The sequence below is a fragment of the Polyangium mundeleinium genome (assembly GCF_028369105.1).
Classification (GTDB): Bacteria; Myxococcota_A; Polyangia; order Polyangiales; family Polyangiaceae; genus Polyangium; species Polyangium mundeleinium.
In genome coordinates this window covers 6,520,857-6,636,199 of the sequence record NZ_JAQNDO010000001.1, presented here as the reverse complement: position 1 = coordinate 6,636,199, position 115,343 = coordinate 6,520,857, and the positions used below count along the sequence as shown (strand labels likewise).

General features: G+C 67.2%; 78 protein-coding genes, 1 tRNA gene and 1 pseudogene (2 of these 80 cut by a window edge). 36 read left to right on the top strand and 44 right to left on the bottom strand.

Going from position 1 to position 115,343, the window contains the following annotated elements; all coding sequences use genetic code 11:
- On the top strand, positions 1-2,010 hold the 3' portion of the coding sequence (locus POL67_RS26260) for a hypothetical protein (protein ID WP_271921824.1). Its footprint begins 924 nt before the window's first position; 2,010 of the gene's 2,934 nt are visible here — the last part of the coding sequence; its start codon lies off the left edge, out of view; it ends in the stop codon at positions 2,008-2,010.
- Between the two features lie 632 nt (positions 2,011-2,642).
- Here POL67_RS26260 and POL67_RS26255 read toward each other — a convergent pair.
- Entirely contained in the window at positions 2,643-3,635 is a 993-nt protein-coding gene (locus POL67_RS26255; protein ID WP_271921822.1) for a LysR family transcriptional regulator, read from the bottom strand.
- On the opposite strand from POL67_RS26255, the gene POL67_RS26250 reads away from it, so the two are divergent.
- Positions 3,634-4,380 (top strand): DUF4386 domain-containing protein, encoded by a 747-nt coding sequence (locus POL67_RS26250; RefSeq protein WP_271921821.1) that lies wholly within the window; start codon positions 3,634-3,636, stop codon positions 4,378-4,380. The genes POL67_RS26255 and POL67_RS26250 overlap by 2 nt on opposite strands.
- A gap of 1,009 nt (positions 4,381-5,389) precedes the next feature.
- Positions 5,390-6,208: a recombinase zinc beta ribbon domain-containing protein gene (locus tag POL67_RS26245; RefSeq protein ID WP_373372418.1), complete on the top strand. Its 819-nt coding sequence runs from the start codon at positions 5,390-5,392 to the stop codon at positions 6,206-6,208.
- Here the strand turns inward: POL67_RS26245 and POL67_RS26240 are convergent.
- A tRNA-Glu gene (locus tag POL67_RS26240) sits at positions 6,180-6,254 on the bottom strand. The two genes, POL67_RS26245 and POL67_RS26240, sit on opposite strands and share 29 nt — an antisense overlap.
- 794 nt (positions 6,255-7,048) lie before the next feature.
- On the opposite strand from POL67_RS26240, the pseudogene POL67_RS54305 reads away from it, so the two are divergent.
- The 10 genes and pseudogenes from POL67_RS54305 to POL67_RS26195 all read left to right on the top strand — a co-directional run.
- Positions 7,049-7,381, top strand: a pseudogene (locus tag POL67_RS54305) (FHA domain-containing protein); the annotation flags it as partial.
- Between the two features lie 45 nt (positions 7,382-7,426).
- On the top strand, positions 7,427-8,839 hold the full coding sequence (locus tag POL67_RS26235) for a sigma-54 interaction domain-containing protein (RefSeq protein ID WP_271921817.1): 1,413 nt from the start codon (positions 7,427-7,429) through the stop codon (positions 8,837-8,839).
- A 216-nt stretch (positions 8,840-9,055) separates the two neighbouring features.
- Entirely contained in the window at positions 9,056-12,433 is a 3,378-nt protein-coding gene (locus POL67_RS26230) for a serine/threonine-protein kinase (RefSeq protein WP_271921815.1), read from the top strand.
- Between the two features lie 145 nt (positions 12,434-12,578).
- Positions 12,579-13,226 (top strand): hypothetical protein, encoded by a 648-nt coding sequence (locus POL67_RS26225; protein ID WP_271921813.1) that lies wholly within the window; start codon positions 12,579-12,581, stop codon positions 13,224-13,226.
- A gap of 14 nt (positions 13,227-13,240) precedes the next feature.
- A complete protein-coding gene (locus tag POL67_RS26220; protein ID WP_271921811.1) occupies positions 13,241-14,515 on the top strand; it encodes a YcaO-like family protein in 1,275 nt (424 codons plus the stop codon).
- Positions 14,512-15,294: a TfuA-like protein gene (locus POL67_RS26215; RefSeq protein WP_271921809.1), complete on the top strand. Its 783-nt coding sequence runs from the start codon at positions 14,512-14,514 to the stop codon at positions 15,292-15,294. The genes POL67_RS26220 and POL67_RS26215 overlap by 4 nt, the downstream gene beginning before the upstream one ends.
- 2 nt (positions 15,295-15,296) lie before the next feature.
- Positions 15,297-15,998, top strand: a complete 702-nt coding sequence (locus POL67_RS26210) for a hypothetical protein (protein WP_271921807.1) — start codon at positions 15,297-15,299, stop codon at positions 15,996-15,998.
- A gap of 68 nt (positions 15,999-16,066) precedes the next feature.
- Positions 16,067-17,947, top strand: a complete 1,881-nt coding sequence (locus POL67_RS26205; protein WP_271921805.1) for an AAA family ATPase — start codon at positions 16,067-16,069, stop codon at positions 17,945-17,947.
- Between the two features lie 30 nt (positions 17,948-17,977).
- Positions 17,978-21,571 (top strand): effector-associated domain EAD1-containing protein, encoded by a 3,594-nt coding sequence (locus POL67_RS26200; protein ID WP_271921803.1) that lies wholly within the window; start codon positions 17,978-17,980, stop codon positions 21,569-21,571.
- Between the two features lie 27 nt (positions 21,572-21,598).
- Positions 21,599-22,573 (top strand): trypsin-like peptidase domain-containing protein, encoded by a 975-nt coding sequence (locus POL67_RS26195; protein WP_271921801.1) that lies wholly within the window; start codon positions 21,599-21,601, stop codon positions 22,571-22,573.
- Positions 22,574-22,766: 193 nt separating this feature from the next.
- On the opposite strand, the gene POL67_RS26190 is transcribed toward POL67_RS26195, so the two are convergent.
- The 9 genes from POL67_RS26190 to POL67_RS26150 form a co-directional block, all read right to left on the bottom strand.
- Positions 22,767-23,345 (bottom strand): Tll0287-like domain-containing protein, encoded by a 579-nt coding sequence (locus POL67_RS26190; RefSeq protein ID WP_271921799.1) that lies wholly within the window; start codon positions 23,343-23,345, stop codon positions 22,767-22,769.
- A complete protein-coding gene (locus POL67_RS26185) occupies positions 23,342-23,611 on the bottom strand; it encodes a DUF6755 family protein (RefSeq protein ID WP_136969454.1) in 270 nt (89 codons plus the stop codon). The genes POL67_RS26190 and POL67_RS26185 overlap by 4 nt, the downstream gene beginning before the upstream one ends.
- On the bottom strand, positions 23,611-24,126 hold the full coding sequence (locus POL67_RS26180; protein ID WP_271921797.1) for a QcrA and Rieske domain-containing protein: 516 nt from the start codon (positions 24,124-24,126) through the stop codon (positions 23,611-23,613). The genes POL67_RS26185 and POL67_RS26180 overlap by 1 nt, the downstream gene beginning before the upstream one ends.
- Complete coding sequence (locus POL67_RS26175; RefSeq protein ID WP_271921795.1) at positions 24,126-24,749, bottom strand: 4Fe-4S dicluster domain-containing protein; 624 nt, start codon at positions 24,747-24,749, stop codon at positions 24,126-24,128. The genes POL67_RS26180 and POL67_RS26175 overlap by 1 nt, the downstream gene beginning before the upstream one ends.
- Positions 24,746-26,392 (bottom strand): molybdopterin oxidoreductase family protein, encoded by a 1,647-nt coding sequence (locus POL67_RS53715; RefSeq protein WP_271930895.1) that lies wholly within the window; start codon positions 26,390-26,392, stop codon positions 24,746-24,748. Before POL67_RS53715 ends, POL67_RS26175 begins: the two co-directional genes overlap by 4 nt.
- The gene (locus POL67_RS26165) at positions 26,290-26,988 is read right to left on the bottom strand and encodes a molybdopterin oxidoreductase family protein (RefSeq protein ID WP_271921793.1); all 699 of its coding nucleotides are present in this window, start codon (positions 26,986-26,988) and stop codon (positions 26,290-26,292) included. Before POL67_RS26165 ends, POL67_RS53715 begins: the two co-directional genes overlap by 103 nt.
- The gene (locus tag POL67_RS26160) at positions 26,988-28,064 is read right to left on the bottom strand and encodes an MFS transporter (protein ID WP_136931710.1); all 1,077 of its coding nucleotides are present in this window, start codon (positions 28,062-28,064) and stop codon (positions 26,988-26,990) included. Before POL67_RS26160 ends, POL67_RS26165 begins: the two co-directional genes overlap by 1 nt.
- Before the next feature lie 277 nt (positions 28,065-28,341).
- Positions 28,342-29,211: a hypothetical protein gene (locus tag POL67_RS26155; protein WP_271921791.1), complete on the bottom strand. Its 870-nt coding sequence runs from the start codon at positions 29,209-29,211 to the stop codon at positions 28,342-28,344.
- Positions 29,208-29,591: an ADP-ribosylation/crystallin J1 gene (locus POL67_RS26150; protein WP_271921789.1), complete on the bottom strand. Its 384-nt coding sequence runs from the start codon at positions 29,589-29,591 to the stop codon at positions 29,208-29,210. Before POL67_RS26150 ends, POL67_RS26155 begins: the two co-directional genes overlap by 4 nt.
- A gap of 423 nt (positions 29,592-30,014) precedes the next feature.
- On the opposite strand from POL67_RS26150, the gene POL67_RS26145 reads away from it, so the two are divergent.
- Both POL67_RS26145 and POL67_RS26140 read left to right on the top strand, forming a co-directional pair.
- Positions 30,015-31,226 carry a Pvc16 family protein gene (locus POL67_RS26145; protein WP_271921787.1) on the top strand — a complete coding sequence of 404 codons (1,212 nt, stop codon included), beginning with the start codon at positions 30,015-30,017 and terminating at the stop codon, positions 31,224-31,226.
- Positions 31,227-31,273: 47 nt separating this feature from the next.
- The gene (locus POL67_RS26140; protein ID WP_271921785.1) at positions 31,274-33,214 is read left to right on the top strand and encodes an ATP-binding protein; all 1,941 of its coding nucleotides are present in this window, start codon (positions 31,274-31,276) and stop codon (positions 33,212-33,214) included.
- 24 nt (positions 33,215-33,238) lie between these two features.
- Here the strand turns inward: POL67_RS26140 and POL67_RS26135 are convergent, their stop codons facing one another.
- From POL67_RS26135 to POL67_RS26105, 7 genes are all read right to left on the bottom strand, one after another.
- The gene (locus POL67_RS26135) at positions 33,239-34,288 is read right to left on the bottom strand and encodes an eCIS core domain-containing protein (protein ID WP_271921783.1); all 1,050 of its coding nucleotides are present in this window, start codon (positions 34,286-34,288) and stop codon (positions 33,239-33,241) included.
- A 397-nt stretch (positions 34,289-34,685) separates the two neighbouring features.
- Positions 34,686-35,828 (bottom strand): hypothetical protein, encoded by a 1,143-nt coding sequence (locus POL67_RS26130; RefSeq protein ID WP_271921781.1) that lies wholly within the window; start codon positions 35,826-35,828, stop codon positions 34,686-34,688.
- A gap of 471 nt (positions 35,829-36,299) precedes the next feature.
- A complete protein-coding gene (locus tag POL67_RS26125) occupies positions 36,300-39,197 on the bottom strand; it encodes a DUF6519 domain-containing protein (protein ID WP_271921780.1) in 2,898 nt (965 codons plus the stop codon).
- A gap of 61 nt (positions 39,198-39,258) precedes the next feature.
- A complete protein-coding gene (locus tag POL67_RS26120) occupies positions 39,259-41,394 on the bottom strand; it encodes a hypothetical protein (protein WP_271921778.1) in 2,136 nt (711 codons plus the stop codon).
- Entirely contained in the window at positions 41,391-43,781 is a 2,391-nt protein-coding gene (locus POL67_RS26115) for a baseplate J/gp47 family protein (protein ID WP_271921776.1), read from the bottom strand. Before POL67_RS26115 ends, POL67_RS26120 begins: the two co-directional genes overlap by 4 nt.
- The gene (locus POL67_RS26110) at positions 43,778-46,138 is read right to left on the bottom strand and encodes a baseplate J/gp47 family protein (RefSeq protein ID WP_271921774.1); all 2,361 of its coding nucleotides are present in this window, start codon (positions 46,136-46,138) and stop codon (positions 43,778-43,780) included. Before POL67_RS26110 ends, POL67_RS26115 begins: the two co-directional genes overlap by 4 nt.
- Positions 46,135-46,518 carry a GPW/gp25 family protein gene (locus POL67_RS26105; RefSeq protein WP_271921772.1) on the bottom strand — a complete coding sequence of 128 codons (384 nt, stop codon included), beginning with the start codon at positions 46,516-46,518 and terminating at the stop codon, positions 46,135-46,137. The genes POL67_RS26110 and POL67_RS26105 overlap by 4 nt, the downstream gene beginning before the upstream one ends.
- 32 nt (positions 46,519-46,550) lie before the next feature.
- Between POL67_RS26105 and POL67_RS26100 the strand changes: the two genes are divergently transcribed.
- Positions 46,551-46,706, top strand: a complete 156-nt coding sequence (locus POL67_RS26100) for a hypothetical protein (protein ID WP_271921770.1) — start codon at positions 46,551-46,553, stop codon at positions 46,704-46,706.
- 145 nt (positions 46,707-46,851) lie between these two features.
- Here POL67_RS26100 and POL67_RS26095 read toward each other — a convergent pair whose 3' ends face one another.
- From POL67_RS26095 to POL67_RS26050, 10 genes are all read right to left on the bottom strand, one after another.
- Positions 46,852-47,373, bottom strand: a complete 522-nt coding sequence (locus POL67_RS26095; RefSeq protein WP_271921768.1) for a phage baseplate assembly protein V — start codon at positions 47,371-47,373, stop codon at positions 46,852-46,854.
- Positions 47,373-48,518, bottom strand: a complete 1,146-nt coding sequence (locus POL67_RS26090; RefSeq protein ID WP_271921766.1) for a phage late control D family protein — start codon at positions 48,516-48,518, stop codon at positions 47,373-47,375. Before POL67_RS26090 ends, POL67_RS26095 begins: the two co-directional genes overlap by 1 nt.
- A 3-nt stretch (positions 48,519-48,521) precedes the next feature.
- Complete coding sequence (locus tag POL67_RS26085; RefSeq protein ID WP_136935610.1) at positions 48,522-48,794, bottom strand: LysM domain-containing protein; 273 nt, start codon at positions 48,792-48,794, stop codon at positions 48,522-48,524.
- Between the two features lie 16 nt (positions 48,795-48,810).
- Complete coding sequence (locus POL67_RS26080; RefSeq protein ID WP_271921763.1) at positions 48,811-49,482, bottom strand: hypothetical protein; 672 nt, start codon at positions 49,480-49,482, stop codon at positions 48,811-48,813.
- Positions 49,483-49,509: 27 nt separating this feature from the next.
- Complete coding sequence (locus tag POL67_RS26075) at positions 49,510-49,755, bottom strand: hypothetical protein (protein WP_271921761.1); 246 nt, start codon at positions 49,753-49,755, stop codon at positions 49,510-49,512.
- A gap of 42 nt (positions 49,756-49,797) precedes the next feature.
- Positions 49,798-50,370: a hypothetical protein gene (locus tag POL67_RS26070; RefSeq protein WP_271921759.1), complete on the bottom strand. Its 573-nt coding sequence runs from the start codon at positions 50,368-50,370 to the stop codon at positions 49,798-49,800.
- A 351-nt stretch (positions 50,371-50,721) separates the two neighbouring features.
- Entirely contained in the window at positions 50,722-51,501 is a 780-nt protein-coding gene (locus tag POL67_RS26065) for a hypothetical protein (RefSeq protein WP_271921757.1), read from the bottom strand.
- Position 51,502: 1 nt separating this feature from the next.
- Positions 51,503-52,012, bottom strand: a complete 510-nt coding sequence (locus tag POL67_RS26060; protein WP_271921754.1) for a phage tail protein — start codon at positions 52,010-52,012, stop codon at positions 51,503-51,505.
- A gap of 8 nt (positions 52,013-52,020) precedes the next feature.
- Positions 52,021-53,547 carry a phage tail sheath family protein gene (locus POL67_RS26055; RefSeq protein WP_271921752.1) on the bottom strand — a complete coding sequence of 509 codons (1,527 nt, stop codon included), beginning with the start codon at positions 53,545-53,547 and terminating at the stop codon, positions 52,021-52,023.
- Positions 53,548-53,587: 40 nt separating this feature from the next.
- Positions 53,588-54,352 carry a hypothetical protein gene (locus tag POL67_RS26050; RefSeq protein WP_271921750.1) on the bottom strand — a complete coding sequence of 255 codons (765 nt, stop codon included), beginning with the start codon at positions 54,350-54,352 and terminating at the stop codon, positions 53,588-53,590.
- Positions 54,353-55,483: 1,131 nt separating this feature from the next.
- On the opposite strand from POL67_RS26050, the gene POL67_RS26045 reads away from it, so the two are divergent.
- Positions 55,484-59,977 carry an eCIS core domain-containing protein gene (locus tag POL67_RS26045; protein WP_271921749.1) on the top strand — a complete coding sequence of 1,498 codons (4,494 nt, stop codon included), beginning with the start codon at positions 55,484-55,486 and terminating at the stop codon, positions 59,975-59,977.
- A 62-nt stretch (positions 59,978-60,039) separates the two neighbouring features.
- On the opposite strand, the gene POL67_RS26040 is transcribed toward POL67_RS26045, so the two are convergent.
- Positions 60,040-60,615: a HEAT repeat domain-containing protein gene (locus tag POL67_RS26040; RefSeq protein ID WP_271921747.1), complete on the bottom strand. Its 576-nt coding sequence runs from the start codon at positions 60,613-60,615 to the stop codon at positions 60,040-60,042.
- A gap of 170 nt (positions 60,616-60,785) precedes the next feature.
- On the opposite strand from POL67_RS26040, the gene guaD reads away from it, so the two are divergent.
- Positions 60,786-62,153, top strand: coding sequence for a guanine deaminase (guaD, locus tag POL67_RS26035; RefSeq protein ID WP_271921745.1), 1,368 nt, complete (start codon positions 60,786-60,788; stop codon positions 62,151-62,153).
- A gap of 64 nt (positions 62,154-62,217) precedes the next feature.
- Here guaD and POL67_RS26030 read toward each other — a convergent pair whose 3' ends face one another.
- Entirely contained in the window at positions 62,218-62,973 is a 756-nt protein-coding gene (locus POL67_RS26030; protein ID WP_271921743.1) for a DUF5995 family protein, read from the bottom strand.
- Positions 62,974-63,076: 103 nt separating this feature from the next.
- Here POL67_RS26030 and POL67_RS26025 point away from each other — a divergent pair, with 103 nt between their 5' ends.
- From POL67_RS26025 to POL67_RS26000, 6 genes are all read left to right on the top strand, one after another.
- Complete coding sequence (locus POL67_RS26025; RefSeq protein WP_271921741.1) at positions 63,077-64,858, top strand: hydroxysqualene dehydroxylase; 1,782 nt, start codon at positions 63,077-63,079, stop codon at positions 64,856-64,858.
- 202 nt (positions 64,859-65,060) lie between these two features.
- Complete coding sequence (locus POL67_RS26020) at positions 65,061-65,951, top strand: CBASS oligonucleotide cyclase (RefSeq protein ID WP_271921739.1); 891 nt, start codon at positions 65,061-65,063, stop codon at positions 65,949-65,951.
- A 32-nt stretch (positions 65,952-65,983) separates the two neighbouring features.
- Positions 65,984-68,341: an SAVED domain-containing protein gene (locus tag POL67_RS26015; protein WP_271921737.1), complete on the top strand. Its 2,358-nt coding sequence runs from the start codon at positions 65,984-65,986 to the stop codon at positions 68,339-68,341.
- A 33-nt stretch (positions 68,342-68,374) separates the two neighbouring features.
- Positions 68,375-69,421 carry an SMODS domain-containing nucleotidyltransferase gene (locus POL67_RS26010; protein ID WP_271921736.1) on the top strand — a complete coding sequence of 349 codons (1,047 nt, stop codon included), beginning with the start codon at positions 68,375-68,377 and terminating at the stop codon, positions 69,419-69,421.
- Entirely contained in the window at positions 69,418-71,283 is a 1,866-nt protein-coding gene (locus POL67_RS53710; RefSeq protein WP_271921734.1) for a HesA/MoeB/ThiF family protein, read from the top strand. The genes POL67_RS26010 and POL67_RS53710 overlap by 4 nt, the downstream gene beginning before the upstream one ends.
- Complete coding sequence (locus tag POL67_RS26000; RefSeq protein ID WP_271921732.1) at positions 71,280-71,807, top strand: Mov34/MPN/PAD-1 family protein; 528 nt, start codon at positions 71,280-71,282, stop codon at positions 71,805-71,807. The genes POL67_RS53710 and POL67_RS26000 overlap by 4 nt, the downstream gene beginning before the upstream one ends.
- Positions 71,808-71,828: 21 nt before the next feature.
- On the opposite strand, the gene POL67_RS25995 is transcribed toward POL67_RS26000, so the two are convergent.
- Both POL67_RS25995 and POL67_RS25990 read right to left on the bottom strand, forming a co-directional pair.
- Positions 71,829-75,557 (bottom strand): serine/threonine-protein kinase, encoded by a 3,729-nt coding sequence (locus tag POL67_RS25995; protein ID WP_271930894.1) that lies wholly within the window; start codon positions 75,555-75,557, stop codon positions 71,829-71,831.
- On the bottom strand, positions 75,557-77,086 hold the full coding sequence (locus POL67_RS25990; protein ID WP_271921729.1) for a sigma-54-dependent Fis family transcriptional regulator: 1,530 nt from the start codon (positions 77,084-77,086) through the stop codon (positions 75,557-75,559). Before POL67_RS25990 ends, POL67_RS25995 begins: the two co-directional genes overlap by 1 nt.
- Positions 77,087-77,604: 518 nt before the next feature.
- Between POL67_RS25990 and POL67_RS25985 the strand changes: the two genes are divergently transcribed.
- Positions 77,605-78,174, top strand: coding sequence for an amidohydrolase family protein (locus POL67_RS25985; protein WP_271921727.1), 570 nt, complete (start codon positions 77,605-77,607; stop codon positions 78,172-78,174).
- Between the two features lie 293 nt (positions 78,175-78,467).
- Here the strand turns inward: POL67_RS25985 and POL67_RS25980 are convergent, their stop codons facing one another.
- Positions 78,468-79,655, bottom strand: a complete 1,188-nt coding sequence (locus POL67_RS25980; protein ID WP_271921725.1) for a hypothetical protein — start codon at positions 79,653-79,655, stop codon at positions 78,468-78,470.
- A gap of 538 nt (positions 79,656-80,193) precedes the next feature.
- On the opposite strand from POL67_RS25980, the gene POL67_RS25975 reads away from it, so the two are divergent.
- From POL67_RS25975 to POL67_RS25965, 3 genes are all read left to right on the top strand, one after another.
- Positions 80,194-80,928, top strand: a complete 735-nt coding sequence (locus tag POL67_RS25975; RefSeq protein ID WP_271921723.1) for a tyrosine-type recombinase/integrase — start codon at positions 80,194-80,196, stop codon at positions 80,926-80,928.
- A 199-nt stretch (positions 80,929-81,127) separates the two neighbouring features.
- Positions 81,128-82,699: a D-arabinono-1,4-lactone oxidase gene (locus POL67_RS25970; protein ID WP_271921721.1), complete on the top strand. Its 1,572-nt coding sequence runs from the start codon at positions 81,128-81,130 to the stop codon at positions 82,697-82,699.
- 173 nt (positions 82,700-82,872) lie between these two features.
- Complete coding sequence (locus POL67_RS25965) at positions 82,873-84,039, top strand: lipase family protein (RefSeq protein ID WP_271921720.1); 1,167 nt, start codon at positions 82,873-82,875, stop codon at positions 84,037-84,039.
- A gap of 24 nt (positions 84,040-84,063) precedes the next feature.
- On the opposite strand, the gene POL67_RS25960 is transcribed toward POL67_RS25965, so the two are convergent.
- From POL67_RS25960 to POL67_RS25935, 6 genes are all read right to left on the bottom strand, one after another.
- On the bottom strand, positions 84,064-85,299 hold the full coding sequence (locus POL67_RS25960; protein WP_271921718.1) for a metallophosphoesterase family protein: 1,236 nt from the start codon (positions 85,297-85,299) through the stop codon (positions 84,064-84,066).
- Between the two features lie 104 nt (positions 85,300-85,403).
- Positions 85,404-86,198, bottom strand: a complete 795-nt coding sequence (locus POL67_RS25955; protein WP_271921716.1) for a matrixin family metalloprotease — start codon at positions 86,196-86,198, stop codon at positions 85,404-85,406.
- Positions 86,199-86,201: 3 nt separating this feature from the next.
- A complete protein-coding gene (locus POL67_RS25950) occupies positions 86,202-86,516 on the bottom strand; it encodes a hypothetical protein (protein WP_271921714.1) in 315 nt (104 codons plus the stop codon).
- A gap of 22 nt (positions 86,517-86,538) precedes the next feature.
- Positions 86,539-88,287, bottom strand: a complete 1,749-nt coding sequence (locus POL67_RS25945; RefSeq protein WP_271921712.1) for a CHAT domain-containing protein — start codon at positions 88,285-88,287, stop codon at positions 86,539-86,541.
- Entirely contained in the window at positions 88,284-89,660 is a 1,377-nt protein-coding gene (locus POL67_RS25940) for a hypothetical protein (RefSeq protein WP_271921710.1), read from the bottom strand. Before POL67_RS25940 ends, POL67_RS25945 begins: the two co-directional genes overlap by 4 nt.
- Complete coding sequence (locus POL67_RS25935) at positions 89,657-91,033, bottom strand: hypothetical protein (protein ID WP_271921709.1); 1,377 nt, start codon at positions 91,031-91,033, stop codon at positions 89,657-89,659. The genes POL67_RS25940 and POL67_RS25935 overlap by 4 nt, the downstream gene beginning before the upstream one ends.
- A 700-nt stretch (positions 91,034-91,733) precedes the next feature.
- Between POL67_RS25935 and POL67_RS25930 the strand changes: the two genes are divergently transcribed.
- From POL67_RS25930 to POL67_RS25920, 3 genes are all read left to right on the top strand, one after another.
- Positions 91,734-93,446, top strand: a complete 1,713-nt coding sequence (locus POL67_RS25930) for an MYXO-CTERM sorting domain-containing protein (protein ID WP_271921707.1) — start codon at positions 91,734-91,736, stop codon at positions 93,444-93,446.
- A gap of 131 nt (positions 93,447-93,577) precedes the next feature.
- Positions 93,578-97,657, top strand: coding sequence for a TOMM system kinase/cyclase fusion protein (locus tag POL67_RS25925; RefSeq protein WP_271921705.1), 4,080 nt, complete (start codon positions 93,578-93,580; stop codon positions 97,655-97,657).
- Between the two features lie 136 nt (positions 97,658-97,793).
- Positions 97,794-98,165 carry a BMA_0021/BMA_0022 family TOMM bacteriocin gene (locus POL67_RS25920; RefSeq protein ID WP_271921703.1) on the top strand — a complete coding sequence of 124 codons (372 nt, stop codon included), beginning with the start codon at positions 97,794-97,796 and terminating at the stop codon, positions 98,163-98,165.
- Here POL67_RS25920 and POL67_RS25915 read toward each other — a convergent pair.
- The 4 genes from POL67_RS25915 to POL67_RS25900 form a co-directional block, all read right to left on the bottom strand.
- Complete coding sequence (locus tag POL67_RS25915) at positions 98,162-99,265, bottom strand: amidohydrolase family protein (RefSeq protein ID WP_271921701.1); 1,104 nt, start codon at positions 99,263-99,265, stop codon at positions 98,162-98,164. The two genes, POL67_RS25920 and POL67_RS25915, sit on opposite strands and share 4 nt — an antisense overlap.
- 9 nt (positions 99,266-99,274) lie before the next feature.
- The gene (locus POL67_RS25910; protein WP_271921699.1) at positions 99,275-101,467 is read right to left on the bottom strand and encodes a TOMM precursor leader peptide-binding protein; all 2,193 of its coding nucleotides are present in this window, start codon (positions 101,465-101,467) and stop codon (positions 99,275-99,277) included.
- A 248-nt stretch (positions 101,468-101,715) separates the two neighbouring features.
- Positions 101,716-103,341: a protein kinase domain-containing protein gene (locus POL67_RS25905; RefSeq protein WP_271921697.1), complete on the bottom strand. Its 1,626-nt coding sequence runs from the start codon at positions 103,339-103,341 to the stop codon at positions 101,716-101,718.
- A gap of 96 nt (positions 103,342-103,437) precedes the next feature.
- Positions 103,438-106,515: a tetratricopeptide repeat protein gene (locus POL67_RS25900; protein ID WP_271921695.1), complete on the bottom strand. Its 3,078-nt coding sequence runs from the start codon at positions 106,513-106,515 to the stop codon at positions 103,438-103,440.
- A 101-nt stretch (positions 106,516-106,616) separates the two neighbouring features.
- On the opposite strand from POL67_RS25900, the gene POL67_RS25895 reads away from it, so the two are divergent.
- From POL67_RS25895 to POL67_RS25880, 4 genes are all read left to right on the top strand, one after another.
- Entirely contained in the window at positions 106,617-107,519 is a 903-nt protein-coding gene (locus POL67_RS25895) for a sigma-70 family RNA polymerase sigma factor (RefSeq protein WP_271921693.1), read from the top strand.
- A gap of 160 nt (positions 107,520-107,679) precedes the next feature.
- A complete protein-coding gene (locus POL67_RS25890; RefSeq protein ID WP_271921691.1) occupies positions 107,680-109,083 on the top strand; it encodes a hypothetical protein in 1,404 nt (467 codons plus the stop codon).
- Positions 109,084-109,221: 138 nt separating this feature from the next.
- Positions 109,222-109,914 (top strand): TetR/AcrR family transcriptional regulator, encoded by a 693-nt coding sequence (locus POL67_RS25885; protein WP_271921689.1) that lies wholly within the window; start codon positions 109,222-109,224, stop codon positions 109,912-109,914.
- A gap of 35 nt (positions 109,915-109,949) precedes the next feature.
- The gene (locus tag POL67_RS25880) at positions 109,950-111,137 is read left to right on the top strand and encodes a cytochrome P450 (RefSeq protein WP_271921687.1); all 1,188 of its coding nucleotides are present in this window, start codon (positions 109,950-109,952) and stop codon (positions 111,135-111,137) included.
- A 31-nt stretch (positions 111,138-111,168) separates the two neighbouring features.
- Here POL67_RS25880 and POL67_RS25875 read toward each other — a convergent pair whose 3' ends face one another.
- Entirely contained in the window at positions 111,169-112,158 is a 990-nt protein-coding gene (locus POL67_RS25875; protein WP_271921685.1) for a response regulator, read from the bottom strand.
- Between the two features lie 352 nt (positions 112,159-112,510).
- On the opposite strand from POL67_RS25875, the gene POL67_RS25870 reads away from it, so the two are divergent.
- Positions 112,511-115,343: the 5' portion of an AAA family ATPase gene (locus POL67_RS25870; protein WP_271921683.1), read on the top strand. Its footprint extends 3,122 nt past the window's final position; the window shows 2,833 of its 5,955 coding nt (coding positions 1-2,833); the start codon lies at positions 112,511-112,513; the stop codon falls past the right edge of the window.

Below are 115,343 nucleotides of genomic sequence, written 5' to 3'. Positions count from 1 at the left end.
CTTGCCCTCACCTTCGACGGGACGAGCTACGTGGCGGCTTGGTCGAAGGACGGTTACCCCGCGGACAGCGCCGTCTACGCCGCCCGCATCACGAGCGCCGGGACCGTGCTCGACCCTGGCGGGATCGTCGTCGGTGTGACGCCGCCCGGGGAGCCGGGCACCCATCTCGCCGCCACCTCCCACGGCGGCGTCACCACCGTCTTCTGGGCGGTGTGGTCGGAGCCGGCGGACTGGTGGCCGCTACGCGCCGCGCGGATGAGCCCGGGGGGTGTCCTCCTCGACGCCTCTCCGATCGACCTCGGGATCGGGCGGGATCTCGCGGCGGCCGGCAGCGGCGCCGAGGCGCTGCTGATCTTCGGGGACGGCCCGTTCGAGTACGACCTCCTCCACGCGAACCTCCGCGCCAGGCGCTTCGCGGCGGACGGCACACTGCCGGCGCCGCCGAGCCGCGTCGCCACGGGCATGAACGGGCAGCAAGGACCCGCGCTCGCCTTCGACGGGACGAATTACTTCGCCATCTGGACCGACACGCGCGCAGGCGGGGTCGGCGGCGTGTTCGGCGCGCGGATCGCGCCGGACGGCCAGATCCTCGATCCGAATGGCATCGAAATCGTGCCTGGCATTCCGAGCAAGCCCGGCCAGTACCGGTATGCGAACCGCGTCGGCTTCGACGGGACGAATTTCATCGTGTTATGGGATAACACCACGTTCGACCCCCAGGGTTGCGGCGGCGGGTCTGCCGTCACCCGGGTGAGCCCGGCGGGCGTGGTGCTCGGCGACGTCTACCTGCCCTCGTTCGGTTGCCTGTATACGTATATGGCCAACAGCCCGGCCGGCTCGCTCTTCGTGGCTTACGACGACTACATCGCCGGCACCACGATCGCGAGGTTCGTGGATAACCAGGGCGTGATGAGCGGGCCGTTCACCATCGAGCTCCCGGACGTCTACGGCTCTCCCGTGGCGTTCTCGTTCGACGGCACGAATCACCTCGCGGTGTACGGGATGAACAACGGCCTGGGCGGAGCGCGGATGAGCCCCTCGGGCGTGCTTGTGGACACGACGCTCATCCCCATCGCATCGTCCAGCGCGCCCCTTGTCGAGATCCCGGTGGCGACCGTCTTCGACGGGCAGAACCACGTGCTCGTGTGGGTCTCGAAGAACAACGGCGCCGACGTCCTGCGCGCCGCGCGCGTCAGCCCCGCCGGGACCGTGCTCGATCCGGACGGGTTCGTGATCGCGCCGATCGTGAATGGGTGCGGCGGCTCCCAGCCGAAGGCTTTCCCCTCGGCTGCATTCGACGGGCAGCACATCGTGGTGACCTGGCGCGAGCGCGAGGCCACGGCAGGGGGGTGCGCGGCGGCGCTGCGCGGCGTGGAGCTGAGCCCCGGAGGCATGGTCGAGCCGGTGTTCACGGTGGCACCTCCGGGGTTGGACACCCGCGCGACGGCGCTGGCCTCGGACGGCGCGGGCAAGACGTTGGCGCTCTACAGCCGGTTCATGCTGGGCGCGCCGTTCGACAACTACCGAGTTCGTGGCCGCATCCTCGGTGAAATGGGGGGCAGCGGCGGCGCGGGCGGCGCTGGTGGTAGCGGCGGCGCTGGTGGTAGCGGCGGCGCAGGCGGCGCTGGTGGTAGCGGCGGCGCTGGTGGTAGCGGCGGCGCAGGCGGCGCAGGCGGCAGCGGCGGCGCAGGCGGCAGCGGCGGCGAAGGTGGCAGCGGCGGCGCAGGCGGCAGCGGCGGCAGCGGCGGCGCAGGCGGCAGCAGCGCAAGCGGCAGCGGCAGCGGCGGAGCGGGCGGCGGCGGCGGCGCAGGCGGCGGCGGCGCAGGCGGCAGCAGCGCAAGCGGCAGCGGCGGAGCGGGCGGCGGCGGTCACGGCCATGGTTGCAGCTTCCGCGCGGCTGGCGACTCCGCCGGAGACACGTCCCTCCTCGGCCTCGCCTTTGCTGGCCTCCTCGCCCTCCGGCGCCGCTCCGTCTCCAGCCGAGCGCACTCCGAGCGCCGTCTCGACTGATTGCATCTCTCCCGCAGTCCCACATCCGCGCCAATAGCGCGCTCAGCCGCTCGGCTGCAATACGCGCACATGCCCCCCAAATCCCGGCATAAAGGGGGGCGCCTCGACCCCGGGGAAGATTTTCGCCGAGGCCCGGCCGGCCTGCCGAGGGGCCCCGGGCCCCTTACGCGCGCCGAGCTCGCGCCCCTCGACGCTGCCCGGCCTCGCCGTCGCCCTCGACCTCGCCGCGATCACCCGCCTCGACGCCGGCCCCCGCGGCAACGTGCGGCTTGGCCGAACCCCTCGACGAGTCCCTCGCGCCGAGCCCCGCGACGCTCGCCGAGCAGCACGCCGCGACGTGTTTCCGCCGCCTTGGTTTCCGCCACTCCGACCCCCCCGGATGCGGGGGTGGCGGAAATACGACGTCGAGCGCGGTCAAGGGCCTGAAATCTCAGGGAAGATTTTCGCCGAGGGCAAACACGGGGCAGCCATCATGTGCCCGCGCCGTGGTCGATGCGCGGCGAGTTCGGGGAAGAGCTCGGGCTCCTCGACGCCGATGAGCAGGCACCGCGAGCAGCAAGAGGGCGACGCTGTGCATCTCCACGCCGTCGAGCGTGCGATGTGGCCGCAAGCAAGGCGGACGCCCGCGGGCGCTACTCGGCCGTTGCCGCGCCGGTGCGGCTCGCGCGCGTGGATTCGTCCATGTGGTCCATGAAGGCGCGGACGCGGCTCGTGCTGCGAAGGTCAGGCAGGGTGAGCAGCCATACGTCCCGGCCGAAGCGCGGATCGACGGGCCCCACGCGCGTCAGCGTGGGATCCGCGTCGCCCTCGAAGCAGGCGAGGAAGTGCACGCCGAGGCCCGCGGCGACGGCCTCGCGCAGCACCATCGAGCTCACGTCCATGCGCATCGCGATCCGCGCGCCGGGGGCGTTGCGGGCCAGCCACTCATCGAGCCAGCGCATGTTCAGCCGCTCGTCCCAGTGGATCCAGGGGTAGTCGCCGTAGCCGGCGTCCGGACCCAGCCGCTCGACCAGCGCGCGGCTCCCGTAGACCGCGAAGTCCACGCGCCCCACCTTGCGGCCCACGAGGTACTCCGGCGGCGAGTTCGTCATCCGGAGGGCGACGTCGGCCTCGCGCCGCGTGAGCGACACCTCGTCGTTGCTGGACGTGACGGTCAGCTCGACGCTCGGATAGCGGGCCAGGAACGACGCGAACGCGTCGCGGTAGCTGCGAAACAGGATGTCCATGGTCGCCACGCGGAGGCTGCCCTGGAGCCGCACGTCTCGCCCGAGGACCCGTCCCTCGAGCGCGAGCACCTCGGCCTCCATCCGCTCGGCGACCTCGGCGATGTCCTGCCCCGCGCTCGTGGGCACGAACCCGTCCGGGGTCTGATCGAAGAGGCGCGCGCCCAGCGCCTGCTCGATCGCGCGCACCCGGCGTCCGACCGTCGTATGACTCGCGCCCAGGCTCTCGGCGGCGCGGCTCAGGGTCCGGTCGCGCGCGATCGCGAGCACATATCGAAGGTCGTCCCAGTCCACCTCTGCATTTTCGCACAACGCGTGCACGGAATCGATGCTGGCCCGCGCGACCCCGCGCACCCACCCTGGCTCCGCCGGCGCTTGCACGCCGAGCCCACGGAGCACCATGCACACCGCCCTCGAGACCACCGACCACGCGTCCGGCATCCACACACCGGCGCCCTCGATCTACGCCAGGATCGCGGGCCTGGCCTATCTGCTCGCGATCGTGCCCCCGGTCCTCAACCTCGTCTTGATCCAGCCTCACCTCGTCCGGGCGGGGGACGTCGTCGGGACGGCCGCCAGGATCGCGAGCCACCCGACGCTCTTCCGCCTCGGCCTCGCGCTCGACCTCCTGATGTTCGCGGCCGTCCTGCTCTTGTCGGCCGCGCACTACGCGGTCCTCGCGACGGTCGACAGGAACCTCTCGCTCGTCGCGCTCGTGTTCCGCGCCTCGGAGGCCGTCCTGGGGTGCGTCACGGTGCTCGCCGGGGCCCTCGTCCCCGTGCTGGCGGACGGCCGCGCCGCGCTCGACGCCGCGCAGGCCGCCGCGCTGATCGACCTGCTCCTGAGAGTCCGCGCGGTCGGCATGGACTACCTGCTGGTCCTGATGTGCCTGGGCGCGATCCCCTTCTGCTGGCTCTTCTACACGTCGCGCTACATTCCGCGGCGCCTGTCCGGCTGCGGGATCGCGTGCTACGCGCTGATCCTCCTAGGGTCGCTCACGAACATCCTCACGCCGCGGTACGCCGGCTGGACGGCGCTGGCCTTCGCGCCAGGAACGCTCTTCGAGCTCACGATCGGCGGCTGGCTCCTGCTCCGGGGCGTGAGCGTCGAGCACGGGAACCCGCACCGGCGGCAGGGCGCGAGCTAGAGGATCCAGCGGCGCGCGAACCTGGCGCACACGGCCACCGGCCAGACTCCGGGGCATGGCCAAAAGTCGGTGTCGAGCGCGGTCAGGGCGCCTCGACCTCGGGGAAGATTTTCGCCGAGGGCCGGCCGGCTCGCCGAGGGGCCCCGGGCCCCTTGCGCGCGCCGAGCTCGCCGAGCCCGAGGCCCTCGACGCGGCCCCGGCCTCCCCGTCGCCCTCGACCTCGGCGGGATCGCCCGCCTCGACCTCGATCCCCGCGGCAACGTGCGGCTCGGCCTCGCCGCGCGTCGATTCCGCCGCCTTCATTTCCGCCACTCCGGCCCCCCGGATGCGGGGGTGGCGGAAATACGACGTCGAGGTTCCGGACAATCGGGCCCCTTCTTATGATTCAGGCCGTACTTCCTGGCCACTCCCCGAGATGCCGACCATGTGCCCCCCCACCTCGCCCGTGCTTGACGGGCGCGGGCGTTGCGCAAGGTGCAACGTGGGAGCTGGGTTCCACCTCCGGCACCGAAGTCGTACAAGATCAAAGATCTCTTGACGGAGATGAGCCGATTGAATCCTGGTGGCTTTCTTGAAAATCGACCGCCGCCTGTATGCTGAGCGCGCTGCCGCTCCTCAGCCTGGCGAGCCTTCCGACGCCGCCTCCGGGCGCGCCGCAGGAGGTTTCGACCAGCGAGGTCACGACTGCCGAGGACAGTGAGTTCCTGAACGCAGCTATGTGCTGCAGCGGCGGCAGGAGGTGCGACGGAACGCCGGCCCCCGGAGTGTGCGGCAGTACAATTTGTGGAGGGGATTTCCGCCTATGGCAATGCACATTCAATGGCTGGAAGCAACTCCCGCAGGGTTGTAACTGTGACTGAGTGCGCATTCCGCTCAACTTGGGCAGAGCGCCCAGATGTCCGGATTCGGCAACCAAGACCTTCGCCCCCTCCGCCGATACAAGCGCCGCTGGAAGGTAGAGCGCCTCTTCGCCTGGCTCCAAAGCTCTTCCGAGTGGATCCGCACCGAGGTGCCCCATCTCCGGATCGTCGACGATGAGCTCTGGTTCGCCGTCCAGGCCCGGGCACAGGCGCAAGAGCACCGCGAGACCAGGCGTGGCGCCGGGCGGCCCGCGCGCCACCTCCTGTCAGGCCTTGCCCGCTGCGGTCAGTGCGGCGGACCGATGACCGTAACGAACGGCAAACGCAGCTACGAGACCGTGAAGGTCTACGGCTGCGCCTACAGCCGCGATCGAGGCAAGGCCGTCTGTACGAACACCCTGCGCCGGCCTGTGGACGGCATCAACGACGCCGTCGCCCGGTGGATCTCCCACACCGTTCTGTCCGAGGAGCTCCTTCTCGACGTGATCCAGCACGTGCGGATCCTCCTCGCCGAGCGGACGACCAAGACGACGACGGACCTACCGCGGATGGAGAAGGAAGCCACGCGGCTCCGGACCGAGATCGATCGTCTCGTCACGGCCCTGGCGACGATCGACCAGAAGCCCGAGGCCGTGATCCGCGCCATCGCCGACCGTCAAGAGGAGCTCTCCGCGCTCGAGGCCCGGCTCCGCGGGGCCAAGGCAGCGCCCGAGGCGATCCAGCTCGAACTCCGGCGGATGGAGGCGGAGGCCCGGCAACGGCTCGATGAGCTGAAGGGCACCCTGACCCGCAAGCCCGAGCAGGCCCGCGAGGTGATCAGCATGCTCTTCGAGGGCCCGATCAAGCTCACGCCGATCGAGACCCCCGAAGGGAAGCGGTTCTGGGTGGAGGGAGCCGCGAACCTGTGGGCCCTGTTCGCGGCTGGATGTCTTAAATCAGCGTCCCCAGCGGGATTCGAACCCGCGTAACAGCCTTGAAAGGGCTGGGTCCTGGGCCGGGCTAGACGATGGGGACGGGTGCTTCCGGGGAAGCGGGCGCGAACCCTAGCCCCCGCCGAGCCCGAACGCAAGAGCATTCCGCTCCCCCCTTGTTCACTATTTTGTGCCGTGAAGCACAGGTCCCCACGGCAACCGGCAATCCTCCCCTGGGTTGTCGCCGAACCATGCGTCCCAAGCTTCATCCACGCCTGCGTCCATCCCCCGACAGGCACGAGCGATGCGTGAGACAGGCTCCTGCCAGGACCCCGTGCCCCTACGGGTCGATCTCGTCCTCGGCGACTGGCTGCGTCGTTCGCCGGCCGATCGAGGTCGAACGAGCGGCGGCACGGCCTCGTGCCTCCAGAGACACGACCCCGTGGCCCCGCTGCGTTGTCGCCCTGCCCTGCCCCCTCGGAACCGTGCTTCGACCCACCCGCCTCGAACCCCGGAGGGCACGACCCCGAGTCTCCGGAGACTCGGCCTCGTCCCCCTCGACGCGCTCCCTCGTGCCCCCGTGCACGCGTCCTCGCCTTCGCTCCAAACACGCCCCCGCGGCCGACACGCTCGCCGTCGTTGGGGATCGTGACGGGGACCAGGCGTCCGTGAGAGAGGCTCGCCGGTGGTACGGGACGGGCCAGGCTCTCATCTCCATGACGCTCGGAGCGCCACGGGGACGGGCACCCGACTGCGGACCGAGGCAGGCTCCACCCAGGCGATACGCCTCCTGGTCGTACGCGAGGAGCGCACGCTCGCCCGGCACGGGGAGATGCTGAGGTTCGTCACGAAAAGCTGACTCGCGTGGCAGGATTTTGTAGGATCCGTAACGCTGCCATGACCACGAAAAACAACAGCGACATACCTGATCAGACGAGCACGGAGCCGATGCCTCTGGGCGCGCCTTCAGCGCCTCCCCTATCGTTTGGGGTCAAACTCGTCTTCTTCACCCGCGACGGGGTCGAACGCGCGCAGCTCGACCCGGGCAAGCCCCTGGTGGTGGGCCGAGGCCAGGAGGCGAACCTGCGCATCTACGAGGCCCAGCTCTCGCACACGCACGCGAGGTTCACGCTCCACGAGGATGGCGTGCTGGTCGAGGACCTCGGGTCCAGAAATGGCGTCTGGCGTGCGGGGCAGCGGGTCCCGAGCGCGAAGCTCGTGCCAGGCGACGAAATCTACCTGGCCACGGTCATCGTTCGGGTCTTCGCCCTCGGTATGGCCTTCGAGCCGAACCTCGTCGAAGAGCCGACCTTCCGGAGCCAGCTCGAGGAGGAGCTGAGGCGAACTCGATTCTCGGGCCGGTCCCTTGCGGTCCTCGCGGTGAGCCCCGGAGAGAATGCGGCCGAGGGGACGCGGGGGACATGGGTGATGCATCTCGAACCGCAACTTCGGGAGAGGATTCATCGAATCTATCTGTACGTGCCGAACATCGCGCTGATCCTGCTCCCGGAGATCGACGCGGCCGAGGCGCAGAGGGTTGCGCGTAGCATCGCCGCCGGGGCCCTGCCGGCCATCGGTCCCCGCTACGTAGGGATGGCACTTCATCCAGGCGACGCGAGCACGGCGGACAAGCTCATCGAGGTGGCGCGTCAGAACCTGAGGCAGGCGCGCCCGGGGGGGCCCGCGCTGGGTACGCAGGCAGGAGGTGACGGCGGCGAAGACAAAGAGCCCCCGATCTTCGGCGACAAGATGCAGGAGCCGCTGAACCTGCTGCGGCGCGTTGTCGACGCACGCGTCCTGGTGCTCCTCCTCGGCGAAACCGGTACGGGCAAGGAGGTGCTGGCCAAACTCTTTCATGCGAGCGGGCCGCGGTCAAAGAAGCCGTTTGTCCCCATCAATTGCGGCGCGATCCAGGAATCGCTCCTCATGAGTGAGCTGTTTGGCCACGAGAAAGGCGCCTTCACCGGCGCCGACAAGGATCGGCTGGGCGCCTTCAGGGAGGCCGATGGCGGTACGCTGTTCCTCGACGAGATCGGGGAATTGTCGTCGGACGCGCAGAAGACGCTGCTCCGGGTGCTCCAGGACCACGCCGTCACCCCCGTGGGATCCTCGCGCCCGCACAAGGTCGACGTGCGGATCATCGCGGCGACGCACAGGAAGCTGGCAAAAATGGTCGACGAAGGCAGCTTCCGCGAAGATCTCTATTACCGGTTGAGCACCTTCATGGTGGAGATCCCGCCGCTGCGCGAGCGGAAAGACGACATCGAACCGCTCGCCGAGTTCTTCCGGAGAAAGGCCAACCGGGAGAATGGCCGGAACGTGCAGGGCTTCTCGGCCGAGGCCATGGCCCTGCTCCTCGCGCACCGCTGGCCGGGCAACGTGCGCCAGATGGAGAACGTCGTGGTAAGGGCGGTCTTGATCGCCGAGGGGAACCTGATCCAGCCAGAGGACCTGCCGAAGGCCGTACGCTTGGCGCAGCCCGAGCCGGCGACGCCGTCCGTTGGCGGATTGAAGGCGGAGACGGAGCAACTGACGCAGCAGTTCGAGAAGCAGCGGATCCAGGCTGTGTTGCAGGATACGAACTGGAACCGGCGCAAGGCGGCAGAGAAGCTTGGGATCCCCTACCCGACGCTGCTGCGCCGTATGAGGGAGTACAGCATCAAGCCCCCCAAGCCGGAGGACAGTTGATCAGGTTTGACAGACCCCTTGATCAAACCTGATCAACTCGACCAACCCCCCCTTTAGGGCATCCCCTGCGTTTTTCCGGGAAATCCGCAGCGGGGGGAGGCGGCACGCGCGCTGCATATCGCCCTGGGCATGAGCGCGAGCGACGTATCGACGACCCTGCTGCTGGAGCTTGGGGACACGACAGGGCCTGACTCCACGCGCACCTGGCCTCTTACCATGAGCGAACAGCCTTTGAAAGCGCCCCCTCCCCCTCCCTTTTTTGGCCCCTATCAGACGACCGGTACGACGCTCGGCAAGGGCGGTATGGGCGTGGTGTACGAGGCCACGCACGTCCATACCGGCGAGGTCGTGGCCATCAAGACGTTGCACGGGGGAGCCGCGTCCTCCCAAGACCTCGATGCCATCCGCCACGAGATCCGCGCGCTGCGGCGGCTGCGCCACCCGGGGATCGTGCCCGTCGTCGACCACGGGGACCAGGACGGGGTGCCGTGGATGGCCATGCAATGCCTCCGCGGACGCACCCTGCACGACCACCTGCGCGCCCTCTGGACAAACACCGGGGCCTCGCCCGTGCTGGTCCACCTGCTCACGCTGATCCGCCGCCTCTGCGCGCCGCTCGCTTACCTGCACGGCGAGGGCCTGGTGCATCGCGATCTGAAGCCTCGAAACGTTTTCCTTCAAGACGACGACCGCCCGGTGCTCGTCGACCTCGGGATTGCCACGCGCTTCGGCGGCGCCGCCGGCCGGGAGGAGCTCGATATCGGGACGTGGGCGGGCACCTTGGCGTACATGGCGCCCGAGCAGCTCCAGGGCGAACTCGTCGACGCGCGCGCGGACCTTTATGCGCTCGGCTGCATCCTGCACGAATGCGTGACGGGCAAACCTCCCTTCGTGGCTCCGATGAGCGTCGTCCGCGCCCAGCACCTCGACCACCCACCCAGCCCTCCCTCGCTCCACAATCCGGCCATTCCCCGGGAGCTCGACACGCTCATCCTTCGGCTCCTCGCAAAGGTCCCCGAAGATCGGCTGGGCTACGCCGTCGATGTCGGCGCGGCGCTGGTCGCCCTGGGCGCCAAGGCAGAGCCCGAGGCGCCGTTGCAGCCCTACCTGTATCGGCCGCCGTTCGAAGGCCGCAAAGAGGCCAAGGCCGCGCTGGAGAAGGCGGTGTACAGCGTGGCGCACGAGCGGCGTGGCGGACTTTGGCTCGTTCGCGGCGAGAGCGGCATGGGGAAGACCCGGCTGGTCATGGAGCTCGGCCCCACGATTAACCGGCTGCGCAATGACCCCTCCCTCACGATGAACGTGCTCACGGCCACGTGCCCCTCCCCCGGCGCGGGCGCGGCCCCGCTCTCGCCTCTCCGCCCCTGGCTGCGCACCGCGGCCGATCTCGTGAGGCACTCCCGGGAGGAAGCGGATCACGTCTTTGGACCCCGCGGCCGTATCCTTTCGCGTTATGAGCCCACGCTGCTCCAGTTGCCGGGCCAGGACGAACAGCCGGAGCCCCCTCCCCTGGCGCCGGAGAAGGCACGCGCGCGGGTGGTCCGCTCAATGCTCGAGGTGCTCCGGGCGCTCGCGGCGCAAGGGCCGGTTCTCTTCGTGCTCGACGATGTGCAATGGGCCGACGACCTGACGCTCGACGTGCTCGAAGCCTTCGCAAACGCCGATCTCGCCCAGTACGGGACCCTTCTCGTGGCCACCTACCGCAGCGAGGAAGAGAGCCCCGCGATCTGCGAACTGGCAAAACACAGGCACGTCTCGACCCTCGCGTTGGAGCGGCTGGATGCCGGGAGCGTGGTCAAGATCGTGGCCGGGATGCTCGCGCAGCGCGAGCCGCCCCGCGCCGTGCTCGACGCGCTCGTGCACCAGGCGAACGGCAATCCGTTTTTCATTTCGCAGTATCTCCACGCCGCCCTGGAGAGGGGCATTTTGCGGCGGGATCCCGACGGTCGATTTTGCTTCGACGCCCATCGCGCCGGCGCGGCCATCGCGTCGCTGCCGCTGCCGGAGACGGTGGAAGAGCTGATCAGGGCCCGGCTCGATAGGCTCGACGCCGAGGGGCAGGCGCTCGCACAATGGGCGGCGGTGCTGGGGGAGGATCTCGACGAGGCGCTCCTTCTTGAAGGCGCCAAGGACAAGGCCGCTGCCACCGCGGCGTTCGATACGCTGCTGGCGCGGAGGATCCTGGAGGTGACCCAGGCCGGCCGGCTGCGCTTCTTCCACGACAAGCTCCGCGAGATCGCTTATGCGCGGATCGATTTGCAGGCGCGGGCCGCGTGGCACGGGCGCGCGGGGGAGGCGCTCGCGGCGCGCTTCGGGAGAGCAAAGGAGAAGGCGGCGACGCTCGGGCATCACTTCGATCGCGCGGGGATATACGAGAAGGCCACCCAATACTTTGCCAGGGCCGCGGTGTGCGCCCCGGATGTCAACAGCGCCATCCCCCTCTACGAGGCGGCCCTCGCCACGCTGCGGAAGACGGCGAGCACCGAGGCCAGGCGGGCCGAAATGGCCCGTCTCCACGAGCGGCGTGGTGATGCGCTGACGCTTCTTGCGAAGTACGAGGACGCACGGGCGGCGTACACCGCCGCGCTGGAGGCGAACCCCGAGGCGCGGCCTGTCGACCGAGCCCGGAGGCTGCGCAAGCGCGGTACGGCCTGGCAACTGAACGTAGCATTCCCCGAGGGGCTCGCCCAGTACGACGAGGCGGAGGCCGCGCTCGGGGAGGGGCCGCGGTTGAAGGCGTGGTGGAACGAATGGCTGAGGATCCAACTGGAGCGAATTTCGATCCATTACCAACTGGCCAACGTGCAGGAGACTTCCCGGCTCCGCGCCGCGATCGATCCGGTGATGGAAGCATGGGGGACGGCCAAGGTGCGCGTGCATTACTTCGCGGCGCTGACGCAGCACAATCTTCGGCTGGAGCGATACGCGTGCTCTGCCGAGACGTCGCGTTACGCCCGAAAAGGCGTGGCGGCCGCGCGAAGGGCTGGCGACACACACGAGCTGCTCGGCGCGCGGTTCAACCTCGCCCTCATCCACTGGATGGGCGGCAGGCATGAGAAGGCCGAGCGCGAGCTGGTCGATACACTCTTCGAGGCCAAAAACAATCACGTTCGTGACCTCCAGACGCGTTGCTCGATCTACCTCGCGACGGTGATGAGGGCCCAGGGCCGGGTCGAGCAGACGGAGAAGCGTGCGCAGGAGAGCCTCCTCTTGTCCCAAGAAGAGAACGCGCAGGCGTACGTCGGGGTCGCGCAGGGAAACCTGGCATGGGTCGCACTCCAGCGCGGAAATGGCGCGGAGGCTGAACGGCTGGCGCAGGAGGCGATCACACGATGGATGCCGCGCAACACGTTCCCCTTCCAGTGGGTGGCTAGAATGCCGCTGTGCGCCGCGCTGTTCGAGCGGGGCGATCTGGCAGGGGCCATCGAGCAGGTCAACGCCGTGCTCGCGCCGAATATGCAACAACGACTGCCGCAGCGCCTCGCGCTCGCGCTCGCGCAGGCGGTCGATTCTTTCGCCACGGGCCAGACAGCCCAGGCACGGCGCGAGCTGCGCAAAGCGCTCCGCCTCGCCGAGCAGCGCGGCTACGTGTGAACTGAGCTGACAGCAAGTCAGGCCTGACGACAAGGACTTTGGCGGGCGCCGCGAACGGCCGCACGGCACCCGTCTGCCCGGAGGTTGCGGCCACGGACGCCGAACGTGCGTCCATTGCATGCAGAAAGGAAGAAGGAGAACCATCATGATTCAGCAAGTCACGTGCAACGACGATCGCAGGGGATTGCTCTTCACCATCAACCAGGAGTCGAGCCCGGTCTACCAGCTCGAATCCCAGGCCTGGGCCCGGCCGGAGAACCGATGGAGCGCGGCGGATATCCCGCAATCGATCCGCGACAAGGTGGCCCAGCTCGAGCAAACCGGCAAGCCGGGCGCCTTCGTGCGGTTCATGCAGGGCGAGACCGGGGTGTACGTGCTCTGCGAGAAGAACATCCGCACCCTTCCCGAGCGCGCCGACGACGAGATCCAGGCCGATCTGCCCAACGAGGGCGGTGAGGGGCCCACGCTCTCGCCTTACGACATCGTGATCCACGCCAAAGGGGGCACGATTCAATCGGAGAACGGCGATAGGATCGAGACCACGGAGGGCTCGTATTACGTCATCCCCTGCCAGAGCTGGGGCCGCTTCATCCTCGAACAGCACCTCCGGCCCGGCCACGTCGAGACGACCAAGGAGTTTCTGCTGCTGCTCGATAGCTTGCATGGGCAAAACTTCCTCGCGATGAGCCCGGACAAGCCCATCGAGATCCATATGCCCGAGATGGAGGATCCGATCCCCGCCATCATTCCGATCACCTGCTACGTCCTCAACCTCGCCCACTTCAAGCGCTGATCGCGAGCCCCACCATGTCGTCCCACCACGATTCCCCCGGCGCGGATCGGCCTTCGAGCCCCGCGCCGGCGGTTCCCAAGCAATTCATGGCCGGCACCCATCGCACCATCTCCCCCGAGGAGACCGTCGCGCGGGTGCGGCCCTTCCTGCCCATCCTGGGCATCACCCGCATCGCCGACGTCACCGGCCTCGATACCCTCGGCGTGCCGGTGGTGATGGTCATACGCCCGAATTCGCGCTCGATCTCCGTCTCGCCCGGCAAGGGCCTCACCCTCGACGCCGCGCGCGCCTCGGGCGTGATGGAGTCGATCGAGCACTGGCACGCCGAGCGTATCCTGCACCCGCTCAAGCTGGGCAGCGTCAACGAGATGCGCTTCGGCCACTGCCTGCTCGACGTAGGGGGCTTGCCGCGCCTCTCCCTCCAGAGGTTCCACGACAACCTGTGCTTGCACTGGGTGCTCGGAGAGAACCTGGTCGGCAACGCGCCCACCTGGGTCCCATTCGAGATCGTGCACACGAATTATTCGTTGCCCCTGGTCGCGGCCAGCGGCGCATTCGTGATGAGCTCGAACGGCCTCGCCTCCGGCAATCACCCGCTGGAGGCGCTGAGCCACGCCATTTGCGAGCTCGTCGAGCGCGACGCCGCCACGCTCTGGCACCTCTCGGGAAAGGAGATGAAGCGGCGCACCCGGCTCGACCTCTCCACGGTGGACGACCCGGGCTGCATGGAGGTCCTGGGCCGCATCGAGCGCGCCGGCGTCCTCGCTGTTGTCTGGGATTTGACCTCGGACATCGGAATCCCGACTTATTGCTGCACCCTCGTCGACCGCGAGCCAAACCCCGCGCGCCCCCTCGCGCCCATGATTGGCTTTGGCTGCCACCCCGCCCGCGGGATCGCGCTGCTGCGCGCGATAACCGAGGCGGCTCAATGCCGGCTCACCGTGATCACCGGCGCGCGCGACGACGTCCGCGCCCGTGGCAACGGACCTGAGGAGGATCTCTGCGCGGCCCTGCGCTTCGTCGGCGAGCACGGCGCGGAGCCTGCCGAGCGCGCATTCTCGGATGCCCCGGATCACGCGGGCGAAACCCTCGACGACGACGTGGCCTGGGAAGTGGACCGCCTGCGCGCGGCGGGCCTGCATGAGATCGTCGCCGTCGATCTCACGCGGCCCGAGCTGCGGATCCCCGTGGTCCGCGTGGTGATCCCCGGACTCGAGCCGCTCTACGACATCCCCGGATACATCCCCGGCGCCCGCGCGCAGCGGCGCCTCGCGGAGCGAACGTCATGAAGCTCTATATCTTCACCGGGCCGACCCTCTCCGCGGCGGAGGGGAAACCATGGCTCGACGCGATCTTCCTGCCGCCCGCGGCCCAGGGCGACGTGTACCTGGCCGCGCGTGAAAAGCCGCTCGCGATTGGCATCATTGACGGCTATTTCGAGCGCGTCCCGTCGGTATCGCACAAGGAGATCCTGTGGGCCATGGCGCAGGGGGTGCACGTCCTCGGCGCGGCCAGCATGGGTGCGCTGCGCGCGGCCGAGCTGTCGTTCTTCGGCATGGCGGGCGTGGGCGCGATTTACGAGGCCTACGCGCGCGGCGAGCTCGACGCCGATGACGAGGTGGCTGTGGCCCACGCGCTGGCCGAGGACGGGTATCGCCCCCTGAACGAGGCGCTGGTGAACATGCGCGCGACGCTGCACGCGGCCGAGAGGGCAGGCGTGATCCCGGCCGATACACGCGCCCGATTGGAGGCCATCGCGCAGGCGACGTTCTATCCGGACCGTTGTTATCCGCTCCTGCTCCGGCAAGCGGCGAACGACGGATTGCCGGCCGAGCACCTGGAGGCATTGAAGGCGTTCTTGCCAGGAGGGCGCGTCGATCGGAAGCGCCTCGACGCGATCGCTCTCTTGCAGGTGATGGCGGAGCGTTTCGCCGGCGACGCCGCACCGAAGCAGGTCCGTTACCACTTCAATCCTACCGACGCCTGGGAGTGCATCCGCACGCGCGCGGAGAGCAATGCCCTCATGGCGGCGACGATGCCGACAACAACGACGACCAAGGAGGTTTGACCATGAAGATCACGGAAACGAATTTCTTGTCCCCGCTCGGCGTCCTTATCCTCGGCTGGCTGCTCGGGCACACCGAAGGGGGGACGGCGAGCAAGATCGAAACCGACATCGGCCCGCTCCTTCAGCTGTGGCGGAGCACCAAAGCCGAGCGGCTCCAAGGTATCACCGCGGAGATTTCGCTGCTTGTGAAGGCAGGGTTGCTCAAGTCGGTACGGAGAGCCTCTTACCAGCTTACGCCAAATGGCAGGGTCGAGATCCTCAAAGCGCTCCAGCTCTCGTCGCTCCCCAAAAGCGCGGACTGGAGGACCCTCAAGATCCGGATCTTCCTCGTCTTCATCGTCCTGTTGATGACCACCCTGTTGAACGGGGTGCAGGCTGCGCCGCCGCCCCCAGAAAAAAAGCTGCTGCCCCTGCCCAAGGACGACGGCACCTTCGCGCAGCGCGTGCTTTCGGCCGCGCGGTCGTCGAAGACCGGGCGGTTCGGCGAGAACAAAGTCTTCGTCTCGCACGTCATCCGGCAGCTCGAAGGCGAGGGTTTTGCCATTGGCGATGTGAAGGTATTCAAGGAGCGCCTCGTCACGGCCCATCGCGGCAAGCTCCTGGCGCTGAGCCGCGCCGATCTGGTCCAGGCCATGGAACCGGCGGACGTCGAGGCCTCGGAGATCGGCCACCTGAACGGGACGTTCCATTTCGTACGCATCTGAGGCGGACGCTGGGCAGGGCCCCGGGCGACGCACATCGACGCCACGAGAAAGAAAGGATGGATAATACGATGACGGAGCACGATGCCTTGCTCAGGGTGTTTTTGTCGGGAGCCAAGAAAGACCTGTTCCACTCCGTGGAGCACCGGAGCCAGATCTGGCGGGAGGATCCGTTCGATGTCGAGTCCGTGCACGCCGATGCACGGGCGCAGTTCCAGCGGCTGCTCGCGCATGCGACGACCCCGCCGGGGCTCGACTCGGGCCGGATCCTCATGCTCCTCGGGGAGTCCGGCAGCGGAAAGACGCATCTGCTCCGCGCCTTCCGCAATCACGTTCACGTCCATGGGCTCGGGTTCGTCGGCTATATGCAGATGTCGACGTCGATCACGAGCTACCCCCGCTACCTCATGAGCAACCTGATCGACTCGCTCGATCAGGCCTATTACGAGTCCGCGGGCACGGGGTCGGGGCTGCTCCGGCTCTCCAACGCGATCGCGTCACGATGTGGCGATCCAGATGCAATCCGGGCCCTCAACGAAAAGGCGAGCCTCAGCGCGGGCGATATCATCGATCTGGTGGAGCGCGCCGCGGACCGGCTCATCGCGCATCCCCGCTACGCCGACCTCGATCTGGACCTCGTCCGCGCCCTGCTTTTCTTGCAGCGCCATGAGCCCGCCCTGAAAAAGCGGGTCGTGAAGTACCTGCGCTGCGAGGCGCTCGTGGAGGGGGACCGGCGCTTCCTCGGCAGCATCTCGCCCAAGGCCGGCGACGACGACGCCCAGCGGCTCGTCGAGGAGCTGGGGCGGCTGATCGCTGCCTTCGACAACCGCTCGCTCATCCTTTGCGTGGATCAATTCGAGGATACCTGGCACTCCGGCGACGCCGCGCCGGAGTTCCGGCGCGTGACGTCTTCGCTTTGCGGCGTGGCCGATCAGGTGCCCTCGTCGATCATCGTGATCGCCTGCCTCGAGGACTACTATGCGATGCTGCGGTCCCGGCTCTCCCTCTCGACGCTGGATCGACTCGAACATGATCCCGCGCCCGTCCGACTCGTGGCCGAGCGCAGCGCGGACGAGATTGAAAACATCATCGCCCAGCGCCTCGGATATCTCTACGAGACCGCGGGCGTGAAGCCGGCGCATGGCGTCGTGGATCCGCTCTACCCCTTCCCCCGTGATTTCGTGCTGGGACGCGACGGGATGCGCTTCCGAGACGTGCTCAACGCCTGCCAGCGGTTTCGTGAGGCATGCATCGAGGCCGGCCGTATTGTGGATCCGAAGGGGTTCTTCCTGACGCAACCCACCCCGAGCATCAGCACCGATGCCCTGGATGCAAAGGCCGTCAAGGAGAAGATCGAGCGGGATTGGAACGATTTTCTCGCTCAGTATGGCGAGGATCAAACCGAGTCGGAGGTCGAGATCGTCAAGCTTTTCGGCTGGGCGGTCGAGAATTGCGCAGAGGGGCTGAACGGTGGCTACCGCTTCGACGTCACCGTCAAGGGAGAGTCGCTCAATATCCGCCTCATGGTTCCCTGTGGGAATGGTGATCATGGCCTCGGCGAGGAGATCTTCGTGGCGCTCTGCAACCGCGCGCCCCAGGGCAGCGGGCTTCACAGACAGGTCCAGGCAGCACGCAAGGAGGCAAAGCAGCGAGTCCTCGCGATCCTGCGCAGCACCGAGTTCCCGACGAGCCGGAAGACGGTCATCTGGAAAGCGATCGACGACATCACCAAGAACGGAGGTCGCAAGGCCGTCCTTGAGCAGAGCCACCAGCGCATGCTCGCCGCGTTCCGTAAATTCCGCAGCGAGCAGGGGCAGCGCCCCCATTTTCAAGAATGGCTGCGGGAGGGGAAGCACCTCTCCAAGATCCTGCCCATCAGCCACATCCTCGACCTCGAAAACCTCGAACGTTTCGAGAAGGCGCGCGGCTCCCGCCCGGCCTCTCGCGCCTGACCTCCACGCGGCCACCGAGGCGAGGAAGAAATGGGCAGCGAGATCATCGATTACGAGGACGAGCAGTTCCGAGACGCCCCGTTCTTCGGGCGCACGGACGTGCTCGAAAAGCTCCGCCTCCTGCTGACCGGGGACCGGACCCCGGGCCGTGGATGGGTGCTCCTGAAAGGGAGCCCCGGGATCGGCAAGACCGCCATCGTCCACCAGTTCCTCGACATGCTGCCGGAGGGGACGCCGTACCACTTCATCCGGAGCGGCTACAGGGGTTCGGATCGCCCCGCCGTGATCGTGCAAAACCTCTGCGCCGGCATCGAGAACCTCTTCCCGCAGCGGGCCAACCCCGAGCTGCCCGTGGAGGCGCGCCTCGGCGATCTGCTTCGGCGTGTCGCGAAGCACCAGCTCGTACCCGGCGATCAAAGACTGATCCTGGTAATCGACGGGCTCGACGAGGTCGTCGGCGCCGAGGCGAGTCAAAACCCGCTGCCGAGCTTCCTGCCCAGCGACTTGCCGCGTGGGGTCGTGATCCTCTGCGCCTCCAGACCCATGCACCCGCACCTCGAATGGCTCATGCAGCTCGGCGCGCGCTGCATCGACCTCGATCAAAGCGAATGGCAAGACTCCAACGAGGCCGCCGTCCGCGCCTTCTGGGAGCACCACGCGGGCTTGTTCATGCCGCCCCTCGAGGAGGCGTTCATCGAGGAGGCCGTTCGCCGCGCAGGGGGAAACCAGCTCCACGCCATCCTGCTGCGCGAATGGATCGAGGAACAGCCAGTCGAGCGACGCGCCGCCACGAACATTCCCCGGGGGCTCGACGGTTTCCTGATGCAAATTTGGGCCAGGCTTCACGCGCCCAACGAGACGGATCACGAACTCGTCGTGCGAGGCCTCGGTATCGCCTGTGCTGCCCGCGAGGCGCTCGCAGGCCACCATTTCGGCGAGCTGCTCGGGGGCTCGACGAGCGTCAGCGAAGCCTTCTTACAGGCGACCCGCCCGTTTCTACGGGAGGAGCACGCGCCATGGCTCCAGGGTCGGCCCGCGTATCGGCCGTATCACGAGTATTTCCGCGCGTTCATCGTGGGGAGAATTGGGCCCCGGTTGTTGCGTGGGTTCAACCGCCTGCTCGCCGACACGCTCGCGGCGTGGCCGGTCGAGGACGGCGATCCTTTCCGGCGAGCGTATGCCCTCCGTCACGCAGTGGCACATAGGCTCGAAGCCGGGGACATCGACGAGGCGTATCGTCTTTGCGTGGACGTCGGCTATCTCGACGCGAAGTGCCGCGAGCTCAGCGTGGCTGCGATCGAGCGAGACTTCGAGGCTGTCATCCGCGCCCGCGGCGGGGACGCGTCCCTCGACCTCTCTGCCATTCTCGCTGCCGTCAGCGCAGAGTCGAGCCAGCTCTGCGCGTATCCCGGGTCGCTCCCTGCGCTGCTCTACAACCGTCTGCGCTGCGCTGGGTGGTCCCATGTGCGGATCGCGCGGCTCCTGCACTTCGACGCCGAGCCCCCGCCGCTGCGGCTCTTCCATGGCGTTCGCCTCGGACCGACGCGGCTGCGCGCGTTTCTGGGCCACGACAAGCTCGTCTCCGCTTGCGTCGTGACCCCGGACGGCGGCCATGTCCTCTCGGCATCCGCCGACCGCAGTCTTCGCCTCTGGTCGCTGCGCTCCGGGGATTGCGTGAAGATCCTGAAGGGGCACGATGACGACCTCACGTCATGCGCCCTGACCCCCGACGGCAAGATCGCGGTCAGCACCTCCAACGATACAACGACGAGGATCTGGGATCTCGCCGCGGAGCGCTGCCTGGATACGCTGGACAACGGCAATCGCTGGGCGACCACCTGCGCGCTCGCGCCGGAGGGTCGACACTTGGTGATCGGCTCCGACGATGGAACCCTCACGGTATGGGATCTTCCCTCGCGCCAGCGCATTGCCACCTGGTCGGGACATGACCATTACGTAACGGCGTGCCTCGTCACCCCTTCTGGAAAGCTGGTCTCCGCTTCGCGTGATCAATCGGTGCGCGTGTGGGACCTCGAAACGGGCGAATGTATCCACACGCTGCGTGTCATCGAGGCGGCGCCTTCACGTGCTGCGCGGCGGACGGAGGATCAAGGGTGGATCAACGCGCTCGCGCTGCTGCCGGATGGGTGGCACGTCCTCGCGGCGGCAGGGGACGGGTCCCTCTATCGGTGGGATCTCGTGTCCGGCGAGTGTGTCCAGCACCTCGGCGCGGGACAGGGGCGCGTCGATGCATGCGTGATCCTCCACGACGGCCGCCACGTGCTTTGTGGTCTGGCCGATGGGACAGCCGCGGTATGGGATCTCGCGAGGGAGCAGCGGGTCCTCGGCTTTCGTGCACACGAAGGCGCCGTGGCTGCCTTCGCAGCGACGGCGGACGGTCAGCGCATTCTGTCGGGCTCCCATGATCGCACGCTCCGGCTCTGGGAACTCGGCGGGCCGGAAAGCCTGGGATTGCAGGACGGGCACGATGCAGCGGTGACCGCGTGCGCCATGACGCCCGACGGGCGCATCGCCGTCTCCGCATCCGAGGACGGAACGCTGAAGATATGGGACGTGGAGACGGGCGCGTGCCACAGGACGTTATCCATCTACGCCGACGTCGTGACGGCATGTGCCATTTCTGCGGACGGGCGGAGGGTGCTGCTGGGCGGGCAAAACGGGAGCGTGCGGGTGTGGGACGTCGACAGCGACCACCTCCAAGACGCCGCGGGGCACCGGGACCCGGTGAGCGGCTGCGTGGTGCTGCCCGACGGCAGGATGATCACGAGCTCGCGCGCCGCCGATGGGGTGCTCTTGCTGAGGGATTCGAGCGATATCACGTGCACCACGGAGCTTGCCGTGCACGGCGCCAGCGTGGATAGCCTCGCCACGACGACGGACGGCACCCGTGCCCTGTCGGTCTCGCGGAGCGGGATGGCCTATGTATGGGATGTCGCGTCTCGCTGCTCGATTCGGGCCTTGTTCAGCCCGGCGAGTCCTCGTTGTGGTGCCCTCACGCCCGACGGGCAGCACGTGGTGCTGGCGCGTCAGGACGGCAAGCTCGAATTTATCGAGATCCAGAGCCGCAGGGTCGTGCGCGTGATCCAGGGGCATACCAAGTGCGTCTTCGGATGCGCGGTGTCCGCGGACAGCGTGCGGGTGATCGCAGCCTCCGAGGACGGCACGGTGCGAGTCTTCAGCCTGGAAACTGGGCGCTGCCTCGCGACGCTCCCCTTGGCGTGCGGGTTTCGCTGCATTGCAGTCGCCACGGGTCGAATCTGTGTCGGCGACGAGCAGGGGAACCTGTGGATGATCACCGACGACACGGGGAAGCCCGCGCGGGGGGGCCTGCTGACGAGGGAGGAGGTGACGAGGCTGCGCGACGCATTGGCGAGGCTCTACGTGACGTCCGAGGCTGCACAGCGCTTCGCCCATGACGTCGGCCTCGATGCGACGCGGCTCCATTGGATGGGGAGAGGCTGGGAGATCTGGAACTCGATCTGCGCGGAGGCTGAAAAGCAGCGCCGCGTCGAAGAACTGTTGCTGCGTGCGTTGAAAGAATATCCGAGAGACCCGGAGCTCATCGAGCTGGAGAGGCAGCTTTCCCTACGAAGGCGCCGGTGAATCGAAGAGCGAGGAGAGGACGAGACCATGAACTTCGACAAACGAACCCTGCGAGAGGCATTGGCAAGGAAGTATCCGACCGTGGACGAGGCGCGCCAGTTCGTGACCGACGTCGGCCTGGACATCATCCGGATCGAATTCAAAGGTCGCGCCGATCTCACCTGGTTCAGCATCCTGGACGAGGCCAACAAGCAGGGCGAGGCACAGGTACGCGCGGTGCTCTTGCACGCGATTGAGCAGCACCCCGGCGACGAGGGATTGCGGCGCCTGCTGAACGGGAGTGACGTGCGTTATGCCGAGGGGCCGGACATCTCCGCGCTCACCTGGCGTGGCCGCGGCGGCCAGACCCCCGAGAAGATCTTCGGCAAGCAGAGCGCGCTCGTCCCCGTGAGCTTCCTGGAGGTGGGCATCCGCCGGGCGCATGCCGTGGTGCGTATCCAGTGCGCCGACGGCTCGCTCGGCACGGGGTTTTTGATACCGGACAACCGCCTCGTCACCAACCACCACGTTCTTCCCGACCGAGACATCGCAGCCGGGGCCAAGGTGCATTTCAACTACCAGAAAACCGCCGATAGCCGGGACGCCGCGGTGGAGGAACTGCCCCTCGATCCCGATGCCTTCTTCGCCACGTCCCGCGAGGACGATTGCACGATCGTCAAGGTGAAGGGCGATCCCTCGACGCGCTGGGGAGCGATCGAGCTGCAACCGACCCGCATCCGGATCGACGATCGCGTCAACATCATTCAGCACCCTGGCGGCGATCAGAAGCAGCTCTCGTTCTTCCACAACCTGGTGGCTTACGTGGGCGAGGGCCGCGTGCAGTACCTGACGGACACCCTCCCCGGCTCCTCGGGCTCGCCCGTCTTCGACAAGGAGTGGCGGCTGGTCGCGGTGCACCACAGCGGCGGCTGGATCCCCGAGCCGGGCTCGAAGGACCGTTTCTTCCGCAACGAAGGGATCCTCGTCGACCGGGTCGTCGAGCTACTCCGGCGGGCCTGCTGAGGCAACGCCGCGGCACGGACTCCGGTCGCTCACACACCACACCTCGGTGCACCGCGTGATCGGCCCGACGACGAGGCGAGCTCCGTTTCCGATCAAGACGATGTCCACGCAGCCATCCCGTACGCCTGCACAATCGAAAATGCCCGAGGAGCCGGCGCAGGAGTCCTTCCTGCTGGTGGAATGGGCTCTGCGCTCACTCGTCGATCCGGACGCGGATCACGATGCCGCCGAGGATGTCGCCGACCCGGAAATCCTTCCGCGGGCTGTCCGGGTGATCGTTGTGACACTTGACGCAAGCCTCGACGACGCCCTTGTCGGGATAATACGCAGAAAAATATGTCCTGCCGCCGATCGTCTCCTCGGTGTAATGGCTTTTCCCCGTCTCGGCGACCCTCCGGAGGCCGACCTTTTCGCTCTCCGTGCGCGGGCCGTTCTGCTTGTTGAGCGGCCAGGGTGAGAGGAGCGCATAGCTGAAGAGCGCGTCCTTGTTCTGGTTGATCGTTTCGGCGCTCATGCGGAGCATCTGCGCGGGCAAGGGCAGCGCCTTCTCCTCGCGGAAATGTTCCTTGGCCTCCATGATCTGCTCTTGATACTGAAGCCGGTCGACGACCGCGCTCGCGTATGCCTCGCGATTGGCGGAGATCACCGCGAAGAGCGTGTCGGTCATCTCCTGCGGCGGGAGCTTGCCGTCGCCACGCCCGCCGCCGCACCCCGAAGAGGCGAATACGGACAGACCCAGCCAAAGGCAGATGCCCTTTTCGATCCGCTTCACGACGCGCCTACCCTCCGATCCCTCCGCAGAGACGAGGCGCGGCGCTCCTCCCGCCGCCTGCGATCGAAGGAGAGCGCGTGCCGGCAGAGCAGCGCATTGACGAGCGCGAGGATGAACGAAGCGACGAACGCGGCCTGGGGCGTCACGAGGTCGTTGCTGTAAAGGGCCTCGAGCGAGGCCGCGACGAGCCATAACTGGATGGCGGAGAGGATGCCGATCATCGCGTTGATGCCCGAGAAAAGCGTCGAGCCCTGGCCGGAGAGCACTAGCTGTCCCTCCCGACGGCGAAGACATCGTCGCCGCGCTGCTCGATCCATACCCGAGGCAGGCGCCGCAAAGGCGGGCCTGCGACGGGACGGCCGTCGTTCACGTCGAAGCGCCCTCGGTGGCAAGGGCAAAGAAGCTCGTCCTGTTGCGGCTGGTGCACGACGGCGCAGGAGAGGTGCGTGCAGACCTGCGAATACGCGCGCAAGGAGCCACTCCGCGTGCGCACGAGGATACAAGGGTCCTCGTCCGTCGGATATCGGAAGAGCATGGAGCCGCCCGTCGGGAGCTCGGAGGCCTTGCCGATCCGCGACTCCTCGCCCATCTGCGCCGGCTTTCGCACCCAGCGGGCGACGGCGGCGATGGCACCGTTGACGAGGACGAGCAGCGCCGAGCCGATGGTCAGCGATTTCGCGAACTCGCGCCGCGCGACATATCGATCGTCCTCCGTGCCGATGGGAAAATCCTCACGCCAGCGCTCTCGCCTGCCTCCGCTCGTGTCGTCGTGTTCCGCCATCAGTCGTCCTCCGAGAGCAACGCCGCCACGTCGTCAGGCTCGGCCACCTTCGGCCGGCCGCCGAGCTCGATGAGATCCACGTGCACGCGGTCTCGCCCGCGCGGCACGACGACGGAGACCTTGGTCCGGACCTCCTCGCCCTCGCCGAAGACCCATTGGTTCAATGCGACGCCACGCCGCGTCCGCTCGAATTCGTCGTTCGTCATGTACGACAGCGCCTGCGAGGGACAAACCGTCGCGCACATCGGCTTCTTGCCGATGCTGGTGCGGTCGTAGCAGAGATCGCATTTCATCATCTGATCGATCTCGGCGAAATACTTCGGCACGCCGAAGGGACAGGCGAGTACGCAATTCGAGCAGCCGATGCAACGAGGCGCGAGTGCGCTTTGCACGACGCCGTCCGGGGTCTGCTTGATGGCGTCGGCGGGGCAGACGCGCGCGCAGATCGGGTCCTCGCAGTGCATGCACACCTGCGGCGCCGTCTGAACGCTGTCGCGGCGGCGGATGGTCTCGAGGTGGATCATCGCCTGCCCCTTGTGTGTATCGCACTCCTCGCAGGCCTGCACGCAAGCCTGGCAGCCGATGCAACGTGCGTAATCGATGAAGAGCACTCGCTCGCTCAACGCGCCCCCTCTCGGGATTTCGGGCGCAGGCCGCCGTCGGGCGCCCCGGAGCCCCGAGCGTCCGCCTGGTCCGAAGCGCGGCGCACGCGGACCGCGCAGATCTTGTATTCCGGGATCTTCGAGACGGGATCGAGCGCGGGGATCGTGCACCTGTTCGCCGCGCGCTCGTCCGGCCAGTGATAAGGAACGAACACCGTATCGGGTCGGATGGTGTTCACGATCATGGCGCGCACGACCAGCGAGCCGCGCCGGCTCTCGACCTCGACAGGCTCGCCGTCCGAGACGCCGAGCTTCTGCGCGAGCCGCGGGTGCATCTCGCAATACGGGTCGGGGGTCTGCCGGACGAGGCCGCCAATCCGCCGCGTCTGGTTGCCGGAAAGGTAATGGGCGACGACCCGGCCCGTCGTGAGCACGATCGGGTACTCCTCGTCCGGCTCCTCGGCCGCGGGCCTCCACTCGACGGGCTGGAAATGGGCCTTCTTGTCTGCGTGCCCGAAGATGCCGCCCTCGTAGAGCCTCGGTGTGCCGGGGTGGTCCTCTGACGGGCACGGCCAGAACACGCCGTGGTTCTTCTCGATTTTTTCGTACGTGATACCCGCGTAATCGGCGATGCCGCCCCTCGAAGCGACGCGGAGCTCCTCGAAGATCTCCTGCGGCGAACCATATCGGAACTTCTCGCCTTGCCCGAGGCGCTCGGCCAGGCCGCAGAGGATCCGCCAGTCCTGCCGCGCCTCGCCCGGCGGATCGACGACCTTCTTGTGCAGGATGACGCGCCCCTCCACGTTCGTCGTCGTGCCCGTGTCCTCCTCCATGAGCGAGCCTGGCAAGAGGATGTCGGCGTGGCGCGTGGTCTCGGACATGAAGAAATCGACCGCGCCGAAGAACTCGAGCTTTTCCAACGCTTCGCGGATGAACCCCTGGTTCGGCAGGGAGACCATGGGGTTGAAGCAGAGCGAGAAGAGGCCCTTGATCTTGCCGGCGTGGATGGCCTCGAAGATCTCCATCGCGGAGATGCCCTTGCCTGGCAAGGCCTTTTCGTCGATGCCCCATACGGATGCGATGTGCTTGCGGTGCGCGGGGTTCTCGATGTCGCGCGCGCCCGGGAGCTGATCGCATTTCTGCCCTTGCTCCCGCCCGCCCTGGCCATTGCCTTGGCCGGTGATCATCGCGTACCCCGAGCCCTCCTTGCCGATCCTGCCCGTGGCCACGCAGAGGTGGATCGCCGCGATGCAATTGTCGACGCCCTTGGAGTGGTGCTCGATGCCGCGCGCGTGGAGCAAAAAACTCGACTTCGCCGGTCCCCAGAGCTCCGCCGCGCGGACGATGAGCTTGGGAGGGATCCCCGCGATCTTCCCGGCGTACTCGGGCGTGTACTTCGCGATGATCCGTTCGAGCTCGGAAAACCCGGTCGTGTGCTCGGCGATGAACGCTCGGTCGATCCACCCGCGCTCGAGCATCACGTGGAGCATCCCGTTGAAGACGCCAATGTCGCCGCCCGACCGGACGGGGATGTAAAGATCGGCCGTGCGCGCGATGGGCGTCATCCGCGGGTCGAGCACGATGATCTTCGCGCCGTTCTCCCGCGCCCGCCAGAGGTAATCCGTCGTGATGGGCGCGCACTCGGCGACGTTCGCCCCGGCGATGAGGATGACCTCGGCCTTGGGGATGTCGCTCCAGGGGTTCGCCGCGCGATCGATGCCGAGGACCTTTTCGACGCCGCCGCCGCGGAGACCATGCAGAGTCGGCCGTTGTAATCGACATTCGCCGTGCCCAGCACCACACGCGCGAACTTGCCGACGAGGTACGCCTTCTCGTTCGTCAGCGACGCGCCCCCGAGCACGGCAACCGAATCCGCGCCATGCGCCTCTTGCACGCGTCGGATGGCCTGCGCGACGCGGTCGAACGCCTCGCTCCACCCGATCGGCGCGAACCCCCGACCCTCGGCGCGCACGAGCGGTGTCTTCAGCCGATCCGGGTGCTCGTCCTGCATGTATCGCTTGACGCCCTTGGGGCAGAGTTTTCCTTGATTGAACGGAAATTCCTCCCAGGGCTCGAAGCCGACGATCTTCTCGTCCTTGACCTTGAGCTTGATCCCGCATTGCTGCCCGCAGAAGCAGCAGTGTGTCTCGACGACACGATCCGGCTCGCCCACCGCGGAGAAACCGCCGGGCGGCAGGCTGTACGGGTGCGGGCCGAACTCGTCGATGAGCCGCTCCCTTGCGATCGGCAGCTTCGCCATCAAGCCTCCTCGCGGGCGTTCGGGCGCCGCGCGTCTCGCCAGAGCCCGTCCTGGAGCAAGGCGAGGTTTTTCCTGCGACACGGCGGACAGACGTCCTGGTAATGCTTGCCCGCGCGGAGCGCGTACCGAATACCCACCTCCGCCTGCACACGCTTCAGATCCGCGATCTGCATCGCGGATGCGAACGGCTCCCCGCAACGCACGCACGTGGCCTGCTCCCCCGCCGCCGCGACCTCGCGATACACGTGAATGCCGAGCTGCGTCGGCCGCTGCACGAGATGAAACAGCTTGCCGAAGGGCACGTACAGGAGCAGAAGCACGACGGTCACGGCGTGCACCTGCGAGAGGGAATCGTACTTGTAGCCGTTCATGAACTGCGTCGACACGGTGAGGAGCAGCCCCGTCGCGGAGACCGCGAAGAGCAGGACGAGCGGCACGAGATCCGCCGCGCCGTCCTGGAGGGCGAGCACACCACGGTCGCGCCCGCGCCGATAGAGCGCGAGCATGACTCCGACGATCACGAGCCCTGCCGAGCCGACGAGCGCGTTGAACAACAGCGACGCGAGAGGGCTGTCGAGGCTCGTCCGGAAGACGCGCACGCCGAAGACGAACGCCTCGTACACATCCTGTGAGTTCCGTGCCGTCTCGAACCGAATCCAGCCAAAAGAGAGCGGGAACGTGATCGCGAACGAGAGGAGGCACCCCCACATGAGGCAAAGGTGCGAGGCCCAGCGTAGCGGGGAACGGCGGTAGACGAAGCGCTGCGAGCCGGCCGTCCGGAAAGCGCCACGAAGGAGGGCGGTCCACCGAGAGAGGATCTTCCCCGGCGTGAAGAGGAGCGAGAGGGTCTGTCGGAAGTAACGGTACGTCGGAGGACGCCCGAGCCACATGGCGTATCGGTAACCGAGCGCGCAAGCGGCAAACGCGGCCGCGGCCGCGTAGGGCACGAGCGCGGTGTCGAAGTCCTTGAACCTGCGACTGCCGACGTAGATGCCCAGCACGACGAGCGTTGCGGCAGAGAACCCAACGAACGCCGCTCGGCGCCCCTCGCGCGATGCAGGCAGATCTGAGCTCACGGTCGCATCCTAGTCGAAGGGGGCAGACCAAGGGAAGAAGGAAGATGATGCGGGAACTGCGGAACAGGCCTCGGGGGGTCGGCCAGAATGCGGATGCGCGCTGCTCGTGCGGGCCCGAGACGGCGTGCGGGGACGCACGGGAACGTGAAGCCGAGGCGCCGTTCGCGGAGGCGAGCGGGGAGGTTCGTCGGGTAGACCGGCGGAGGCAACCCGTTCCTCGGCCTACCCGACGCGTGCACGGATCCCACGCTCGTTCCCTGCCCCGCGTGAAGAGGTATCACCCGCCCTCGGGCGCGACCGCCGGCTGCACCCTGGCGACGAACGCGGCCACGGCGAACCAGTTCCGGTTGTCGACCACCTTCGAACTGCATTCGTACCGGACCGTCCGCCACGCTCCCGACGTGATATCCTCCCGGAGCTCTGCACCCGCGAGGCCATTCCGTCGTCCCATCCACGGATGCGTGAGCGTCCCTGCCTGGTATTGCCGCACGATCTCCTCGCCTGTCAACCTGGCTTCCGCATTCGCGCCGAACACCATCTCGCGTTTTGCCAGGAGGGTTGGATACCGCGCCAGCGCCACCCGCAGCATCTCGACGAAGTACGGTGCGCCCACGTCAGCGTAGACCTCGAGCAATTTCTCCCACGTGATCGTTCGGACCGACAATCCCCCCACCCGCCGCGCGAGCCCCTCGGGGAGCAACGCCACATGGGCGACGTTCTCGTGCGCGACGCCGAGCTTGTCCCGGAGATACGCCACAATCCCCGCCTGCGCTCGGAGCTGCTCTTCGAGGTCCGCCGTCGAAGGTTGATCGTACATCTTCGCCTCGATGGCGAGCAGCACGCGACGCGGGCCGTCCACGTAGACGAGGACGTCGGGGGTGTCGCGGGTCGTTGGTGCATTGGGGAATCGACGTTCGGCATCTTCACCGAGCAGCGACTCCACGAAGCCATACTCCGTAAAAAATTGGATGTTCGCTCCGCCGGGGCTCCCGTCGACCTCCAAGCGCCCGAGCCCCGCGAGCTCGGTGAGCCGTCCGAAGTGCGCGAAGTCGTGCGCGCAGACGAGCATGGGGAGGACGGTACCCGTGAAATACCGCTCTTTGCGATTGAACGGCAGCCCCGTGTCCGCGAGCGTTTCGATGCTCATGTCTCGCTTCTCCCCTGCCCCTCGGCACGGTGCTCGCTGATGACCTCGATCGTCCCGACGATGGCGTCGTTGAAGGCTTCGAGTTCCTCCGCGGGGATCCAGTATTCAGCGTGGATCTTCGAGCCCACCACGTGAACGTCGTACTTCGCGAGGAAGTCCGACCGGACCTCGAACCTCGTCACGTATCCGACTGCGCCCTGCGCCGTGTTCCATCGGCTCGCGATCTGGACGGCGTACGCCTCGTTGCAGACGGGATAGAAGATCGGCTGATCCGGCAGGCGCGGTGGAAAGCGGCGGGAGTCGCTCGCCGCGATGAGGTCGAGCTCGGCCTGGCCAACGGGGCGGTAGAGGGTCGTGGTGGAGGCGTGCACGGAGGCCACGATACACCTTCGGAGAGGCGTGGCCAAACGGGTCGAGCGCGTCTGCCTGCGGTCCCGGCAACCAGGCGCTTCTCGATTCTCGGAGGGGGCTTTTGTCAATGCAACGAAGCTCCGCAGAGCATCTGGGCGCTTGACGACTTCGATCGCAAGTTTCGTATTCGCTCGGAGACCGTCGAGCACTTTCCCGTCGTACGCACCGTCGACCCAGACCCGCTCCAGCTTGGTGTACTCGCGGATTGCGTGGTGGGAGCAGAAGCCGCGCGAGCAACGGGATGAGCCGCGGTGCGGGGGGCGCTTCGTGGGGAATCCGATCCGGCGCGCATAGCCAACATGAGGATTGCATTTGGAGACGCGGCGTGCGATCTTGTCTCGGCTTGCGCCGCAGGTCCGCGGCACTGAAATCTTACACGTTCCCGGTGCCCGATGAGCAATACCTTCGCGATCGCCAACGTCACCGCTGCGCTTCGGAACAGGCTCTTCAACGCGCTCCAGAAGCACACCGACCTCGCCGGGACCGCCGTCTCGACGCTCCCGCCGGACAGGGCCAACGTCGACGACGAGGCAAGCCGGCTCAATCTATTCCTCTACCACGTGGTTCCTGCCGCGTCGTGGCGTAACCAGACCTCGCCGCAGCAGGTCAAGCCCGGGGAGACCGGATACCCACCCCTGGGGCTGACCCTGCATTACGTCGTCAGCGCCTTCGGCCCCGAGGGCGACGACGTCCTCGCCCACCGTATGCTCGCCGTGGGCATGGCCGCGCTCCATGAACAGCCGCTTCTCAGCCCGGCCGAGCTCAAGACGGCGGAGCCCAAGAGCGACCTCGATCTCCAGGTGGAGCGGGTTCGTATCACTGCGCAGCCCCTCACGACGGAGGAGATGTACAAACTCTGGAGCGCGTTTCAGACGAGCTACCGCGTCTCCGCCGCGTACGAGGTATCCGTCGTGCTGCTCGACAGCGAAAAGCCCATCAAGGCTCCCCTCCCGGTACTCTCGATCGGATCGGGCGGTGGCGTGCAGCCCGATCTCCTGCCCCCTTACCCCACCCTCGCCAAGATCGCACCGGCGACGCCGCGCGGGTATGCCCTTCTCGGCGACACCCTCACGCTCACGGGCCATCATCTCGCCGACGACCCGGCCAGCACGGTTTTGGTGCGGTTTTCGCATCGACTCTGGACGACACCGATCGATCTGTCCGTCGATGCCGTCAGCGCGACCGAAGCCACGGTCACGCTTCCCGATGCCCCCGCTGCGTGGCCTGCGGGCCTGTACACGGTATCCGTCGTCGTCACCCATCCGAGCAACCCGACGCGGATCACGAATGGGCTTCCTCTCGCGTTGGCCCCCAGGATTTTGTCGGTCCCGTCGAGCCCCGTCAGCCGCGATTCCGAGGAGATCGCATTGCTGCCGCTGACCGTGAGCCCCGACATCCGGCCCGGGCAGTCCGTCCTTTTGCTCCTCGGGACCCAAGGGATCGCTCCGCCTGCAATCACCGCGCAAACGGACTCCATCACGTTCGCCGCCACGTCGCCGGGCACGTTTTACCTCCGGCTCCGCATCGACGGCGTCGACAGCCCCATCGTGCTCGGCGGCCCCCCGCCCTCCTTCGATCCGTCCCTCGAGGTGACGATCCTATGACGGGTGCGGCGGATGCCAATTGGCTCGAAGCCAACCGGCGTCATCTCATGGCATCGGTGGCGGTCGTCCGCGAGAGGCTCAGGCTCTTCGCCGAGCGCGCGGGCGCGCCGAGCACGCCTGCGGCGGACGGCGGATCGCTCGATTTGCTCGAACGCGCGCGTGAACAGGCCCGGAACGAGCTCTCGACGCCGGCGGCGATCGAGCGAATCGCGGCAGCGTTCGAGCTCTCCTCGTTCGAGCGCGACATCCTCTTGCTTTGCGTCGGCGTCGAGCTCGATCCCGGGCTCGCGGGGTATTGTGCGCTGCTCCAGGGCGATCGCAGCCGCGCCCGCCCCACCTTCGAGGTCGCGTTGTCCGCGCTCCCCGATGCGCACTGGAGCGCGCTCACCCCGGAGCGACCCCTCCGCAGGTATCGGCTCATCGAGATCATGGCCGGCCCGACCCTGACGACGAGTCCTCTTGGCGTCAGCGAGCGAATCCTGCATTCGCTCGTGGGCATCGATCAGCTCGACGAGCGCCTCGGGCTGCTGCTCGCGCCGGAGCTCGGTCCCCGAGCGCTTGCGCCGACCCATCGCGCGCTCGCAGCCGATATCGTGCAGCTCTGGTCGAGAGACGCGCCTTCGTCATGGCCTGTGGTGGCGCTTTCCGGGGAGGAGAGGTCTGGAAAGCTCGGCGTCGCGACCAGCGCAGCCGCCGCGCAGGGGCTCACCCTCCATGTCCTCCACGCGGCGGATTTGCCGTCGTCGCATGCCGAGCGGGACGAGCTCCTGCGTCTATGGGAGCGCGAGGCCCGCCTCTCGCCCAGCGCGCTTTTCCTCGATTGTGAGGAGATGGAGGCGCCGGGCGCCCTTCGGATCGCGCTCTCCTTCGCGGATCGATGCTGGGGGGCTGTTTTTCTCGCGAGCCGATTCCCTGCTCGGCTGGAGCGTCGCGCGGTCACCTCGTTCGAGGTGAGCAAGCTCGGCGCGACGGAGCAGCGGCTCGTCTGGCGCGAAGCGCTTGGCCCTGCTGCGGAAGTGCTCGAGGGCCATCTCGACACCTTGGTCGCGAGCTTCAACCTCGGCGCGGGCAGCATCCAGACGCTCGGGCACCAGGTATCCGCGCATTTCGAAAGCGAGGGCGCCGAAGGCTTGGCGGTGCGGCTATGGGAATCGTGTCGGGCGCGCGCACGCCCGCGCCTCGACGATCTCGCGCAACGCATCCCGTCCACCGCAGGATGGGACGACCTCGTGCTCGCGCACGACGAGCTCGATACGCTCCGCACCCTCGCGGCGCAGGCCCGTCAGCGTTATCGGGTCTACGAGAGCTGGGGGTTCGGTGAAAAGAGCGCCCGCGGCCTCGGCATCGGCGTGCTGTTCGCTGGCGTGAGCGGTACCGGGAAAACCATGGCCGCAGAGATCCTCTCGCGCGAGCTCGGGCTCGACCTCGTCCGGGTCGATCTGAGCCAGGTGGTGAGCAAATACATCGGCGAGACGGAGAAGAACTTGAGCCGCATCTTCGACGCGGCAGGCGAGGGCGGCGCGCTCCTCCTCTTCGATGAGGCCGACGCGCTCTTCGGCAAGCGGAGCGAGGTCAAGGACAGCCACGATCGGTATGCCAACATCGAGGTGAGCTACTTGCTCCAACGCATGGAAGCGTATCAGGGGCTCGCCATCCTCACCACGAACATGAAGAACGCGCTGGACACCGCGTTTCTGCGGCGGCTCCGGTTCGTCGTGACGTTTCCATTTCCCGACGCGCAGCAACGCGCGGAGATATGGCGACGGGTCTTCCCGCGGAAGACGCCCACCGAGGGGCTGGACTGGCAGAAGCTTGCGCGCCTCAGCGTGACCGGGGGAAACATCCGGAACATCGCGGTGAACGCGGCCTTCCTGGCGGCGGATGCTGGCGACCCCGTGCGGATGGAGCACCTGCGCCGCGCGGCGAGCGCCGAATGCCTCAAGCTGGAGAAGCCGGCGCTCGTCGCGGAGATCGCAGGGTGGGCGTGAGGTTGCCTGGCCAAAGAGGGCAGGTCAAGGCGCGGCGGGTCTGTTCACCTTCTTGACGATCAGCGGGACCGGGCCTCCGAACTTGAGAAGCTCGGTCCAGAACGCCTCGCTCTGGACCTTGATACATCCGCTCGTGGTGTTGCCGGTCGTGCCACCATGGATGAAGAAGCCTGCCCGGGGCGCTTTGCCCTTGAAATACTTGACGCCCTCGATGGCAATCCGCTTGCTTCCCCACACCCCCTGCACTTTGGGTTCCTCGATGCGCTGGAAGCCCTTGTCGATGCCCAACGCACCCTGCACGCCGCCATTTTGGTAGGCGCGGATCGTCGGCATCACGATGGTGGGGCTCAGCGTATAGGCTCCATCGGGAATCGGACCTGCATTCTTGACTGTTTCATCACTGATATTTGCATGGCCGGAGTAGGCCGCCGTCGAGACCAGGGTCTTTCCTTCGCGACGCAGGAAGAGACGCAATCCATCGAATATCACGCCGTTTGGATAGAGGTCGAGCTCGGGCTCCTTGATCGCCTCGGCGGTGCTCGGGACGGGCCATGTGAGCCATGGATAGTCGCGCTTCAACTGCTCGATCTCCTCCACCTCTTTCTTCTCCTTCGCCTGCTCCTTGTACCAAGCTGGCCATTCTTCGATGGGCATACCGGGAGGAGGGGCTTCCTGCCGCGCGAGCGTCGGACCCGTCCGCACGTTCGGACGCTCGATGGGCCTGCCGGACAGGAGGCTCCTCGAGACTTGTTCTGCTTCGCGCTCGTGCGCCCCTGAGGCCGGCTCGTCCCTCTTGGGGCCGCGCTGCTGGATGACGTGCGTGAGCTCGTGGGCGAGAACGGACCAGCGTCCCGGGCCGTGCGGCCCGCAGGCGCCCGTATCGAGCACGACGTGCTCGCCGTGGGTATATGCGACGGCGCCGATACGACGGGCAGACTGGGCTGCCCGCGCATCGGCATGGATACGCACACCTTCAAAATTGCTCTTGAACCTTGGCTCGAAAAAGGAGCGTGTCGCTGCGTCGAGAGGCTGGCCGCCGTCGGAACGAAGCATGTCGTCGACGACAGGAGGCATTTCCCCTGTCTCCTGCCCCGCTCGCGTCTCGGGGGCCCGTGATGGCCCCGCGTCACGGGCGGAGACCGCTGGGCCTCCTCGGCTTCGTTCTGCAGGCTCGTGCGAGGAGAAAACAGAGAAGGACGGGCGCGTCTGGAGCAAAACAGCGCTCGTCGAAGTCTGCTCGGGGGAACTTGCCTGCTTCGTGGCTCCGACCCCCGCCTCTCTCGTGTGCGCCGTCCTTGCGTGGCCGAAGCCGGAGCGGAATGCCGGAGCAGGGGTCGGTTGCCTCGAGGTTCTGCGCGCGTGCGTGAAGCTCATAAGATATGTCCCTCCTCGACCGTTGTGCGTGTCAGCGCGATGTTCAGAGGCCGCGTTCCGTTTTCTCCGGGCGCACGGTCGGCGCCGGCTGGCCTCGTCAAGGGAATGTGATCACATGGGCAGCAAAAGGCTCGGCCCCCTCGACGGCGCTCGCAGTCCCCGTGTCACGTGCGAGCGCGATTGCATAACACCGCGCCATGTCGCATCCGGCGAAAGCAACACCATCGGCTCGAGCGTCGATGCGCGCAGGAGCGACTGTGCTGCTGGCTGGATCGAGAACTGCATGCCCAAATCTTCCTCCCTCGATCGCAAAAGCAAGAATGAACCGCGGCCCACTCCATCCACCCCAGAAGTGCCCAGGCTTCGTACCCGGCGGCAAGCGCGCGAGCTCCGGGGCCGTCACGCGCGTGCGTCCGGTCGCTCGCTCCACCACCATGGCTTCCACGATCGTGTCCTTCCAATCCGCATTCGGCGAAAGATCGGACCGGCGCGGAAGCTTCGATGGCAGCCGGCGCGTGCCCGCGATTCCCACGAAGTCACCCGTCGCCCGCAAGACTTCCAGATCGATCGCGGTCGATTCGCCTGCGAGCGCGCCTGGGCCTTCGCCTTCGGCCCCGTGGATTCGAAGCATTCGCGCCTGCGCCGGCGGCTGCCACGTGCGCAGCGCGAGCTCACCATGACAACAGCTCCGGGCCTCGACCAGCGTGTCGTCCTCAGCCGAAAGCTGAAAATGGCATGGGCACGGCGGAGGATCGTAGCGGGGCAACTGCACGGGCGCGGCCGCGTGCTCCGACGCACCTCCGACGGAGGCGCGGTTCTCGGCAATGAGGAAGACGCGGTGGGGGCCGCAAAACATTCCCGCGCTGTCTGCACCTCCAGCGAGCAGCGCGCTCGGTACCTGGAGGGGCCGCGCATCGGGCAAGAATGGTGCGACGAGCGCTCTCCAGGGGCGCGGATGGAGGAGATCCTCCTCCTGGGCGGCGGGCCCTGGCATCGGAGCGGTATAAGCGACTCCGTCGAGCGTCGCGCAAACGCTCGCGCGCTCGCCGATGCTCACCGGATCGATGGCAGAGAGGGGCTCGGTTCCGTTCCCGTGGAAGCGGTAGAGTACCTGCTTTCCCGTCCCGCCTGCGGAGGTCGTGGCCACCACGGCCACGCCCCCGCTTCCGGCGAACAACTGGAGCTCGCTCGCCCGTTCGACCTCGCCGAGCGTGCGTAGGACCGCGGTCCGTTCGAGCAACCCTGCCGCTGCTGGCGCGCGGGCGAGGACGAGGCGCTCGCCGTCGTGCTCCTTGCCGGCAAGAAAGAGCTCGCCGTTGTGGTAGGTGGCTGCCAGGGGGGGACGCAGGCGCAGGGGAGCGCTGGGCGGCGCTGCCCCTGCCGTCGGGGGGGCGGGGGCCGTGCCAGGTGGCGGAGACGCGGACGGAAGCGGAAGGGAGCTGCTCGAGGCGGCGGCGGATGGTGTCTCCGAGCTGCGCGAGCACGCCATGAGGAGCAGACATGGCGCGAGCGCCGCCGCCCAGGTCTGCTCCTGTCGTGGATTGCGACGGATCGACCGTCGAGCGGATCCTTCACCGTCCAGGTACATGCGGCGACATTTTACATCGGGTTCGAGGTGACGTCCAATCCGTTTGGCTCGGCCGCGAAACACGCGACGGCGTTCATACCCGGAAGCCTCGACCTTGGATCCCATGCGTCCGATGGGAGCCGCTCATACCGGCAGCGCGACTTCTTCATGGTTGAAGAATTGCCAAGGGAAGTACGTTCCCGCGAACGTCTCGCGTGTGGGCAACACCGACGCCCCTCGGAACACATTGCCCGTGATGGCGGCGCGCCTCTGTGCCTCCGATTCCGGCAACATCACGAGGCTGAGGCCCGAGCCGGCCGTGGTATCGTTGCGCATGATGTTCCCCTGGACCGTGGCGCGCCCCACCTGGTAGAGCATCGCGACTGCCCCCGATCGGCTGTCGCACGTCATGCGATTCATGCCGATGATCACCTCGCCGGCGGGCTCGGGAGGCTCGGGAGGCTCCCGAGGCTCGGGGGGCGGGGCCCATACGAGCAATGCCGCGCCCGAATTCGAGTTCGACTCGATTTCGTTCCCGCTGACATGGAGGATGAGCCTTCCCTGCGTCACCTCCTCCAAAGTGACTTCCTCGACGTAAACCAGCAGTTCCCGCAGCGATGTGAACGGCAGCGGCCCCGTGACCTCCATGTCGTCGGGCGCGTTGGCGCCGCTCGGGAGGGGGTAGGCTCGCGCGATCGCTCCGCCCTCGCCGAGGGCTGGGTCCAGGCGTAGGGTCTGCAGCCTTTCGATGGCCGTTGCGGCCGACGCTCCATCGATGTGGGAACCGATGTTCTCTATCCTCGCGCTGAGAGCGGAGTCCGAGACGAGCCATGCGTCCGTCGACAGCAGGAGCACACCCGAGCCGCACGCGTCGACACGATTCGCCTCCACGCGGATCCTGCGGTTGTCGCCGTGGAACACGGCTGCGGCCGCCGTGAGGCCTTTGAAAGCGTTTCCACGAACCACCGCATCGTCGAGGCGAGCCGGGAGCGACCATGCGGCGGCTCTCACCGGACCCGTAGAGTAGGGAGTATAATCCACGATCGTGGTCGCCGGAGCGTGCAGGCAACCATAGTAGTATTTCCTGAATGCGCCGGCGGGAGGAGCCTCCACGACGAACTGGTTGTCTTGCACCTCGAGCCCTCGCACGTTGCCCGCGATGAAGAGGCCCGCGGCGAAGGCGAAGTCTTCCGACGCCACGTAGATTTCATTGTACTGGAACACGCAGTCGCGGATGGTGATGTCCTTGCTTTCGACGCCGTTCGAGCTGACCAGCCGTACGCCGACGGCCACCAGGAGCGTGCGCAGGTCGATCTCCTCCTCCGACATCGTGTAGAGGGACGACGGAGTGAAGTAGCCGAAAGACGCACCCGCCCCCTCGAAATGCACGCGCTGCAGAATGAAGCTCAGGCCGCGCAAGGTCACGGACGAAGTGTCGACGAGCACGACGAGCCCGTCGACGAAGTCATGTTGGAACGACGTGTTCGCCCGGAGGACCGCGCTGTTCTTGATGCAGCCCTCGATCGTCAGCCCTGCATGGTCCGACCCGAGCCGCAATGGGGCATTGAGAATGTACACGCCGGGTAGCAGACAGATGCGCACTGCGACGCCACTATCCAACGTCGGGATGAAGCCATCAATGAGCTCCTGGAGCCCTGCGCCGCCATCCACGTCCTCGGGCTTCACCGTCACCGTGCAGCAGCCCCCTCGCCGGCGCGTCAGCTCGACCAGATTATCGAAATGCTGGCGGCAATCCTCGACGATGACGAGACCGCCGTCGGTCAGGCGTACCACGCCGAGAGGACATATCCACTGCCGCGGTCCATCCGGCGGCTGCGGACCCTCGGTGTAGCGCTCCGGGAAGAGCTTGGTCGGCGCGGCGGGCCGCAGCGCGATCATCCAGTAGTCGCCCTTCACGAAGAAGTCCTCCGGTGCGCTCAGCGTCACCTGGAGACCCGTATCCCCGATCGGCGTGGCCTCGTCCGGCGTGAAGTCGAGCTGCTCCTCCCATACCCTCACGAAGAGCGCGCTCGTCGTAATGGCCTCCGGATATCCGTCAGGGAGCGCCACGCCGATCTTGATCGTCTTGTCGACGGGGTTGTATTGCGCCTTGACCTGCGCGGTGACGCCATCCAGGGCGGCAATGTAGTTGTCGTCGCCGAGGTCCGCGCTCGCGACCAGCACTTCCACCCATTGATCGATGCGCGGCTGGTGCTGTGCATCCACGGGGCTCGACGCGAGCGTGAGCACACTGGTGTCCGTCGCCGTGTCGATCGTCACCTTGGTGACACGGTAGAGGGAGGATGCATTGTCGTAGCCCCAGAGGATCTGGTTTGGGCTGCACACCTTCACGCGGATGAGCTGGTTTTCCGCGCCCAGATAGCCGGCCTGGGCGGTGGGCGAGCACTCGTCGGGCAGCGGGGACGGTGGTACGAACGTCGCGGCGAGCGTGGCCTTCGACCCGATGCGCATGGTTTTCGGGTCGAAATGGACACCTCCCAGCTCCTCGAACTGCTCCAGCATGTGGTCGAACGCGCTCTCGCAGGTCGGTGCGAACGGGATATTGAACCGGAAGAAGCGCTGCTGGAGGCGCGTGCGTTGCGCGGTGTCCGGGCCGCCGAGCGCCACCTCGCGCAGGCGTCGATCCTCGACGGCGCTGACCTCCCGCTCGATGAGGAGGAGGCTGACCTGCGAGTAGGCACTGCTAGGCGGAGGCGCATTGTCGAGCCAATCGAGCTGCTTCGAATAAAAGGCACCCGGCGACGGCAGGAACACGCGCATTCCGCCGACATACATCGTCCCGGGTCCGATATGAACGTCCTGCGGCGCGCCTTCCTCGGGCGCCTGGATGCTCAGCTTGTAGCCGTCATCGGGGGTCCCGGCCGGGCCCACGAAATCGAGCGCCTCCTTCCGGAGCTCCTCGGTCGTGATTTCCTGCGCCTCGTTGAGGTCTGCCTCGATGACGGCGCGGCCCTGCTGCGCGATCACCCTTCGGTACTGCCTGCCCTCGTCATACGTTCGTCGTGCGATGTCGCTGCCCATGGTTGCCTTCCCTGCTGCCGCGTCGCAACCTGGCGATCGGACGATCGTCAGGCGGTCTCGTTCACGTCACGTAAATGAACACTGGGGCGAGCCCTACCGGTACATATTCTTGATACCGGATGCGGAGGCTCCGCTCCTTGATTGCATTTTTCTCGCGCCAGAATGCCCCGGGCTCCGATCCCTCGGTTCCGCCCTCCGTGATGGCGGCGGGAGCCGAGAGCGCGAGCTGCGCGTATCCGGGCTGTCCGAACCGCGTCGAGGTGAAGATCGGCGCGGCCGGTGTGATCGATTGCGTTTGATACCGCCGGGGCAGCATGCTGCCCTCCGCCCACGCGCTGAAGCGCACGCAGCCGTGCTGCGTGTCCGCAACCGTCATGATGTCGTGAAAAATCGCGTCACTCGCGTGGAGCCGGTGCACCTCGCCCGGGCCGAGAATCGTGGCGCGCTCGATCTCGACCTCGCCCGTGCCCACGACCGAGAGCGCTTTCTCCGCGCCGAGGGATTGCACGATGCTATCCCGGATGAGGAGGTGCTCCACCGCGCCACCGGCAGTGACCACAATCGGGCCTGTGAGGGATCGCTCGATCGTCAACGACCGCACCTGCCCCTCGATTCGAAGCCGGCAAGGAGCGAGGAGCCGCCCATCGACGCTGCTCTCGTAGGTGTTCGTGTCGGGATCCAGGTTGCCCGGATCGAGCGTCGAGGTCACGATGACCACCGATTCGAACGTGCCTTTCAGAGCTATTTCGCCCCCGCTCACGAAGATACCGTCGAGCACGAGCGAGCTGCCGGACGCACCGGTGAAGGACCACAACGTGCCCTCTGGCGTGAGCCTGACGAGGGGCCGCTCCCGATTCTCGGATTTTAGCACGAGATCGGTCACGGTCACGTCGACGACGGTGCCATAGGTGAGCGAATCTTGGAGGAGCACCGTCCCTTCGCCGCTCGACGACGTGAGCGCCGTTGCGAGCGCGGAGCCGCCGCCTTTCACGTCGATCGGCACGCTCGTCGGCGGTGGGTTCACCTGCCCGCGCACCCGCCTGTCATAAGCGCCCGCCCCGATCGTGGATGGGAATCCATGATGGTACGCGACGCGGAGGGGCCCGCTCCCGGGAATGGGTGGATCCGGATTCGCCGGCATGAAGAAGACGCCCTGCTCCGGATCGATGTAAATCTTCTTGTCGTCATTTCCAGGATCCGCACCCGGATCGGCGATGAGGTGCTCCACGGGGATCAGATCCAGGAAGTCGCCGTTCTGGCGGAAGATGCCGAGCGAGCGCTGCTCGACCGCCGTCGGCTCCGCCGGATCGACGGCCGCATAAAGCTCCTCGAGCGACACGAGCATCAAGAGACGGCTGATGGGTCCCGGGAGCTGGTGTTCGTCCGGGGAGATCCATTCATCGCCATAGGTCCGAGTAGACGCTGCGAAGAGAGGGATCCTCCGCCCCGTCGGATCGAACGTGTATTCATTCGGGCACCCTGCCACCTGGACCGGCGTCACTGCCTCGAGGGACAGGCTGTGCAGCCGCCAGAGAAATACGCCCAGACGCGGGATGTTGTACCATCCGGTGTGCCCTCGGCCCACGCGCACATCCGCGGTATACGAGAACTCGTCGAATGCGGTCCCGGTCAAGCGCGCGCCGTGCGGGCTGCGGAGGTCTGCAAAGCCCCCCGCAGTGGTATGGGTCAGCCGCCCGACGAGCCTCTGCACCGCCTGGAGCTTGCGCGCCTTTTCGGGATCGGGGCTGTCCGCGGGCCAGCCTATCTCGGGATCGAGCCCGTGCCGCGCTCGCGCCATCCGGCGGAAAAACTCGACCACCCGCGCGTCCCACCCGGTGAGATCCGATGCGATTTGCTCGAGGACCGCGAGCGTGCCCTTGCGGCGCCGATAATAAATCGTCCGGGCCACGTCGAGCCGCTGCCCACGCGCGTCGAGGCTCGCGACGAGGTTCGTCGCGAGGAGATCGCCGACGTAAGCGATGACCCAATCGTCGCACGTCTCGATCGATTGGTCTTCCCACATCCGGTCGATGCTCCGGCGCAGGACGGCCGCCTGGACGCCGATGCGCTGGACCATCTCGCGCAGCGGGCCCTTCTTGCTCGTATCCGTGGAGTCCTCCGCCCGGTACACCTCGGGCAAGAGGCCCCACAGCTTGTCGGTGTAATAAGCCTCGTAGCCGTCTGAAATCGTCGTCACGGCTGTGCTCCCGTCGTCTCGATGGCGATGTCGAGGTCCTCGCCTGCGAGGGTGAAGAAACCGCCCTCGCCCGGGTCGTGCCGCTTTTGCGTGTCGGATGGATCGGACGGCGAGGAGGCAAAGACCAGGGACGACACGGCGATGGCCCCGGGCACGCGCAGGCACGCCTCGATGATCCAGCTATCGTAGATCGCGCCGCCGATCTGGCCGACGCCCGCGCGGAACGGACCCGCGTCGGGGTCGAGCAGCGCGCTCTCCACCGCCGTGCGGAGCGCCTCCGCCTCGTATCGCGGATCGGCGACCACGACCAGCGCGAGGGTGCATTTCCTCGGTATTGCCGGCAGCACGAGCAGGGGTCGGTTCGGGTCGATCGCCGGCTCGAGCGCCGCCATGGCGACACCCACGGCGCCTGGATCACCGCCCACGTAAAGCTTGATCACCGCTCGTTGCATCTCCGCGTCCCACGCGAAAATAGATTTGACCCTCGGCACACCGGCCGCGAGCGCAATTGCTTCGTAATCGTCTCCCGAGATCGCCCGACCGAACGTGAGCACGGAGCGCGGCCCCGCGCGCCGCGTCGCGGCCGGCGACTCCATGTCCGCGCCTCCGCCCACCGGCACGGGATTGCGGACGGCGGAGAGCCCCGTGAGCGGCTTCAAGAGCACAGTGAGCGCCCCCGCCTTGGGCGCGGCCGCGCCGGCGCCATATCGGTACGAAGCCACCACGTTGCCCTTCCCCGTCGGGAGCCGCGCGCCGTTCACGCCATCGCCGAAGACCACGAACGTCTTCCCTTCTTCGTCCTGCCGGGTCGTGAAGACGTTCGCCTCGGGCGGCTGCCCGTAGAAGCTCTCCACTTCAGTCCAGGCGATATCGTTCACCCAGACCCGCAGCGTATTGCGGTAGGGCAACGTCCCGCCGGGCACGGCCCCTGCGAAGTGCGTGAGCGGCGATTGCTGGAGCGCGAAGGTTTGTCCGACCTTCATTGCGTCGCCATCCCCCATGACTTCCCGGGGCACGGTCTGGCCGCGGGAGACGGTGAGCAGATTGTAGAAAAGGCGCAGCGGCGGCTTCAACGTGAGCAGCGTGTCGGACCGCTCGACCACGATCTTGCCGCCTGTGATCGTATCCACCTTGCCGAGCGAGCCGGCCCCCGTCGCGTCCTCGACGAGCACCTCGCTGCCGGGCTTGAGCGAGGCCGGCACCGCCGCGCGGGGGATCAACGTGAGCGTTTCGACGCTGATCTCCGCAGGTGGGTTGTCGATCAGCGAGCCCACGTCACGGAAGCCGTAGAGGACGCGGTAACCCGACAGGGGATCGGAGGCATACTCCGGGACCCCGACCCCGGGGGCGAAGTAAATGTCCGCATGGAGGTTCGGAAGCGGGATGACCGGCTCCTCCGGCGTTCCCGGCGGCGTCGACGGATACCCATTGGGCGCATTCTCGTACCAGACGACCTCCTTGTACTCGGTGACCTGCGCGAGGTGCTTGCGCTGGCTCGATGAAAACAACACGAGGTCCCCGACGGCTAGATCGCGAGCGACGGACGTGAGGTGCGCGACCCCTTCGATGAACACGACCACACCAGGGGCATTCGTCCTGACGTAGAGCTTCGTCTCCAGGGTGCTCCGGAGCAAGCGACATTCCTTCGCCTTCACATCGCCGAATCCGCTCAGGGGTGCGGTGAAGGTGACCCGCGTATTGACATTTCCGCGCGGGTCCTTCTCGTGGGCGACGGATTGGACCGTGACCCACGCATAACCGGTGGTCGACATGTTCCAGCTCTTCGCCACGAGGAGAAGCTGGTCGAATGGCCTCACGCTGGTGATGACGCCGCTCAGGAGCACGCTCGACCCGTCGATTGACGTGTCGACGGCGGGGTCCACCTCCAGCACGCCCGGCGCGCTCGCCGTGGCGACCGCGTCCACCTCGAAGATCTGCGGCTCCTCGCCCGGATTTGGCTTGCTTTGCAGCGGGAGACCCTGCGGCACCGTGACCTTCGTATGGCCAGCCGACAGCAGCGTCGAGAGCTTGCCCGTCGCACCGAGCGCCGGCCTCGGGCGATACCCGAGGAGGTTGACCAGGCGCGAGGCGCTCGCGGGCTGATAGGCCGTCCGCAAATAAGAATCGTTGGCGATGCGCTCGTTGTAGAACGTGAGGATGTCGGCGAGGTATGCCCACCACTCGAGGAGCTGCAACGCCAGATCGCCCTCGGCGCTCGGCTGCCATCTCTCGAGCGCCTGCTCACCTGGCACCACCTGCAAGAGGGCCTGGCGAAAGCTCGTATAATCGCCGGTTCGGTATTCGATCGTGTCGAGCCCCGGCGGATTGTGGATCGTCCGGGGATGCACGATCGTGTCGCACGGGCAGACTTTCTCGTCGTCACTCATTTGCCGCCCTCCACGAGCACGTCGACGCTCCCTCGCTCGGGTCGGCTCGGGTTCGAGTCCACGCGCAGGATCTCCGCCTTTCCTACCTTGACGAGCGCCGGCATATCGATGAAGCCGATTGGCGATCCGCGCCGTCGGAACTGGACCACGCGCACGCCGTCGACGCCGTGGACGCGCTGCACCGCGGCCTCGAGCGCGCTCCTCCACAGGCCCTGGCCAAAGGTGAAGCGATCGAGATGGAAGAATCCAGTCGATCCGTCGGGCCTGCGAGCGGCGCTCAGCGCTTCGAGCACCGCCTCTCGAACATCCGCCTTGAAGGCGTCTCGCCTCGCGCAGACCTCGACGACGATATCGAGCGCCACGAAATGCGGCGGCAGGACGTGCGATTCGTAGCCCGCGAGCCGCACGCGCTCGAGCTCCTCGATGAGCTCGATGCGCCTGTCGAGGGAGAGCTCGCCCGTGCCGCGCGGGTCGGGCGCGGTGAACACGGAGAGCCAGCTCCCCGTGTAGCGGAAGGCCGTGCCTGCGCGTTGCACCCAGGGCAGCTCGCCAGCGATCCGTTCATAGTCTTCCTTGCGGACCGCGCGGCGCGTCTTTGCGCGAAATGCGTGCGGCGCGAGCTTTCGTACAGCCTCGTCCGTCTCCGGATCGGCGCCGCCCGTCGCCGGGAAGGGGTTCGTCACCTTCGCGGCCACCATTTCGAGCATCCCACCCGGGACGATACGCGTGATGCTGTCGGCGGCCACGTTGCCCGTGGCTCCGCCGCCCACGCGATAGGTCACCTGAAAGACGGACTCTGCCTCGGGAATGACGCCGAAAGAGCCGTCCCCGAATCGGATCGTATCCCCCTCGGCGCCGTCGTACTCCATGGGCGCAGCTCCGGTGGGGCCGGGCATTCCGACGCGAGCGTACCGTACAGGGTCGACGGTGAATGCCTCGTCGAAGCTCTCCGCGTCGAGCAGGCTGCGCCGAAACACCCACGGGCGGGCGGGGCTCGTATTCACCTGCGTAACCCTGATTTCGGGCCAAGGCCGCGCGTCCGGGTCGTCTTCGCGGTACAGCCAGGCGAGCGGCACGCCGTCGAGGGGGAAGAGGTATTGCGGCGTGCCTCCCGGACCTGTCCGCGTGAGGGCCACCCTCTGACCGAGCATCGCCGCGCTCTCGGTGGCGAAGGTCTCCGTGAAACGGCGCCCCTGCGTCGCGGGGACGAGGTTCGCCGAGAGCGTCGTTCGTGTGAGATCGTGATCACGCCGCAATGCGTCCTCGGGGCGCCACACGAGGCGCGTGACCTTGCCGCCTCCCCCGGCGAGCGGGTCGATCCGCTCCTCGCCATCCGCCGCGAGCGTGACGAGCTCCCGCACGGGTGGATCTCCGGGAATGGCTGGCAGGGTATCGATCAAGACCCTTTGCCCTGCCGTGAGGCCGAGCCCGTGTTTCTCGACCCACATCTCCGTCGCGCCCGTAGGGAGGCATCGCTCGTCGTCGTTCCACCAATGCGGCTCGATCTTGTTCCAGAGCGGGTTTACCGTGTACTTCGTCTTGTCGCCGAGCCCGGTGCCCGTCTCGAAAAAGAGGGTCGTCCCGTCGGGCCCCTGGGTGCTCACGGGGAGCCCCGCCCCGATCGGGCCGCCCGTGACCTCGAACTGGAGCAGCACGCGCGCGGCCGTCGCCGGCCGCGGCTCGTAATCGACGAGGCGCGCGTGTCGGACGACGCTGCGCCGCTCCGTGGCCGTCTCCAGCCACGCCTCGGCGGCGATGCGGTCCTGCTGGTAGCTGAGGTCGTCGGCGACGCTGGAGAGGGCCTCCAGGAACATGACGCCGAAGTCTGCCGGGGATCGCTCCTCCCACGCGGGATAACGGCGCGCCGAGAACTCGAGGAGCGCCCGACGGAAGCTATCGAAGTCCTTGGCGAGGTAATCGATGGGCGGCGGATCCGCGGGGGGCGGCGCGCACGCCGCGGCCTGCGCCTCGCAGTCGACGAGCGCAGGACAGCCGACCTTGAACGAGAACGGGACGTGATCGAAATAAGGATCGAGCGATTGCGTGCCCGCACCGGAGGCGCTCTGCAATGCGAGCGTGTACGTCGAGAAATCCCCGGGCGCTGCGACGCGCAGCGTGAGCACCTTCGCCGGGACGTCCCAGTCGTTGGCGTCGTCGATCGGCAGGACGGGCACCTTCGGGATCGCGTCCCCTCCGGTGATCGTGGCGCCCGTCACGACGCCCACGAGGTCGCCGACGGGGTTCACGAAATGGATACGGATCTCCGTCTGCGCGATGTTCGCGATCTCGACGAAATCGATCCCGTTGAGCTCCGGGTGCAGGCGGAGCAGCTTCGCGCGGTCGGCAATACCGCTCATGGGATCAGGACCTCCGTGTGCTGCGGGGCGCGCGTCTGGCGGATCACGTAATCAATGCGAATCAAGAGCTGACCCTCGTCGTCCACCTCGCCGGCCCCATAGACCTTCACCTCTTTCACGTCGATGTGCTCGGCGAGCGCGTCGGTCAACGCCTGAAGGACGAGCATCTGCGCGGTCGCGGTGAGCGGCTCGGCGTTCGGGGCGAACAAGAGGCGGCGGAGCCCGGCGCCGAAGAGGGGCCTGTTGATGCGCTCCCCGGGCGTCGTGAGGAGCACCTGGCGGATCATCTGCTCGACATGCGCCTCATAGCTGGGCGCGCGTGCCCCCTGACCGGAGACGCCGTCGATGCGGAACGGAAAGGCGTAATCGCATCGCTTCATGACCACCTCATTGCCCCCTTGCCCTCTGTTGCATGCTCACGATCACCGTGCCCTGGGGCGTGCCATCGGCCGCAAAACAGCGGCCCGTGCTGCTCTCCGTGAGCACGGGTTGTCCTCCCACGAGGCACCTCGTCGTCGGCTCCGACCAGACGACGGTGACGCACGGATGGGGCCCGTTCGACGTCTGAAGCACGCAGCCCTCCACGAGCGCGGCGCCGGTGGCGTGAAGAAGGGAGCCCTGCACCGCTTGCGCACGCACGGCGGGGGCAGTCGCTTTGACCCTTCCGAAATGCGGGCACAAGAGCAAGCTCGATTCGGTGAGGAACGCGCCCATCACGTCACCACCATGCCGTCGTCGTTGACCTTGACGGCCGCTTCGAGGACCTCGATTTTCCCAGCGCTCCGGCTGATCGTCACCCCTATCGCGTCCAGTATGACACGATTGCCGTTGGGATCCGTGATGGTGAGCGATGGGAGCAGCGAGCTCCCATCGAAGAGGAACTGGTGACCCGCCGCCGTGCGGATCACCTTCTTTGCCGGCGCGGCATCGGCGGGCATCTCGCCGTCGTGCCAGTAGCACCCGCTCCAGATGGGGTAGGAAACGTCTCCGCCCTCGAATTCGATCCACACCCCCGATCCTTCCTCGGGCAGGAAGGCGATGCCTGCGTCGGGCCCTGCATAGGGCACGCAAGGCGAACACCAGCCCGTGATCGTCTCGCCGAGCACAGCAGGGACCTTCGCCTTGATGCGGCCTCGCCCGCCCTGCTCGACCTCGACGACGAAGCCGCGGTATTTTCCGTAAAACCTGTTTCGGATCCGGTCGAGGATGTCCAGGATCGCCTGCTCGTTCAGCATCACGCTCCTCCGGGCGGCGGCGAACCGACCGCATTGCGTACCAGGACGAAGCTCATCTTGTGGCTCCTCGGCTGGATCGTGTGGCGTACGCTCCAGACGAAGTATTTGCCCGAGTGGATGCTGCCGGCCCCGTCGATCTGTACGACCATCCCCGCGCGCAAGACGGCCTTGAGCTGCGAGACGTCGGCTTCGCCTTTGCAACGAACGAAGAAGCCGGCCTCTCGGAGCAGCGAACGCGCGCGCAGGGCGAGCTCGCCTGCGTCGTCGACGGTCGTCGTCAACAGGGCCTTGGGTTTGCGGCCGCCCATCGCCTGGATGCTGCCGAGCCCTGGGGAAATGAAGTCCGAGAGCCCCCGCGCTTCCAGCAAGGGCAACCCGCTGTCCTTGGTCTCCACGCGCGCGGCGCTCGGGTCGGGGTCGCTGAACAAAGCCTGCTGCGCGGCAACTTCACTTGGCCTGGCCACGTCCCACTCGAAATCGAGCGCGTGCACCGTGGCCGTGGCCGAGGGATTCAGCGTGAGGGTCACGGCGGGCGCGGCCGCGAGGTTGGGTTTTCCGAAATAGCCGATGCGCGCGCCGGGACGATCCGCGCAAGCCACGCGGCAAAGCTTGCCGTTGCGGCGAGCGAGCTGCTTCAGGAACTGGATGTCCGTGGCTCGCTGCATCAGCGTGTGGCCGGACTCCGTGTGCGCCGGCGAGTCATCCTCGGTATTCTCGGACGCAGGCGTGATGCCGTATTCCTTGAAGACCTCGTTCGCCACACCGCCGTCGGTCATGCCGATCCATTCACGTGCCCTCTCGTCCAGGTTCATGAGCCAGGAGGCGTCCTGACCCCATACCTTCAGGGTGGAGCTCGTCGTGCCCGTCTCCAGGTGGATCTTGTGTGAAAGAACGTATCCGTCGAAGATGCACTCCGGCGGCTTTTCCTCGGCCGTCGCCACGAGGGAGAGATTGGCGTAGGGCTGGATCGATGGGTCCGTCAAGCGCGTCAGCTCGCCGGCGGGCGTGCCGTCGAGCGGGAGCGAGATCTCGATGGCCCCGGGCAGGTCGACGCTCTCCTCGATCTCGATGGATCCAAAGGACTTGCAGAGCGAATCGTCACCCGCCTCCACGCCGTCCGTGAGAATTTGCAGCGCGTTTGCCATGTCTCAGGTACCCGTGACCGGGACGCCTACGAGCTCGCGCGCGGCGAGCGCGTCCGGCGCGATGGTGCCGCTCACGTCGCAGAGACGATAAAAAGCCGTCGGGTCCGAGAGGTGGCGCGTGGCGATGTAGTCGAGGCGCTCGCCTTCGAGCCTCCGATGAAAGCCGAGGAGCTGGGGCTGCCGCGGCAGCGGGATCGTCGTCGCGGTCACGACGCCGCGCTTGGTCTGCACGGTATACGTGGTTTCCTTGGCGTAACGGCTTCCGGGCGAGAACATGATGCATATCCTCCAATCAGAACGGCAGCATGCCGACGTCGCCTTTGGCATTGGCCAGGTTCGCGATTGCGAGGACCTGGCGAAGGCCATGCGAGTACGAGTAGGCGACCATGCCGACCTTGGCGAGCGGGTCGTGGGCCTGCGCTGCGACCGCGAGCTCCTCGGGCGTGAGCACGCGGAGCCCGATCTTCGCCTCCACCTGGGTGGGGTTGAGGATCTTGTCGAAGAGCTTTTCGGTCACGCTGAGGCTCGTCACGCGTACGGGCAGGATGCGCCCCGGGCCCCATACGAAGAGGACGGTGGGGAGGACGAATTGCGGCACCTCGCACGCATTCTTCGCTCCGGTCGCGCCGACGAGCTCTTCCTTGACCTCGACCGGAAAGAGCAGCATTTCAAGGGCAGCGAGCCTCGTGTAGACGCCCGAAATGGCCGCGATGCGGCTCCCCTCGGCGATCTGATCGTTCGCGTCCATCTGAAGCGTGAACGAGAACGACTCGCCCGGCTTTCCCGAGGCCGCCTGCGGATTGGAATAGGAGCCAGGCTTGGAGCCGCCGCCCCCCCCATCGGGCTGATCCCACGTGTGCTCGATGGTCTCCGGGTTGTACTGGAACATGATCAAATTCGGCACGGGGATCGGCCCCTTCTTGGCGAGCTGGACCAACGCGCCTTTCATGAAATAGCCCGGCATGTTCTCAACTCCTTTCCTTCACGGCCGTCATGCCGAGCGCGACAGCTCCCGTACGATACCGCTGACGATGTGGTGCGCGAGCGAGTCGACGTCGCTCTGCTCCCGCGGCGAGGCTCGCAGGTCGAGCCGCAGGGCGCCGGGGTTCTCGACGGCAGCATTTGAAATGTCGGCCGCTGCGAGCCCCTCGGATACCTTCATCGCGAGGCGCCGCCCCTCGTCCTCGGTCAGGCCCGAGAGCTTCAAGATGAGCCGGTCGATGTGGACCTCCTGCATCGTGACATCTCCTCGGCGGCCTTTCGGGGCCGCTTCCATGCATCATCCTTGCCGCAGGCCGATCGTCGTCGTGAAGCCGCGTGAGAGCAGTGTCGGCGCCCCGTTCGTGGTCTCCGACGCCGCGCGCCGCTCCTCCCGGCGATTCGGGGACGGGGCCGCGGGCGGCGGCGGGGGGGGCGCGACATGCACCTCGATGGTGCCGATATGAATCGAGCGCCCGCTCGTGGCCTTCGGCAACGCAGGCCGGGGGAGCGGCTCGCCCGGTGGGCGCGTGACGACCTGCGCACGGGCGCGGGGCGGCGCGTCGGGCACGCGCGAGGCCCCAGGAGGCTCGGCCCGGGGCTCGGGCGGCGCAATGGGCGGGGAGGATTGCGCCGCGGTCGAAGAAGGGGACGGGCGCGGGCCGTGTGCCTCCGGCGCGGGCTGCGAAACCCATTGCATTGCAGCATGCAATGCTGCGCCGACAGCAGCCATGGGATCGGCGGCGACGGGGGGGCGGGGCTGCGGCCGCGTGGCAGGCCCCGACACCTCCGGCGGCGCGGGCATGGCCGCGGGCGGCGGTGTGCTCGTGTCGCGGGGCTCCCCATCGGGCGGGGCGCCGCGGAGCTTCGGCACCGGCGATCGCAATGCAGGTGCAGCCCGTGGCGGCGCCGCGACGGATTTGCCGACCGTGATGCCAGGCTCGGGGGCTGCAGGCCGCGGCCTCGGAATGGATGCATCGAGAACCCCGGGCCATGGGGACTCCATGGGCACCGTGTCATGCGGGGACTGCGAGAAACCCTGCGCATCCGAGGCCGCCGGTGCGATTGCGCGGGGCGGCTGAGGTCGCCGGACCTCCGGCTCCGCCGAGGCCACAGGAATACGCTCGGCGCCTCGCGCGGGCGGGAAGCGCCGAGGCGGCATGAGCGAAGGGGCGTCCGCGCGCGCGCGACTGGCAACGGCGCCGAGATAGGAACCCTTGGCCATCTATCCTGCGCTCCTTTCCGCGTGGATGAGCTCGGCATAACGGGTTCGTCGGAGCCTGGGCAAAGCGAGGATGTCCTGCTCGGACCACTTGTAATGGCCCGCGAGCAGGTGGACCTCCTCGTACAGGGAGGCCGCCTGCGCGCGGAGCTCGAGGAGCACGTAACGCTGCGGGTCGAAAGGAATGCGCACCGTCGCGGCGCACGCGGGGCAGGTGCCATCGAGCTCGCCGTAGAGGCTGGGAGCGAGCGCCTCCATGGCAGCCTCGACGCGCCGTCGTACACGCGCCGGAGCATCCGCGGGCCGGATGCAGCGCTCGGCGAGCAAGCGGACCCCCTCGGGCTCGTCTGCAATGGCGAGCTGATCGGCGCCCGAGGGGGGGCGGAAGGATACGTCAGGATTCGTCATCCGAAACCACCCCGGCTCGCGGTCGCGCTCGATCCCCCGCGGCTTGCGAGGCTGGTGGTGGGTGAGGTAATCGGTGACGCGGAATGCGATGTCGATGCGCTCGCCGCACCCCTCCGCCGGGCATTGGATATCCGTGTGGACATGATCTCCAATCACCATTTGCCGGATGCGGAGCAGGGTCGCGTCGAGATCCGTGAGGGGCAACGCCTCCCAGGCGATCGCCTCGCCCTGCGCGGATCGTGCGAGGGCGGAGGCGAGCGCGAGCGCGAGCTCCACGTCGCAGCCGGAGGCCTCGGCGAGGAGCATGTCCTCGGCACCTCCGAGCTGGCGCAACGTGACGCGGAGCTCGCTGACGGGAAGGCGGAAGCCGATCAACTCAGATCTCCGTTGGCTCGGCCAGGCTCAGGTCATGCTCCCAGCCGTGGTGCTCGAGCTTGAGGGTCTCGATGGCCACCGCATTGCCACCCGCGTCGAGCTCGGGCATGGCTTGGTATTCCGATACCCAGCAGTCGTGGAGGACGTAGCGGTGCACCGGCTGGCCGGCCTCGTTGAGGAGCTCGATGCGCACCTCCTTGCGAAGCTTGGCGAGCGACTGCGAGGGGGCGCCCTTGTCGAGGACCTGCGCGGCGTTGGCCCATTCCTCGAAATCCTTGTCGTGCGTGATGCCGCGCTCCAGCGTGACGGGCTCGTACTTGGTGCGTCCGAGGCCCTTCAGGATGAGGGCGCTCCCGCCCTCCTTGTATTCGATGACGTCGGAGGAGCGCTTGAGACCGCCCACCTTGCTGACGCCGGCGACGGGCGCGGTCGACTCGCCCAGGTAGACGAGAAATCGGTACGCTTTGTAGGGATCGTACCGGCGGGTGTTGATCGCAAAAGGCTTGCCCATGGGTTCTCCTACGCCTGCGCCTGGCCGGCGAGCTGCGAGATCTTGACGATGACGAACTCCGCCGGCTTGAGGGGCCGGAAGCCGACGATGAGGTTGACCCGCCCGAGGTCGATATCCGCCTGCGTGGTGGTGGAGGAATCGCACTGAACGAGGAACGCCTCGCTCGGCTTGGTCCCCTGGAAGGCGCCCTGCCGGAAGAGCGAGAGCATGAAGGCCTCGACGCTGGTGCGCAGGGCGGTCCAGAGCGGGACGTCATTGGGCTCGAAGATCGCCCATCCAAGGTTCCGGTAGAGGGTCTGCTCGATGAAGAGCGCCATGCGCCGGACCGATACGTACTTCCACTGCTGGAATGACAGGTTGTTCGCCACGAGCGTGCGCGCGCCGAAGACGACCGATCCGATTCCAGGGAAGGTGCGGATGGCATTGACCGAGTTATCGTTCAAGACACCGGCCTGCTTGTCGGTCATGCGACCGTCGACGACGACGCCGCTGACGTTGCGAAGGGTGGTCTCGAGCCCGGCGGGAGCCTTCCAGACGCCGCGGTTCGTGTCGGTGCGCGCGAAGACGCCGGCGACGGTGCCGCTCGGGGGAAGGAAAATGGTGCTTCCGGTGAGGGGATCGAGCGAGTTGAGGTAGGGGAAATACAGCGCGCCGTTCGTGCTCTTGGGAATGACGTCGAGCACGGTCGGATCCTGCACGATGTCCTCGACCTTGTAGTTCGGGGGCGCATCCACGATCAGGAATGCCTGCTTGCGCTCGCAGAACGTGAGCGCATGGCTCAGGACGGTTTGATGGGCCACGCCGGGGATCACCATCAGGTTGAAGATGTCGACCTTGTCGAGGAGCTGTCCATCGCCGAAGACCGGCAGGAAATCATCGTCCGAGAACGTCGTCGCGCTCGGATCGGGCACGACCGCGTATTGGAACAGCACCGGCGTCGACGTCGACGCATACGTCCCGTAATCCGCTGCCTCGACGAGCTCCACCAACGAGGAGTCGGCGAGCCGCACTTCGATGCTGTTCACGGCATCGATACCTTCCTTGACGAGCTTGACCCCACGGAACACTTCCACGCGGCTTCCGTACGAGATCGTGATGTCAGCGACGTTCCCCACGAGATTGCTGACCGACGCGGTCATCGGCGACGACGCATCCGTGGGCTCGAGGGCCCGGAGGACGGCATTCGTACCGATGCTCGCCTCCGTCTTCGGGAAGGCGGTTGCGGACGCGGGCGCCGGCGGATGGAGCTGGGGCTTCAGACCGATGACATATGCATCGGAGCCGCCGTTCAGGAAAAATTGCTGAACCGCGTAGGGGACGCTGTTGTCCAGGTACACGTTCCGGTAAAGACCTCCGAACTCGCGCTCGTAATCGGCGAAGCTGAAGATTCGGACTGGCTTGTCGAATTGCTTCGTCTTGAACGGGTGCGTGTAGCCAATGAAGACCGTGATCGAGGTGGGAGCAGCCGCGATGGTGCGCGAGGTGCTCGGCAACTCTTCGATGTAGATACCAGGGTAACTCGTGGTGACCGGCATGACGGGACCCTCGACTTCTCGATGCGGTAGGGTTTCAGGCCTATTGCGTGATGGGGCTCGCCGAAGCCTTGGTCGCGTCGGTGCCGCCCGTCAGGTTGAACGTGCTGGTCTGCGGAATGCCAAGCGAGCCGCCGATGGGCGCCGCGACCGAGATCACGTAGCCGAATGCGTTGTTGATCGTGGTCAGGATACCCGGGGTGGTCGGATCGAGCGCGGTCAACTTGACGTTCCAGACGGCCTCGAGCGAGAAGGTGCCGTCGGCGCTCACGACATTCTCGATATCGATGTCGATGTCGTTCCCACGCGAGCCGGGCTTCCGCGCCACCAGCTGGAAGGCGAGGACATCCTCGTCGTGCTTGCGGATCTGTGTGCCGCTCGTGGCGGCGGCCGGGACAGGGGTGGCATTCGTCCCGCCGGCCAGGGAAGCCCCCGCCAGCGCTGCAGGGAGAACGAGCGGCAAATCGGCGTCACGAAAGCGGACGAGCCCCGGCTTGACGCCCGGCCGCGTCTCGGTCCCTAGCTGCTCGAGCAGCGTCTCGAGCGAGACGTTGGTATAGGTCGTCGTCGCCGTGACCTCGAGATCGAACGTCTCCTCCGCGGCGGTCACCTTGATCTGGATCTGATTGCCCCACGCCCCGGGATCCGCTGCGCGAATCACCATCGCCAGGCTGGGAGCGGGCGCCTTCCCCGGCCTGATATAGCCGGTTTCGTACAGATGATTGAGCCAGTCCAACGCTGCCGAGTAAGGCGAATCGGGCGCGACGAATTGGATCTGGCCATTCGTATCGAATCCGAACGCAGTCACGGGAATGAGCAATTGCTGCCCTCCCGCCGTAAGAAAGCTAATAGGACCATACGCAACGGCGGTCGTTAGCGACATGAGACCCTCCTTGAATGGAAGGGAAGGCCACCTGGGGGGGCGACCACCGGGCCGTAGCACTCCCTTCTTCCGTCTCGGACGGGGTGCAGACTACAACATATCAACCCATCAATGCAACCCCATTTTTGATGAATTTAACGCGCGTGCCAAAAAATACTTTTCACAGTCCGTGGGGTGATGTGCGCTTCACTCGCGCGTTTGCTGGGCTCATCAATGAGGAGAGCGGTCTCCGCGGCAGCGTACGGAGGGCGGCTCATGCATTCTAGAACCTCGTCACGCGGCGCATTCTTCCTCGCCGTTGCAATTTTGTTGCCCGGTTCGCTCATCGGGAGTTGCGGAGCGGATCTTGCGTCGCAGGGCGTCATGGGACGACCGGCGAGGGCGTCCTCGAAGGGAGCGCGAACGTGTATTCGCGGGCCGGCGGCACCTCCTTCTGGGCGACCGTGGAGGGAGGCTATCTATTATATAAGGAGTGACTGCTGCTTGGAGGCTGGCACGGCCTTTGGCGACCGCGTGGCGGCGATGGGGGCGTAGAGAAGGAGGAAGCCTCCCGCAGCAGGGGGACGCGGCCTCCGTGGTCGACGAAGCACGAATTCCACGCCTGCACGTGACGGCGCCGGAGGCGTATGCGGTGCGCGGCAGGGCGGTCGCCGTGTGGCTCGAGTTGTTGCTATCACGTGTGACGATAGGTTTCCTCTCCCATCGTCTCACGTGCGCGACGCGGTTCATGCGAATGGGAGCTGCCCATTTCGCCCGTCGTGCGGTATCCTTGGCGCAAGCGCCACTGGAGGCCACAGCATGTCCACCTTCGAGCGGAAATCGCGCGCAGCCATCCCTTCCCCGGTGCAAAAAACGGATGTCTCGCGGCGACAGGCGCCTGCTTCGGGGCGGGGCACGCCCGAGCTGTCGAGCGAAATGCCCACCATGGCCCAGCCCTGGACGCCTGTGGCATGGAGGCGCGCTCCCTCTTGGCAAGTCTATCCCAGCCGCATGGCATCCCCAGCGAACGCTTCGAGCAGCTCTGCACATGCGCGCGGAGCCGATGGAATGAGCTCCGTGGCGGAAGAATCCGAGCCGGCTACGGATTCGACGCTGAATGCGGTCATGCCGCGCGAGATCGAGACACTCGCGTCGGCGTTCGGGATCGAGCCGGGGGGCGTGAAGGTGCGGGCCGATGGCGAGGCCCAGCGGCAACTCGAGTCGCGCGGAGCCCGCGGACTCGTGGACAGCGGCGTCGTGTATCTGCATCCCACGAAGGTCGACCCGCGAACGGATACGGGGCGATACGTCCTCGCGCACGAGCTCGCCCATCTGGCACAGGCGCGAAACCCTGCCCCCGCGGGCGGAGCGGGCCCACGGGCGCGGCTGGCTGCCGAAGCCGAGGCTGCGCATCTCGGCCAGGCACACGCGCGAGGCGCGGCTGTGGGCCGCCCCTTGGCCCCGCTCGGGCCGGGGCCCGCGGCGGACAACGACGCCGTGACGGGAGACGTGGAGGATCTTCTCACCGAGCCGATGCTCACCTCGATGAAGGTGCGGATCGAGGGACTTTACTTCACTCCGGAGCCGGGATCGCGATGGCTCGCCGGTCCCAACAAGCAGCTCCAGATGACGGCTGCCGCGTTATGGCATCTCGTCGGCAAGGAGCGCTACAGCCCCCGCCTCGCCGTCGAGGCGTACCAGGCTCTTTCGAAGGATAGCTTCTCGGTCGTGGGCATGCAGGCAGAGACGCCGGTGGCGCAGCTTGCTCCCCCTTTCGCTCTCTACAAGTCGATCCCGCAAACATTGGTCAAATGGCTCATCGCCCGAGGCATCGAGCTCGCCCTCGAGGAGGAGCGGGTCGCCTACATCCTGGCCGTCGACGACGCGCGGGGAGCCTGGGAGAAGCTCCGGGGCGTGCTCGACTTCCCGGGTTGGTACACGGAGTCGATCTTCCTCCGCGTGATTCTGAGCCATCGGGGGCTCTTGTGGGATTTCATCGACGCCCAGAAGCCCGGACTGGTGAACCGGAAGAGAAAGGCGGGCCGGATGAGCCGAGCGCAGGATGCGATTCGTGACACCCTGCTGGTGCCCGCGTACGCCGTCGACGGCATTCGCCAGGACCCGGGCCTGGTGGACGAGCCCGCGTACCGCGCGTTGTGGCGAATGCCCCCTGTCCGCCCCCTGGCTTCCGGGGTGTACGAGCCCGCGCCCGCGAACAGCGTGCCGGACGAGTACCTCGCGGCCGAGCTCCTCCTGGACATCGAGAGGGCGCCGAAGCTCGCCGTGGAGGCGCTCGACGTGGACAACCACGAGGTCCGCAAGAAGCTGCTTCTGGATTTCGCTCTGCGGATGAAGGTGCGGCTCGTCGACGCGGAGGGCGAGGATCACCTGCTCAGCGGGCCCGTGAAGGCGACGACGCCGCCGTTGCCCTCCAGCCTGATGAGTTATCCCGCGCTCGATCAGCAGTTCTTTGACCTGCCGGAGGGCTCGGACGCCACCTTCTTCATGCAGCTTCACATCAGCAGCCTGATGGAATCGGCGACCACGTTCTTCAACTACGAGTGGCAGCTCCTCGAGGTCCCCGAGAACGACATCAAGAAGCTCGCGCAAACGGCGCTCGACCTCGAGGCCAACGGGGAGGCGCCAGGCATGGGCGCGGTGCTCTGGCAGCGGCTGGGGCGCGACATGGACGACAACGCGGTCGATATCCAGCGCGCGCTCCAGGCGCTCATCTTCGATATCGGTGTCCCGGGCATCGGCGCCACCACCCTGGTCTCCCTCAACGCGATCCTGCGGCCGATCGGGACGTTCGTGCGAGCGGGCATCGAGAACCTGGCCCAGCCGTCGTATGCGCACGCCCTGCCCTTCAAGAAGAGCGGCCTCTACATCGTGCGCTGCATCGCGTCGCCGATTGCCGTGGAGGGTCGTGTCATCGAGCGTGCCCCGAGCGTCGCGTGGATGCCGGTATGGGTGCGACCGTCCGCGGAGATGTCCAAGCTGCGGGTCGATGCCGATGTGCGGGCGATGTTCGAGGAGGAAGGCCGCTACCAGGACCTCCACAAGGAGCTCTTCAGCAACGACAAATCGATGGCCCCCGAAACCCGGATGGCGCTGCTCAGCGAGTACGAGGACATTCGCCAGACGCTCCATGGCGACGCGTTGCCCGTGCTGTTCCGCGAGCGCGCGATGCTGGATCGCCGCCTCACCGAGCTCCAGAGCCGCAAGATCGGTGAGACGAGCGCGGCCGATCCGAAGCGGGACGAGCCCGCGCCGGATTCGAAGGAAATCGAGGCGCTGACCCAGCGCATCGCCGACATCGACGAGATCCTCATGTTGCGCCAGGCGCGGCTCCTCGGCCTCGAGAGCGAGAGCGAAGGCGCGTCCCTGGAGCCGCCCGTGCGCATCACGGCGGCGCTCGTGGGGCGCGACGGCGTCACGCACCGCCTCCTCCTCGAAGCCGTGGAGCGCCCTGCGGACGGGGACCAACTCGTCTATGCCGTGCTCGATTCCACCACCAAGGACAGCAGCTTCGAGGTGGGCGACCCCAGGGAGAACCGCGAGGACGCCATCGTCGACGCGGCGACGAAGCTGCTCGAGAGCAGCCACGGGTATGGCCGTGGATCCTGTACGCTCTACATCCCTCCGTACATGGCAGGGGAGTTCGGCGGGGCCGGAACGACGCGGACGATTCGCATCGAGAAGGACCTGTCCGCGCTGGCGTTGGAGAGCGTCGAGAACATCACGCTGGCGATCTCCGTGGCCACGGTGGCCGCCGCGCCCTTCCTCGCGCCCGGCATGATGCTCTCCATCATGATACCGGTCGGCGTCGTCGGCGCCATTCCCTCGGCGTATCGGCTGGCCGGCCGCGCGGCCCTGGGTACGCTGCGCGCGAACGATCTCAGCATGTGGATGGACGTGATCAACGTCCTCAGCGCCCCGGTCGGCGCCGTGCGGGCGGCGGCCACCCTCAAGCTGATCCCGGTTTCCGCAGGGGGCCAGCTCGGCTTGATGATCTTCGGCTTTGGCCTCGACGGGATGAGCGTCGCCGTGGCCGGTGCCGATCTCTATGCGCAGATCAAGACGATCTCCGAAGACAAATCGCTGCCCGACAGCATTCGTCAGGCGCGGATCATGGAGCTCCTCGGCTCGCACTTGCTGAATCTCGGGATCGCCGTCGGGCACCACCTCGTGATGGAGGGAAAAAACAGACAGACGCGCGCCGGCGAACAAGCGCCGCACGCCCCGGGGCGTCGCGCCGATCCGACGGTGCATTCCCTGCTGAAGATGGCCACGGGAAGGGAGATCCCTGTCTATCGGTCGGAATCGGTGGGGCCGCTGGACGCCATGGCCGTTCCCGAGTTCGACAACTACGGGTTGATCAGGGACATTCACGTGGTTGCCGGCGTCCGTGCCGACACGAAGATGATCGTCGGCCACGCCATCGCGGCGAAGATGTTGTTCCGTTACATGGGCCTGTCGGGCCGGGTCCGTCATGCGATCCATCGAGCCGGCGCGTTGCTCTCGGGCAAGGCCGACCCCAAGGATCCGGGCAGCCAGCCCTGGCGCTCGCAGGCCTTTTATTCGGCGATGGAGCTCGCAAAGCTCGCGTATCTCATCCAGTCGTACAGCCATGAGATACGCGGGAACGAGGCGGCCGGAAAGAAGTTCGACGCCGCCCAGGAAGAGAAGCACAACAAGCTCCTCGAGGACCTACGCGCGCAGGTGCGTGAGCACGAGGAGAAGCTCACGAACTTCGAGGCAGGCCCGGACTTCGTCGCGGCGAAGTTCGGTGGGTCCGAGAACAAGGAGACGCCCTACACGGCTTACGCTCGAGCACCCGAGGGCCACTTCTATGCTCGGGATCCGAACAACAAGGGAGCGTACCAGCTCTACATCACGCCGGGCAGCACGCCGGAGCATCCGATGATGGTCGACCCATCGGGCAAGATTGAACCGAAATCAGGGAAGATAGCTCTCGTCCCCCGGGAAACCTCGCCGACATCCAGGCGAAAACACTTTCAGCATTGGAATTCCGATCAACTGAATCGCCAGGCGGTGAAAGACGGTTATCCTCCGCCTTTGCCGGGCGAACAGTACGTCATAGAGAATGGCCAGTGGAAGCTGAAGATGCCTCCCAACGTTCCGTTTCTGACGCCGGGCGATAGCCCCGTCATGGGCAGCGAGGCCAATCGTATTTTGGCCACCCTCATGCCATCGCAATGGGAGACGGCGTACGACGGGTTTCGCAGACAGATTCGCGCGAGAAGCCCACTAGGAGAGAAATGGAACGCGCACAAGAATGTAGCGGTCCCCGTTGTCTCGAAGGGGCAAAAAATCGGAACGGCAACGGTATATACTGGCGAAGCTGGACCGGCACTCGTGCTCTACGACGAGCGAATGTTCACCGGCTCCCGTTTGCAGAGTAACGACACCACGGTGTTCGAGTGGTACGATGACACGGATCCGGAGATCGGCCTGAAGGTTCGCATCGTCACGGAGGTCAAGTACGAGGGCCTCCTCGCACGCAAGGCCGAAAGAACGACGGTCCACGGGAAGACACGGGTAGAGTAGTCGTATCCACGCGACGGCGATCGCGGTGCGGGGGGCTCCGTGATTGGAATCATCGAAACGCCTTACAAATATGTTTCCCTACCGTCACGCAAAGCTTCGAGCACATCACTGGCCATGTAGTCATTTTGCGTCGCGACGAGCTCTTCCAGGACTGCGCGTCCCTGCGCATCTCCGACCCGCGCAAGGGCACAGGCGGCCACCAGGCGATAGGAGGGGTTGTGAAGGTCTTGCCGTCGCCTCTCGCCCCAGGCCGCAAGCGCAGGCTGGCCAGCTCCACCGATGCGCGTGAGCGCCAGCGCGGCAACGTCGCTCACGTACAAACCCCAATACATGTCCGCGATGAGCTCATCGTCGTCCAGGGCCTCGATCAGCGCGTCGACGGACGCAGGGGACGCCGTGCGGCACAAGGCCACCGCGGCCATGTAGCGCGTGATAGGCTTTCCCGACAGCAGCAGCGAGCAAGCATTTTCGACGTCGGCCGGCTCCAGGTGCGGGCTCAGGACGCGCGCGGCGCACGCACGGAGCCGTGCCTTGTAGCTGCTGTCTCGCACGACCGCGCGCACCAGCGCGAGACCTGATTCTCCCCGCGACAGGAGACCGCGGCAAAAATCCATCATGGCCAGGGTGCTCTCGGTCAAGATCGGATCCGTGCGGAGGGCCTGCACGCAAGCCGCGAGATCAGCGGTGAGAGGATCTATCATGCGCAACGTTTATCACGTTGGCGCTGTGGCCTCCACCAGCAGCTTCATGGCGCGCTCTGCAACGCCGCCGTGCAGCGACCGTGGGCATGCTAGGAAGAGCAACCCAAATGACCGACCTTCACGGCAAGACCCTCGCCGGCACCTTCTTCCACGCGCCCGTGCTCGGCGGCATCGAGGTCCTGGAGGACGCCCTCGTCGAAATCGACACAGCGGGCCGGATCACCACCGTGACCCGATCGAGCGACCCCCACCACGACGACGCCCGGAACGCCGCGTCGAGGGCCGGCACGCTCGTAACGCTTCCCGCGGGCTCGTACGTGATCCCCGGCTTCGTCGACCTCCACATCCACGCCCCGCAATACCCGCAGCTCGGCAAGGCGCTCCACGTGCCGCTGGAAATCTGGCTGCGCCACACCTTCCCGCTGGAAGCCCGTTACGCCGATGCGGCCTTCGCGCAAAAGGTCTACAAAACCCTCGTCGCCGACCTCCTCGCGAGCGGCACCACGACGGCCCTCTACTTTGCCACGATCCATCAGGAAGCCACCCGCCTCCTCGTCGACACCTGCCTGGAACAGGGCCAGCGCGCCCTCGTGGGCAAGGTCGCGATGGACAACCCGCAGGAATGCCCTGACTTCTACCGCGACGCCTCGACCGAGGCCGGCCTCCAAGGCACCCGAGCGCTCCTCGACTATGTCCGCGCCCATCCGGCCAATGAGGGCGGCCTCGTCCACCCCGTCGTGACGCCGCGGTTCGTCCCCTCCTGCACCGACGCGATGCTCGAGGGCCTCGGCGTCATCGCCAAGGAAACCGGCTGCCACGTCCAGACCCACTGCTCCGAGAGCGACTGGGAGCACGGTTATGTCCTCGCCCGCCACGGGGTGACGGACGCCGAATGCCTCGATCGTTTCGGCCTCCTCACGCGACGATCGATCCTCGCCCATGCAAACCTGATCACGGCCTCCGACATGGCCCGCATCGCCGCCCGCGGCGCGGGCATCGCGCATTGTCCTCTGTCGAACGCCTATTTCTCGAACGCGGTCTTCCCGCTCCGTGCGGCGCTCGCAAAGGGCGTCCGCGTCGGCCTGGGCACGGACATTTCCGGCGGCCCGAGCGCCTCCATGCTCGACGCCTGCCGTTGGGCCGTCGCGGCCTCGCGCATGCTGGAGAGCGGCGTCGACCCGGCGCTGCCGCCGGAGACACGCGGCCGGCCCTCGTCCCGCATCGACATCCGCGACGCCTTCCATCTCGCGACCGCCGCGGGCGCCGACGCGCTCGATCTCCCGGTCGGCCGCTTCGCACCCGGCTACCACTTCGACGCCGTCCGCGTCGACACCGTGGCTCCGAACGGCACGATCCGGCTCTTCGACGAGCTCGACGCGCCCGAGGATGTCCTCGCGAAAATCGTCTACACGGCCTCCCGCGCGAATCTCGCCGAGGTATGGGTCGCCGGGAGGCGGGTCGCCGGGGCCGGCTGACGCGGCGATTCTGGACAGGTCCGGGTCCCCCTGTCCATCCATCCGGACACCGTCCCCGTCATGCTCATCCTTCAAGCTGCTGCCCGCGCAGCGCGCGGATCACTTGGCGAACGTCGCAGCACTCCGTGGCGCGAACCTGGTGGAAGAATCGGCGCGCTCCGCCGCCTAGCACCACCGTCCGGCCCAGCCAGGTTGCCACACGATCGTTGCGGGTGAGCAGACTCGCTCGCTCCTGGGGAGCCGCCATCGCGAGTGCACGTGCCTCACGGAAGGCGATTCTCCGCCCCGCGAAGAGCGTCCCACGGCTCATCACGCCCCATAGCCCTGTATCCCAGCCGGCCAGCGCCGGAGACACCCGGCGCAGGTCGTCGTGGAACGCGTTCATCTCGGACCGCACTACATCGTTGATCCTGTAGAAATCGCCCTCGAGCCCATCGATTGCCTCTCCCGGGCAGGTTTGCGCAGCCCCTAGAGGGAGATCGACCAGCACGTGGGCGATCATCCCGAGGTAGATGTGTTGCAGCACGGTCAGGTTTTCCTGCGCGCACGCATCGAACGCGACGCCCCAGGACAGGCTCGCGCTCTCCTCTCTGCGCAGATAGCGGGTCGCTGCGTCCAGGTAGAGGTCGGCGAAGGCGACGTCGAGGCGCTCCATCCGGTCCTCGTCCTCGAAAAAACCGGCCCGCAGCCCCCGCGCGACGGCCGCCGTTACGCGCGCGTAGAGGGCCGAAAAATAACCGATCCGGCTGCCCTCGCGTTCTGCCCGGTCCGTGATCGCATGCAGCGCATTGATGGTCCGCTCGATGGATGGGTTCGTCATGGCGGGGCCCCTTTGCACTCGCCGTGCCAGACGTCGATCGAGACTGGCATACCTCGTGAATAGATAGCCCCGGAGGCGCGATGCGCCCGTGAGGTGAAACGATATGGCAAGACGAACCAAGGTGGCGATCCTCGGCGGAGGAATCGGCGGGCTCTCGGCTGCCCACGAGCTTGCAGAGCTCGGGGACGATGCGTTCGAGATAGATGTGTACGAGGCCTCGGAGGCCGTGGGGGGCAAGGCGAAGAGCCAATTCCTTGCGGATACCGGCCGCGAGGGGCGGCTCGATCTGCCGGGCGAGCATGGCTTTCGCTTCTTTCCGGCGTGGTACTCGCATCTTCCGGACGTGATGCAGCGGATCCCCCGTCCGGGCGGCGGGACGGTGGCGGACAACCTGGTCGGCTGCACCGAGATGGGCATGGCCGAGGTGGGAGCGCGGCAAGTCTACAAGCTGAAGCGGCACCGGCCGTCTGCAGTCGGGGAGTTCGTCGACATGCTCGCCGCGGTCGGCGATCTTTTCGAGGGCACGGGCATCTCGACGATGGAGATGGGCAGGTTCGTCCTGTCGATGCTGGGTTTCGCGTGCGCGAGCGACGAGCGACGGCGGGACGTCTACGAGAACAGGAGCTTCTTCGAATTCATCCGCGGAGCGACGTACTCCGAGCGCTTCCGCCGCTACATCAACTCGTCGCGGTTCATGGTCGCCATGGACGCCCAGCGCGGGAGCGCGTGCACCATCGGCAACAAGGTTCTGCAGCTCATCCTCGACTTCTTCCGGCCCAAGGGGGCGAACGACCGCGTCCTCAACGGCCCGACCGCGACGCGGTGGCTCGATCCGTGGGAGGCCTACCTCCGGAGCCGCGGCGTTCGCTTTCACTTCGGCAGGCCCGTGAGCGCCCTCGAAGTCGACGTATCGAGGCGTCGGATCGCCGGTGCGCGTATCGGGAGCACGGGAGAGCGGATCGAGGCCGATCACTTCATCGCGTCGCTGCCCCTCGAACCCATGGCGCTCCTCGTGGGGGACGACCTCGCAGGCCTCGACGCGTCGCTCATGGAGTTCAAACGAGCGCGAGTCCACGAGCTCACGGCTTGGATGGTGGGCGCCCAGTATTTCCTGCGTCGTGACGTGACGATCTGCGATGGGCACATCGCGTTTCCGGACGCACCCTGGGCCCTCTCGGCGATCTCGCAAGCCCAGTTCTGGACCCGGGGGCAGGAGGAGGCTTTTTCGGCCCTTTACGGCGACGGATCGGTCGCGGGCGTTCTCTCGGTCGACGTCTCCGACTGGTCGACCACGGCGCCCGGCCTGAGCAAGACCGCAGCGCAATGCGCGAGCAAGGAGGAGGTCCTCGACGAGGTGTGGCGGCAGATCAAGCAAGGGCTCAACGGGACCAAAGAGGAGCTCCTGCGTGACGAGGATCTCGTCCGCGCGCACCTCGACACGGGCATCCAATTCACGGCGGAGGGCGTGCGGAACGCTTCTCCGCTGCTCGTCCATCCTCCCGGATCGTGGTATCAGCGGCCCCTCGCGGCACCCGAGGGGGTCCAAAACCTCTTCTTCGCCGCGGATTTCGTGCAGACGGGGACAGATCTCGCCACGATGGAGGGCGCGAACGAGGCGGCGCGGCTCGCGGTGAACGGGCTCCTCGCGCGTGAAGGTCGCAGCGCGCGGGCAACGTTGTTCCCCACGACCGAGGACGCAGGCCCGCTCATGCGCAAGATCAAGGCGTGGGATCGAAAGTCGTGGCTCGAGCAGCGGAGGGCCCTGCCGAACCTCCCGAAGCCGCCGGGGCCGTTCCGCGATGGCGAGGGGCCGAGCCTCGACGAGGTGAAGCGATATCAGGCCGAGCTCGAGGCCGCAGCCCGCGCGCTGCCGGATCTGCCCTGATCGCGATCACCCGCGTCTGCGCTGCAGCTGATCGCGATCGGCTGCAGCGCGTCGTCCCGGAGTCCATCGCGATGGACTCCGGGTCCGGCAATTTGGACGGGTACGCGATACGGCCCTGAAAAACGGTGCGCCCAGCGCCGGCACGGCTCTTGCGATGATGTCGTCCGCCCGTCACGGGCGCATCGACTCAGGAGACCGAGACATGGCTACTCTCGCGCAGGCGTTCCAGACATTCCTCCAGAACCTCGAGCTCACCGAAGCAGAACGCGCGAACGCGTCCAACCAGCAAAGGTATCTTCGCCAGAAGATCGACCTGCACCTCGGCGGCGTCGAGCGCGATTTTCTTTCCGGCTCGTATGCCCGCCGCACGGCGATCCGTCCCCTCAACGATATCGACATCTTCCTGGTGCTCGACCGGCGCCACCACGGCGACGTGGACATGAGGACGGCGCCCGAGAGCTGCCTGCAAAAACTGTCGCGGGCGCTGGTCGCTGCATACACGAACAAGGACAAGCCCACGATCCAGGGGCGCTCGGTGCACATCGAGTTCACCGGGACGGGGATCGGGTACGACGTCGTCCCTGCCTTTGTGGTGTCCGGCGACATGTACATGATCCCCGATCGAAACCGGCGTTCGTGGATCAATACGAACCCTGAGGTCCACAAGCAGTCGCTCGTGAACGCCAACGCGCGCGCCGGCGGAAAGCTGAACCCGCTGGTCAAAGCCGCCAAACGCTGGAACCGGCAACAAGGCGAGCCGATGCGCTCCTTCCACCTGGAGGTGCTCGCGTGCAGCGCCTTCTCGACGCCGCCGGCGAGTTACCTCGAAGGGCTGCGAGCGTTGTTCGAATATCTGGCCGGCGCCGTGCAGGGAAGGTGCCCGGAGCCTGCGGGCGTCGGGCCCAATGTGGACGAGGGGATGACGTCGGAGGAGCGCGGGCGGAGCACAACCATGCTTCGACATGCGGCTGAAGTCGTTCTCTATGCGCTCTCCATGGACGCGCGGGGTTTCACCGAGGAGGCACATTTCGTGCTGCGCGAGCTCCTCGGCCCGGAATACCCCGAGCGCGGGCGGAGGCCCGCGGGGCGCTGAACGAAAGCAGCCGAGAGAAAGGCGGACGCACGGTGAATAAGGTGGCTACATCCCTGCCCTCTGCACCCATCAAGGTGCTCTTCCTCGCTGCGAATCCGGACGACGCCGTCCCGATACGCCCGGATCGCGAGCTCGAGCGCATCAAGGATGCGCTACGCCTCACGGATTTGGCAGGGGCGATCCATATCGTGGCTCGCGGCGCCGTCGGACCTCGACGGCTGCAAGATGCCATTCTGGAAGAGGATCCAGACATCGTCCACTTCAGCGGACATGGGACGACGGGTGGAGATCTCCTACTCGAGGCCGAGGACGGAGGTGCGCGACGGGTCGACAAGATCGCCCTCGCCAACCTCTTCGCGTTGCATAGCAAGAGGGACAAACGTGTCGTCGTGCTCAACGCCTGCTACTCGGGCGCCATCGCAGAGGCCGTCTCACAGCACGTCACGTGCGCCCTCGGGACGACACGCCCCATCACGGATGAGGCCGCGACGGAATTCGCGATGGCGTTCTACAAGGCCATCTGTTGCGGCCAATCCGTGCGGGAGGCGTTCGAGCGCGGCAAGAACGCGCTCGAACTCGCGGGCCTCGATCCCTCGCAGGCGGCGAGGATTTACACGCGGGATGGCGTCGATGCGGCGAGTGTGACCTTCGGGGCGACACCGAGCCCTGTGGACGACAGCGCTAGCGTGCTCCTGCTCCTTGATCTCGCCTCCAACGTGACCCTGGCCCAGCAGGAGATCCTTTCGCACATCCAGCCTGTCGAGCCCCACGTGCTTTGCGCAACCCAGTTCGGCGCGCGTCCGGGTCACGCCGGCAGAGTCGACGATTATCCCGGCTGCGCCTCGGCCATCACACGCATGCTGGCCGAGGCGCGGGCCCTCGCGAGCGAGGGCCAACCTCTTCGATATTACGTCGCCGGCCTCGGCGCGCTGCCGCTGTTCACGCACCTGGGTATGGAGACGTCGTCGCGGGAGACGGATTTCACGCTCCTCAACCGGCGCAAAGACGGCCCCTGGGACGTCCTCTCCCTCCGAGGGAAGACGGAGGCCCCGGCAGCATCGCCCTTTTTCGAGATTGTGCGTGGCCTCGATCGACGCTCCCGATCCACCGAGCGTATCCCCGTCTACATCTCCACGAATTACGAGATGAGCGAGGCTGCTGTCGACGAATTCATGCGTGAACGAGGCGCACATCCAGGCGACATCGTCGAAGTGTGGACGGGGCGCTCGAAGAACCTCGATGCCTCGAACGTGGCGCAAGTCATGGCCGAGCTCCGCGTCGTCTTCGAGAAGCTCCATGACTGCTACCCGAATCGAAATGGCCTCGCCCTCTTCTTCGCTGGTCCGGCGCCGCTCGCGTTCATGATCGGACGTGCCATCAACGAGAAGATCGTCGGCGACATATGGGTACCCAATTACTTCAACCAGCGATACGAGCATGCCCTCGTGCTCCCGTATCGACCTCGCGTCGCGCGTGTACTCCAGCATACCGCGGACGACGAGCTGGCGCGCAGGAAAATCCTCCAAGAGCTTCGGCGCGCTGTGGGCTTCCTGCAGAGCAAGCTCGAGCAAAAGCACCTGCCGTCCGCGTTGCGCGACTCCGAGGGGGCACGTTTTCTCGAACGACTGCGCGCGATCGAGCTCGCCGACGAGCCCACGGGGGACACGAATTCGATCGACGTGTCCGAGCGGACGATGACGCTCGGGCATGGCTTCCTCGAAGCGCTGCGCAAGGTCGACGAGCCAGTCGCGCGCGCACGTATAGGACAAACACTCCTCTTGCGGAAGCTGTATCAGTTCGTGCAGCACCTCCCCTCGACCACGGACGAGGGGCGTGCCGGGTTCGCGCTGGAGGAGGTCGACTTCTGGGCCGACGCCATCGCGGTGCAAGCGCTCGCATGTATGGAAATTCTGCGCCGTGGCGAGGAGGGCCAGGAGCACGCGAGGGACATCGTCACCGCAAACATCGAAGCCCTGCTCGCCGGCATCGAGACGTTCGATCGTGCAGAGCACGATGAGCGAAGAATCCTGGAGCTACCGGAGCGCAAGCTCAGGCGTTATCTCATCTGGCATCTTCAATGCGCGCGAGCTGCCACGCTCCAGCGCGTCGAGGATCTCGAGCGGATCTTCGATTCGCGCCTCGTCGTCGAGCTGGCCCCGCTCAAGGGGCATCTCGATGCCCGATGGGACAAGGTCGTCGACGGACCGATTCACGATACCGAGCTGTTCGTCGTGCTCGGCGGCCGGCTCCTCAGGATTCCTTCCCAGGGAGGCTTCAACCCCGCCAGCGTCATCGAGGCCATCCGCACTTTCGATCGAGATCCGGTTCGAAAGGCGATGAAGTTCGTCCGAGAGCAGCACCGCACCGTTCTGACGCCCTGGGTTCGCTGATCCATTTCCAGGAACACGTTGAAAGGACCTCCCATGGAACTCCCTACGTATTTCACCGACTTCCTCCAGGCCATCCGACCGACCGATGCCCAGCGTCGCGCCCTTCGGGACGGCCACATCAAGCTGCGCGAGCGCCTCATGGCCTTCGAGCCGCTCAAGCTTGCATTTGTGACGACCTTCCTCCAGGGCAGCTACCGGCGCTCCACGGCGGTGCGCCCTTCGCCCGGCCGGCGCTCGGACGTGGATATCATCGTCGTCACCCGGCTTCACGAGAACGACTATACCCCCGCCGAGGCCCTGGCCCTCTTCGAGCCGTTCGTGGAGAAACATTACAAGGATCAATACCGCATCCAGGGGCGATCCATCGGGATTCATCAGGAGCAGGTAGATCTCGATCTCGTCATCACCTCCTCGCCGCCCGAGAGCATCATGGGGATCCTGCCCGAGGACGACGAGGAGCTCGACGAGGAGACGGAGGCCGAGCGCAACCGCAAAATTGCACGCGGGAATACCTGGAAAAAGCATTCCTTGCGCATTCCCGACCGCGATGCGAAGCGCTGGGAGGACACGCACCCGCTCGCACAGCTCGCCTGGACGCGCGAGAAGAACGGTCGCACGAGCGGCCATTTCGTCAATGTGGTCAAGGCGATCAAGTGGTGGCGCTACAATCACCAACCCGCGCTCAATCACCCGAAGAGCTATCCCCTCGAACGCATCATCGCCGACTGTTGCCCCGACGGCATCCGCTCGGTCGCGGAGGGCGTGACGAAGACGTTGGAGGCTGTCGTCACGCGGTATGGCTTTGGCAAGCCGCTGCTGCCCGATCATGGATGCCACCCCGATGTACTCCACCGGGTCACGGAAGCACAATTCCGTGAGTTCTATGGTGCGGCCACCACGGCGGCTCGGCTCGCTCGGCTCGCGCTGGAGGCCGAGAGCATCGAGCAGAGCGCCACGCTGTGGCGTGCATTGTTCGGCGACAAGTTCCCGGAGCCCCCGAAGGACGAGGATGAAGGATCGCGGGGGGGCTTCAGCGAGCGAAGTGGCCCTTCGCGCGTGGGGAGCGGGCGGTTCGCGTGAGCACGCCGAGCGAGGAGCTCAAGGCGGGGCGGAGGGCGCTCGACGGCGTGCGCGGCATCGAGCTCCTCCGCGACGTCACGTGGGATCCTGGGAGCAAGCGCTTTTTCCTTCGGATCCGCATCGAGATTGAGCCAGTCCGAGCAAACGCCCAGGTGCCCGCCAGGACCGATTGGTACGTGTGGGTCGACCCCGCGTATCCGTTCGGCTCGATCAAGGTGTACCCCGCCAAGCGTGGCGGGATCGACCGTACGTTCCCTCATCAATCGCGGAACGACGCCCGTCGGGGCGCCCCTTTCCGCTCCGGTGACCTATGCCTCGCCTCGCCGCTTCGGAGCTCGGTGGGCGCACGACTCTCGCCGGTGGAGCCGCTCGAGCCCCACCGGCGCCTCACGTGGCACGTTCGCCGCGCAAGAACCTGGCTGGAGGCCGCCACGCGCGGCGCGCTCCTTCCTACCGGAGACCATTACGAATTGCCTGCGTTTCCGGGGGCGAGCTCGAGCGCGGAGCGTCCAACGTTGGTCTTCGCGGAGGGGGCCGACGACATCGCGTCGTTCCGCGACGTCGGTGTCGCGTATGGGCTCGCTGCGCTGGCGGAGCTCGAATCGTCTGCCGAGCGCCGCGTCGTCGTCATGGAATGGGCGGATCGCGAGGGGTTGATCTTCGCCCGCCCTCGTTGGGGTCGCGTGATCCTGGAGGCGCCGAAGAAGCTCCTTGCTGCCTGGATCTTGCTGCCCGCCGCACCCGTACTCCCCCCCTGGCAGGCGCCGGCCACGTGGGGGGAGCTGCGCCGGGCCGTCGCCTCGCATGGCGCTTCGCTCGACCGGCTCCTGCAGCCCGTCGTGACCCGCCTTCGCAAAGAAGGTCCTTTTCTCCTGCTCGTGGGCTTCCCGATTCCAGCACGCGTGGGCGAACCCGCGCGCGAACTGCACTGGCAACCCATCGAGGTGCCGTCGCTCATGCCCACGCAGACCCGGTCGAGGCGGGGGAAAGCGCGAAGTTTTCATCATGGGTTTCGCGACAACGCGCTCGGACGGTGGCAATACGCCCGTCAGGGGCCGCTCGCAGACAAACGGCGCCTCGCATGGCGCTCCTCTGAGAACTGGCACTCCGATCGTATCGGGGCCCGAGGAAGGTTGGCCTTGGAAGTTCGTTCCGCTCGCATTGTGATCATCGGCGTCGGGGCCCTCGGCTCGCACGTGGCCGATCTCCTCGTGCGGATGGGGGTCCGGGATCTGTTGCTCATTGACGGCGACACGCTCGCGGTTGGGAACCTTTCGCGGCACCGGCTCGGCATCGATGCGCTCGGAGAACCGAAGGCATCGGCGCTCGCGGAGGCCCTGAACCTCGCGTCGCCTCACGCGTGTGTTCGGGCTGATGACAGAGGCTTGCCTTGGGATGAACGCGAAGCTCGCAAGCTGCTGGAAGGGCGCGACATCGTGCTTGATCTGACGGGAGAGGACGCCGTCCTCGCGGCACTCGGCGCGCGGCTCATGGACGCAACCAGGCTCTTCGTGTCCATTTCGATCGGCCTCTCGGGGCGCAGGCTCTACTTCTATTCTGCGCGCGCCGTGGCATTCCCTTTCGATGATTTTCGCGCCCGGCTCCGCCCGTGGCTCGACGACAGCATGGGCAGGAGCACCGACCAAGATTTCGTATGGGAAGGTGCTGGCTGCTGGCATCCGCTCTCTCCCACACGTTGTGACGATGTCTCCTTGCTCGGCGCCGTCGCCACCAAGCTCCTCGAAGGTGCAGCGACTTCGAGGAAATGCTTTCCACGGCTTCAGGTCTTCGAGCGCGGGGACGACGAGATGGGCGGCTTCGGAGGCCTCACCCGCGTGGATGCGCCGGAGCCGCGCTCATGAGCCGCTCCCGAACCGGCGTCGCGCTCCGCTCCGCCGACCATCGATTCGGCCTCGTTCTGCCCCCCGCGCAGATCTCCGCCCTCCTCTCGTTTGCCGTAAAAGCCGGGCACAAGGAGACCGGCGGCGTCCTCGTGGGCCGCTACAACGAGGCGTACGATTGCGCCCACGTGACCCGGGTTTCGGGTCCTCCGCGTGGCTCCAGGGCGAGCGAGAGCAGCTTCGTACGCGGCGCCGGTGGCGTCACGCGATGGCTCGAACGGCTATGGAACGCCGGGCGTGGCGCGTATTACCTGGGCGAGTGGCACTTCCACCCCTTCGCTCCTCCCACGGCGAGCTGGGACGACCGCATGCAGATGGCAGATATCGCGCGCAGTGGCGAGTATCGCTGCCCCGAGCCGCTGCTGGTCATTCTGGGCGGGGATCCGCGAAGAAGCTGGGACGTCCACGCTTACGTCTTTCCGGGCGGCAGCGCCTGCGTTGCTTTGCAAAGGAGCGGCGTGGAGATCCCACGGGTGGGCGGCTAAACGGCGGGATCATCCTACGACTCACGCCCCTTGCTCTCCGACAGGCACCAGCACCCAGGCAAGTTTCTCGGGGCGCACCACCCCCTGGCTCGCCATCCAGCCCGCGCTCTCTCGTTGAAGCGCGGCCTTGGTGTCGCCTCCCTCGAGCGCCCCACGTGCGTGCCGAGCTGCCGCTGCGTGAAGCGCCATGTCCACCCGTTCGAATCCGCTCGCGGCCCGCGTGAGCCCTTCCGTTGCGTCCTTGTGCTGCCCCCGCGCGGCGGCGGCCGCCGCCCGGAGCGATGCGGCGAGTGGCCTCGCCCATCCCGCGTCCTCACGCGCGATCCGCGTCGCGTCCGCCTCTGCGGATCGAAGCAGTCGTTCACGATCCATGCCTCGCAGGAGGCTTAGGAGCCCGCGCCTCCGCGGGCGAGACGCCGCAGCCGCGAGCGCTGCCCGCGCGCGCAGATGTAGCAGTGTCACCCGGAAGTTCTGCACCAGCATGTAAAACGACGACCGCAGCGCGGACCACGCGCCCATCACACGCGCGAAGGCTGCATCCCCGTCGCCGAGGTACAAGTCGAGGTGTACGCGTGCGATCAGATCGAGGTAATGCTGGAGCTGGAAATCCCGCTGGCCCCAGAGCGCCATGGCGTCATCGATGCGGCGCCGAGCCTCCTCCGGGTTGTCCGCGCATAACCACGCGAGGTTGGGCAGCCCCGCAGCCAGGCTCGCCGCAGCCAGGCGATCCCCGCGTGATCGCGCCTCCTCGATGAGCTGCGGGAGCGCCTCGCAGACCTCGGCGACCTCACCGAGATAGATGCGTGAAGCCAGCCCGAGCAGGTTGGCCGTTGTCATCTCCCACGCGACCCCCCGGCATCGCTCGCGGGCGATCTGCCGTGCATCCTCGCATCGCTGGACCCCCCTTCGGAAACGCCCCGCATAGAAGGCGATCGAGCCGTCCATCAACGTCGCGAACGCGATCGACCGCGGATCCCCGCTTTGCTCCGCGAGCTCCAGGGCGTGGCAGATGATTCCCTCGCTCTTCCGCATCCGCGCCTCGCCGCCGCGGGCGGCGAGTTCGGAGGCCTCCGCGGCGAGCGCGCGCGACACGCGCCGGCCCTCGCCTGCGTCGAGCGCCAGGAGGGCAAACTGCGCCTGAAACGCCCAGGTGCGGACCCGATCGATCCACGCCAGGCCGAGCCCCGCAGACCAACAAGCGTCGATGCGGGCGAGGTCGTCCGGCCTGACCTCCTCCGCACTGCGAGGCGTGAACGAAAGCCCACGCAGGTCGAGACGCGCATGCCCAAGGACGCGCGTGGCAAGGGCGCGAGCCGGCGATGGCGGATACCGCAGGCCCACGTCGTCGAGCACCCGCTCGAGCGCGGCGACCCCCGCATCCACGTGTCCGGCGCGCAGGTACTCCTCGGCGGCTCGCCGACGCAGGTCGAACATCGCTGATCGCGAGGCGGATCCGCCGCACGCCGCGAGCATCCGCACCGCGGCCTCGAAGCTCTCGGCCGAATCTCGCCCCCGCCCGGCCATCGAGAGCGCTTCCCCGAGCTTCTCAAGGAGCACCGCGCGCGAGGTCGCGTCTTCGTCGGCGTGCTCGAGCGACAGGCTGTAGAGCGCCGCCGCGCGGTCGAACGCCAGCGCTGCCGCCGCGCGCTCGGCTGCCAACGCCGCGACCTCCCCTGCCCTTCGCCTCTCGCCGGCGCCCAGCCAGTGCTCGACGAGCGCCTCCGGATCCAACGCGCCGCGCGCGAGCAGAGCCTCGGCGAGCCGCCGGTGATATTCGGCGACACGTTCGGCGGGCAAATCGTCCAGGATCACCTCGCGAATTCTATCGTGGTACATCTGCAGCGCCGGCCGATCGGCGACACGCGCGTCGCGCAAGAGCTGCTGCTGCACGAGCATGAGTAGCTCGGCCCGGCCAACGTTGAGGCCGGCTGCGCGCAGCACCAGCGCACGCTCGAGCGGCCGGCCTGCAACCGCAGTGATCTCCAGGATGCGACGTGCTCGCTCGTCGAGGCGGTCCAGGCGCCGACGCATGAGCTCTTGCAAGGGTCGGCGTCGTGCGGGCCCCTCGCTGGTGACCACGCCGCCCGCCTGGCTCTCACCCGCCAGGAGCCCTACGAGGAGCGGCGAGCCATCGGACTCCGCGGCAATCTCGGTGACCCTCCCTTCATCGGGCCCGCCACCGAGGGCGCTTGCGAGCGCGCGGACGGCCTTGGTCTCGAGCGGCATGACGGGCACATCATGCACCCACGAGCGGGGAACCCCATCCCATAACCCTGCAAGCAGCCGGCCTCGGGCAGCTTCGTCGCGCCGATAGGATAGGAGCAGGAGCAGTGGTGGGGCGGAAGGCGGCCGTACAAGTTCACGAAGCAGCGCGGCGCTATCCTCGTCGCCCCATTGCAGGTCGTCGATCCACAGCACAACGGGCCGCCGTGCTGCGATTCGCGCGAGTGTCTCCCGGAGCGCGCGAAATCCACCAGCGCGGAGTTCTTGGGGGTCGACCTCCACCTCCGTCTCGCCAGCACCGTGCAGCGAAGGAACCCTCCCCAGCACCGGAAACACACGCATCAGTGCAGCCGCGCGCGGCGGGCGTAACGCCGCAGCCTCGTCCTCCGGAAGCGAGATCAAATAGCGGCTCAACGCATCGACGATGCGATCGAGCCCCTTGTAGGGAACGGACTCTTGCGGGTGGCATTGACCACGCAAGATGAGCGGCTGACCGTCGTCGATCGAGCGCAGAAATCGTTTTACGAGCTCGGTTTTTCCCAGACCGGAAGCACCCGTGACGTGCACGATGGCCGGCGCTCCCTCGTGCGTCGTATGGTAGGCGCGGCGGAGGGCGGCCTTCTCGTCGTCACGGCCGACGAACGGCGCGGCGGGTGCGGCAGCGGGAAACCCGGTCGTTCTCCTGTGCGTCTTGGCGCCACGCAGTGCCTCCAGGATTTCGGTTTCCCCGGCGCGGCGCCGAGGATCCGGGTGGAGCAGCGCACGCACGAGCTCGTCCAACACCGGCGACGTATCCAAAGCAACGGTCCGTAGCAAGGGAGGCGCACCGCGCTCTTTGCTGCGGAGCATGTCTGCGAACGGCCCGTCGAAGGGGAACTGTCCGCACATGGCCTCGAAAATCAGGATCCCCACGGCATACCAGTCCGCGGCAGGCGAGAGCTGTTCTCCGTACATCTGCTCGGGCGGCATGTAATGAGGCGTGCCGTAGAGCCTCGCCGAGCTTGTGTAGGTCGTATCCTCGGGCCGGAAACACGTGGCAAGATCGAAATCGAGCAACACGACGCGACCCGCACCCGAAACAAGCACGTTGGAGGGTTTGATGTCACGGTGCAGCTTCCCCTCCGCGTGCAAAGCCGCGACACCACGCACGAGCTGCTCGAGTGCAAGGGTGAGCCGTCCGAGCACGCCTTCCGCACGCGGGCCGCGTACGTGCTCCGTGAAGGGCACGCCGTCGACGAGCTCCATGGTGAAGAAGCAGCGGGACGCGTCGACGAACAACTCATGTAGCTCGACCAGGTTCGGGTGCGTGATCCCGGCGAGGGTCCGGAACTCCTCCTTGATGTGGTAGATGTGCTCCGGGTCGAGGCGTGGCAGCGTCTTCAGCGCGACGTCCTCATCCATTTCCTCGTCGCGCGCCTGGTAGACGAGGCCTAGACTACCCTTGCCAAGCAGGTTTCGGAGGCGGAATCTGTCATCTTCCGCGAAGGACTCCGGTGCGGCCGTGCGAGTCGGCAGTTGCCCTTCCATCATCCCGTCCGTGGTCGCGGGATGCCGTGGACCTTCATCATATTGTAGATGGTGGAGCGCGCGATATCGAGGCGGCTCGCTGTCTCGATGACATTCCAGCCGGTCGCCTCCAGAGTCTTTCGCAGCATATCCCCCTGGAAGCGGTGCACGGCTTCCTGGAGCGTGGATGCGCGCTCCTCTGGCGCCGAACTGGTGCTCGTATCGGCCTCGGGGAAGATGTGCCTGCGCTCGATCTGGGGCACGCCCTCGCCTGCCGCGCGCGCTGCTGCTGCCTCGATCTTGTTGCAGAGCTGCCGGACGTTGCCCGGCCACTCGGCCGCCTCGATCGCCATTCGTGCGCCCGGGGACAACACGAGGTGCGGGAAGCCATTCTCTGCGCACACACGCTTGCAAAAATGCGCGGCGAGATCGGCCAGGTCCTCGCGTCGCTCGGCGAGCGCGGGCACGCGGATGGTGAGCACGTCGAGCCGATAGTAGAGATCCTCTCGGAACGCCTTGCGCTCTACGGCGGCTTTGAGATCCACGTTCGTCGCAGCGATCACACGGACGTCCGCCGTGAGGGGTTTGGCGCTGCCGAGCGGGAAATACTCCTTCGATTGGAGGACCTGCAGGAGCTTCGCCTGGTTGTTCAGATGAAGCTCCCCGATCTCGTCGAGGAACAACGTTCCCCCGCGGGCCGCGGTCACTTTTCCTTCGACCGGTCCGCTGGAGTGTCCCCCCTTCACCGCGCCGAACATCTCGTTCTCGAAGAGCGTTTCGGGCAGCGCCGCGCAGCTCACCTCGACGAAGGGTCCCCGGGCACGTGGGCTGTTCTCGTGGATGACACGTGCGATCTGGGTCTTCCCCGTGCCGGAAGGGCCCGTGAGGAGCACGTTCACGTGGGATGGCGCCGCTGCCACGACTTCGCGCAGCACGGCGGCGAGCGCCGGGCTCCGTCCCACGATCCGGTCGGCACGCAGGCGCTCGCGGAGCGGGCGCGTCGCGTCCTCCTCGTCGCGCACACGGCGGCGAATCAGCAGACGATCGGCCAGGACAGCAAGATGGCGCGCGAACCTCTCGGCCAGGAGCCGCACCTCTTCAGGGAACCTCCCGGGTCGATCGCGATCCTGGAGGTAAAGAACCCCGAGCGTCGGCGTAGTCCCGATGGGCGCACACAGCACAGCTTCGATGCTGTTCTTGCGTACGCTGCCCCGGTCACGGAAGCGCGGATCTTCGAGCGCCGAGGCCGTCACGATCGTCGCGCCCGTGGCGACCGCCTCGGCGATCACTCCGCTCGAGGAGGAGGCCCGGATGGACTGGATGTCGCTCTGCGAGAACCCGTGTGCCACCCAGAACCTGGGCGCCGCGCCGCTGCGTGACGGTTCGTCGAGTTCGATGTACCCGCGCCGCGCCCCCGCGCACTCGACCATGAGCGAGAGGGCCCCCTGGAGGAGCTGCTCTACCTCGTCCGCTGCGCCGAGATCGAGCAGCTTCCCGTAGAGATCGCGTTCGCGCGTGATTTCCTGGAGGTCGGTGTTGCTCCCACCCATCGCCGGTGCTTTCACTCCTGAAGGGTTGAGCGCGCGGGGCGAGTCGTCAGGAGGAACCCACGCGTCCGCCGCGTCTGCGGCCTCGGTCCAAAATCTAGCCGGCAGCGAATCTGAGTCGGCACACGGCCGCTAGGGAACGCTAGAACCTTCGACCCGTCAAGGGCCTGTGAGTAAGCCCTCCGTCTGCCGGTTCGCCAAACGCGCTGCTGTCCCTTCTGCCGTGCGATCGCTGCCGCGGCGCGACTTGCGTAGGACTCAGGATCCCGCGGGGGCTCGGCGAACACTTTGGCTCGCCGACGCGATCGCTCCGGAGCTTGGAATCGTATTGCGAGGGCTTCCCGCCGATTGGTTGCCCTGTTTGCCGGAGCGCCATGGCCTTCATGACATGCGCCTCTTGTTCGCGAATGCCGCGAGCATCCGGGATCGCACCTTGTCAAGTCCTACCGAGAAGTGCTTCCCCGTGCTCGTGTACGCGAGCGGCGCCGCGCTCGAGCGGGCTCCCATGTTGCCGGCGAACTTTGATCGGCCTCCTCACGCGACGATCGATCCTCGCCCATGCGAACCTGATCACGGCCTCCGACATGGCCCGCATCGCCGCCCGCGGCGCGGGCATCGCGCATTGTCCCCTGTCGAACGCCTATTTCTCGAACGCGGTCTTCCCGCTCCGTGCGGCGCTCGCAAAGGGCGTCCGCGTCGGCCTGGGCACGGACATTTCCGGCGGCCCGAGCGCCTCCATGCTCGACGCCTGCCGTTGGGCCGTCGCCGCCTCGCGCATGCTGGAGAGCGGCGTCGATCCGGCGCTGCCGCCGGAGACACGCGGCCGGCCCTCGTCCCGCATCGACATCCGCGACGCCTTCCATCTCGCGACCGCCGCGGGCGCCGACGCGCTCGATCTCCCGACGGGCCGCTTCGTGCCCGGCTGCCACTTCGACGCCGTCCGCGTCGACACCGTGGCTCCGAACGGCACGATCCGGCTCTTCGACGAGCTCGACGCGCCCGAGGATGTCCTCGCGAAAATCGTCTACACGGCCTCCCGCGCCAATCTCGCCGAGGTATGGGTCGCCGGAAGACGGGTCGCCGGGGCCTGAGCATGGGTGTCTTCTTGGGCCGCCGCGCCGGGGCGCTGCCCCGGACCCCGCGGGGGCTGTCCGCCCCTCGACCCGGACCAGGCACGGCCTGGACCGAAGGTGGAAGAACTGCGCGATGCGCAGTTCTTCCAACGGGCCGGTGGCAAGACCATGGAGGTGGGTTTCAAGCCGGCGACGCGCACGCTGCCGGTTGAACCTGCAACTTCGTGGGGACCGAGCGACCGGAGATCAACGCGATTCGGGTTGCTCATCGCGTGCTTCCGGGGGACATGAAGTGCTGGTGAAGTTGGCGCCTATTGCTTCGTGATGTTGAAAAAGTTGAGAATTCCGAATTGACTGAGTTGCTGAAGCAACAGCGATACATCCACCGGTGGTTGCTCTTGCGTTGGCACCCGCTGCTGCAGCTCGTGCAGCAATTCACCCTGAGAAAAACCGATCCGCAACTCGGTCACAATTTCGTCGAGTAGCTGCGCCGCGTTCAGTCGATCATTTTTCGACTTGACGCCATCGTCGTCCTTCAAGCCAAAGTAGAGCAGTATCCTCGCACACACGGCTATTACCTTGGTCCGCTGTGCTGAGAGCAACTTGGCTCGAAGCATCTGGCGAGCACGCTCACGGTCATTCTTTGGGCCCCTCGGATCCTGAAGGTAGCGACCGATGCAGTTTGCGACCAATCGAGAGAAGCCCGCGACCTCTTTGTATTTTTCTACGCTGACCTCCCCTGGGTCGATGGTCTTGATCATGAAGGTGAAGGCGGTCTCATTGATGAGCTGGAGTTTGAGCTGAAGCGGAGTTTCGTGAATCTCCACTTCATAGGAGCGCTCGTTGTGTCGATTGCACACTACCTTGCCGTCGATCACGAGAGAGACGACGTATGCCGTCGATTTGTCCAGCGTGAACTGGTCAATTACATAGGAGTACCAAGAGTCGCGAACGGCTCCGAGCCGATACCCCCTGGTCAAGCGTGTGCAGATGAGCACCGTGGCCCGATCGAGCTCCTTCTTCCCTTCGTCCAGGTGCTTCCCTTTGGGCAGAATGTCGATGTCGATATCGTCGGGAACCCTCGTCGTCGAATAGCCCAGGGCGGCGACGCTCCCGCCGAGCCGCGCCTCGATCTGAGCACTCCGCAGCAACTTCACGATTTGTTGAGCGACGAGAATCTGAACCAACGGCAGCTCATTGCCGCGATGAGGCCATTCGTTGCTCGAGGTCGCGTTCGTTAGGTGCCGCCACGGATCCTTCGGCGGCAATTGTACCGTCTGGTCGTTCGGCGGCGGCCCTGGGTCGTCCGGTGCTTGCCAATCCATTCGCTGAAGCACCTGGCCCGCGTGTGGCGTTCGCCGCTGCACGACCGTGGCTGGATGCGGCGCCTTGAGCACAGGCTGCTTTGCCGCGTGCGGCGCCTTCGCCTGAGCTACGGTCGCCGGATGGGGTGCCTTGCGCGGCGGTCGCGTCGCGGTGTGTGGTAATTTCGGCGGCATGCGCTGACTGGCTGAGGAGAGCGAGTGAGACTCCGCGCGATTGTCACTCGTTCTACTGGTGCGGACAACTTCTTGGAAAAGGCGACACCGCGGGCCAAGGGCAGGGACGGGCTCCCGGCCGTCCTTTACGGATCCGCCAACAACAACACCATGCTCCGCGGGTTCCATCGAGGCGGCGCGCGGCGAGCGGCGAGCGGCGAGCGTAGAAATCTTCCCCGAGGTCTCGCGGCCGTGACCGCGCTCGACGTCGAATTTTGGCCACCCCCGCATGCGGGGGGGGCGAGCGGCCATAATTCGGCCAAAAAGCTTGTCGCGACACACGCTTGCACGCGTGCTCTTGCGCGGCTGCATCGACCGCTGGCGGGTGCGTCGGGACGTACCCCCGAGGACGCCGGCCCCAGCTCGCCGGCCTCGTGCATCGAAGCGGCGCGGCGCTCGACGTCAGCCTCGGGCTCGTCGCCCTGGACGCCGCAACGAAGTAGCGGCTGATCGGCTCGCAGAGAACACCGCATCGCGCTACTTCTCCTACTTCCGCACGATGCTCACCGCGGCATCGGACGAGGATGGAGACCCCGATCTCTATGTTCGGCCGGACAACCCCGCGCTAGGCGTGAAGGGCCCCCCCACGCCGAAGAAGCAGACGCGCGCTTGCTTCTACCCCGAGGAATTTCTCCGATTCGTGGCATGCGAGGCGATCTCCATCCGAACGCGTCGTCTCGTCACGCTCGCAGTGTACCTCATGTGCAGGCTGAGCGAGTTCGCCCGTCTCCGATGCGAGGACATCGATCTTGCACACGAGCGGATCACGATCTGTCGCTCGTACGATCGCAAGCGGAAGCGAGAGAAGGCGCCCAAGAACGGGCGCGGTAGATCGTTCACGCTCGAACCAAACGTGATCCCGCTCTTGCGGGTGATGATCGACGACGCGGGCGGGAGCGGGGTCATCTGTCCGATCAACGTCTACAAGGTGTCGGACGCGTTCAGTATGTACCTCGATCGCGCGGGGCTGACGCGCCCGGACCTACGCCAGCGAACCAGGATGCACATCCCCTTGACCATGCACGGGCTGCGGGCGACGGGCGCGACATGGGCGGCGCGTTCCGGGCGGTACGGCCCGATCGAGCTTCGCCGGATCCTCGGACATCAGAAGCAAGAGACCACCGACGTCTACTTCGATGAGGCCCAGCTCATGGGGCGCAACGTCGGAGAAGTCTTCCCCCCGCTGCCTGCTTCGCTTCTGAATCGTTCCGGGAAACGTGCGCGCGGGGGGTAACGTCGCGGATTTGTTGGGGAGCGGTTCCTGGGGCGGACAGCCCCCTCCTGGGGCCTGGGGCAAAGCCCCAGCGCGGCGCCTTCGAGATGAAACCAATGCTCAGAACCAGCCAGCCGTTGCGCGGATGTGTGTTGGGGCAGCAAGTAACGCTTGACACCCAACATGGATTCGGTTTTTCTGGTGACCGGGGAGGTGTACAATGAGCAGCTCGGACTCCGTCTTCCGCGGCCTGGACGCCGTGGCGGACAAGGTGCGGCGCGTCGCGCGTACGTGGTCGATCAACACCGTCAATACGGCCGTCTACATCCTTTCGGGCGGCGAGCGGGTGCTCCACGAGGGGCGCTTTTCACCGGGGACCGGCCTCTGGTCGAGCTGGAACCGGGCCTTCAACGTTCAGCCGCAGCGCTTCGAAACACCGGAGAGCGAAGAGGAGATCTGCCGCATCGTCAAGGAGTCCGTCCGGCTGCGGGCGGTCGGCGGTGGCCATTCCTTCAATGCATCCCCGCTGACGGGGGGGACGGTGCTCTCCCTGGACAAGTACGCGAAGATCTTGTCGGTGGACGTCAGGAAACGGCTGGTCCGCGTGCAGGCGGGGATTCGGCTCCGTGACCTCACCGCGGAGCTCCTGAAGCACGGCCTCGCGCTGCCGGTGCAGGGCTCGACCGACGCGCAGAGCATCGCCGGGCTGATCGCCACCGATGTCCACGGGACCGGGCGCGACGCCGGCTTTTTATCCACCAATATCCGTTCGATCCGCCTCGTCGACGGCGAGGGCCGCGCCCGGACGCTCGAGGCCGGGGAGGAGGCGTTCCACGCGGTCCTCGGAGGGATGGGCGCTTGCGGCGTCGTCATCGAGGCGGAGATCGCGTGCGTCGATGCATTCAACCTGCGGAAATCGGTCACGGTCGTCCGATGCGACTGGGTCGCGCGGCACATCGACGAGATCCTCGCCGAGCATCACCACGTCAGCTTTTATTACATCGCCGGCGTCCAGACCGAACACGTCCGCATGAACACGTGGGATCACACGGTGGAGCCTCCGTCGTCGATCGTTCGGCTGCACAAGATGCGGCTGGAGCTCGTCGACATGCTGGTCTCGGGTTACCTGCTCGGCCTCGCCAAGGTCCTCGATATCTCGGACGTCACCGCGAGCCTGGGCCTGCTCTTCTTCAAGCTCACCATGAACGGGCATCACACCGTTTATCCAGCGCGCGAAGGTTTCCCGCGCAAGCTCTTTTACAACCACGATGAGCTCGAGTACGGCATCCCATACGACAAGCACCGCGCGTGCCTCGCCGAGGTGATGGATCACCTCGCGGAGAGGCGGTTCTTGACGATTGTCGAGGTCCGCTTCACGCCCGACCAATCGAAGAGCCTGCTCGGCCCGGGCGCCGGCCGGAGGACCTGCTTCATCGAGCTCGCGCCCAGCCTCTCGGTCGACGCGTCCGACGTGTTCGCCGATGTCGAGAAGATCCTCTGGAAGTACGGCGGGCAGCTCCACCTCGGCAAAGCGACGCGGGCGAATGCAACGCAGATGGAGGCGATGTACCAGGAGCGCTTCACCCGGTTTCGCAAGCTGCAGCGCGCGCTCGATCCGACGGGCAAGTTCATCAACGATTTCGTCGCGCAGCTCCTCGAAGGCGCCTCGCCGCGCCCTTCCACCCAGGCGCCCGCCGACAGGGGGGGCCCCCTCCTCCCGAGCGCGGACGGGCCGCTCGTGGACGGGCCGCTCGTGGGCATCGCCCGTGTGACGGCGGCTGCCGGCGGCTAGCCCATCGTGTCTTCCGACGAGGCGCGAGCCGCTTGCGCTCGTTCGTCGATCCCCCGGAACGAGAGTTGCAATTTCATTGCTGCGAACGCGCTGCGAACGCTGGCGACATGTTCGCGCCAAGCCCGACCAGCGGCGTCGGCATTCAAAGAGAAACCAAGGAAGGAGGCCTCGCCATGCATGATCCCGTCACCGACCTCGTCGTCCTCGTTCCCGGCTTTTTGGGGTTCAGCCGCGTCGGCGAATTCTACTACTTCGCCGAGCGGGTGATCGCCACGCTGCGCGGCGCGCTGGAGGCGCGCCTCGACCGCTGCGTACCCGTCGTGCCATGCCGGACGCAGCCCACACGAGGGCTCGCCGAGCGCCAGCAGTTCTTGCTGGGGCGCATCCTCGCGCTCGACGAGGCGCTCGGCGGGGTGCGCCGTGTGCACCTCGTCGGGCATAGCACGGGCGGCCTCGACGCCGAGCTCCTCACCTGGGACAAGCCGCTGGCCGGCGATTCCTGGGGCCCGTACGCGCGGGTGCGCGACAAGATCACGTCGGTGACGACGCTCGCGGCCCCGCTGCTCGGATCGAGCCTGGCCGCGAGCAACGTGGCGAGGTTTTTCGAGGAGCCCATCCTGAACCTGCGCAGCGTGCCGGATGTCCTGTGTTTGCTGCAGAGGCTCGCCGTGCTGGTGCCGCGCGTGCAAGCAAGCGCCGACGCCGCGGCCGGCATTCTGTCGTCGCAGCCGGAGACGCTGAAGTTCTTCCTCAATGTCCTGAGCCGCCGCGATCTGATCGGCAATCTCGCGCCCCAGGTCGTCGCGCAGCTCCGCTCGGGGGGCCGTTCCGATGGGCACGTCCAGATCACGAGCTTCGTCACCGTGACGCCGGAGGTCGCGGACGCTGAACCCGAGATGGGTTCCTTTTTCCTCGCGCTGCGCAGCATCATCGCGGCATACGCGCTGCCGGCCGTGAGCGACGTGATCCGGGAGAACGTCACGCTGCTCCGGGCGCATGCCGCGCAGGCGATCCGGGCGCCGGGCGTCGCGCCGCCGGAGATCGACGCGTCGACGAACGACGGTATCGTCGACAGCGCCCGGCAAATCATGAACGCGGCCCTCCCCGACCAGCTCGGGGGCATCCTCATCGCCGATCACGCGGACGTCCTCGGCCACTACGATCGCAAGGACGCACGGATCGAGAGCAGGCCGCTCAACGGCAGCCTGCTCCACAGCGGGTCCCGGTTCGGGGACGACGAGTTCTTCGCGCTCTACCAGCACGTCGCGGCTGCGATCGTGCGTGTCATCCGCGCCGGTGGCGAGCGCGAACATGCACCGGGCCTGCCTGCCGCGGCGTAGTGCCATCCATCCACGCCCGCGTCTTCAGGCCGCGGCGGCGGTCGCCGTCGTGTAGCGCAATTGCCCGTCCTCGCCGAGGAACGATTCGCGGATCGTCGCCCCCTCGAGCTGCACGACCGCGAAGCCATTGAGCGCCCGCCGCTTCTCCTCGGGATCGCCGGCCAGGCGGTCCTCCGCCCACGTCAGCGCGGGGGTGAGGTGCAGCGGCTCGTAGGGGACGCCGCCGTGGCCGATGCAGCGTCCGTGGATGGTCACCCCCTGGACGACCTTCGGTTCGAGCACCGCGGCGCCATGAATATGGCCCCAGTACCAGTAGATCTCCCTCACCCCGACGGCGCTCGTGATCTGATCACAGAGCGGCGTGACGAGGGAGCCGTCGAACTCGATGGGCTGGTGGTGTGTGAGCACCACGACCCGCTTGTGCGCCGCGCGCGCGCGCTCGCCGTGGACCGCAAGGAAGGCGATCTGCACGGGATTGAGCTCCCCTTTCTGGTAGAGGCACGCATCCGACCCGTAGGCGCTGTCCAGCCCGAAGACGATCCAGCTCGCATTCTCGAGGGCGAAGTAGCTCAAGCCCCGCTGCAGCGAGAATTTGGGGTCCTCGAGCGCCACGTGGAAGTAGCCCACGCCGCCGGAGTACATCTCGTGGTTCGAATTGAGCGCAAAGGCGCCGTCGGCGCCCGACGGCCACAAGGCGACGAAGCGCTCTTGCTCCTCGTCGAGCGTCCCGGAGTAGTACACGTCGCCGAGGTGGATGGTGTAGTTCGGCCGCGGCGCGAGCGACGCGATATGTCGCGCGATCGCGCGGGACGACGTATTGCCGGTGCCCCAGTCGCCCGCAAGGGCGAGCGTGATGTCGTTCGCGACGTGGATGACCCCGCTCCCGGGCTGGCCCGCGGGCACGCCCGCGTCGTGCGTCGGGAAAGGGAGCCGCTTGGATCGGAGGTAGTGGAAGAAGGATTGGAGCCAGCCCGGATCGAGATCCGCATATTGTCGGGGACTGACGAGTTGTTCGGAGGCGGCGTCGGGCGTGGGGGGGGCGGAGCCGCTCATGGCGCTCATCGCCAAGGACAGCGCCAGCTCGTCGCTGCTCAGCACGGCGCTCGTAATCCCGAGCGGCGTCCCGAGCGCGCGTTCGGCTTGCTTCCGCGCGGCGCGCAGCATCGACAAAGTCTCGGCGCGATCCGGTTGATCGGTCCTGGCCTCCAGGGTGCGGATGGCCTCGTCGAGCTTGGAAATGTCGTTCACGGACACCTTCATGGAGACCTCTCTTCCGAGCGCCGGCGTTCGGCGTCGCGTTCTATCTCGATGGTTGCGTGCGGGGAGTTTTCCGCTCGGCGGACCAAAAACCGCCGAGCAGGTGATCAGGCGGCGCGGCGGGGTCGCGCGACAGGCGGGCCATACACGCGCTGCGCCCCTTCCTTGTCGAGCGGCGTGATCGCCATCTCACGGCTCCCCACGCGACCGCAGTAGTAATGCATGACCGATTGAGGGTCGTACTTCGTGAGGTCGATGGTGTTGGCGAGGCTCTCCTGCGGGCAGACCGGCGGCGCGCCGCTCCGGATGTGCTCGTGGCGGAAGCCGAGGACGTGGCCGAGCTCGTGCCTGAGGATGCCGACGCGGTCAAACCCGAGATTGGCGGAGAAGTAAGACGGGTCGACGAGGAGCGTTCGCCGCTCGGCGGGCGTGTTGGGGAAAAACGCGGCGGCGATGAAGCGGCCGCCCGAATCGAACGCGCGCACCGTGAACACGACATCCACGTCGCGCCGGTCCGTGGTGTCGAGCGCGGCGGCGTGCTGGAACTCCACGCCGCAGGTCTTCTCCCAGTCGCGCGCCGCCGCCGCCATGTTGTCGCGTACCAACGCGTACGCCTCGTCGCCGTTGAACGTCGACGCGAGCACGCGGTAGGAGAGCAGGAGGCCCGACGGCCAGCGCACACTCCGGCCATTCACCGCGACCCCGAGGAGCCCCTGGCCGCCGGCAGGCTGGTTCGGCGACTGCACGTTGGCCGCGTTCGGCAGATACTCCGGGAGGCGCGCCTCCTCGAACAGGAGATCGCCCTCGGCGACATAAAACGTCTGGCCGTCGATGTCGACGGTGGGGAGACGTTGCTTCAATTCCTCGACCTTGCGCTCCAGAACTGGATCGATGATTCCCATGTTTCAACCTCCTGGGCCCGAACCGCCGGACCCTTTGTCGAATCCGTCTTCGGGATCCTGCCGCGTCATGCGGCGGATCACGTCCTTCAACGCCGGTGGCAGATCGAGGAAGAGCGCGCGGCTCGGCAGGTCGCCGCTCTCGGGCGACGCGCCACGACAGAGGGCATCGACGAAGAGCTCCTCGCGGCTGCCGAGCGTATCGCCGCGCACGATGTAATGCGTGCGCCCGTCCAATTCGATGCGATCGCGCGCCTCGATCGTTCGGAAATGCTCGGACCGGTCCATGAGCGCGCGGAGCTCCGGGTGGGCCTCGAGCAAGGCTGGCGGAGGTTCGCGCGACTCAGAGGCCGGCATTGGTCATTCCGCCTTCTCCGCCCAGCAGCGGCACCACCACCGCGTTGCTCCAGCCCCGCAGGGGCGCTCTCGGATCGCTCTCCAGGTTGTCGACGACCAGGCTGTACACGGCGGACGCGGCCGTGGGGATGCCGAGGACGACCTCGAACAGGGGCCCAGGCGCGATCTTCGCCCCGCGCGGGCACCGGAGGAGGAACCGCAACGTGCCCGGCTGGTCCGTCGCGAAGTACGCGCGGAACCCGGCGGCCTTGAGCGTCGGAGAGGGCTCGACCGTTCGCACCGTGAGCGTGCTCGGGAAGGTCAACTGGCCTTCCAGGCTTCGCACCTCCAGCGCGCCCTCGTGATGGATGTGGGCGCGCGCGGTCCCGTCGGGTTGCATGTCGATCCGCGCGGGCCAGAGGACGGCGGCGCCCCGCTCCTTCCAGCGGTCGATGAACGCAGACTCGACACGGGCGAGCAGGGCGTTCGGGAACTCCCGGCTCCTCGGCGGCGCGCAGTCCGGGATGCGGACCAACGCCTTCCAGCCCTCCTGCCGCAGCTTCTGCTCGTAATCATCGAGAGGGTCACACAGCCCGGAGACGCGGGTGCTCCGCCAGTCGAAGAGCGGCTCCTCGTTCGACGTCCGGTAGATGACGGGGGCCGACCAGCTCGGCGGGTAAGCCTTCTGCGCGAACAGATCCTCTCGCCCGGCCCGCACCGCCCGCTCCACGTCGCCCGGCGCCTCCGCGAGCAGGCTCTGGAAGAAGGCCTTGAGGAAACAGATCGCGTCCGCCGTCTCCAGCCTCGTCCGCATTCCGATGGCGCATTGCACGCCGGAGTCGCCATAGGCCAGCGCCGCGGCGACGCTCTGGTTGCCGCGCATCCATTGCGGGAGTCGACGCAGGACCGCGTCGCTCGCCGCGGTGAGGCAGCCCGCGAGCACCACGACAGGCACCGGGTGGTTCTGCAGCTCGCTGCGGAGCTGATCGGCGCGGATCGGGTTGGCAAAGGTGCTGCCCTCGACCTCGAACTGGAGCACGCCTATCGGGGGGAGGCCTTTGAGCCCCACCTCTTGCAGATCGCCGTGCCCGAGGTAGACGAGGATGCTGTAACACTTCCTGCGCAGCTCGCGGCGGAAGGCGTCGTAGGTGACGGCTCCGCCTGCCCCGGCCTCGCTGCTGAGGACGGTGACCTCCACATTGTCGAGCCCCCGCCCTGCCGCAGCAATCTCGCGGATGCGATCCCGGAGGGGCAAAATGGGCGGCACCTGTCCTCCGAGATCGACGGGGTTCGCGCGGATCAGCAGGATCGTGGGCGCACAACTCGCGCGCATTGGCTGCGCGGCGCGGGACCTCTTCATGATGTGCACGATGGCGCGCACCTGGCGCTGGAGCACCAGCGGGTCCGTGTCGAACTTGAGCAGCTCGAAGGGGACATCGGCGAGCCCGCTGAGCAATTTGGCGTGCAACCGGAAGACGATGCGGAACGGCTCGAGGGCGGCGTTGAACGCCGTGGCGAGGTGGCCTCGCAGGTCATTCTGGAGCAGCCAGCTACTGACCAGCCCGGCGAGATCCTCGGCGACCCCTTCCGAGGCGCTGCCGCTCCGCAGCTCGTCGAGCTCGGCCGGGGGGAAACTGGGAGGGGGCCGCTCGAGCTCGTCCTCGATGGGCGCGAGGCCGGTGGCGCTCACGCAGAGCCGCAGGCCCGTACCCGGGCCGGGCTCGATGTCCACCACGAACTCGGGGACCTGTTTCATGGGCTCTTCTCCCGCGCGAGCAGAGCCTCGAGGTACGATGTGAGCGTGTTCTGGCGCTCGCGCTCGTGGGTGAGCAGGAGTTTGCTGTTCAATGCGCGTTTGAGGGCGGGATACCTCTGCTCGAGAGCCACCACGGCGTTGAGCAGCTTGCCGGTGACCGCGAGGGCGGCGCTCCCCTCGGCCGCACCGTTCAGTTGTGCCGCGGCGTCCGGCGAGGAGACGAGATCGATTTCGGGCATACGGTCGAGGCGGACGAACTGGCGGCCGAAGCGGTGTCGGAGGTACAGGACGACCGGCACCCGCTGCGGGCACGGGGTCGCGTGCATGAACGCGTCCTCCACGTCGAGCGACTCCGCGAATCGCCGATAAAGGGTGCTCCAGAATCGGCTGAGCTCCGACGGCGGAATGGGCGCGAGCTGGGCGACGGTCGTGGGGCCGTCGTCGAGCTCGCGGGCGACGCGCGCGAAGCTGCGGAACACGGTCGGCGGGCCCCCGAAGCAGCGCAGGGGCTCCTCCGGCTCGCTCAGCGACAGGAGCGTGATACGCGATCCGCGCAGCAGGGAGATGAGCTCGGTCGGGGAGAGCGTGGCCCCGCCCGGGAACTCCAGGAGCCCCTCCACGCCGTAGGGCACCGAGCCGTCGGCGACGATGTGGAGCCCCTCGCAGCCCGCGCGCACCGCCCGGGAGAGCGCCACGCGTGGCTCTTTCTCTTCGAGCCAGATGGGTTTCACCCCCGGCCCGAGCCCGTCCAGCGCCTCGTGGAGCGCTCTGGGCGCGAGCCTGGTCGGATCGAAGATGGCGAGCCGCAGCGGCTGCTCTGGCAAGAGCGGAAGCGGCGGTAGGGTCCCTCGTGGACGACCGCGCACGCCCGACAGCCGCCTCGCCCGGCTCTGTCCGAACACGAAGGGCTCCCAGGCGATGTCATCGAGCTCGAGCGCCTCGTTGGACCACCAGATACGCAGCGGGCGCTCTCCCTTCACCGGGGACAGCAGCAATTGCTTGATGCCGTCGGAGAGCGAGTCGAAGAGCAACTGGTCGAAGTGGACCTTCGTGTCCTCGCGGAAGGACTGCAGGTACTCCGCGTAGTCCGGGTACTCCTTCCATCGGACCGTGAGTTCTTCGCGGCCCACGAGCGACAGTCCGCCGATGTGCTGCGGCGGCTTGCGGCTGGGATCGGGTGTCCCCACCGCGCCCAGCTGCACCGGGAGTGGGATGTTCGCGTAGATCCAGAACGTATAGACGCTGATCCGGTCGTCCTCGTCCGGGCCCGTGCACGTGCACTGCTGCCGCGGTCCGCCGGGGGGGACTTCCGCGGGCACGTGCAGGACGATCTCGTCGTACGCGGAGACGGGTCGGTGTATTCTTGCAATCATTCAGTCCTCCCGCCGAAATGAATCTCCCGCGCGAGTCGGGCGTAGAACGCTGCGCGCCCCGCCGTGAGCCGTGCCTTGCCGTCGAGCATCGGCGGTCGTGGGATGGCGGAGACGAACGCCATGGCCCGCTGCTGAATGGCGGCGAGCCGCCCCGGTTCCAGCGACCTCGCCGATACGGCGAGCTGCGCCGCGACCGGGACGAGGCGGTAGGGGAAGTGGGACGGCTTGTCCGGCGAGGGGCGGAGCTCCCCGCTCTCGAGGTAATCGGCGAGCTTTTGCGCCTGCTTCAGGTCGGCCGCGAGATGCGGACAGAGCTCGGCCATTCCGTGCCCGCCGAGGGCCGCGAGCTTGGTCCCGAGAAGGACGCCGGCCACCACGGAGACGTCGTCGAGGAAGGGGGTGAGCTCGTCCAGCGCGGGCAGCGCCTGGGCGTCGCGCTCGATCCGGGTCGCAATGGCGTCCAGCGCGGGAATGCCGAACCAGCGCAACATCGCGCCGATCAGCGGGACGCGGACCCGCGGGTGTGGATGTGTCGAGGTCGGGGCAGGCGCCTGGTATCGCTTGCCGGGCCCGAGGGCGAGGAGCAGCGCGGCGATCGTCTGCGCGAAGCCTGCGTTGCCAAGCAGGACACCAAATGCATCGGCGACGATTTCCCCGGTCCACTGCCGCCAGACCGCCTGCCTCGCGGGCGCGATTCCATCCCAGGCGAGGGATTGCCGGAGCTCGACCGAGAGGCCGAGATCATTGTCCACGTTGTGCCCGACCTCATGGCACAACGTGGGCAGGAGCCAGGTACACTCGATGTGATCGGCGGGCAGGAGCACGAGCGGGATGGGCAGTTTCAGGTCGTGAAACCGGTAGCCCACGTCGCAGAGGACGCCGAGGAGCTCCTCGCGGCTGATCGCCATGGGCTCGGGGCACGTCTCCAGGCACACCAGCGGCGGCTCGCGCAGGCTGTCGGCGTCGAGCAGGCCCCAGTTGCGCGCCTTGCCCATGCAGAGCCGATAACACTCGGCCGCGACGAGGTCGGCTGCGTCGAGCTGGGGCGCGATCTCTGGGTTCCGCCGCGCTGCGAATGCGCGGGAAAAGATACTCCAGACTTTGTGCGCGCCTGCCATCTCCTCGAAGAGAAGGATGTCAATCCCATCGGCGAAGTCGGCATCCGGGACGTCTTGCCGCAGCCTGTCGAGGAACGCGCGCTGACGCTGTACCAGCTCCTTCATGAGAATCTCGAGCACGCGCACCTGGGTCGCGTGGATTCCGAATCCTTCCTCGTTGGCCGTAGCCGCTGCGAGCAGACCATCGATATTGCGAGGGAACAGGGCCATTCGATGCTCGAGCTCGGCGAGGGCACGCGCGCGAACGTCGAACATCGTCGATCCTCCGCTTGGAACCTGCGCTGTGGGTTGGGGTGCGTAAAGGGGGCCGCGTCGCGGGCGTGAGAGGCGACGGCGCTCGACCATGAGCGAGCGGGACACGCGCCGAGCGATGATGCTGGGCGATGGGGAGGCCCTCCCCCGATACGCCGCAAGGGTCGTGGATGGGCGTGCATGGGTCGAGGGGGAGGCGCGTGGACCTGAGCCAGGGGCGCGTGGACCTGACCGGGAGGCGTGTGGACCTGACCGGGAGGCGCGTGGACCTGCGCCAGGGGCGCGTGGGGTTGGCGCGGGCACGTGATGGTGTCACGCGGCGGCGCGTGGGGTTCACGAGGGAGCGCGTGGAGCTGGGTCGGGAGGCGTGTGGACCTGCGCCAGGGGCGCGTGGGGTTGGCGCGGGCACGTGATGGTGGTCACGCGGCGGCGCGTGGGGTTCACGAGGGAGCGCGTGGAGCTGGGTCGGGGCTACATGCGCTTCGAACAACCAGCGCGACGATCACGCCGAGGAGCGGTTGGACTTCAACGACGGCGAGCGCGGGGGAAGCCGCGGGCGTCTGGGGCTCGCCGAGGCGCGCGTGGACTTGTGCCGGAGGAGGGCCATCCGAGGCCGTTCCCGTGGTAACATCACGAGACATTTCTTCGCCTTGGCTCGGGTGACCGCGCCGGAAAGGATCCCATGCTCGGTTCGAGCTCTCCCATGTTCCCTGTCGTCTCCTCCTTGATTGGGACTGCGGTCCTCTGCGCGAGCGGGGCGGCGTTCGCGCTCGTCACGCAGCCGAATGGCACCGTCGTCCCCGTGAATGGAGGCGCTGCCCTCAGCGGTTACATCAACGGATCGGCCAACAACGACAACATCAACGAAGGGATCGACGTCGTGCAGGCCGCCGCCGTGGAGCCCCAGGTGTTCTCGCCGCTCTGCGACTTCAGCGGCAAGTACATCGCCAAGGGGGGCGGCGCCAATTTCGCCGTCGGCTGGTACAACGTCGACGACACCATCCCGAGCAACAATCCGCCGAAGTACGTGCCCGTGGACCTCGGCGCGAACCTCAACGTGGCGGCGCCAAACAGCGACATCCAGATCCTGTTCCCCTTCTCGGGCGCCCTGCCCCCTCCCGATCAGCTCAACCTGAGCGCCGTCTCGATCCGCGAGAACCCGGCCTACAAGGGGGGCTACATCGGCTTCGTGTTGATCCCCAACCCGAACGGCACCGGGAGCGGGAACGCGACGCAGTATCACTACACCGAGCACCGGTTCAACGTGACGTGCACGCTCTGCTCGAACCCGGGGCCCTGGTACTCGGATCTCATCTACAAGTCGAACATGCTCGCCAACACGTTCTACCTCGGCTTCGAGGATCTCGACTTCATGGACGCGGCGGGCGCGGCGGGCGTCAACGGCAACGATCTCGACTACGAGGACTTCCTGTTTCGCTTCACCGGCGTCGCCTGTCCCGGCGCCGGTCAGCCCTGCGACGTGCCCGGCGCGCAAGGGGCGTGCGCGAAGGGCATCTCCGACTGCGACGCGCAGGGGACGCTCGTCTGCAAGTCCGTCCTCCAGCCCGGCAGCCAGGGCGAGGCGTGCGACGCCATCGACAACGACTGCGACGGCCTGATCGACGATGACGCGACGTGCCCGCCGGAGACGGTGTGCAATGGCGGCACCTGCGTCGCGTCCTGCGAGTCGGGCGAGTTTCCGTGCCTGCCGTCGTTCGTGTGCAAGGGGAGCCTGTGCATCGAGGAGACCTGCGCGAACGTGGTGTGTCCGGCGGGCGAGGTGTGTCACAGCGGCGAGTGCCGCGCGCCGTGCGCCGGTGTCGTGTGCCCCGCGGGCCAGGTCTGCAGCGGGGATCACTGCGTGGACCCGTGCACGGGCGTGACCTGCGGGGAGGGCCAGGTGTGCGTGAGCGGCGTCTGCATCCCCGGGTGCGCCTGCCGGACGTGCGCCACGGGCGAGAGTTGCCACGTGGACAGCGGTCAGTGCGTGGAGAGCGCGTGCCTCGGCGTGACGTGCGAGGCCGGGACCCATTGCAAGGCCGGGAACTGCGTCGACCTCTGCGATGGCGTGACGTGCCCGCCGGGCGAGGCGTGCCAGGCCGGTCAATGCGCCGTGGATGTGCCCTCGGCGACGAGCTCGTCGTCCACCGGTAACTTCGTCGGGTCCGGCGGCGCGGGTGGCGACGGCGGCGCGGGTGGCGCAGGCGGCGTCATGGCGGGTGGTGGCGCGTCGTCCGCAGGCGGCGCGGCGCCCGGGAGCGGCGAGTCCGGGAGCTGCGGCTGCCGTGTCGAGTCGGCGGCCCCCACCGCCAGCGGTACGGGCCTCAGCGCGTTGCTCGCGGCGCTGCTGTTCGCTCGTCGTCGATCGGGCGGGCGCTCGAAGGGCCGCGAACGCGGCCCGCGCGTGAGCTGCTGAGCGACGCCCCCCGCTTTCCCGCCGACTTCCTCAACGCGGACTGTGGTTCGTAGCCCCCATTCTCGTTTGGGGCACCCCATGCTCGGCGAGAGGGACAACCCGAACGGGCGTTCCCAGGGGGAGCGGGCGAGATGGGCGGAAGGACAACGGCGGTCAGCGCGGCGCTCGCCGGGCGCTACGAGCTCCTCGAGACGCTGAAGGAGGGCGCGTTCGCCACCGTGTACAAGGCACGGCAACGGACCACCCTCCAGGCGGTCGCCGTGAAAGTGCTCCGGATCCCGGAGGACCTGAGGGGGCCCCTCCACGACAAGAGAATCGCCCGCTTCCTGCGCGAGGTGCACATCTGCGCGCAGATGCACCACCCGAACATCGTGCATCTGCTCGATTCGGGGCGAGCCGACGGTGGGCTCGTGTACTCGGTGTTCGAGTTCGTGCCCGGGAAGGTCCTCGCGAAGGTGCTCGCCGAAGAGGGCAGCCTGAACCCGATCGAGGCGCAGCACTTCATGCTGCAGGTCCTCGACGCCCTCGCCTGCGCGCATGCGAGCGGCGTGGTGCATCGGGATCTCAAGCCCGAAAACCTCCTCGTGACCACCACCGGCGCGCGGCGAAACGTGCTCGTGCTCGATTTCGGCGTCGGAGCGCTCCTGGAGGAGGCCCGCGGCGACGGGAGCCGGATCCCGATGAGCCTCGAGTCGCTCGGGACGCCCGCCTATGCGGCGCCCGAGCAGCTCCGCGGGTTGCCCCTGACCCGACGATCGGATCTTTATGCGTGGGGGCTCGTGTTCCTGGAATGCCTCACCGGCAGGCGGGCGGTCGAGGGCGCGACGGTGGCCGAGGTGATGGCCGCGCAGCTCGCGCCGGAGCCCATTCGTATCCCCGCGGGGATCGCGGACCACCCGCTCGGGCGTTTGCTCCGGCGCGTGACCCAGAAGGACCCGGCCGCGCGTGACGTGACGGCGGAGAAGCTGTTGCGCGAGCTCGAGGGCCTCGATCTCAGCGATCTCGCGCCGAGCGTCTGGACGGCGGGGCCGGCGACCCCGGTCCGGGGCCCGCCCCTCGACAGCGACAGTCCGGAGGGCAGCGTCGAGGGGCGCGCGCGGCTGATCGAAGGGGAGCGGCGGCAGATCACGGCTGTGTGCCTCACGCTCACGGTCGTGAGCGTGAAGCCCGGCGCCGTGGAGCTTGAAGAGCTCGACCAGATCCTCGGCGCCCAGCAGGAGGCGTGCGTCCGGATCGCGCGGGCGCGCGGCGGGCACGTCGCGGGGGCGCTCGGGGGGGCGGTGCTTTTTTATTTCGGTTACCCCACCGCGCGGGACGACGACGCCCGGCGAGCGGCGCAGGCGGCCTTCGACGCGATGGAGGAGATCCGCCGGCAAAGCGTGGCGCTCGAGGCTGGGCGCGGGGTGCGCGCCGAGCTCCGGGTCGGCATGCACACGGGCATGGTCGTCGCGCGCGAGCTGCGCGAGCCGGCGAGCACGGGCCCCGGGCGTATCATCGGGGCGACGCCGAAGCTCGCGTACCGCCTCAGCTTGCTGGCGCAGTCCGGGGCCATCGTGGTCAGCGGGGAGACCTACCGGCTGCTCCGCGGCCACTTCGCCTTCGATGAGGGCGGCGAGCAGCGGCTCGACAACGCCACGGCCCCCGTGGAGCTGTACCTGCTCCAGCAGGGGCCGCCGGAGGGCGAACGGGCGGCTCCGCTCGTCGGGCGCACGCGGGAGATCGAGACGTTGCTGGAGCGCTTTCGCCGGGTGCTCGACGGCGCGGGGCAGGCCGTCGTCCTGAGCGGCGAGGCAGGCATCGGAAAGTCCCGCCTGGTGCGCGAGTTGCGGGAGTGTATCCGCGGCGAGACGCATACGTGGATCGAGTGCCGGTGCACGCCGCACACGATGAACAGCCCCTTTTACCCGATCATCGACACCTTGATGCGGCTCCTCTCGTCGGGGCGAGAGGCGGCCGCCGAGGACCGCGCGGAGGGGCTGGAGGCGCTGCTCACGAAATATGGATTCGATCTCGTCGAGGCCATGCCCGTTTTCGCGTCGCTTCTTTCGATCCCGCTCCCCGATCGGTGGCCGCCGCTCCACGTCTCGCCGCGGTGGTTGCGGGAGCTGACGCGCAACGCCGTCCTTTTGTTGCTCTTCGAGATGGCCGAGCGGGAGCCGCTCGTGTTCGTGGTGGAGGACGTGCACTGGGCGGACCCGAGCACGCTCGAACTGCTGACCCAGCTCACGGGCGAGCTCGCGTCGGCCCGCGTGTTTGCCCTTTTTTGCGCGCGCCCCGAGCTCATGGCGCGCTGGTCGCCCGCCGCGGTGCACCACGTGAAGCTCGAGCGCCTCGATCGTTCCGAGGTGGAGCAACTGGCCGCGACGGTGACCGCGGGGCGTTCGTTGCCGCCGGAGGTGCTCGACTGCATCGCCGACCGCACCGACGGGGTGCCGCTCTTCGTGGAGGAGCTCGTGCGGATGATGATCGAGTCCGGCGCGCTCGTGGAGCAGGCGGGTTGTTATCACCTCGCCGGACGGCTCTCGGATCTCAGCATTCCGAGCACGCTGCGGGATCTGCTCATGGCGCGGCTCGACCGGCTCGGCAAGGCCAAGGAGACGGCCCAGGTGGCCGCGGCGATCGGCCGGGAATTTTCGCTTGATCTCCTCAGCGCGGTCGACCCGATCGAGCCCGACGAGCTGCGCGAGCACCTCGACCAGCTCGTGGCCTCGGATCTCGTCCACTGCAAGCGGCGGCTGAAAAACCCGGTGTACTTGTTCAAGCACGTGCTGGTGCGGGACGCGGCGTACGAGTCGATGCTGAAGCGATCACGAAGGGAGGTGCACGCGCGGATTGCCGCGGCGCTGGAGGAGAAGTTTCCCGACGTCCCCGAGGTGCAGCCCGAGCTTTTCGCCTATCACCTCGCGGCTTCGGATCAGAAACGGCGGGCCCTCGGATATGCGCAGAAGGCGGTGATGGGTGCGATGCAGCGGTCGGCCAACCGGGAGGCGATCGAGCTCGCCACGGAGGCGATCGACTGGCTCCCCGCCATCGAGGACGCACGGGAGCGCTCGACCGTCGAGCTCGAGCTGAATGGGCTCCTGATGCCTGCGCTGATGGCCACGCGCGGCAACGCGGCCCCGGAGCCAGCATCGGTCGCGCGGCGCTCCCAGGAGATCCTGGACCTGATGGGGGACCATCCGCTCGCGTTTATCACGTCATGGGCGCAGTTTCTTTATCATCATAATCTAGGAAACGACAATCAGCCCATGCCGATGGCGCAGCAGTTGCTCGTCGCCGCGGAGCGCAACCAAGAGCCAGCGCAGCAGGCAGCCGCATGGATCGCGCTGGGAAAGTGCCTCTTTTTTGCTGGCCGATTGGAGGAGGCTCGGGTCAGCCTGGAGCGCGCCCTGATGCTGTACGACCCCGCGGAGCACCACCAGTATGCCGTGACGCTCGGTACCGATCCCAAGGTCCATGCCCAATCGGTCCTCTCCCTGCTGTTCTGGCTGCTGGGTTATCCGGAGCGAGCACTCGCGCAGGGCATGGCCGCCCTCGCGCGGGCGCGTGAGATCGAGCATGCCAATAGCCTCGGCCTCGCGTTGGTGTACCTTGCCGGCCTTCGGCAGTATCGGCGCGAGCCGGAGCATGTCCGAGAGCTGGCAACCGAGATCATCGAGGTCGGCGAACGAATGGGCCTCGCGCCTTGGAGGATCCTCGGCACCGCCCTGGTCGCGTGGGTCGAACACGACGTGGAAGCGGGATCGCGCTGCCTCTCGATGCTCCAAGCCTCCAGTGGGCAGACGGCCATGCCCTATTGGAGCTCACTGGTCGCAGAGTCCGAGGCCGCTGTGGGCAGGTTCGGCGACGCGCTCGCGCGCCTCCGACAGGGCCTGGCGCTCGCAGCGGAGTTGCGCGAATTTTATTACGTGGCCGAGCTGCACCGGTTATCGGGCACGTACCTGCTCGCGCAGGGCACCGGGGCGATGGGTGAAGCGGAGCATCACTTTCGCAAGGCAATGGACGTCGCCTGTGGGCAGAGCGCGCGGATGCCGGCGCTGCGCGCCACGATGGCGCTCTCTCGCATCCTGCGGACCCAGGGCCAGATCGACGAGGCGCGGAGGATGTTGGAGGGGGTCTATGGTTGGTTCACGGAGGGCTTTGAGACCGCGGATCTGAAGGCGGCTCGCGTGCTCCTCGCGGAGCTTCGTCGTTTGTCGCAGAGCCGCTGAATCCGAAGGAAGCGGCGTTCCAGACGAAACCGCCGGTCGCTTGACCGGCGGAGGGGTCGTCCCATGTTCGGCCCAGGCGAACGAGCGGACGACGTGGGACGCCGCCGTTTGGAGACCGTGGAAAGGAGAACGAGTCATGAAAACGAGAGGTGACCTTTGGGCGCTCGTGGCGGTGGCACTCGCGCTTTCGTCGACGTCCACGTCGGAGACGCAGGGGAAGGAAGTCCCTGAGGGGGACTCGGTCACGAATGCCGAGCCCATCGATCATTTCTCCGAGCTGTGGGTCTATGTGATCACCAAGGCGTGGAACGACGAGACGTTCAAGCAGGAGCTGCTCGCAAACCCTGCGCAGGCGCTCGAGACGCACTTCAACTACAAGGTTCCGCCTGAAGTGCATCTCGAGATTGTGGAGAGCCAACCCGGGCATCCTGCACCCTACAAGCTGACGGTGACGCTCCCGGCGAAACCCGCTCTCGTCCGGGAGCCACGACCGGCGGAGGGTTGCTAACCTCCCTCCAGCCCGTAGAGACGGGCCGGATTGTCCCACAGAATCTTCTGAAGCACGCCCGCGGGTAGCCTTTGCCCCAAGGGAACGAGCTTCTCGGTGATGTCGCTGTCGTGATCGAGGTGGGGAAAGTCCGTCCCGAAGATCAGGTTGTCCTCTCCAAGAAATTGTATCAGCTCCGGAAGGTACGGTTCGTCGGGCTCGATGGCCACGAAACATTGCCGCCGAAAATACTCGGAAGGTTTCCTGCGGACGTTCTCCGCGACCTCGCCCGAAAGGTTGCGGTATTCAATCTCGTCGAGCCTCCACAACCAGTACGGCAGCCACCCGCAGCCGGCTTCGAGGAACGCGACGCGCAGACCGGGGTGTCGCTCCAGCACGCCCCCCTCGACCAGCGTGAGAAACGCCATCATTTGCTCCATGGGATGCGAGCAGGCGTGCAGGGCGAAGCGCGACTCGAATCGATCCGCCCCCGCGGTCGGGACCCGCGCGTGCGCGCCTTCATGGAGAGCGACCGCCACGTCGAGCCGTTCACACGCAGCCCAGAAAGGCTCATAGGCGGGATCACTCAAGAGCCGCCCCTTCGCCGGGTTCGGCCGGAGCACCACCGCCGTCCACCCCCACGCCGCGATGCACGCGAGATCGTCGACCATGGCGGCCGGGTCGTGGACGTTCACCACCCCGACGCCTCGGAGCCGCGCCGGATCGTGCGCGCAGAAATCGTGCAGCCAGCGGTTGTATGCGCGGGTGAAGGCCCCGGCCAAGGCGGGATCGATCGTGTCGATTCCCAGCAGGAAAAGCGTGGTCGTCGGGAAAAAGAGGGCCATGTCGACGTGGGCTCGATCCATCGACCGGATCTGCGCGGCGGGGTCCCTCCCCGCCCATAACTCGTCAGCTCGCCGGGATCCGACGACGGAGAGTTCGCGCACGGCGCGTTCGGAGAACTTGTGATGGACGGGCTCCCCCTGCAGCATCAGCCTGGGCGTCCGCCCGCTGCGGCCGACGTCCTCGTAATACGGTGCGTGCGCGCGGAAGGGCTCCTCCAGGTACCTCTTCCACATGTCCATCGGCTCGATGACGTGACGATCTGCGTCGATCAGCATGCTCCCTCCTCAAGTCAAGAAAGGCACGGGATTGAGCTCCGCCTCGTCGAGCGCGCGATTCCGCCATCCCATGCGTACCGGCACGTCATAGAGGCGACCGGGCGCAAAACGAGGCCAGAAATGTCGAAGCCCGGGTACCGTCACCTTGGCGACGCAAAGGCCGATGTCGGGCCGGGTTTGGTCGAGCACGAGCATGTCGAGGTTGGCGCGGGTCGCGAGATTCACGCATGCGCGGACGTCCTCGGCGAGGTCGTTCCCCTCGCGGAGGCGCGGGGCCCGGGAACAGGTCCGGGGGAGCGTGTGCTCGGCGGGGGTCAAAAAGCTCCGGTCTTCGAGCGTTCGTACGTCGAGGAGCGGGGGGAAATGGCCCGCGGGGTCGTACGCCTGGTTCAGCTCGGTGAGGGCGCGCTGCGCGGCCACGTGGACGTCGAGGTGACAGCCGAAGCCGGCATGAAGCTGCCCTTCTTCCCTCCCCGGCGCCAGCGCGACGAGGACCGGAATCCCGAGGTCGCTCGTGATGTCGAGGAGCCGGAGCGACAGGCCCAGCGAACGATACGTGGTTTCGAGTTCGTCGAAATAGGGGTCGTCGAAGCTCGCCAGATCGACCCCGGGTCGGCGCAGCCGGTTGTACCACCAAAGGGCCACGGCATCGCGCTCGATGAGCTCGAAGAAGCCGTGCAGGATGGCTTCCTCGAGGCAATTGCCGGAGGCGTGGCCATTGGCGCTGTACACGCAGAATCGCTCCTCGGGAGCGACCGGGACTTGTGCATAACAATACGCCGTCGGCAGGTATCGCCGCTGCTGCGTCGCGAGGGACCAGACGGGTGTCCAGTCGATCACGCGCCGCTCGTCGAAGGGCAGCGGCACATGCCATTTGTGGCTTCGCGCGGAGGTGTTCCAGGCGTCGCGCGTCCGGTACTGGGATTCGCTGAAGCATTGGAGAGCGTGCGGGTGGACGCCCTCGTCACCCAGCTCGGCCAGGCGGGCACGGAGCGTGGGCTCGTCCCCCTGGTAAAGGGCGCTCACCCGCTCGATTCCCTCGCAAAGCGCGCTCGTCCGTGCCTGCGCGGCGCTGCGGCCCTTGCCGCCGGCCATGGCATGAAAGTCCGTCCGATTCCGCGCGTCGGCCGCCGGCACCATGGGATAACGCGCACCTTGGACGAACCACGGCGGGCCATCACGCCCGGCGACGGGCTCAACGCTCGAAAGGACACCGGTCACGGGGCTGATCAAGTGCCGATACTGCGCGAAGGTCTCCTCCGGGGAGATCACGCGGCTGCCCCCCTCCTGGGCGGCCAGGCGCGCGCGGCGCTCGAGTATCGGCGGCTGCGCGGCGCGCCGCTTCACGAGCCCCGGGTCTCCGCAGGTCGGGCATTGCGGGCGCCGCTGCACGGTGTGTTTTTCGAGCGCGAGGCGCTCGAAATCGAGGACGAGGACGTGATGTTCGATTTCAGCCCACGCGCCGCCTGCGATCCACCTCGCGATCACGAGCGCTGCGAGGCCGTGGGCCACGGCCAGCCCGGCGGAGCTTGCGGGTCGCGGAAGGGACGATTGCTCCCGTGTGGCGTTCCGCTGCAGGAAGGTCTGGACCGGGCGATGCGCGCGGATCCGGAAGGCAAGACAATCCCAGCAGGGACCACCTGGGTGGAACATGGGCCCCATCCAGGGTGCTGCCCCGGACGGCTTCACGGGCATCCAGCAAAAGCCTTCCGCGAGGGCCTGCCGATGCATCTCCCCGAGCTCGGGCGCGAGGTAATCCCCGACGAGGACGATCCGCAGCCCTGCCCCGGGCTCGACCCTCACCCCGGCCGCCCGGAGCGATTCACAGAAGAATGCCGAATCCAATCCCGCGAGCGCCTCGACCGTCACGGGCATTCCCGCGTGGCGCCCCGCCGCGGCGTCCCCCGTGACCCCGAGCGAACGCCAGAAGGCCTCCTCGGCGGGAGGAGCGAGCGAGGCCGGGGCGAGGTGACCGCTCCGCTCCAGCAGCGTGATCGTGTAATACACCTCGGGCGCGGTGGCCTTTCCCCGGAGGGCCGCGATGATCTCCGCATTCGTGCGTATGCCGTCCACGAGGGGCGCGACCAGCGCGTAAAGGCGTCCCTGGAGGATCGTTTCGTCATGCTCCCCGAGGAGCGCGAGGCAATCCGGGCCCAGGAGCGCTGGGCGTACGTGCGGTGCGAATCGCAACACTCTGTTCATGTCGCACATCCATCGCAGATGGCTGACCAAAGAAAGCGGCCTGGGACGCGCGGAGGCGCCCCGCGAGCGAAATCGGAACTGCGGGAGCTTAACAGAAATCGTGGCCCCCGCGAGGCCGGGGCGCACCCCTCACGCCGAGAATGGGGGGCCCTGTTCCGGACGGCCGGCCGCCGTTTTCGACGATGGAAGCCGAGGCGGCTCCGCGGAACCGTCTGGTTTTTCGCAGGTTGTCGCGATGGTAGATAGGTCTAACAGCCTGTCTGCTCGCCTCGCAAGAGGAAGACCTCGACGGGGCGGTCGAGCCCCTCGACGGGCAACGCTCCGCCGCGTACGAGCGCGAAATGGGCTTCCAGGAGCCGAGAGGTCGTGCTGCTGAGGACGATGGTGTCGGCGGCCGCGAGCGCGCTCAGGCGCGCGGCGATCCCGGGCGTGGTCCCGAGCGCGTACGCCGGGCCGCGCATGTCGCGGTTCCCCACGAGGCCGGTATGCAGGCCGATCCGAATCTCGAGGCGGATCCCTCGCTCGGCCTCGAGCCGGTGGCTCTGGCTGCGCACCCTCGCCAGAAGCTCCAGCGCGGCGCGACCCGCGGCGAGGGCGCCCTCTTCCGGGCCCGCATTGCAGCCGAAGTAGCTCAACACCTCCTCGCCGAGCGCACCGGCGAAGCGCCCATGGTGGTGGCGCACGAGGTCGGCGCATCGTACCTGCTCCCGGCTGATGAGCTCTTCGACCTCCTCGATATCGATGGACGCGGGGCCTGGGCCGAGCGCCGTCAGGCCATAACAGAGGGCCGTGAGCTGCCGCCGCTCGGCTTTGGGGGAGTGCCTCGACGGGACAAGCGCAAGGCCGTGACCCTGGGACCGGGGCCGCAGGGGTAAGGTCGTCGCCGGCTGCTGCGCGTGCCCGGCGGCGGACGCGAGGAAGGACTCCCGCCGCAGCGCGTGGACGTCGCAGGCCTGGAGCTTCCAGAAGAGCCCCTCGGCGTCGACATTGCGCTTGCGGACGTCCTTCACGGTCGCCTGTTGGAGGAGCTCGCCGAGGGGGTGGCCCCAAAGCGGCCTGGGAATGGGGGGAGGTGTGCTGCTCATCTGCTTGAAGAGGACCTCTTGCAAGGAGCCGCCGGTGATGACCGGCTTGCCCGTGAGACTCTCCAGGAAGACAAGCCCCCAGGCGTAGAGGTCGGAGCGAGGTGTCGGCCGCGTCGCCTCGATTTGCTCTGGAGCCGCATATTCGGGCGTGCACAGGACTTCCTGGGGGGTGGCCGTCCTGCTCGGGCAAGGCCCCGCCATTGCGTCGACGAGCGCGCCGATGCCGAAGTCGAGCACCATGGCATTTCGTCGCGCCCCGGTCGGGACCACCATGATGTTCGCTGGCTTGATGTCCCGATGAACGACCCCTTGTGCATGGGCGCAACTGAGCGCATCCAGGACCTGGAGCATGAGGTGCCTGGCCTCGCGTGGATCGAGAGGGCCCTCCCTGGCGAGGAGGTCCGCGAGGTTCTCACCCGGCACGAATTCGAAGACGGTGTAGAGCAGCCCCTTCGCCGTACGGCCGGAGTCGATGAGCCGGACGATGTTGGGATGGTGCAGCCGGGCGCAAAGCCGTATCTCGCGCTGGAAGCGTGCGACACGCCGGTCGTGGTCGTCTGCCATGCCGGCGTGCATGACCTTGACCGCGACGAGCTGGCTGGTCGCGACCTGGCGCGCCTTGTAGACGGTGCCGAACCCTCCCTTGCCCAGCTTGGATACGATCTCGTAACGACCCTGGAACAGCGAACCAGCCCCGATCGTCGGGCCAGGGACGCGTTCGAGCAACGTGAGCGGCGGATACGGGGGCTCGACCTCGAGCTGGCTCGCGCTCACCCGCTTTGGAGTCACCTCCAAAGTATAGGCAGCACCGTGCGGGACGAAATAGGCTCGATGGAAGCTGTCCGAGCTGCCGAACCCGTGGTTGCGGACATGCTCAATGCTCCTTCAGCGCTCCCCGGTCCTGTGGGTGCCTGCCACGCGTGAAAGCCACCCCCGGACCCGCACAAGCTCCTTCGCCTCAGCCTCATTCATGCTCGCGAGCGCCTGCTCGGCCTGGGTCGCGAGCTGCTTGGCGCGGTCGCGCGCCTTTTCGCCGTCCCAGAGCGCCTGGGCGAGCTCGAAGCGCGCGAGGGCGAGAAACACAGGATTGCCGTCGAATTTCTCGAGGTTCTCCACCGCCTGTTCGAGCAGGGATACCGCCTGCACAGCGCGTCCCATCCGCCGCTCCACCGTGCCCCGCCCCGTGAGCGCGATGCCGATCTGGAAATCCTCGGGGCCGTTGACCTTCTCCCACATCTTCTGCGCGCGGGTGAAACGCGCGCCGGCCTCCTCCGACCTCCCGAGCTCCAAGAGGACATCGCCCATGTTGTTGAGGGCCGCGGCCACCTGGTCGTGCTCGGGCCCGAAGACCTGCTCGAAGGCCAAAAGCGCCCTCTCGCTCGCGGCGAGCGCCTCCTCCAGGCGGCCCGCGTCCACTTGCGTGCAGGAGATTCCCAGGAGCACCTCCGCGGAAAGGGGGAGCGTGCTTTGGTCTTTCTCGAAGATCAAAAGCGCCTCCTGGTAGGCGGCGAGCGCCTGGGTATTCTCGTGCAGCGCCGAGAGCGCGTGGCCCATGCCGAGCAGCGTGCGCGCGACGTGGACGTGCTCGGGGCCGAGCGCCGCTCGCTGGATCGCGAGCGACTTTTTGTAGACCGCGAGCGCCTCGACGTGATGCCCCTCGTTGAAATGCGCCGTCGCAAGCCCGGACAAGACGAACGCGACCTTCGGGTGATGCGGGCCGAGGATGGCCTCGAGTTGCTCGCTCGCGCGGCGGGTCTGCTCCATGGCCTCGGCCATGTCGCCCCGCCATATCGCCACCTGACCCAGGTTGTACTGCTCCGTGGCCACCCGCAGGTGCTGCGGCCCGACCACGCGTTGCCACAGTTCGAGCGAGCGCGTGTATTGCTCCCCGGCGCGGGCGTGATCGGCCTGCGTCAGATGGACATCCCCCCGGTTTTCGTGGAGCTGGGCCAGGAGGCCCTCGTCCTCTTTGCCCCTGCGGAGCACCGCCTCGGCGAGCCAGGCCCAGTGAAGGCCTTCGTCGAAGCGGCGGAGCTGCGCGCCCACGACGTCCACGAGCTGGATGGCCGCCTGCGCCGCCGCACGGTCGTCGTGTCCCGCCTGGGCCGCGGAGAACGCGCGCCGGAGCGACGCCTCGGCCGCCTTGGGCTCACCGGCGGCGCTCTGCAGATCGGCCAGCGTCGTGAGCGCCTCGGCCTCGGTCGGCGCGTGCGCGAGGGTCTGCGCGCGTGTGACCGTCGCCTCGGCGATGGAGAGGCCCTCCTGGTATCTGCCGACGGCGGACAGGGCCGAGGCCCGAGCGACCTGCGCGCGAATCTCTCGGGCCTCGTCCGCCGCCGCCTGGCGCTCGGGCAGGCGCACCGGAGACCGGAGCCCCTCGACGTCGGCGCACACCGAGACGTCGCCGAGCGATTTGGCGGCCTCGGGGGCCTTCGCCACCTGGTCCTTGCCGCTCGTCTCGAGCACGCCCGCAAGCGCGCGCACCTCTTCGAGTCGCCGATCGAGGCAAAGCATGCGCAGCGAGAGCACCTCGTCGGACTGATCGCCGCGCAGACGCGTCGCCTCGCACGCCTCGGTGTGCATCGTCGACCACCCTCGCCCGTAGGCATCGAGCGCCTGCTCGATGCCGAGCCACGCGTCCTTCGCGTACGGGAGCTCCGTCGCGAGGAATCGCTCGCGGATCGCTTGTTTTTGCGGCTCTCCCCATACGCCGGCGAACTTCTCCGGCGCCCCGCTGCAGAGCGGCGCGTTCGGCTGGGCGGCGCGCAGCGCGCCGAAGACCCCCACGCCTCCGATCGCCGCCACGGCGAGCGCGCCGAGCACGCGGTTCCGGAAGGTGCGCTGCTCGTCTTGCATGAGCGCAGAGAGAAGCGCGGCCATGGACGGGAAGCGCTCGTCCGGCGAGGGCCGGAGGCCCCGTTCGAGCGCGCGCAGCACACGCGCGGGTACGCCGGGCACGGCTTTCGGCCGTTGTAACCTTCCGGAAGGCGCCTCGCTCAGGACCGTCTCGCGCGTGTTCACGGAGAAGGGCCGTTCGCCGTAGAGCGCCTCGAAGAGTGCGAGGCAGAAGCTGAATTGGTCGGCCTGCGCGTCGACGGAGACGCCCTCGAATTGCTCCGGCGCCATGTAGGCAGGTGTCCCCAGGACGGCGCCCGAACGGGTCAACGACGCGAGGCCCTCGCCGTCCTCTCGTGCCTCTGGCACGTCCTCCGGGGGCGACGGGGGCGCGGCGAGGGCGCGCGCCAGGCCGAAATCGGCGACGCGAACGCGCCCGTCCCGGGCGACGAGGACGTTCTCCGGCTTGAAATCGCGGTGCACCAGCCCCGCGGCGTGCGCCGCCGCGAGCCCCCTGCCCGCCTGTTCGAAGAGGTCGAGGATCTCGCGCCACGAGCGCTCCTTCTGCGACAGCCATCCGGCGAGCGTGGAGCCGTCGACGTACTCCATGGCGAAGAACAGCCCCTCCCCGAGCGTGCCCACGTCGTGGATGGCCAGCACGTTCGGGTGGGAGATCCGCGCCATGGCCTGCGCCTCGCGCATGAGCCGGAGCTCGGCGCCCGGGGCTCGCTGCAGGATCTCCTGCCGCAGGATCTTGAGCGCGACCTTCCGGTCGAGCTCGGGGTCGTAGGCGGCGAACACCACGCCCATTCCCCCGGCCCCCAGCGTCTCCAGGATCATGTACCGCCCGAGGATCGCGCCCCGCGCGAGCTCCCCGGTCGGCGCCGCCCCGGCAGCCAGGGCCCTGGTTCGTGGGGTCGCCCTGCCCTCCTGTCCGGCGCGCAACTCGTCCGTGGCGCTCGCCGCGTGACCGGGCAATCCGAGCACGGAGATCTGCTTGGCCAGCTCGGACAAGAGCTTCCGGCAGGTCACGCAAGAAGCGACGTGCCGCTCGACCCGCTCGGCCGCGCTGGTCTCGAGCAGACCCTCCGCGAACTCGGCGACCGTGTTGTCACTCAGGCAGCTCATCCGATGCCGTTGCCGTGCACGACGCCGTGCTTCGTGGAAGCGCGCGCCATGGAAGCACGCGTGACTGTACAGGGGTCGTGTGAATCCGGTAAAGTCCGCGCGTGACTGCCCCATCTTGCCGTCTCGCGGAGGTCTTCCTGGAGCAGGAAAGCGGGCAAGGGGCGGCGCGGCACGAGGCCGAGGACGCGCTGGAGGGGTTCCTGGAGCGATCCGTCGCGTCCGCGCGGGCCCCGTGGCCGGAGATCGATGTGCCCGCGGAGGCCTTCGTGCGCTGGCTCTCGGCGCGGCTCCCTGCGGGGGACGTGGAGACGCTCGAACGGACGCTCGGCACGTTGCGCCTCGGCGACCTCTACCTCGCTTGTGCTTGCGAGCGGGGCGACCGCGCGGCGCTCGCGGCGTTCGAGCGGTCCTACGTCCCGGATCTCACGGCCGCGATCCAGCAGGTCGATCGATCCGGCAGCCACGCGGACGACATCCTGCAGGTGCTCCGGCAAAAGCTCTTCGTCGGGGAGCCTGGCACCGGGCCGAAGATCCGCGAGTACGGTGGCCGTGGGGAGCTGCGCCGGTGGCTCCGGGCCGTGGCCGTGCGTGCCAGCATCGACGCTCTGCGCGCCGCGCGCGAGATCCCCGTCGAGGACGAGCTGCTCGACGCCATCGAGGTCCCCGCCGACCATCCGGAGCTGTCGCACCTGAAGCGCACCTCGCTCGCCGAGCTCAAGCTCGCCCTGCGCGACGCCCTGGGCGCGCTCGCCGCGCGGGAGCGGACGCTGCTGCAGCAGTACTACCTCGACGGCGCGAACCTGGAAGCGCTCGCCGCGCTTTATCGGGTCTCGCCCTCCGCCGTGAGCCGGAGCCTCGCGAAGACACGCGCGACCCTCATGGGACGGGTGCGCAACGCCCTGATGGCGCGGTTGCGCCTCAGCGGGCGTGAAGTCGACAACATCCTGCTCCTCGTCCAGAGCCAGCTCGAACTCTCCCGGAGCATGCTCGACGGACGCTCGTAGGGCGAGCCCCCGGAATCGCGAGCACCGGACAAACAAAAAACGCAAACGCGCGCGGGTTCTCCGTCCTCTAGGGCAAGCGCCTGCTGCTGGGGGACGACCTCGGGCAGCGGGAGACGTGTGCGCGGCTGCGCCCGCCCCTTCCCCCAGAAGACCATCGACCATGACACGAACGCTCCTAGCATCGCTGCTCGCCACCTTCGTTGCCGGATGCGGCATCATCAAGGTGGGGGGCCTGCCCTCCGTTTCGTCCGGCGAGCCGTCGGCGACCTCCAGCTCCGGCGAGTCGTCGGCGACCTCCAGCTCCGGCAAGGCCGCCGGCCCGAAGTCCACCGACGAGGAGCTCCTCAAGCTCTACCAGTCCATCGACTACACCTGCTGCACGCAGACGCGCGCGAGCGGCAGGGCGTTTTTCCAGAAGGCCGGCGTCGATACCACCGGGCTGTTCAAGCGCGGGAACGTCGATCCGGAGTGGATCCCCGGCTGGTCGAACGACCTCTCGACCATCGAGCTCACGAACGCCCTGGCGCAGGGCGCCGTCAACCGCACCTGGCAAAAGCAATGCTTTGCCGATTACGAGGACTATCGCAAGGGCTGGGCCGACATCGAGGGAAAGCATCGCCCGCGGCTGGAGACGCTGCGCAAGCAGGGCAACTACTACGAGCAGGCCTCGGGCCTGAACGCGCTCCTGTCCGACGTCGCGAAGGAGGCCGAGCAAAAGGGCCTGAAGCTCCCCGGCGGGCATCCGATGACCTGGGTGGGCCTGCCCTACGAAATCGGCGTCGCCCTCTTCCAGGTGCACCGCGAGACTGGCCACGAATACGCGCTCGCCGATTTCGTGAAGCCCGTGGGGGATCAAGTTGAAAAATTCTCGCGCTTCGGCCGGCCCTGGGCCGAGGACAAGACGTTCGATCGTGACGTCTTTTGCGCCTACGCCGAGGTGAGCGGCACGCAGCGCACGCCGAAGCTGCCCGACATCGGCGGCTGGGAGCCTGGCCGCGACGCGCCGGCGCGCTGGCCGGTCGCGGCCGAGCGTCACGCCGAGGTCGACAAGAAGCTAAAAAGCCTGCAATCGACGTCGGCGGCGGCGTTCGCGATGCAAGAATGGAAGGTCCCCAGGCTCGAGACGGGGACGCTCGACCGCGAGCCCAAGGCGCCCAAGCTCTTTTACACCGGGCCCTACACGATCACCTCGCTCCAGCGTGATGGCGGCAAGGTCGTGGTCGTCGGCGAGCAGCGCAAGACCGAGCCGTTCAACTACGATTGCCGCTCGACGGGCGTCATCGAGTCGTACGACCTCAACAACAACCCCGTCTACAAGCGCGACTGCAAGGTGGGCTCGAAGACGAGCATCCGCATCGCGGAGGTCACCTTCGCCGACCTCCCTGCCTCGATGCAGCTCGTCAAGGGCGATGAGATCACGTTCTACGGCGATCTCTCGCGCGAAGAGAAGGACAAGTCGGTGAAGCAGACCCCGTCGGAGGTCGTGACCAGCCGCGCCTACGCCTTCGAAGGCAAGCACCTCGTGCAGGTGAAGCGCGAGGGCAAGGTGGTGCAATCCTTCTAGTCAGGGGGCTTCCACCGAGCACCCCTCACGAGCGCACGCCCGTTTCTCCCTTGCCGCCGCGTCCGAGGCTGCTACCTTCGTTTGACCCGTTGACCAGAAGTTCGAAACTGGTCAACGGGTCAGCGAGAAGAACGCGCCGTGTTCCAACGCCCGCCACAGGCCAGCAGCCGCGCCGATCGGATCCTCGACGCCGCGGCCATGCTGCTGCTGCGCATGGGCTACCGGAAGGTGACCATCGAGGACATCGCCAAGCAGGCGGACATCGGCAAAGGCACGGTGTACCTGCACTGGCGCTCCAAGGAGCAGCTCTTCCAGGCGCTGCTCCGGCGTGAATCCATCGTCCTCGTCGAGGGGATGCGGGACCGGCTGCGGAGCGACCTGGCCGAGATCAAGCCCCACCGCTTCCTGCGGAGCTCGTTCCTGGCCGTGCATCAGCGGCCGCTCACGATGGCCCTGGTCGTCGGAAACGCCGAATTGCTCGGCAAGCTGCGGGAGGGCACGGTCGGGAGCCAGGAAGTGCTCACAACCGACCGGTTCTTCGAGATCCTGACCCGCCACGGCCTGCTCCGCGCGGACATCCCGAACCTCGTGTATGCGCTGCGGGCCACGTCGGCCGGGTTCTACCTGCTCGGCACCGTCGACCCCATGAGCGTTGGTGTCGACGTGGAAGCCAGGGCCAACGCCCTCGCGCACGTCGTCCGGCATGCCTTCGAACCTGCCGACGAGCCACGGAAGGAGGTGATGGCGGCGGCCGCCGCCGAGCTCTGCGCGATCTTCGATGAACTCATCACTTGCTACCGCACATGGATCTACGCCGCCGAGCCCGGCTGATCCCGGGCCCGCAAGCGCACTGAAAGGGGAACGCCATGACGACGCTGGCCGATACGTGGGGCATTCACAAAGCGCAGTTCTGGCTACGGGGGCAAATTCCGGACGAACCCGTCCAGTTCGCTCCCGATCTCGGGATGTGGAACGTGTATGGATACCCGGAGACGCTGCGGATCCTCGGTGATCCCGGCCTGTTCTCGTCCGATACCATGCGCCTGGTCCCGGAGATTCGGCAATCCAACGAGGGCAACCTGGTGCAGATGGACCCGCCGGAGCACAAGAAGCTCCGGAGTCTCGTCAGCCACGCTTTCACGCCGAAGGTCGTCGCGGACCTCGAGCCGCGGATCGCGCGTCTGACCCACGAGCTGCTCGACGCGGTGGACGGGCGGGACCGGCTGGAGCTCGTGGCCGATCTCGCGTATCCGCTCCCGGTCATCGTCATCGCCGAGCTCTTGGGGGTGCCCAGCAGCGACCGCGACATGTTCAAGCAATGGGTCGACAAGATGCTGGAGAACACCTTGCAGTTCTCCCTCGTCAAGCGCTCCGAAGAGCAGGACCGCATGGTCAAGGTCGCGCTCGAGCAGACCAAGAACCTGACCGATTACCTCGGCGCGCACGCCGCGGAGCGCAGGCGAAAGCCTCGCGAGGACCTGCTCACCAAGCTCGTCGAGGCCGAAGTGGACGGGGACCGGCTCACGGAGACCGAGGTCGCCAACTTCGCGAACATCCTGCTGATCGCGGGTCACATCACCACGACCATGCTGCTCGGCAACACGGTGCTCTGCCTGGACACGAACCCGAAAGAAGGGGCGCGGGTGCGCGCGGACCGGTCGCTCGTGCCGGCTGCGATCGAGGAATCGCTGCGTTTCTTCAGCCCGTTCGCGGTCCTCGGCCGGGTCACGATGAGCGCGGTCGAGCTCGGCGGCAAGACGATCCCTGCCGATCAGCTGCTCATGGTGTGGATCGCAGCGGCGAACCGAGATCCCAGGCAGTTCACGAATCCGAACGTGTTCGACCTGTCCCGGGACCCGAACCCGCACCTCGCCTTCGGACGAGGCATCCATTTTTGCATCGGCGCTCCCCTCGCCCGTCTGGAAGGCCGGGTCGCGTTGAACATCCTGATGGAGCGTTTCCCGGGCCTGCGCCTGGATCCAGACGCGCCGCCGGATTTCATCCCCAGCCCGAACATGACCGGCGTGCGCAAGCTGCCGCTGCTGCGCCGCTGAAATCGCGCTCCCCTCCGGCAGCGCAGGCGCCCTATCCTCGATGACGGGCGGCCTGCATGGCCACGGCAATGCCGTCCTGCAGCGTGGCCTTCGTGACGATACCTTGCAGCGATGCGTCGCTATGAACGAGCGTTCGGGCCACCTCCGAACGGATCCCGGTGATCACCGTGCGCGTCCCCAGGAGCCGCAGGCCGCTGGCAGCCGCGAGGAGCATGCTGGCGACGCTCTCGTCCACGCGCTTCAAGCCCGTGATGTCGAGGATGATGAAGTCGGCGGAGCGGCTGCTGGCGCCCTGGAGCATCGTCTCGATGGCCTGCTGGACCCGGTCGGTATCCATCGTACCGATGAGCGGCATGACGAGGATACGATCCGTGATCGGAATGAGCGGCGTGGAGAGCTCGAGGAGCCGGGTGCGCTGGCCGGCGATGATCTGCTCGTGGAGCGCGGTCCTCTCCGCATTGGCGCGCCCTTTCTCGACGAGCTCGCGCTCGAGCCGCTCCTTGGCCTCGTGCAGCTCGTCGGTACGGGTCATGAGCTCGACGAGGAGCGCCTCGCGCGCGGCCTCGACGGCGACGCGCTGCCGAATCTCCGCCTCCAGGCTCGTATTCTTTTCCTGCAGCGCCCGCGTCATGCGCCGGACGGCGATGTGCGGGCGTATGCGCGCGAGCAGCTCCTCGGTATCGAAGGGCTTGCTGATATAATCCACGGCGCCGGCATGCAGCCCCTGCAGCCGGTGCTCCCGATTGCTCAAGGAGGTCATGAAGACGACTTGCGTATCGGCGGTCTGCGGATTGGCCTTCAGGCGCCTGCACACCTCGAACCCGTCGATATCCGGCAACATGACGTCGAGGAGAACGAGATCAGGCTGCTCGCGCTCGATCAGGCTCATCGCCATGCTGCCGTCCGTGGCGACGGCGAGGTCGAGACGCTCGCCTGACAAGGCCTCGAGAAGCGTGTCGAGGTTGATGGGGTTGTCGTCGACCGCGACCACGAGACCATTGAATTGCGTCAGATCGTCCATCCCGTGTGCCTGGAGAGATGAGCGTGGACCCTATCAAGAACTACCACGGCAGTAAAGGGCCAAGCATGCGACGTCAAGCCCTGAAACGCGGGGTTCCCGGTTCTGCAAAAACGTGCATGCACGGCCTACGCGTCATTCCCATGACACACCGTCCATGAACCGTGGTTTTCCATCGGGTACACAGACGGTCTGGTGACAGTGGTTTTCCATCGTGTGCACACACGGTTTGGCGTAACACGACATCGTGAAATTTCTTTCAAAATTGCATTGACGTTTGCGGCCCTGCCGAGGTTAGTATGGTGCACGATCGGATATCGTGCCGCTCTACGAGACGCACGGGAGGGGTTCGAGGATGGAACTTGCGGGGTACGAACTGGGGGACGTCGTCTACGAGGGAAACGAGACACGCGTCCATCGCGCGGTGAATCGTTCCTCGGGCGCGCAGGTGGTGATCAAGGTCCCGGTGGCCGAGGTGCCGACCCCGCGCGTGATGGGGCGCCTGGTCCACGAGCATCAGGTGCTCCGGCAGCTCGCGGCGGTGCCCGGCGTCGCGCGCGTGCAGGCGTTCGAGCAGCGGAACGGCACGGTGGCGCTGGTGCTCGAGAACCCCGGATTCCGTTCGGTCGACCAGGTGCTCGCCAAGCAGGGCCGTTTGCCGGTGGCGGCCGCGCTACGGTTCGGGCGACGCCTGGCCCGGGTGCTCGAGGGCGTGCATGCCTCCGGGGTGATGCACAAGGACGTCAAACCGCAGAACGTGCTCGTGGATGAAACGTACGAGCAGGTCACCCTGCTCGACTTCGGCATCGCCTCGCTCTTGTCGCAGGAAGCGACGGAGGCAAGCATTCCCGAAGCGCTGGACGGGACCTTGGCGTACATCTCGCCGGAGCAAACGGGGCGCACGGCGCGCGCGCTCGATACACGCACGGATCTCTATTCGCTGGGCGTGACGCTTTTCGAGGTCCTCTCGGGGCGACGGCCCTTCACGGACCGCGATCCGCTTTCGCTGGTGCACGCGCACCTGGCCAAGACGCCGCCTCCGCTCGATACGATCGCGCCGGAGGTGCCGAGCGCCGTGTCGGCGATCGTATCGAAGCTCCTCGCGAAGGATCCCGAGCGGCGCTACCAGACCGCCAGGGGCGTGGCGGAGGATCTGGAGGAGGCGCTCCGCATGTTGCACGAGCGGGGCACGGTGGAGCCCCTCGCGCTTGGAAAGAAGGACTTCTCACGGAAGCTGCGATTGCCGCAGGTGCTCGTGGGGCGAGAGAAGGACGTCGAGCGGGTCGGCGAGTCGTTTGCCCGGGTTGCGCGGGGCACGGCGGAGCTCTTGCTCGTCGGCGGGCCGTCGGGCATTGGCAAAACGGCGCTGGTGCGCACGGTCTACCACGACATCGCGAAGGCCGGGCGTGGCCTCCTGATTGCAGGCAAACACGACCAGCTCGCGCGGTCAACGCCGTACGCGGCGATCGCGCAAGCCTTCGGGGGGCTGATGCGTCAATGGCTCTCCAGCCCGAAGTCGGTCCTCGAGACCTGGCAGGCGCGGATCCGGAACGAGGTCGGGGACAACGCGCGGCTGATTGCGGATGTGGTGCCGGAGCTCGACCTCGTCATGGGCAAGTTGCCGCCGGTGCCGCCCGTGGAGGGCGAGCAGGTCCTCAATCGGCAGAAGCTGACGTGGCTGAACTTCGTTCGTGCCGTCACGACGCCGAACCCACCGCTCGTCATGTTTCTGGACGACATGCAGTGGGCCGACAGCGCCACGCTGATCATCCTGCAGACGCTGCTGACGGACGTGGAGCGCAAGTCGCTGCTGGTAATCGCAGCCTACCGGGACAACGAGACGCCTCCCGAGCATCCGTTGTGGAAGCTCGTGGAGGCCACGGAGACGAGCGAGGCCAAGGTATCGAGGCTGACGGTGGGCCCCCTGTCGGAAGAGCAGGTGCAAAAGTGGCTTTCGCGCACGCTCGAGAGCGAGCCGAGCCGCGTGGCCCCGCTCGCGCGCGTGCAATGGCAAAAGACGCGCGGAAACCCGTTCTTCCTGGAGCAACTGCTCCTCTCCCTGCACCGGCAGAAGCACGTGGTGCGGGATGTCGAGACCGGGGAATGGCGCTGGAATCAAATGGACCTGGAGAGAGCGCAGGTCACCGACAACGTGGTCGCGCTCTTGACGGAGAAGGTGCGAGACATGCCGGAGGCGACGCAGCAGCTTTTGGGGCTCGCGGCGTGCGCAGGGCATACGTTCCATCTCCAGGATCTGGAGCGATTGAGCGGGTGGGAGCGCGCCCGGGTGACGGCGGCGTTATGGCCGGCGCTGCAGGAGGAGCTGGTCGTGCCGGTCGATGGGGCGTATCGCCCCGCGCAGGCGCTCGGAGAGGTGGGCGCAGGAACGCTGGATGCGTCGTACCGGTTCTTGCACGACCGCGTGCAGCAGGCGAGCTACGAGCGGATCTCGCCGGAGCAGCGCGTCCTCGCGCACCTCGAGATTGGCCGGCGGCTCTGGGCGCGCTATCGCGCCGAAGGGGGCACGGCGCAGCAGCTCCTCGAGCTCGCGCGGCACATGAACCAGGGTTCGGCGCGGATCACGGCCGCGGAGGAGCGCAAGGACGTTTCGCGGATGAACCTGGAGGCCGCGCGCGTCGCGAAAGCGGCGAGCTCCTACCGATTGATGGCCAGCCTGCTGGAGACCGCGCAGACGCTCCTCGGCGAGCGAGCCGCCGAGGAAGAGCGAGCGCTGTCGGTGGAGATTGCCCTGGAGCGGCTGGAGGCGGCCTATCTCTTGCGCGATTTCGACGACGTCGAAGCGCGTGCCCTCGACTTGCTCGCGCGGCCTCTTGCGGCGGTGCCTTGGCTGTCGGCGCAGGAGATCCGCGTCCGCTGCTGCCTGGCGACGGGCCAGTATACGCGGGGACTCGGGCTTGGTATCGCGGCGCTCGCGGAGCGGGGGTTGACCTTCCCCGACACGGACGCTGCGTGTCAGCCGGCGCTCGTCGCGGAGTCGGCCGCGCTCGATCGATGGCTGGAGCAGGACCTCGGCGCGTTTGATCAAATGCCGCCCGAGTGGTCCCTGGAGCACCGGCTCATCGATGCGCTGATGACGCAGGCGCAGCTCTGCTCGATCTACGCCGGCCGGCCGATGCTTTACACGCTCATCATCGTCCGCCTGGTCTCCGAGGCGGTGCGACGGGCGT

Bases quoted from the DNA above. Each gene is read 5' to 3' on its own strand.
- POL67_RS26250 (WP_271921821.1), top strand. From the start codon at position 3,634: ATGCACACCGCCCTCGAGACCACCGACCACGCGTCCGGCATCCACACA.
- POL67_RS26255 (WP_271921822.1), bottom strand. From the start codon at position 3,635: ATGGTGCTCCGTGGGCTCGGCGTGCAAGCGCCGGCGGAGCCAGGGTGG.
- POL67_RS26235 (WP_271921817.1), top strand. From the start codon at position 7,427: ATGGCCTTCGAGCCGAACCTCGTCGAAGAGCCGACCTTCCGGAGCCAG.
- POL67_RS26230 (WP_271921815.1), top strand. From the start codon at position 9,056: ATGAGCGAACAGCCTTTGAAAGCGCCCCCTCCCCCTCCCTTTTTTGGC.
- POL67_RS26225 (WP_271921813.1), top strand. From the start codon at position 12,579: ATGATTCAGCAAGTCACGTGCAACGACGATCGCAGGGGATTGCTCTTC.
- POL67_RS26220 (WP_271921811.1), top strand. From the start codon at position 13,241: ATGTCGTCCCACCACGATTCCCCCGGCGCGGATCGGCCTTCGAGCCCC.
- POL67_RS26215 (WP_271921809.1), top strand. From the start codon at position 14,512: ATGAAGCTCTATATCTTCACCGGGCCGACCCTCTCCGCGGCGGAGGGG.
- POL67_RS26210 (WP_271921807.1), top strand. From the start codon at position 15,297: ATGAAGATCACGGAAACGAATTTCTTGTCCCCGCTCGGCGTCCTTATC.
- POL67_RS26205 (WP_271921805.1), top strand. From the start codon at position 16,067: ATGACGGAGCACGATGCCTTGCTCAGGGTGTTTTTGTCGGGAGCCAAG.
- POL67_RS26200 (WP_271921803.1), top strand. From the start codon at position 17,978: ATGGGCAGCGAGATCATCGATTACGAGGACGAGCAGTTCCGAGACGCC.
- POL67_RS26195 (WP_271921801.1), top strand. From the start codon at position 21,599: ATGAACTTCGACAAACGAACCCTGCGAGAGGCATTGGCAAGGAAGTAT.
- POL67_RS26180 (WP_271921797.1), bottom strand. From the start codon at position 24,126: ATGGCGGAACACGACGACACGAGCGGAGGCAGGCGAGAGCGCTGGCGT.
- POL67_RS26165 (WP_271921793.1), bottom strand. From the start codon at position 26,988: ATGGCGAAGCTGCCGATCGCAAGGGAGCGGCTCATCGACGAGTTCGGC.
- POL67_RS26155 (WP_271921791.1), bottom strand. From the start codon at position 29,211: ATGAGCATCGAAACGCTCGCGGACACGGGGCTGCCGTTCAATCGCAAA.
- POL67_RS26145 (WP_271921787.1), top strand. From the start codon at position 30,015: ATGAGCAATACCTTCGCGATCGCCAACGTCACCGCTGCGCTTCGGAAC.
- POL67_RS26140 (WP_271921785.1), top strand. From the start codon at position 31,274: ATGGCATCGGTGGCGGTCGTCCGCGAGAGGCTCAGGCTCTTCGCCGAG.
- POL67_RS26135 (WP_271921783.1), bottom strand. From the start codon at position 34,288: ATGCCTCCTGTCGTCGACGACATGCTTCGTTCCGACGGCGGCCAGCCT.
- POL67_RS26125 (WP_271921780.1), bottom strand. From the start codon at position 39,197: ATGGGCAGCGACATCGCACGACGAACGTATGACGAGGGCAGGCAGTAC.
- POL67_RS26115 (WP_271921776.1), bottom strand. From the start codon at position 43,781: ATGAGTGACGACGAGAAAGTCTGCCCGTGCGACACGATCGTGCATCCC.
- POL67_RS26110 (WP_271921774.1), bottom strand. From the start codon at position 46,138: ATGAGCGGTATTGCCGACCGCGCGAAGCTGCTCCGCCTGCACCCGGAG.
- POL67_RS26105 (WP_271921772.1), bottom strand. From the start codon at position 46,518: ATGAAGCGATGCGATTACGCCTTTCCGTTCCGCATCGACGGCGTCTCC.
- POL67_RS26100 (WP_271921770.1), top strand. From the start codon at position 46,551: ATGCTCACGATCACCGTGCCCTGGGGCGTGCCATCGGCCGCAAAACAG.
- POL67_RS26095 (WP_271921768.1), bottom strand. From the start codon at position 47,373: ATGCTGAACGAGCAGGCGATCCTGGACATCCTCGACCGGATCCGAAAC.
- POL67_RS26090 (WP_271921766.1), bottom strand. From the start codon at position 48,518: ATGGCAAACGCGCTGCAAATTCTCACGGACGGCGTGGAGGCGGGTGAC.
- POL67_RS26085 (WP_136935610.1), bottom strand. From the start codon at position 48,794: ATGTTCTCGCCCGGAAGCCGTTACGCCAAGGAAACCACGTATACCGTG.
- POL67_RS26080 (WP_271921763.1), bottom strand. From the start codon at position 49,482: ATGCCGGGCTATTTCATGAAAGGCGCGTTGGTCCAGCTCGCCAAGAAG.
- POL67_RS26075 (WP_271921761.1), bottom strand. From the start codon at position 49,755: ATGCAGGAGGTCCACATCGACCGGCTCATCTTGAAGCTCTCGGGCCTG.
- POL67_RS26060 (WP_271921754.1), bottom strand. From the start codon at position 52,012: ATGGGCAAGCCTTTTGCGATCAACACCCGCCGGTACGATCCCTACAAA.
- POL67_RS26055 (WP_271921752.1), bottom strand. From the start codon at position 53,547: ATGCCGGTCACCACGAGTTACCCTGGTATCTACATCGAAGAGTTGCCG.
- guaD (WP_271921745.1), top strand. From the start codon at position 60,786: ATGACCGACCTTCACGGCAAGACCCTCGCCGGCACCTTCTTCCACGCG.
- POL67_RS26030 (WP_271921743.1), bottom strand. From the start codon at position 62,973: ATGACGAACCCATCCATCGAGCGGACCATCAATGCGCTGCATGCGATC.
- POL67_RS26025 (WP_271921741.1), top strand. From the start codon at position 63,077: ATGGCAAGACGAACCAAGGTGGCGATCCTCGGCGGAGGAATCGGCGGG.
- POL67_RS26020 (WP_271921739.1), top strand. From the start codon at position 65,061: ATGGCTACTCTCGCGCAGGCGTTCCAGACATTCCTCCAGAACCTCGAG.
- POL67_RS26010 (WP_271921736.1), top strand. From the start codon at position 68,375: ATGGAACTCCCTACGTATTTCACCGACTTCCTCCAGGCCATCCGACCG.
- POL67_RS26000 (WP_271921732.1), top strand. From the start codon at position 71,280: ATGAGCCGCTCCCGAACCGGCGTCGCGCTCCGCTCCGCCGACCATCGA.
- POL67_RS25995 (WP_271930894.1), bottom strand. From the start codon at position 75,557: ATGGAAGGGCAACTGCCGACTCGCACGGCCGCACCGGAGTCCTTCGCG.
- POL67_RS25990 (WP_271921729.1), bottom strand. From the start codon at position 77,086: ATGGGTGGGAGCAACACCGACCTCCAGGAAATCACGCGCGAACGCGAT.
- POL67_RS25980 (WP_271921725.1), bottom strand. From the start codon at position 79,655: ATGCCGCCGAAATTACCACACACCGCGACGCGACCGCCGCGCAAGGCA.
- POL67_RS25975 (WP_271921723.1), top strand. From the start codon at position 80,194: ATGCTCACCGCGGCATCGGACGAGGATGGAGACCCCGATCTCTATGTT.
- POL67_RS25970 (WP_271921721.1), top strand. From the start codon at position 81,128: ATGAGCAGCTCGGACTCCGTCTTCCGCGGCCTGGACGCCGTGGCGGAC.
- POL67_RS25965 (WP_271921720.1), top strand. From the start codon at position 82,873: ATGCATGATCCCGTCACCGACCTCGTCGTCCTCGTTCCCGGCTTTTTG.
- POL67_RS25960 (WP_271921718.1), bottom strand. From the start codon at position 85,299: ATGAAGGTGTCCGTGAACGACATTTCCAAGCTCGACGAGGCCATCCGC.
- POL67_RS25955 (WP_271921716.1), bottom strand. From the start codon at position 86,198: ATGGGAATCATCGATCCAGTTCTGGAGCGCAAGGTCGAGGAATTGAAG.
- POL67_RS25945 (WP_271921712.1), bottom strand. From the start codon at position 88,287: ATGAAACAGGTCCCCGAGTTCGTGGTGGACATCGAGCCCGGCCCGGGT.
- POL67_RS25940 (WP_271921710.1), bottom strand. From the start codon at position 89,660: ATGATTGCAAGAATACACCGACCCGTCTCCGCGTACGACGAGATCGTC.
- POL67_RS25935 (WP_271921709.1), bottom strand. From the start codon at position 91,033: ATGTTCGACGTTCGCGCGCGTGCCCTCGCCGAGCTCGAGCATCGAATG.
- POL67_RS25930 (WP_271921707.1), top strand. From the start codon at position 91,734: ATGTTCCCTGTCGTCTCCTCCTTGATTGGGACTGCGGTCCTCTGCGCG.
- POL67_RS25925 (WP_271921705.1), top strand. From the start codon at position 93,578: ATGGGCGGAAGGACAACGGCGGTCAGCGCGGCGCTCGCCGGGCGCTAC.
- POL67_RS25920 (WP_271921703.1), top strand. From the start codon at position 97,794: ATGAAAACGAGAGGTGACCTTTGGGCGCTCGTGGCGGTGGCACTCGCG.
- POL67_RS25915 (WP_271921701.1), bottom strand. From the start codon at position 99,265: ATGCTGATCGACGCAGATCGTCACGTCATCGAGCCGATGGACATGTGG.
- POL67_RS25910 (WP_271921699.1), bottom strand. From the start codon at position 101,467: ATGAACAGAGTGTTGCGATTCGCACCGCACGTACGCCCAGCGCTCCTG.
- POL67_RS25900 (WP_271921695.1), bottom strand. From the start codon at position 106,515: ATGAGCTGCCTGAGTGACAACACGGTCGCCGAGTTCGCGGAGGGTCTG.
- POL67_RS25890 (WP_271921691.1), top strand. From the start codon at position 107,680: ATGACACGAACGCTCCTAGCATCGCTGCTCGCCACCTTCGTTGCCGGA.
- POL67_RS25880 (WP_271921687.1), top strand. From the start codon at position 109,950: ATGACGACGCTGGCCGATACGTGGGGCATTCACAAAGCGCAGTTCTGG.
- POL67_RS25875 (WP_271921685.1), bottom strand. From the start codon at position 112,158: ATGGACGATCTGACGCAATTCAATGGTCTCGTGGTCGCGGTCGACGAC.